The 115,343-nt window shown below is 75.3% G+C and carries 79 protein-coding genes (2 of these 79 only partly in view); 50 read left to right on the top strand and 29 right to left on the bottom strand.

The genetic code is table 11. From position 1 onward, the window contains the following. A protein-coding gene (locus tag BLR33_RS10715) for a potassium transporter Kup (RefSeq protein WP_093784103.1) crosses the window boundary here: on the top strand, window positions 1–168 show its 3' portion. The gene continues 1,782 nt to the left of window position 1, outside the view; 168 of the gene's 1,950 nt are visible here — the last part of the coding sequence; the start codon falls outside the window, past its left edge; it ends in the stop codon at window positions 166–168. A 61-nt stretch (window positions 169–229) separates the two neighbouring features. Here BLR33_RS10715 and BLR33_RS10710 read toward each other — a convergent pair whose 3' ends face one another. Next, on the bottom strand, window positions 230–2,032 hold the full coding sequence (locus tag BLR33_RS10710; RefSeq protein ID WP_143031674.1) for a sigma-54-dependent Fis family transcriptional regulator: 1,803 nt from the start codon (window positions 2,030–2,032) through the stop codon (window positions 230–232). Window positions 2,033–2,441: 409 nt separating this feature from the next. On the opposite strand from BLR33_RS10710, the gene BLR33_RS10705 reads away from it, so the two are divergent. The 10 genes from BLR33_RS10705 to BLR33_RS10660 all read left to right on the top strand — a co-directional run bounded on the left by BLR33_RS10705 (window position 2,442) and on the right by BLR33_RS10660 (window position 13,444). Next, window positions 2,442–4,085 carry a ferritin family protein gene (locus BLR33_RS10705; RefSeq protein ID WP_093784101.1) on the top strand — a complete coding sequence of 548 codons (1,644 nt, stop codon included), beginning with the start codon at window positions 2,442–2,444 and terminating at the stop codon, window positions 4,083–4,085. Between the two features lie 101 nt (window positions 4,086–4,186). Beyond that, window positions 4,187–5,233, top strand: coding sequence for an FAD-binding oxidoreductase (locus BLR33_RS10700; protein WP_093784100.1), 1,047 nt, complete (start codon window positions 4,187–4,189; stop codon window positions 5,231–5,233). A gap of 73 nt (window positions 5,234–5,306) precedes the next feature. Then, window positions 5,307–6,449: an aromatic/alkene monooxygenase hydroxylase subunit beta gene (locus tag BLR33_RS10695; protein WP_093784099.1), complete on the top strand. Its 1,143-nt coding sequence runs from the start codon at window positions 5,307–5,309 to the stop codon at window positions 6,447–6,449. Then, window positions 6,446–6,814, top strand: coding sequence for a propane 2-monooxygenase effector subunit MimD (mimD, locus tag BLR33_RS10690; RefSeq protein WP_093784098.1), 369 nt, complete (start codon window positions 6,446–6,448; stop codon window positions 6,812–6,814). Before BLR33_RS10695 ends, mimD begins: the two co-directional genes overlap by 4 nt. Window positions 6,815–6,828: 14 nt before the next feature. Then, window positions 6,829–7,872: an amidohydrolase family protein gene (locus tag BLR33_RS10685; RefSeq protein ID WP_093784097.1), complete on the top strand. Its 1,044-nt coding sequence runs from the start codon at window positions 6,829–6,831 to the stop codon at window positions 7,870–7,872. Next, a complete protein-coding gene (locus BLR33_RS10680) occupies window positions 7,869–8,603 on the top strand; it encodes an iron-sulfur cluster assembly protein (protein WP_093784096.1) in 735 nt (244 codons plus the stop codon). Before BLR33_RS10685 ends, BLR33_RS10680 begins: the two co-directional genes overlap by 4 nt. Further along, window positions 8,600–9,625 carry an NAD(P)-dependent alcohol dehydrogenase gene (locus BLR33_RS10675; protein ID WP_093784095.1) on the top strand — a complete coding sequence of 342 codons (1,026 nt, stop codon included), beginning with the start codon at window positions 8,600–8,602 and terminating at the stop codon, window positions 9,623–9,625. The genes BLR33_RS10680 and BLR33_RS10675 overlap by 4 nt, the downstream gene beginning before the upstream one ends. Before the next feature lie 240 nt (window positions 9,626–9,865). Further along, window positions 9,866–11,557 carry a chaperonin GroEL gene (groL, locus tag BLR33_RS10670; RefSeq protein WP_093784094.1) on the top strand — a complete coding sequence of 564 codons (1,692 nt, stop codon included), beginning with the start codon at window positions 9,866–9,868 and terminating at the stop codon, window positions 11,555–11,557. A 61-nt stretch (window positions 11,558–11,618) separates the two neighbouring features. Then, a complete protein-coding gene (locus tag BLR33_RS10665; RefSeq protein ID WP_245771327.1) occupies window positions 11,619–12,995 on the top strand; it encodes an Nramp family divalent metal transporter in 1,377 nt (458 codons plus the stop codon). Between the two features lie 122 nt (window positions 12,996–13,117). Beyond that, complete coding sequence (locus BLR33_RS10660; RefSeq protein WP_093784093.1) at window positions 13,118–13,444, top strand: putative quinol monooxygenase; 327 nt, start codon at window positions 13,118–13,120, stop codon at window positions 13,442–13,444. 28 nt (window positions 13,445–13,472) lie between these two features. Here BLR33_RS10660 and BLR33_RS10655 read toward each other — a convergent pair whose 3' ends face one another. Further along, complete coding sequence (locus BLR33_RS10655) at window positions 13,473–14,177, bottom strand: SDR family NAD(P)-dependent oxidoreductase (RefSeq protein ID WP_093784092.1); 705 nt, start codon at window positions 14,175–14,177, stop codon at window positions 13,473–13,475. A 288-nt stretch (window positions 14,178–14,465) separates the two neighbouring features. On the opposite strand from BLR33_RS10655, the gene BLR33_RS10650 reads away from it, so the two are divergent. Together BLR33_RS10650 and BLR33_RS10645 are read left to right on the top strand one after the other, a co-directional pair. After that, window positions 14,466–15,800, top strand: coding sequence for a glycoside hydrolase family 16 protein (locus tag BLR33_RS10650; RefSeq protein ID WP_093784091.1), 1,335 nt, complete (start codon window positions 14,466–14,468; stop codon window positions 15,798–15,800). Between the two features lie 191 nt (window positions 15,801–15,991). Further along, window positions 15,992–16,654, top strand: a complete 663-nt coding sequence (locus tag BLR33_RS10645) for a YoaK family protein (protein ID WP_093784090.1) — start codon at window positions 15,992–15,994, stop codon at window positions 16,652–16,654. Here BLR33_RS10645 and BLR33_RS10640 read toward each other — a convergent pair whose 3' ends face one another. The 5 genes from BLR33_RS10640 to lanM all read right to left on the bottom strand — a co-directional run bounded on the left by BLR33_RS10640 (window position 16,655) and on the right by lanM (window position 28,066). After that, window positions 16,655–18,199: a Na+/H+ antiporter gene (locus tag BLR33_RS10640; RefSeq protein WP_093784089.1), complete on the bottom strand. Its 1,545-nt coding sequence runs from the start codon at window positions 18,197–18,199 to the stop codon at window positions 16,655–16,657. Between the two features lie 356 nt (window positions 18,200–18,555). After that, window positions 18,556–19,779 carry a glycosyltransferase gene (locus tag BLR33_RS10635; protein WP_322987157.1) on the bottom strand — a complete coding sequence of 408 codons (1,224 nt, stop codon included), beginning with the start codon at window positions 19,777–19,779 and terminating at the stop codon, window positions 18,556–18,558. A gap of 162 nt (window positions 19,780–19,941) precedes the next feature. Beyond that, on the bottom strand, window positions 19,942–23,310 hold the full coding sequence (locus BLR33_RS10630; RefSeq protein WP_093784088.1) for an ATP-binding protein: 3,369 nt from the start codon (window positions 23,308–23,310) through the stop codon (window positions 19,942–19,944). A gap of 66 nt (window positions 23,311–23,376) precedes the next feature. Beyond that, entirely contained in the window at window positions 23,377–23,613 is a 237-nt protein-coding gene (locus BLR33_RS10625; RefSeq protein ID WP_093784087.1) for a hypothetical protein, read from the bottom strand. Window positions 23,614–23,743: 130 nt separating this feature from the next. After that, window positions 23,744–28,066 carry a type 2 lanthipeptide synthetase LanM gene (gene lanM, locus BLR33_RS10620; protein WP_093784086.1) on the bottom strand — a complete coding sequence of 1,441 codons (4,323 nt, stop codon included), beginning with the start codon at window positions 28,064–28,066 and terminating at the stop codon, window positions 23,744–23,746. A 264-nt stretch (window positions 28,067–28,330) separates the two neighbouring features. Here lanM and BLR33_RS10615 point away from each other — a divergent pair, with 264 nt between their 5' ends. The 5 genes from BLR33_RS10615 to BLR33_RS10595 all read left to right on the top strand — a co-directional run bounded on the left by BLR33_RS10615 (window position 28,331) and on the right by BLR33_RS10595 (window position 34,723). After that, entirely contained in the window at window positions 28,331–30,466 is a 2,136-nt protein-coding gene (locus BLR33_RS10615) for an AfsR/SARP family transcriptional regulator (protein ID WP_107408866.1), read from the top strand. A gap of 285 nt (window positions 30,467–30,751) precedes the next feature. Beyond that, complete coding sequence (locus BLR33_RS10610; protein ID WP_093784084.1) at window positions 30,752–31,582, top strand: ABC transporter ATP-binding protein; 831 nt, start codon at window positions 30,752–30,754, stop codon at window positions 31,580–31,582. 16 nt (window positions 31,583–31,598) lie between these two features. Then, complete coding sequence (locus tag BLR33_RS10605) at window positions 31,599–32,447, top strand: ABC transporter permease (RefSeq protein ID WP_093784083.1); 849 nt, start codon at window positions 31,599–31,601, stop codon at window positions 32,445–32,447. A gap of 98 nt (window positions 32,448–32,545) precedes the next feature. Next, window positions 32,546–33,649, top strand: coding sequence for an ABC transporter substrate-binding protein (locus BLR33_RS10600; protein WP_093784082.1), 1,104 nt, complete (start codon window positions 32,546–32,548; stop codon window positions 33,647–33,649). Window positions 33,650–33,661: 12 nt separating this feature from the next. After that, window positions 33,662–34,723: an LLM class flavin-dependent oxidoreductase gene (locus tag BLR33_RS10595; protein WP_093784081.1), complete on the top strand. Its 1,062-nt coding sequence runs from the start codon at window positions 33,662–33,664 to the stop codon at window positions 34,721–34,723. Window positions 34,724–34,755: 32 nt separating this feature from the next. Here the strand turns inward: BLR33_RS10595 and BLR33_RS10590 are convergent, their stop codons facing one another. Continuing rightward, on the bottom strand, window positions 34,756–35,283 hold the full coding sequence (locus tag BLR33_RS10590) for a flavin reductase family protein (protein WP_093784080.1): 528 nt from the start codon (window positions 35,281–35,283) through the stop codon (window positions 34,756–34,758). Beyond that, entirely contained in the window at window positions 35,280–36,296 is a 1,017-nt protein-coding gene (locus tag BLR33_RS10585; protein ID WP_176930220.1) for an LLM class flavin-dependent oxidoreductase, read from the bottom strand. Before BLR33_RS10585 ends, BLR33_RS10590 begins: the two co-directional genes overlap by 4 nt. 251 nt (window positions 36,297–36,547) lie before the next feature. On the opposite strand from BLR33_RS10585, the gene BLR33_RS10580 reads away from it, so the two are divergent. The 3 genes from BLR33_RS10580 (at window position 36,548) to BLR33_RS10570 (ending at window position 41,654) form a co-directional block, all read left to right on the top strand. Continuing rightward, window positions 36,548–37,813: a condensation domain-containing protein gene (locus tag BLR33_RS10580; protein WP_143031672.1), complete on the top strand. Its 1,266-nt coding sequence runs from the start codon at window positions 36,548–36,550 to the stop codon at window positions 37,811–37,813. Window positions 37,814–37,842: 29 nt separating this feature from the next. After that, complete coding sequence (locus BLR33_RS10575; RefSeq protein ID WP_093784077.1) at window positions 37,843–40,299, top strand: ATP-grasp domain-containing protein; 2,457 nt, start codon at window positions 37,843–37,845, stop codon at window positions 40,297–40,299. Window positions 40,300–40,394: 95 nt separating this feature from the next. Continuing rightward, window positions 40,395–41,654: an ATP-grasp domain-containing protein gene (locus BLR33_RS10570; RefSeq protein ID WP_093784076.1), complete on the top strand. Its 1,260-nt coding sequence runs from the start codon at window positions 40,395–40,397 to the stop codon at window positions 41,652–41,654. Window positions 41,655–41,832: 178 nt separating this feature from the next. Here BLR33_RS10570 and BLR33_RS10565 read toward each other — a convergent pair whose 3' ends face one another. Continuing rightward, the gene (locus BLR33_RS10565; protein ID WP_093784075.1) at window positions 41,833–42,609 is read right to left on the bottom strand and encodes a class I SAM-dependent methyltransferase; all 777 of its coding nucleotides are present in this window, start codon (window positions 42,607–42,609) and stop codon (window positions 41,833–41,835) included. A 374-nt stretch (window positions 42,610–42,983) separates the two neighbouring features. On the opposite strand from BLR33_RS10565, the gene BLR33_RS10560 reads away from it, so the two are divergent. From BLR33_RS10560 to BLR33_RS10545, 4 genes are all read left to right on the top strand, one after another. Further along, the gene (locus BLR33_RS10560; protein ID WP_093784074.1) at window positions 42,984–44,015 is read left to right on the top strand and encodes a DUF4331 family protein; all 1,032 of its coding nucleotides are present in this window, start codon (window positions 42,984–42,986) and stop codon (window positions 44,013–44,015) included. A 136-nt stretch (window positions 44,016–44,151) separates the two neighbouring features. Then, a complete protein-coding gene (locus BLR33_RS10555) occupies window positions 44,152–45,588 on the top strand; it encodes an MFS transporter (RefSeq protein WP_093784073.1) in 1,437 nt (478 codons plus the stop codon). Then, a complete protein-coding gene (locus BLR33_RS36715; protein ID WP_093784072.1) occupies window positions 45,585–46,043 on the top strand; it encodes a MarR family transcriptional regulator in 459 nt (152 codons plus the stop codon). Before BLR33_RS10555 ends, BLR33_RS36715 begins: the two co-directional genes overlap by 4 nt. Before the next feature lie 153 nt (window positions 46,044–46,196). Then, complete coding sequence (locus BLR33_RS10545) at window positions 46,197–46,784, top strand: YbhB/YbcL family Raf kinase inhibitor-like protein (protein ID WP_093784071.1); 588 nt, start codon at window positions 46,197–46,199, stop codon at window positions 46,782–46,784. A gap of 93 nt (window positions 46,785–46,877) precedes the next feature. Here the strand turns inward: BLR33_RS10545 and BLR33_RS10540 are convergent, their stop codons facing one another. From BLR33_RS10540 to BLR33_RS10530, 3 genes are read right to left on the bottom strand one after another with little or no spacing between them, the layout of a single operon-like run. Then, window positions 46,878–47,894, bottom strand: coding sequence for an NAD(P)/FAD-dependent oxidoreductase (locus BLR33_RS10540; protein ID WP_093784070.1), 1,017 nt, complete (start codon window positions 47,892–47,894; stop codon window positions 46,878–46,880). Continuing rightward, the gene (locus BLR33_RS10535) at window positions 47,891–48,442 is read right to left on the bottom strand and encodes an isoprenylcysteine carboxyl methyltransferase family protein (protein ID WP_093784069.1); all 552 of its coding nucleotides are present in this window, start codon (window positions 48,440–48,442) and stop codon (window positions 47,891–47,893) included. The genes BLR33_RS10540 and BLR33_RS10535 overlap by 4 nt, the downstream gene beginning before the upstream one ends. Before the next feature lie 7 nt (window positions 48,443–48,449). Further along, the gene (locus BLR33_RS10530; protein ID WP_093784068.1) at window positions 48,450–49,514 is read right to left on the bottom strand and encodes a type III polyketide synthase; all 1,065 of its coding nucleotides are present in this window, start codon (window positions 49,512–49,514) and stop codon (window positions 48,450–48,452) included. A 128-nt stretch (window positions 49,515–49,642) separates the two neighbouring features. Between BLR33_RS10530 and BLR33_RS10525 the strand changes: the two genes are divergently transcribed. From BLR33_RS10525 to BLR33_RS10515, 3 genes are all read left to right on the top strand, one after another. Continuing rightward, complete coding sequence (locus BLR33_RS10525; RefSeq protein ID WP_093784067.1) at window positions 49,643–50,518, top strand: UbiA family prenyltransferase; 876 nt, start codon at window positions 49,643–49,645, stop codon at window positions 50,516–50,518. Beyond that, window positions 50,515–51,114 (top strand): DUF6529 family protein, encoded by a 600-nt coding sequence (locus BLR33_RS10520; protein WP_245771326.1) that lies wholly within the window; start codon window positions 50,515–50,517, stop codon window positions 51,112–51,114. The genes BLR33_RS10525 and BLR33_RS10520 overlap by 4 nt, the downstream gene beginning before the upstream one ends. 168 nt (window positions 51,115–51,282) lie before the next feature. Further along, the gene (locus BLR33_RS10515) at window positions 51,283–51,834 is read left to right on the top strand and encodes a COG4315 family predicted lipoprotein (RefSeq protein ID WP_245771325.1); all 552 of its coding nucleotides are present in this window, start codon (window positions 51,283–51,285) and stop codon (window positions 51,832–51,834) included. Between the two features lie 130 nt (window positions 51,835–51,964). Here BLR33_RS10515 and BLR33_RS10510 read toward each other — a convergent pair whose 3' ends face one another. Further along, the gene (locus tag BLR33_RS10510) at window positions 51,965–53,332 is read right to left on the bottom strand and encodes a cation:proton antiporter (protein WP_093784066.1); all 1,368 of its coding nucleotides are present in this window, start codon (window positions 53,330–53,332) and stop codon (window positions 51,965–51,967) included. A gap of 636 nt (window positions 53,333–53,968) precedes the next feature. Here BLR33_RS10510 and BLR33_RS10505 point away from each other — a divergent pair. Beyond that, window positions 53,969–54,682 (top strand): response regulator transcription factor, encoded by a 714-nt coding sequence (locus BLR33_RS10505; protein ID WP_093784065.1) that lies wholly within the window; start codon window positions 53,969–53,971, stop codon window positions 54,680–54,682. On the opposite strand, the gene BLR33_RS10500 is transcribed toward BLR33_RS10505, so the two are convergent. From BLR33_RS10500 to BLR33_RS10490, 3 genes are read right to left on the bottom strand one after another with little or no spacing between them, the layout of a single operon-like run. Continuing rightward, the gene (locus BLR33_RS10500) at window positions 54,659–56,221 is read right to left on the bottom strand and encodes an AMP-binding protein (protein ID WP_322987156.1); all 1,563 of its coding nucleotides are present in this window, start codon (window positions 56,219–56,221) and stop codon (window positions 54,659–54,661) included. The two genes, BLR33_RS10505 and BLR33_RS10500, sit on opposite strands and share 24 nt — an antisense overlap. Further along, window positions 56,218–57,351: an acyl-CoA dehydrogenase family protein gene (locus tag BLR33_RS10495; RefSeq protein ID WP_093784064.1), complete on the bottom strand. Its 1,134-nt coding sequence runs from the start codon at window positions 57,349–57,351 to the stop codon at window positions 56,218–56,220. The genes BLR33_RS10500 and BLR33_RS10495 overlap by 4 nt, the downstream gene beginning before the upstream one ends. A 30-nt stretch (window positions 57,352–57,381) precedes the next feature. Next, complete coding sequence (locus tag BLR33_RS10490; RefSeq protein WP_176930219.1) at window positions 57,382–58,095, bottom strand: thioesterase II family protein; 714 nt, start codon at window positions 58,093–58,095, stop codon at window positions 57,382–57,384. A gap of 569 nt (window positions 58,096–58,664) precedes the next feature. Between BLR33_RS10490 and BLR33_RS10485 the strand changes: the two genes are divergently transcribed. The 10 genes from BLR33_RS10485 to BLR33_RS10440 all read left to right on the top strand — a co-directional run bounded on the left by BLR33_RS10485 (window position 58,665) and on the right by BLR33_RS10440 (window position 82,810). Continuing rightward, entirely contained in the window at window positions 58,665–58,949 is a 285-nt protein-coding gene (locus BLR33_RS10485; protein ID WP_093784062.1) for a phosphopantetheine-binding protein, read from the top strand. A gap of 31 nt (window positions 58,950–58,980) precedes the next feature. Further along, on the top strand, window positions 58,981–60,327 hold the full coding sequence (locus tag BLR33_RS10480; protein WP_093784061.1) for an NAD(P)/FAD-dependent oxidoreductase: 1,347 nt from the start codon (window positions 58,981–58,983) through the stop codon (window positions 60,325–60,327). Next, the gene (locus BLR33_RS10475; RefSeq protein WP_093784060.1) at window positions 60,324–70,100 is read left to right on the top strand and encodes a type I polyketide synthase; all 9,777 of its coding nucleotides are present in this window, start codon (window positions 60,324–60,326) and stop codon (window positions 70,098–70,100) included. Before BLR33_RS10480 ends, BLR33_RS10475 begins: the two co-directional genes overlap by 4 nt. Continuing rightward, a complete protein-coding gene (locus BLR33_RS10470; protein WP_093784059.1) occupies window positions 70,097–74,878 on the top strand; it encodes an SDR family NAD(P)-dependent oxidoreductase in 4,782 nt (1,593 codons plus the stop codon). Before BLR33_RS10475 ends, BLR33_RS10470 begins: the two co-directional genes overlap by 4 nt. Before the next feature lie 220 nt (window positions 74,879–75,098). Further along, window positions 75,099–76,736 (top strand): NAD(P)/FAD-dependent oxidoreductase, encoded by a 1,638-nt coding sequence (locus tag BLR33_RS10465; RefSeq protein ID WP_093784058.1) that lies wholly within the window; start codon window positions 75,099–75,101, stop codon window positions 76,734–76,736. Between the two features lie 97 nt (window positions 76,737–76,833). Further along, window positions 76,834–78,510, top strand: coding sequence for an NAD(P)/FAD-dependent oxidoreductase (locus tag BLR33_RS10460; protein ID WP_093784057.1), 1,677 nt, complete (start codon window positions 76,834–76,836; stop codon window positions 78,508–78,510). Continuing rightward, window positions 78,500–79,078 carry a flavin reductase family protein gene (locus tag BLR33_RS10455; protein WP_093784056.1) on the top strand — a complete coding sequence of 193 codons (579 nt, stop codon included), beginning with the start codon at window positions 78,500–78,502 and terminating at the stop codon, window positions 79,076–79,078. The genes BLR33_RS10460 and BLR33_RS10455 overlap by 11 nt, the downstream gene beginning before the upstream one ends. Next, on the top strand, window positions 79,075–80,847 hold the full coding sequence (locus BLR33_RS10450; RefSeq protein WP_093784055.1) for a fatty acyl-AMP ligase: 1,773 nt from the start codon (window positions 79,075–79,077) through the stop codon (window positions 80,845–80,847). Before BLR33_RS10455 ends, BLR33_RS10450 begins: the two co-directional genes overlap by 4 nt. 200 nt (window positions 80,848–81,047) lie before the next feature. Then, window positions 81,048–82,598: an acyl-CoA carboxylase subunit beta gene (locus BLR33_RS10445; RefSeq protein ID WP_245771347.1), complete on the top strand. Its 1,551-nt coding sequence runs from the start codon at window positions 81,048–81,050 to the stop codon at window positions 82,596–82,598. Continuing rightward, entirely contained in the window at window positions 82,595–82,810 is a 216-nt protein-coding gene (locus BLR33_RS10440) for an acyl-CoA carboxylase epsilon subunit (protein ID WP_093784053.1), read from the top strand. Before BLR33_RS10445 ends, BLR33_RS10440 begins: the two co-directional genes overlap by 4 nt. A 129-nt stretch (window positions 82,811–82,939) precedes the next feature. Here the strand turns inward: BLR33_RS10440 and BLR33_RS10435 are convergent, their stop codons facing one another. Genes BLR33_RS10435 through BLR33_RS10425 form a run of 3 tightly spaced genes read right to left on the bottom strand, consistent with a single transcriptional unit; the run spans window position 82,940 to window position 85,859 of the window. Continuing rightward, window positions 82,940–83,824 (bottom strand): ABC transporter ATP-binding protein, encoded by an 885-nt coding sequence (locus BLR33_RS10435; protein WP_218136636.1) that lies wholly within the window; start codon window positions 83,822–83,824, stop codon window positions 82,940–82,942. Beyond that, complete coding sequence (locus BLR33_RS10430; RefSeq protein ID WP_093784052.1) at window positions 83,821–84,711, bottom strand: ABC transporter ATP-binding protein; 891 nt, start codon at window positions 84,709–84,711, stop codon at window positions 83,821–83,823. Before BLR33_RS10430 ends, BLR33_RS10435 begins: the two co-directional genes overlap by 4 nt. Continuing rightward, window positions 84,708–85,859: an ABC transporter permease gene (locus BLR33_RS10425; protein WP_218136635.1), complete on the bottom strand. Its 1,152-nt coding sequence runs from the start codon at window positions 85,857–85,859 to the stop codon at window positions 84,708–84,710. Before BLR33_RS10425 ends, BLR33_RS10430 begins: the two co-directional genes overlap by 4 nt. 85 nt (window positions 85,860–85,944) lie before the next feature. Here BLR33_RS10425 and BLR33_RS10420 point away from each other — a divergent pair, with 85 nt between their 5' ends. Then, entirely contained in the window at window positions 85,945–86,613 is a 669-nt protein-coding gene (locus BLR33_RS10420) for a TetR/AcrR family transcriptional regulator (protein WP_093784050.1), read from the top strand. Between the two features lie 39 nt (window positions 86,614–86,652). Here the strand turns inward: BLR33_RS10420 and BLR33_RS10415 are convergent, their stop codons facing one another. From BLR33_RS10415 to BLR33_RS10390, 6 genes are read right to left on the bottom strand one after another with little or no spacing between them, the layout of a single operon-like run. Continuing rightward, the gene (locus BLR33_RS10415) at window positions 86,653–91,263 is read right to left on the bottom strand and encodes a condensation domain-containing protein (RefSeq protein WP_093784049.1); all 4,611 of its coding nucleotides are present in this window, start codon (window positions 91,261–91,263) and stop codon (window positions 86,653–86,655) included. Continuing rightward, window positions 91,263–94,928: a condensation domain-containing protein gene (locus BLR33_RS10410; protein ID WP_093784048.1), complete on the bottom strand. Its 3,666-nt coding sequence runs from the start codon at window positions 94,926–94,928 to the stop codon at window positions 91,263–91,265. The genes BLR33_RS10415 and BLR33_RS10410 overlap by 1 nt, the downstream gene beginning before the upstream one ends. A 3-nt stretch (window positions 94,929–94,931) precedes the next feature. Next, on the bottom strand, window positions 94,932–95,141 hold the full coding sequence (locus BLR33_RS10405; RefSeq protein WP_176930218.1) for an MbtH family protein: 210 nt from the start codon (window positions 95,139–95,141) through the stop codon (window positions 94,932–94,934). Between the two features lie 50 nt (window positions 95,142–95,191). After that, window positions 95,192–97,348, bottom strand: coding sequence for an amino acid adenylation domain-containing protein (locus tag BLR33_RS10400; RefSeq protein ID WP_093784046.1), 2,157 nt, complete (start codon window positions 97,346–97,348; stop codon window positions 95,192–95,194). Further along, the gene (locus tag BLR33_RS10395) at window positions 97,345–98,118 is read right to left on the bottom strand and encodes a thioesterase II family protein (RefSeq protein ID WP_093784045.1); all 774 of its coding nucleotides are present in this window, start codon (window positions 98,116–98,118) and stop codon (window positions 97,345–97,347) included. Before BLR33_RS10395 ends, BLR33_RS10400 begins: the two co-directional genes overlap by 4 nt. Then, window positions 98,115–99,149 carry a thioesterase domain-containing protein gene (locus BLR33_RS10390; RefSeq protein ID WP_176930217.1) on the bottom strand — a complete coding sequence of 345 codons (1,035 nt, stop codon included), beginning with the start codon at window positions 99,147–99,149 and terminating at the stop codon, window positions 98,115–98,117. The genes BLR33_RS10395 and BLR33_RS10390 overlap by 4 nt, the downstream gene beginning before the upstream one ends. A 220-nt stretch (window positions 99,150–99,369) precedes the next feature. Between BLR33_RS10390 and BLR33_RS10385 the strand changes: the two genes are divergently transcribed. The 4 genes from BLR33_RS10385 (at window position 99,370) to BLR33_RS10370 (ending at window position 105,736) form a co-directional block, all read left to right on the top strand. Further along, window positions 99,370–100,356, top strand: a complete 987-nt coding sequence (locus BLR33_RS10385) for a TauD/TfdA family dioxygenase (RefSeq protein ID WP_245771324.1) — start codon at window positions 99,370–99,372, stop codon at window positions 100,354–100,356. 394 nt (window positions 100,357–100,750) lie between these two features. Then, window positions 100,751–102,652 carry an ABC transporter ATP-binding protein gene (locus tag BLR33_RS10380; protein ID WP_143031671.1) on the top strand — a complete coding sequence of 634 codons (1,902 nt, stop codon included), beginning with the start codon at window positions 100,751–100,753 and terminating at the stop codon, window positions 102,650–102,652. Next, entirely contained in the window at window positions 102,645–104,426 is a 1,782-nt protein-coding gene (locus BLR33_RS10375) for an ABC transporter ATP-binding protein (protein ID WP_093784041.1), read from the top strand. Before BLR33_RS10380 ends, BLR33_RS10375 begins: the two co-directional genes overlap by 8 nt. Further along, window positions 104,423–105,736, top strand: coding sequence for a helix-turn-helix domain-containing protein (locus BLR33_RS10370; protein WP_093784040.1), 1,314 nt, complete (start codon window positions 104,423–104,425; stop codon window positions 105,734–105,736). The genes BLR33_RS10375 and BLR33_RS10370 overlap by 4 nt, the downstream gene beginning before the upstream one ends. Window positions 105,737–105,820: 84 nt before the next feature. Here BLR33_RS10370 and BLR33_RS10365 read toward each other — a convergent pair whose 3' ends face one another. From BLR33_RS10365 to BLR33_RS10355, 3 genes are all read right to left on the bottom strand, one after another. Next, window positions 105,821–106,651, bottom strand: a complete 831-nt coding sequence (locus tag BLR33_RS10365) for an aminoacyl--tRNA ligase-related protein (RefSeq protein WP_093784039.1) — start codon at window positions 106,649–106,651, stop codon at window positions 105,821–105,823. A 164-nt stretch (window positions 106,652–106,815) separates the two neighbouring features. Then, the gene (locus BLR33_RS10360; protein WP_093784038.1) at window positions 106,816–107,163 is read right to left on the bottom strand and encodes an acyl carrier protein; all 348 of its coding nucleotides are present in this window, start codon (window positions 107,161–107,163) and stop codon (window positions 106,816–106,818) included. A 73-nt stretch (window positions 107,164–107,236) separates the two neighbouring features. Beyond that, window positions 107,237–108,598, bottom strand: a complete 1,362-nt coding sequence (locus BLR33_RS10355; RefSeq protein ID WP_093784037.1) for a condensation domain-containing protein — start codon at window positions 108,596–108,598, stop codon at window positions 107,237–107,239. Window positions 108,599–108,791: 193 nt separating this feature from the next. On the opposite strand from BLR33_RS10355, the gene sbnA reads away from it, so the two are divergent. The 6 genes in view from sbnA to BLR33_RS10325 are tightly spaced (at most 37 nt apart) and all read left to right on the top strand, a layout consistent with a single transcriptional unit that may run on beyond the window. Next, a complete protein-coding gene (gene sbnA / locus BLR33_RS10350; protein WP_093784293.1) occupies window positions 108,792–109,763 on the top strand; it encodes a 2,3-diaminopropionate biosynthesis protein SbnA in 972 nt (323 codons plus the stop codon). A gap of 4 nt (window positions 109,764–109,767) precedes the next feature. After that, complete coding sequence (gene sbnB, locus BLR33_RS10345; RefSeq protein WP_093784036.1) at window positions 109,768–110,772, top strand: 2,3-diaminopropionate biosynthesis protein SbnB; 1,005 nt, start codon at window positions 109,768–109,770, stop codon at window positions 110,770–110,772. 37 nt (window positions 110,773–110,809) lie between these two features. Beyond that, complete coding sequence (locus BLR33_RS10340; RefSeq protein ID WP_093784035.1) at window positions 110,810–111,748, top strand: ornithine carbamoyltransferase; 939 nt, start codon at window positions 110,810–110,812, stop codon at window positions 111,746–111,748. Further along, window positions 111,732–112,673 carry a 3-oxoacyl-[acyl-carrier-protein] synthase III C-terminal domain-containing protein gene (locus BLR33_RS10335; RefSeq protein WP_093784034.1) on the top strand — a complete coding sequence of 314 codons (942 nt, stop codon included), beginning with the start codon at window positions 111,732–111,734 and terminating at the stop codon, window positions 112,671–112,673. Before BLR33_RS10340 ends, BLR33_RS10335 begins: the two co-directional genes overlap by 17 nt. Before the next feature lies 1 nt (window position 112,674). Continuing rightward, on the top strand, window positions 112,675–114,060 hold the full coding sequence (locus BLR33_RS10330) for a preATP grasp domain-containing protein (protein ID WP_093784033.1): 1,386 nt from the start codon (window positions 112,675–112,677) through the stop codon (window positions 114,058–114,060). Continuing rightward, window positions 114,057–115,343 carry the 5' portion of an alanine racemase gene (locus tag BLR33_RS10325; protein WP_093784032.1) on the top strand. The gene runs 33 nt beyond the window's last position, so the window shows 1,287 of its 1,320 coding nt (coding positions 1–1,287); the start codon lies at window positions 114,057–114,059; its stop codon lies beyond the right edge, outside the window. The genes BLR33_RS10330 and BLR33_RS10325 overlap by 4 nt, the downstream gene beginning before the upstream one ends.

The raw sequence follows: 115,343 nt of genomic DNA, 5'->3' as shown, positions 1-115,343 counted from the left end.
TCCTACTTCCTGTCGAAGATCGCGCTGCGGCGCGGCACGGCGCCCACGATGGCCGCCTGGCGCAAGCGGCTGTTCATCGCCACCTCCTACATCACCGCGGACGCCGCCGAGCACTTCGGGCTGCCCCGCGACCGCACGGTCATCATGGGCTCGCACATCGAGGTGTAGGCCGGCTCACCCCCGCCGGGGGTTCACCCCCGCGCTGGTGGTTCGCCCGCGCCGGGGGCGCTCACCCTTGCTCGGGGCCCAGCCTGATCCCGTACGCCGTGACCTTGCGGTAGATCGTCGCCCGCGAGATGCCCAGTGCCCGGGCCGCCTTGGACTTGTCGCCGCCGTTCTCCAGCAGCGCCTGCACGATCATGTCGCGCTCGGCGGACTCCCAGGGCGACAGCGGGTGCTGGGCATGGGAGAGGAGGGCGGGCGGCAGGTCGGCGTCGTCGATCACCGGACCCGGGCGGTGGGCCGCGGCATAGCGCAGCGACCCCTCCAGCTGGCGGACGTTGCCCGGCCACGGGGCCCGGCACAGCGCCCGCAGGGCCGCGTCGCTGAGCTGCACCCCGCCGTCGCGGCTGTGGCGGGCCAGCAGGGTGGCGGCCAGCGCCGGGATGTCGGCGGTGCGGTGGCGCAGCGGCGGCACGGTCACCTCCGCGCTGAACCGCCCGGCCAGCGCCGCGACCGCGGGGACGGCCTGCGCCTGCGGCAGTTCGCCGGCCGGGTACGGGCCCGCGTCCGCGCCGCCCGGCGCGCCGCCGGCGGGCCGCCGGTCGCGGGTGAGCAGCGCCGCCACCCAGCCCGAGCGGCCTGCCGTCGCCCGCAGCGCCCCGTCCAGGCGCAGCAGGTCGCCGGGGGAGAGCAGGTCGAGGTGGCGCAGCACCACCGTGCCGTGGTCGTCGGCGAGGTCGCGGAAGACGGCCTGGAGCCACTGCGAGGAGCCGCCGCGGGTGCCCGCCGCGTCGTGCACGGCGAGCGCGCCGGCGGGGTTGACGTGGCGGTGGGCGGCCCGGACCAGCTCCAGCTTGCCGGTGCCCGCCTCGCCGTCCACCAGTGTCCAGCGGGCCTGCTCGCACAGCCGCACCAACTGGGCGGCGGCCGCGCGGAAGACCGGCGCGGAGCCGCTGACGCCGGGCAGCCGCAGCGGGCGGGCGGCGGGCCGGGCGGCCGGCTCGCGCCGCTCGGCGACCACCCGCAGCTCCATGAGGTAGCCCGCGGGCGCCCCGCCGCGGCCCGTGCCGGCCACCGGCTCGCCGCGCACCTGCACCGTGCGGCCGTCGCTGAGCAGCAGCCGCCGCTCCGGGCGGGCGGCGAGGTCCGCGGCGATCTCCCGCAGCCTGCGGTGGTCGGCCGGGCCGAGCATCTCGGTGGCGGCAGCGTCGGCGAGCAGCATCCCGTCGGTGAGGGTGACCAGCGCCCGCCGCGAGTTGGGGCGCGAGGTCAGGAAGGCTCGCAGCGCGGCGCGTTCGCGCTGCGAGCCGATCTCCAGCAGCCGCTCCTCGATGTCGGCGGCGGCCTCCCGTACCAGCGCGCCCATCAGAGGAGAAGCCGAGTGCTGCCAGGAGGTGAGGTCGATCAGGCCCAGCACCCGGCCGCTGGAGGGGTTGCGGATGGGCGCGGCCGCGCAGGAGACCCGCTGCAGCCGCTCGGAGAAGTGCTCGGAGCCGAAGACGTGCGAGGTGCGGCCCTCCTCGGCGGCGGTCCCGATGCCGTTGGTGCCCACGTGCTCCTCGGCGTAGCTGAAGCCCGGCGCCAGGCAGATGTCGTCCAGGTGCCGGTGCAGCGCCCGGTCACCGGTGCGCCGGTCGCGCACCCGGCCCCGGGAGTCGGTGAGGATCAGGCACATCGGGGTGCCGTCGAGGGCGTCGGAGAGCCGGTCGAGGACCGGCCCCGCGGCGGTGGCCAGCCGCGAGTGCGGGTCGAAGTCGGCGTTGTAGGGGGCCTGTATACGGTCGGCGTCCACGCCCCAGAAGCGCGAGCGCTGCCAGGAGTCGAGGATGGGGGAGCGCACCTCGGCCTGCGAGACGCTGCCCCCTTCCATGAAGACCGCCCGCGCCCGCACCGGGTTCAGGTGCGGGACGGGCCGTTCCAGGCCGAGCCGGGGCCGCGCCGGTGCTGCGGCGTCCGCGGCCCCCTGCGCTGCCTGTGCTGCCGGGTGTGCGGCCCCTTGTGCTGCCTCTCGTGCGGGAAGGTCGGCGGGTTCCATCGGTCGGCGTCCCCCTCTGCCGTTCGGTGACGCTTCGGATCCGGGGATGTCCTGCACGTTAGGACCGGGTGTCCTCCGGTGGCCAGACCCGTGCCGGGACGCCTGTCTCAACTTGAGACGGAAGGGGCGGCCCGGCGGCCCAACGATGGTCCGCACACCGGCCGTCGACGGCAGTGCGCCGCCGGAGCCGGCCGGCCGCACCTCCCCTGCCCGGTCCGCCGCAACACCCGCAAGGAGATCGTTCGTGAGCCGACAGAGCCTGAGCAAGGCGCACAAGAAGATCACCGAGCTGTCGTGGGACCCGACGTTCGCCACGCCGGCCGACCGCTTCGCCACCGACTACCGCTTCGACAAGGCGCCCAAGAAGGACCCGCTCAAGCAGGTCCTGCGGTCCTACTTCCCGATGGAGGAGGAGAAGGACAACCGGGTCTACGGCGCGATGGACGGCGCGATCCGCGGCAACATGTTCCGCCAGGTCCAGCAGCGCTGGATGGAGTGGCAGAAGCTGTTCCTGTCGATCATCCCGTTCCCCGAGATCAGCGCCGCCCGCGCGATGCCGATGGCGATCGGCGCGGTGCCCAACCCGCAGCTGCACAACGGCCTCGCCGTCCAGATGATCGACGAGGTCCGGCACTCCACGATCCAGATGAACCTCAAGCGCCTCTACATGAACCACTACATCGACCCCGCCGGGTTCGACATCTCCGAGAAGGCGTTCGCCAACTGCTACGCCGGCACCATCGGCCGCCAGTTCGGCGAGGGGTTCATCACCGGCGACGCGATCACCGCCGCCAACGTCTACCTGACGCTGGTCGCCGAGACCGCGTTCACCAACACCCTGTTCGTGGCGATGCCCGCCGAGGCCGCCGCCAACGGCGACTACCTGCTGCCGACGGTCTTCCACTCGGTCCAGTCCGACGAGTCCCGGCACATCTCCAACGGCTACTCGATCCTGCTGATGGCGCTGGCCGACGAGGACAACCGTCAGTTGCTGGAGCGCGACCTGCGGTACGCCTGGTGGAACAACCACTGCGTGGTGGACGCCGCCATCGGCACGTTCATCGAGTACGGCAGCAAGGACCGCCGCAAGGACCGCGACAGCTACGCCGAGATGTGGCGCCGGTGGATCTACGACGACTACTACCGGTCGTACCTGATGCCGCTGGAGAAGTACGGCCTGAAGATCCCGCACGACCTGGTCGAGCAGGCCTGGCACCGGATCTGGAACCAGGGCTACGTGCACAAGGTCGCCCAGTTCTTCGCCACCGGCTGGCCGGTCAACTTCTGGCGGATCGACGGCATGACCGACGACGACTTCGAGTGGTTCGAGTCCAAGTACCCGGGCTGGTACGCCGAGTACGGCGCCTGGTGGGAGGCGTACAACCGGCTGCGGCACCCGGGCGCCAACAAGCCGATCGCCTTCGAGGACGTCGGCTACCAGTACCCGCACCGCTGCTGGACCTGCATGGTGCCCTGCCTGATCCGGCAGGACATGGTGGTCGACAAGGTCGACGGCCAGTGGCGCACCTACTGCTCGGAGACCTGCGCCTGGACCGACACCACCGCCTTCCGGCCCGAGTACGAGGGCCGCGCCACCCCGTCGATGGGCCGGCTCACCGGCAGGCGCGAGTGGGAGACCTGCTACCACGGCCAGGACCTGGCCGACATCGTCAAGGACCTGGGCTACGTGCGCGACGACGGCAAAACGCTCGTGCCGCAGCCGCACCTGGACCTGGACGACCCGAAGAAGCTGTGGACGCTCGACGACGTGCGCGGCAACACCTTCCTCAGCCCCAACGTGACGCTCAACGAGATGTCCGACCAGGAGCGCGCGGAGCACATCGCGGACTACCGCGGCCGCTCCAACGTCACCCCGTCGATGTCCTGACCCGACGGTCCCGGCACCCTCCCGGCAGGGCCGCACCGCCGTCGCGGGCACCACCAGGTGCGACGCGGCCCTGCCGGAACGCCCCGGAAAGGCGAGGCCCCATGGGCGACAAGCACCGTATCCGCTTCGAACCCGTCGGCATCGAGATCGAGGCCGACGAGGAGGAGACCGTACTGGACGCCGCGTTCCGCCAGGGCGTCATGCTGATGCACGGCTGCAAGGAGGGCCAGTGCTCCTCCTGCAAGTCCTTCCTGCTCGACGGCGACCAGCAGATGGAGCGCTACTCCACCTTCGCGCTGGCCGACTACGAGAGCGAGGAGGGCTACGTCCTGCTCTGCCGCGTGCACGCCTTCGGCGACCTGAACGTCGAACTCATCAACTACGACGAGGAGATGCTGCTCTCCGGCATCCCGCCGCGCGAGGCCGGCGCCACCGTCGTGGAGGTGGTACCGGTCACCCGTGACATCGTGCGCCTCACGCTCGACCTGGACCCGGACGCCGAACTGCCCTACCGCACCGGGCAGTACGTGGACATCGAGGTGCCCGGCACCGGCCAGTGGCGGTCCTTCTCGATGGCCGGGCTGCCCGGCGAAGGACCCGGCGGGCGGCTGGAGTTCCTGATCAAACGCTACCCGGGCGGGATGTTCTCCGGGCTGCTCGGCGGCGGCGAGGGCGCACTCGAGCCGGGCCACCGGCTGACGGTCAAGGGCCCCTACGGCACCTGCGTGCTGCGCGAGGCCCCCGACCGGGACCTGCTGCTGCTCGCCGGCGGCGCCGGAATGGCCCCGATCCTGGCCCAGTTGCGCGCCCTGGCCGCGGCCCGCAGCACCCGCCGGGTGCGCTTCTACTACGGCGCCCGCACCGCGGCCGACCTCTTCGCGCTGGAGGAGATCGCCGAACTCGGCAGCCGGCTGGCCGACTTCGCCTTCACCGCGGCCCTGTCCGAGCCCGAGACCGCCGACGGCCCCTACGCCCGCGGGCTGATCACCGACGTGCTCGCCGAGCAGGAGGGCGACCTGTCGCGCTGCGACGCCTACCTGTGCGGGCCGCCCGGCATGTGCGACGCGGCCGGCGCGGTGCTCACCGCCAAGGGCGTGCCCGAGGAGCGCGTCTTCCTCGACCGCTTCACCACCTCGGCGGCGCCCTGAGCAGCAGCGCCCGCCGACCACTCGGGGACGCCCCCCATCACCCACGACCACCCACCACGAGGAGCGGGACGGCATGACCGACACCACCACGGCACCCGGCACTGCGCCGCGGACACCACGCAGCTTCCCCACACCGCACTTCACCGACGCCGAGGCCGGCGCGCTGGTCTTCCCCAGCTCCGGCAGCCGGTCCTTCAGCTACTACACCCCGCAGAAGATGCGGGCCAGCATGTACGAGGACGTCACCTTCGACGTCCAGCCCGACCCCGAGCGCCACCTGCTGCAGGGCTGGATCTACGGCTTCGCCGACGGCACCGCCGGGTACCCGCAGGACTGGACCCGGCTGCGCGCCACCGACTGGCACCGCTTCCGCGACCCCAACGAGGAGTGGGAGCAGACGATCTACCGCAACAACGCCAACGTGGTGCGGCAGATCCAGCAGAACCTCGCCAACGCCCGCAAAGCCGACGCCTACCAGCAGTGGACGCCCACCTGGACGCACTTCGTGGAGCACCACGTCGGCGCCTGGATGCACGCGGAACAGGGCCTGGGCATGCACGTGTTCGTGGCGATCCAGCGTTCGGCGCCCACCAACATGATCAACAACGCGCTCGCCGTCAACGGCACCCACAAGCTGCGCTTCGCCCAGGACCTGGCGCTGTACAACCTCGACATCGAGGAGCAGCTGCCCGGCTTCGACGGCACCGCGCACATCGCCGCCTGGCAGCAGGACCCGGCCTGGCAGGGCGTGCGCGAGACCGTGGAGCGGCTGACCGCGGTGGAGGACTGGGCGCAGGCCGCCTTCGCCGCCAACCTGGTCTTCGAACCGCTGGTCGGCGAGCTGTTCCGCAGCCACCTGGTGATGCAGATCGCCGCCCGCAACGGCGACTTCACCACCCCCTCGGTGATCGGCGCCGGCGAGGGCGACTACGACCGGGACCTGCGCTGGACCCGCGCCCTGTTCGAACTGCTGCTCACCGACGAGCAGTTCGCCGACGCCAACAGGCAGGTGGCCGCCGGCTGGCTGGAGACCTGGCTGCCGCGCGCCCTGGACGCCGCCCGCCGGCTCCAGCCGCTGTGGTCGCAGGCCGACGAGAAGCCGGTGCGCTTCGAGGACAGCCTGGACCGCGCCAAGGACCGCCTGGTCCGGCTGCTCGACGGCCTCGGCCTGAGCGCCCCCGCCCTGCACGGCACCCCGGAAGGAGACCGCTCATGAGCACCGCACCCACCCCCGCAGGCGGCTTCGCCACCGACCGCAGCTCCTCCAACCGCTGCGGGGTCACGCTGATGAACAACCAGAACGGGCACGTCGTGGCCGACGTGATGCGGGGCAAGCCGAACGTCACCGTCACCGACTACCCCTCCATGATCCGGGTGGACGGCGTGCGGCTGCTCACCTTCGACTTCGAGGAGATCTCCGAGGCGCTCGGCTTCGAGTTCGACGTCAGCGACTTCGAGGAGATCATGTCGACCCACTACGGCCGCATGGTGCACCTCGACGACCGCACCGTGCTCTTCGCCAACCCCGAGGACGCCGCGGAGTACATCGACTTCGACCTCGTCCCCGTCTCCGCCGACTGAACCGAGGGCAGACCATGTACCGCAAGGACGGCACCGACTACTTCGTCGTGGACGGCCACATCCACTACTGGGACGCAAGCGAGGCCAACACCGCCAACAAGTACGGCGAGGGCTTCATCCGCTGCTTCTACGACTACCAGCGCAACCTCAGCCCCAGCGAGTGGGTCTGGCCGCTGGAGAAGTTCCGCAAGTACAGCGAGCAGGACCTCGTGCACGACATCTTCGAGACGGGGTACGCGGACTGGGCCATCTTCCAGCCCACCTACCTCAGCGAGTTCTACACCGAGGGCTTCAACACCACCGAGCGCAACGGCGAGCTGGCCCGCAAGTACCCCGACCGGCTGATCGTCAACGGCGCCTTCGACCCGCGCGAGGGCGAGCCCGGGCTGGCCCGCCTGGAGCAGCTGCACGCCGAGTGGAACCTGCGCGGCGTCAAGCTCTACACCGCCGAGTGGCGCGGCTCCTCCAAGGGCTGGAAGCTCACCGACCCCGAGGCGCAGGAGTACCTGGCGCTGTGCGAGCAGCTGGGCATCCGCAACATCCACATCCACAAGGGCCCCACCATCTGGCCGCTCAACCGCGACGCCTTCGACGTCGCCGACGTCGACCACGCCGCCAGCGCCTTCCCGGGCCTGAACTTCATCGTGGAGCACGCGGGCCTGCCGCGGCTGGACGACTTCTGCTGGATCGCCACCCAGGAGCCCAACGTCTACGCCGGCCTGTCGGTGGTCATCCCGCTCATCCACACCCGGCCCCGCTACTTCGCCCAGGTCATCGGCGAACTGCTGTACTGGCTGGACGAGGATCGGATCGTGTTCGGCAGCGACTACGCGATCTGGAGCCCCAAGTGGCTGATCGAGAAGTTCGTGGACTTCCAGATACCGCAGGACATGCAGGGCGAGTACGGGGTGCTCACCACCGCGGTCAAACGCAAGATCCTCGGCCTCACCCACGCCCGGCTCTACGATCTGAAGGTCCCCGAGACCGCCCAGCTGCCGGTGGACGAGCCGGCCGGCGGCCTCTCGGCGGGCCCGAACACCGGGTCGGCGGCGGCATGACGGCCGCGGTCTCGGTCGCGGTGGACCGGGTCACCGCCGTCAACGCCGCCCTCGCCACGGTGCTCGACCCGGAACTCGACCGGCCCATCACCGACCTCGGTTTCGTCCGCTCGGTGAGCGTGGCCGCCGACGGCTCGGTGGCGGCCGCGCTGCGGCTGCCCACGTACTTCTGCGCGCCCAATTTCGCCTGGCTGATGGTCGAGGACGCCAGAAGGGCGCTGGCCACCCTGGACTGGGCGCCCTCGTGCACGGTGGTGCTGGAGGACCACTTCGCCTCCGAGGAGATCAACGAGGGCGTGGCCTGCGGCCGGGACTTCGCCGACGCCTTCCCCGGCCTCGCCGACGGCGAGGCGATGGCGCAGCTGCGGGCGACCTTCCTGCGCAAGGGCCACCTGGCGGCGCAGGGCCGGCTCGGGAAGAGGCTGCTGGAGCGCGGCTGGACCCTCCAGCAGCTCTCCGAGGCCGCCCTGCAGGACCTGCCCGAGCGCCTGACCGTCACCCTGCGCCGACGGCGCGCCCTGCTCGGCCTGCCCACCGGGCCCGGCACCCCGCTGTTCGCCGACGAGGAGGGCCGCGCGGTGCCGGCCGCCGCCCTGGAGTGGCACCTGCGCCGGGCGCGCACCGCCGGGGTGGGCATCAGCGCGAACACAGAGGTCTGCGAGGGCCTGCTCGCCGCCCGCTACGGGCCCGGTGGCACGGCCGGACCCGAGCGCGGGGAGGTGGCGCCGTGAAGGCTGTACGCCTGCACGCCTACGACCGGCGGCCGGTCCTGGACGAGGTGCCCGAGCCGGTGGTCTCCGGGCCGCTCGACGTGGTGGTGCGCGTCGGCGGCGCCGGGGTGTGCCGCACCGACCTGCACATCATCGAGGGCCAGTGGGAGCAGAAGAGCGGCGTCGCGCTGCCCTACGTCCAGGGGCACGAGAACGCCGGATGGGTCGCCGAGGTCGGCCCGGCGGTCACCGGGCTGGCCGTCGGCGACCCGGTGATCCTGCACCCGCTGGCCACCTGCGGGCTCTGCCCGGCCTGCCGCAGGGGCGACGACGTGCACTGCGCCGACAGCTCCTTCCCCGGCATCGACGCCGACGGCGGCTTCGCCGAGTACCTGCGCACCAACGCCCGCGCGGTGGTGCCGCTGGACCCGGCGCTGGCCCCGGCCGACGTCGCCGCGCTCGCCGACGCGGGGCTCACCGCCTACCACGCGGCCAAGAAGGCCGCCCGGCGGCTCACCCCCGGCGACAAGGCCGTGGTCATCGGTGCCGGCGGGCTCGGGCACATCGGCATCCAGGCGCTGCGGGCCCTCACCCCCGCCGAGCTGATCATGGTGGACACCTCGCCCGACGCGCTCAAGCTCGCCGCCCGGCTCGGCGCCCACCACACCGTCCTCGCCGACGGCGGCCAGGTCGATCAGGTCGCCGACCTGACGGGTGGTCAGGGCGCCGAGACCGTCGTGGACTTCGTCGGCGAGGGCGGCGCCCTGGAGGACGGGGTGCGGATGCTGCGCCGGGCCGGCGACTACCACGTCGTCGGGTACGGCGGCACGTTGTCGGTGCCGACCATCGACATCATCTCCGCCGAGATCAACTTCGTGGGCAACCTGGTCGGCTCCTACACCGACCTGGTGGAGCTGATGGACCTCGCCGCCCGCGGCCTGGTCGCCCTGCACACCGCCACCTACCCGCTGGACGCCTTCGGGCAGGCCCTGGACGACCTCGACCAGGGGCGGGTACGCGGCCGCGCCGTCCTCGTGCCCTGACGCGGAGCCCGCCCGGCCCCTCGCCCGGGCCGGGCGGCCCGCCCCCTGACAGGTGGCGGCGGCCGTTCCGCGGACCGGCACCCCCGGCCTTCGTGCCCGGGGGAGCCGGTCGGCGCACCGCGGATCCTGCACCCGGCCGCCGCCACCGCCCCACCCGTGCCCCTCATCCCCCCACACCTTTCGCATCTTTGAGCGCCGCAACCCGGCGTACCGGCCGCACCTCGAAGGGACGACACCGCCATGGCGAAGGAACTGCGCTTCGACGCCGAAGCGCGCGCACTGCTGGAGAGCGGGGTGAACGCGCTGGCGAACGCAGTGCGCGTCACCCTGGGCCCCAAGGGCCGCAACGCCGTGCTGGAAAAGCTCACCGGACCGCCGACCATCACCAACGACGGCGTCACCATCGCCCGCGAGATCCAGCTGAAGGACCCCTTCGCCAACATGGGCGCCCAACTCGTCAAGGAGGTGGCCACCCGTACCAACGGCGATGTCGGCGACGGCACCACCACCGCGACCGTGCTCGCCCAGGCGATCGTCCGCGAGGGACTCAAGGCGGTGTCCGCCGGCGCCAACCCGGTGCTGCTGAAGAACGGCATCGAGCAGGCCGTGGCCGCCACCGTCGCCTCGCTCGCCGCCCAGTCCCGCCCGGTCGGCTCCGACGAGGAACTGGTCCGGGTGGCCGCCCTGTCCGCCAACAACGACCCCGCCATCGGCGAGGCCATCGCGCAGGCGGTGGCGCGGGTCGGCCGCAGCGGCGTCGTCACCGTCGAGGAGTCGGCCGCCTACGGGCTGAGCGTGGAGTACGCCGAGGGCCTGGAGTTCGACAACGGCTGGACCTCGCCCTACATGGTCACCGACCAGGGCCGCATGGAGGCCGTGCTGGAGCAGCCGTACCTGCTCTACTGCGACACGAAGATCTCCCGGGTGCAGGAGCTGATGCCGGTCCTGGAGCAGGTCACCCGCACCGGCTCGCCGCTGGTCGTCGTGGCCGAGAACGTGGACGGGCCCGCGCTCGGCATGCTCGTCACCAACGCCGCCCACGGCACCTTCCGCTCGCTCGCCGTGCGCGCCCCAGGCTTCGGCTTCCGCCGGATCGCCGAACTGGAGGACATGGCCGCCCTCACCGGCGGCCGGGTGATCACCGGCACCGCCGGGCGCACCCTGGAGGGCGCCACCCTGGACGACCTCGGCCGGGCCGAGAAGGTCGTCGCCACCGAGCGAACCACCACCATCCTCGGCGGCGCCGGCAGCACCGAGCAGGTCACCGAGCGCATCGAGAACCTCAAGGTCGAGCTGGAGCGGGCGGTCAACGACCACGACCGCGACAAGCTCGGCGAGCGCATCGCCAAGCTCTCCGGCGGCGTGGCCGTCATCCGGGTCGGCGCCGCGAGTGGCGTGGAGCTGAAGGAGAAGCAGATGCGGCTGGAGGACTCGCTGGCCGCGACCCGCGCGGCCGCCGAGGAGGGTGTGGTCGCCGGCGGCGGCGCCGCCCTCGTGCACGCCCGGCCCGACATCGCCGCCCTCGGCGACGCCTCCGACGCCTCCGACACGGTGCCGGTGCTGTCAGCGCTCTCGGACGACACCGCCACCGGCCGCCTCATCGTCGCCAAGTCCCTTGCCGAGCCGCTGCGCTGGATCGCCATCAACGCCGGACTCGACCCGGACGAGGCCGAGCGCCGGGTGGCGGAGCTGCCGGCCGGCTGCGGCCTGGACGCCCTGCGCGGCGACTACGCCGACCTGCACGTGCGCGGCGTCATCGACCCGGTGAAGGTCACCCGCAGCGCCCTGCTCAGCGCCGCCTCGATCGCCGCGCTGATCCTCACCACCGAGACCCTCGTCGTCGAGGAGGTGATCGGCCACCCCGGCGCGATCCCCTCGCACGAGATCGGCGACCTCGCCGAGGGCCTGCCGCGCCCCTCCAACATCCCCTGACCCCACCGGAGTTCCGCGCACCCGAGCCCCTCGTGACGGAGAGCCAAGGAGAGCAGCGACGATGACGGCCGAACCCTCCCCCGCCCGCTCCTGGCCGCTGGTCCCCGCCCCCGCCCCCGCGCCGGCGGGGGAGGGGGCCGCCCGTCCGGCCGGACCCCGGCGCACCCCCGGCGAACGCCGCCCCCGGCTGCGCTCGGGTATCTCCTACACGTTGCTCGGCCCGGCCTTCGTCGCCGCCATCGCCTACGTGGACCCCGGCAACTTCGCCACCAACGTGCAGGCCGGCGCCACCTACGGGCCGCTGCTGCTGTGGGTGCTGGTCGCCGCCAACGCGGTCGCGGTCCTGCTGCAGTACCTGTCGGCCAAGCTCGGCACCGCCACCGGCGCGAGCCTGCCGCAGCTGTGCCGGGACCGCTACCCCGGGCCGGTGGTGTGGGGGCTGTGGGGGCAGGCCGAGGCGGTGGTGATGATGACCGACCTCGCCGAGGTGGTCGGCGGCGCCCTCGCCATGCAGCTGCTCTTCGGGCTGCCGCTGTGGCTCGGCGGGACCGCAGTCGGGGCCGCCTCGCTGCTGCTGATGCCGATGCGCGGCAGCGGCCGGCGCCGCTTCGAGGTGCTGATGGCCGCGGGGCTCGCCTGCCTGCTCGGCGCCTTCCTCGGCCAAGTGCTCGGCGCCGGCGCCCCCTTGGGGGCCACCGCCGGCGGGCTCGTGCCGGGCCTGTCCGGCGGGGAGAGCCTGGTCACGGCCGGCGGGATCGTCGGCGCCACGGTGATGCCGCACGTGATCTACCTGCACTCCGCCCTCACCAGCGACCGCTACAGCCTCTCCCTCGACCCCGCCGCGGCCGGACCGGGCCCGGCCGGCGACCCGGACCGGCCGCTGCGCCACCGGCTGCTGCGGCACATCCGGGCCGACCTCGCCGTCGCCATGGGCCTGGCCGGCGTTGTCAACATCGCGCTGCTCGTCTCGGCGGCGAGCCTCTTCCACACCGGCGCCCCCGAGGCCGCGCACTCGCTGGCCGCCGCCCACGCCGCCTACGGGCGGCTCGTCGGCCCCGCCGCCGCGCTCGCCTTCGCCCTCGCCCTGCTCGTCTCCGGCCTGGCCGGCACCAGCGTCGGCATGTACGCGGGCGAGGTCGTCATGGGCGGCTTCCTCGGCCGCCGCATCCCGGTGCTGCTGCGCCGGCTGCTCACCATGGCACCGGCGGTCGCGCTGCTCGCCGCGGGCGCCGGGCCCACCCGGAGCCTGGTGGTCAGCCAGGTCGTCCTCTCCTTCGGCATCCCCTTCGCCCTGGTCCCGCTCGTCCTGCTCACCCGCGACCCGGCGGTGATGGGCCGCTGGGTGAACCGCAGGTCCACCACGTGGTCCGCGTGGGCGGTGACCGCCGTGGTCGCCGGGCTCAACGCCGCCTTGCTGGCGGAGGTGTTCATGGGCTGAGCCCGAAGCACCCGCTCCGTGCCAGGTGCCCGCCCGCCCGGTCCTGCCCGGTCCGCCGCCCTCCGACGGCCCGCCCGCCGCCTGTCCGCCCCCGTCCGCACCCGCCCTCGAAGGAACCCCGCATGATCTTCATCGCCGTCCGCTTCACCGTCCGCCCCCAGTACCGCGGCCAATGGCTGGACCGGGTGGCGGAGTTCACCGCCGCGACCCGGTCCGAGCCGGGCAACCTCTTCTTCGACTGGTCCCAGGACACCGCAGACCCCGACCGCTACGTCCTGCTGGAGGCGTTCGCCTCACCCGCAGCCGGCGAGGCGCACGTCGCCTCCGAGCACTTCAAGAAGGCCATGGCCTGGATGCCCGACGTGGTGGCGACCACCCCCGACATCATCAACGTCCGCACCGACCAGCAGGGATGGGGCGCCATGGCCGAAGTCACCCCACACCCGTAGGCGTTGGGCCCCGCTGCTGCGAAGACCTCTACAGCAGCGCGGCATTCTGCCGTTCCAGGAGCTTGGCGGGGCCGGCGTGCCAGGCGTCCGCCAGGGTGCGCGCGAGCGGGTCGGGGAAGATCTCCTCCTCTCCCTTCTCCACCCCGCCGAGCACGGCGGCCGCCACCGGTCCCGGGGCCGCCTTGCCGATCGGCAGGTCCCGGGACATGTCGGTGTCCAAAGGCCCGGCCAGCACCGCGTGGACGCTCACGCCCCGCCCGGCGAGCAGTGCCCGCAGCGACTGGGAGAGCGAGAACGCCGCCGCCTTCGAGACGGAGTACGCCGGCATCACCGGCACGGCCGCCACCGCCGACAGCGAGGAGACGTTCACGATCGCGCCCCTGGCGGCGAGCAGCAGCGGCAGGAACGCCTGCGTCACGTCGTAGGTGCCGAACAGATTGACCGTCAGATGCCGTTCGAGCACGGCGCGGTCGCCCAGGCCGTCGAAGTCCCCGACGCCGGCGTTGTTGACGAGCACGTCCAGCGCCCGGACCTGCTGCCGGGCCGCCCGGATCTGACCGGTGTCGGTGACGTCCAGGGCGAGCGGGACCACCCGCGGGTCCGGGTGGTCCACCGGGCGGCGCATTGCCGCGTACACCCGCCCCGCTCCGCGCGCCAACGCCTCCTCCACCAGTGCCTTTCCGAGCCCCCTGCTCGCGCCCGTGACCATGACCGTGCTGCCTGCGATGTCCATTGCCCCACTCCTGACCGAGGACGGCGGGCCCCCGTGGCGCCCGCCCGGAGGCGACCGGCCGGCGCGCTTCCCCCGGCCGGTCACGGCGGGCCCGGTGCTGTCCGGTCCCGCCGCAGGTGCAGACACCGCCGTGCGAGGGAACCGGGCGCACCACGCGGGTCCCGTTCAGGCAAAGCACTGGATGAAAGCGCTCTCAAGCGTATTGACGTTTGTCATGTCTAGACCTTCAATCGTTGTCGCCCCACTCCCGCACGCCCCCATACCCCCACCCCACCCGGGAGTACGCCGATGATCGCCCCACCCCCGCACCCCCGCCGCACCGCCGGCTTCCGCAGACTCTGGTCGGCGGCCGCGCTGGCCGCCCTGTGTCTCCTCGCCGTCTTCGGCGCGGGGGCACCCGCCGCCCAGGCCGTCACCGTGCCGCCGCCGCCCTCGGGCTGGTCGACGGTCTTCAGCGACGACTTCTCCGGCGCGTCCGGCAGCGCCCCCAACAGCTCGAAGTGGACCTACGACACCGGCCCCGGCTCGAACTTCGGCACCGGCGAGATCGAGACGATGACCAACTCGACCTCCAACGTCCACCTCGACGGCAACGGCCACCTGGACATCACCGCGCTCGGCAGCGGCAGCAACTGGACCTCGGGCCGCATCCACACCCCCAACGCCGTGGCCGGCGCGCCGGCCGGCGGCAAGCTGGAGGTCACCGCCTCCATCCAGCAGCCCAGCCCCGGCAACGGCCTCGGCTACTGGCCCGCGTTCTGGATGCTCGGCCAGGGCCAGTGGCCCGAGAACGGCGAGATCGACATCATGGAGGACGTCAACGCCCTGTCCGAGGTGGCCGGCACCGTCCACTGCGGCACCTATCCCGGCGGCGTGTGCAACGAGGGCAACGGGATCGGCAGCGGCCTGCGCGCCTGCTCCGGCTGCCAGAGCGGTTACCACACGTACTCGATGATCCTCGACCGCACCAACACCTCCAACGAGTCGATCACCTTCTACCTCGACGGCAGCGCGTACTTCACCGTCACCGAGGGCCAGGTCGGCGCGGCCACCTGGCAGCAGGCGTTCGACCACAACCTGATGATCATCTTCGACCTCGCCATGGGCGGCGGCTTCCCCAACGGCGTGTGCAACTGCACCTCGCCCGGTTCGGGCACCACCTCCGGCGGCACCATGAGCGTCGGCTACGTCGCCGCCTACACCACCACCGGCGGGGGCGGCACCACCCCGCCGCCCACCGGCGGCAGCGCCATCACCGGCTACGGCGGCCTCTGCCTGGACGACCGCTCGGCCAGCACCGCCAACTACAACCCGATCCAGGTCTACACGTGCAACGGCACCGCAGCCCAGCAGTGGACCGTCGTGCAGGCCGGCAGCACCCTGCACGTCCTGGGCAAGTGCCTGGACGTCTACGCGGCCGGCACCGCCAACGGCACACCGGTCGACCTGTACGACTGCAACGGCACCGGATCGCAGGTGTTCATCCCGGAGTCGGACGGTTCGCTCTACAACCCGCAGTCCAACAAGTGCCTGGACGACACGGGCTGGTCGACCACACCGGGCACCCAGGTGGAGATCTGGGACTGCACCGGGGGCGCCAACCAGAAGTGGGACCTGCCCTGACCGGCTGACCCCGCTCGCCGGCCGGTCCGGCACCCCGCCCGTCCCGCGGCCCGCGCCGCGGGACGGGCGGCTCGTGTCCTGGGGCGGTCCGCGCGCGAGGCGGCCCCGCCGCGTCGTACCGCCGCCCGCCCCGCGCCGTGCCCTAAGGTCACCCGGGTGCGGACACCAGGGGAGCGAGCGGGACGGCGGGCATGAGCACCCCCGGCAGCGAGGACGGCGGCGGGCGCGACGAGCGGGCCCAGGTGCTGCTCACGCTGACCGCGGGAGCGGTCAACGCCTTCGGGTTCCTCTCCCTGGGCGGGGTGTTCACCAGCGTGGTGACCGCCAACTCGGCCCTGATCGGCATCGGCCTGGGCAGCGGGCACCTGTCGGTCGGCGGCCTGGCCGCTCTCGCCGTGCTGGGCTACATCGCGGGCGCGGCGGGCGGCAGTTGGCTCGCCGCGCACCGCGGGGATTCCTACCTGGCCGCCGAACTGCTGGTGCTGTGGGCGGTGGCGGCCGGCTGGGCCGCGGCCGGCGGCCACCCGCACGGCGCCGCCCGCACCGCCCTGCTCGCGGCGGTCGCGGCCGCGATGGGCTGCCAGAGCGCCGGCCTGCGGGTGACCGCGGGCGCGGGTGTCACCACCGCCTACCTGACCGGACTGCTGACCGGAGCCGTCGCCGAACTCGTCACCGCCCGCCGGCTGCAGACCCGTTCGCTGCTCGTCGTCGCCGCCCTCGTCGCGGGCGCCGCCGCCTTCGCCCTCACCGAGCGCGGGCTGCGCGGGGCGGCCGCGGCCCTGCCCGCGCTGCTGGCCACCGCGGCCTGGCTGGAGCAGCGAAGGGCCCGGCGGCGGTCTTCGGGCGGCGGGTGATCAGCGGTCGCCGAGCGCGGCCTCCTCGCGGTCCAGGTCGTGCTGGAGGCGGCGCCTGGTGGTGTCGCTGATCTCGTGGCCCTCGTACATCCGGCGCAACTCGGCGCCCTGCACGGCGATCAGATCGCGGCGCAGGTCGCGGTAGGCGGCCTCCAGGGCGGCGGCGGCCGGGTCGTCGCTGTCGCGCTCCAGGCGGGCGGCCAGGCCGCGTTGGGTGCGGGCGAGCACCGCCTCGGGCAGCGCCTCAAGACCGGAGAGCCGGTCGAGGTGGCCGAGCGCGGCCCTGGTGAGCGCGTCCCGCGCGGCCGACTCCTCCTGCGCGGTGTGCTCCGGCTCCAGCGCGAGCCCGGAGCGGCGCACCACCGGCGCCAGCGTCAGGCCCTGCACGACCAGGGTCAGGACGACGACGGCGGTGGTGAGCACCAGCACCAGCGCGCGCCCGGGCAGCGCGCTGCCGTCGTCGGCGGTCAGCGGGATGGACAGGGCGGCGGCCAGCGGCATGACCCCGCGGGTGCCGGCCCAGCTCACCACGGCCGCCGTCCGCCACGACGGCTGACCGCGGGCGGGGCGGACGACCGCGGACAGCGGCAGCACCCACAGCACCCGGGTGCCGACCAGCACCACCGCGAGCAGCAGCGCCTGCGCCGGCCAGCCGCTGGTGCCGGCCGGCAGATCCCGGACGAGCGCAGGCAGTTCGAGGCCGACGATGCCGAAGACGACGCTCTCCAGCACGAACACCACCACCGCGTACACCGCGTGCACCTGGAGCCGGATGCGCGCGTCGGTCAGCCGGTGCGCGGAGCGGCCGAGCAGCACGCCGGCCACGACGACCGCGGTCACGCCCGAGGTGTGCGCCGACTCGCCGAGCACGTAGGCGGCGTACGGGGTGACCAGCGCGGTCACGGCCTCCAGGACCGGGTCCTCGGTACGGCGACGCACGAGGGCGACCAGCCCGGCGACGGCCGCGCCCACCGCGGTGCCGCCGCCCGCGAGCAGGAGGAACTGGCCGCCGGCGGCGGGCCAGTGCACGGCGGAGGCGGCGACCGCGACGCCGACGGCGACCTTGAAGAGCACCAGGGAGGTCGCGTCGTTGAACAGGCTCTCGGCCTGCACCAGCGCCTGGACCCGGCCGGGCAGCGACAGCCGTCGGCCGAGCGCGGTCACCGCAACGGGGTCGGTGCTGGCGAGCACGGCGCCCAGCACGAAGGCCATCGGCCCCGGCAGCGGGGTCAGGGCGGCCGCGACGGCCGCCGCGGCCGCCGCCGAGGCGAGCACGAGGCCGAAGGCGAGCACCGTCACCGGGCGCCAGACCAGGCGCAGGTCGCGCGGCGACATCTCCTCGGCGGAGGCGTAGAGCAGCGGGGGCAGCACGACCAGGGCGATGGCCTGCGGCGGGACGTGCAGTTCGGGGGTGCCGGGGACGAGGGCGACGGTGAGGCCGACGAGGACGAGCAGCGAGGGCGCCGGTACGCGCAGCCGGCGGGCGGAGGCGGCGACCGCGGTGGCGACCACCACGAGGAAGAGGACCGTTCCCACCGCGCGCATGAACCGACTCCCGGCCGTCACCGAAGGGGGACGGTCGCCCTGCTGCGACAGCCCGCCCCTGTGCCGACCAGACTTCCCGGCTCACCGCGGCCAGTTTATCGACTTCCTTACGCGCCCTGACCGTGGAACGGGCGGACGGTATCGGAACCGGCGCGTCAGCCCCCGCCTCCCCACGGCCGGGGCAACGGCCGCCCCGCACGGCTGCCGGCGCCGGGAACCGCCGGCAGGCGACGGCTCGCACGGCGACGGCCCCGCCGGAACGTGGACGGCGAACTCGCCGTACACGTCCTGCGGGGCCGGGGCGCGGAGGACTGCCGCTGTGCCGCCGCGTGCCGGGGTCCGGGGCGAGCCGGCGGTCAGGCCGCGGCCCGGGCCGACTCCGCGTGGACGCGCGTGATGAGGTCCGCGTAGGCGGCGATCATGCGGGTGCGGGAGAAGACCTCGCGGGCCAGCCCCAGCGCCGGGGCGAAGTCCGTACGGCGGGCCAGCGCCGTCGACCAGGCCGCGGCTATCGCGTCGGCGTCCGGCGGCGTCACCAGGCCGCGCCCGTCGACCAGGGCGGCGGCGTCGCCCACCGCGGTCGTCACCGGCACCGCCCCGCACATCATGCCCTCGATCAGGCACAGCGGCGCCGCCTCGCCCCAGGACGAGGTGAGCGACACCACGTCGCCGGCCGCGTACACCGCCTCCATGTCCGGCCGCACACCGAGCAGGCCGATCCGCCGGGCGAGCTGCGGCTCGCCCGCGAAGACCTCGGCGATGGCGGCGGTGAGCCCGTCGTTGTGCTCCGTCATGCCCGCCCCGCACATCAGCACCCGGCCCGCGGGCTGCTCGCGCAGGAAGCGCAGGGCCGCGGCGAGGAAGAGCGGCACGTTCTTCATCGCGTCCCAGCGCGCGGCGAAGACGACCACCGGGGCGTCGGGCGCGATGCCGTGGTCGGCACGCACCCGGGCCCGCCGCAGCGGGTCGGGCCGGAAGCGCTCCAGGTCCACCCCGTTGGGGATGACGTGCAGCAGCCCGGCCGGCACGCCCGCGGCCGCGTAGGCGTCACGGGTGGACTCCGCGCAGCACACGCAGGCCCGCACCCGGCCCGAGGCGATCCCGGCGAGCAGCGCCTCCAGCGCCCCGCCCTGGTTGTGCGGATCGGAGCGGTGCAGGCACACCACGACCGGGCGGAAGGGCATCCGCGGGTGGTTGAGCAGCGACAGGGGCTGCTCCTTGAGCGACAGGACGACATCGGCCCCGGCGGCCGCCCGCGTGGCCGCCGCGAGGTCGGCCTCGGTGTGGACCTCGGGGTGGGCCCCGGCGGGGGCCGCCGGGTGGTCCCCGGGACCGTCCGGGACCGCCGCCACCGCGCCGCGCAGCGCGCTGACCGGCACCCCCGCGCCGGTCAGCGCCCGGTAGCAGGCGTCGTCCTCCATGCGCTGCCGGGTGGCCTCCCGGTGCACCTCGCCGCGCAGGCTGAGCACACTGTGCCGCTGCGCGGGGCCGTGCAGGCCGCGCACCACGTCGCTGTGCAGGATCCGGGCACCGCCGGAGAAGAAGCCCTCGTAGACCGAAAGCACACGCACTTCACGCATCACGCGCACCTCATCGCATGGTTCTGGCCGGAATCGGCCGATTCGGGGGTCGGAGGGCCCGACGGGCCTCCGTGATCTGCGGATTAGCCGCGATCACATCCCGTGAAACCCATTCCTGGGTGAATTCGGCATTTCCGAACGATGTCGATCGCGGTACTGCGGTCAGTCATCACTGGTCGCGAGCCGTGCGGCGGCCTCGGCGGCGTGCTCGGAAAGCCCCGCGCGATCCGGGTGGCCGGTCTTCGCCAGCAGGCTCGCCACGTGCTTCTCCACCGTGCGCGGCGAGATGTGCAGCCGCCGGGCGATGTCCTGGTTGCCGTAGCGGTGGGCGATCAGCTGGAAGACCTCGTACTCCCGCGCGGTCAGCCCCAGCCCCCGCAGCTCGGCCGGAACCGCCGCCGAATCCGCCCGGCGCTGCGGGATACGGGCCCCCGCCCGCCGGATCAGCCGCCGGCAGGCGCCCGCCACCGGCGCGACCCCCGCGGTGTGGAAGTGCTCCTCGGCGGTGCGCAGCCACGCCACCGGGTCGCCCCAGCCGTCCTCCAGCGCCGCCTCGGCCACCAGCCGCAGCCCCAGGTGGCGGGCCATGGCGAACGGCTCGGCGGCCTCCTGCGCCTCCTCGAAGGCCCGCACCGCCTCCCGCTGCCGCCCGGCCCGCCCCTCCCGCACGGCCAGCGCCAGCCGCTCGAACTGCCGGTTCCAGCGCAGGCCCGCCGCCGGGTCGGCGCCGACCGCCGCCGGCTCGCCCGGCTCCAGGGTGCCCGCGAGCGCCCGCAGCAGCGGCCGCAGCCCGTAGCGGCCGTTGAGGTAGAAGACGATCGGGTTCTCCTCCTCCCACGACCAGGCCCGGTCCAGCTCGGCCAGCGCCCGGTCGCGGTCCTCCTCCAGTAGCGCGCACACCGCCTGGCAGTTGCCGTGCACGAGCGGCACGTGCAGCGAGCGGTCGCCCTCCCAGCGGCGGAACTCCGCCAACTCCCGCTCCATCTCCCGGCGCCGCCCCTGGTGGGCGGCCATCGCCGCCCGCGTGACCAGCACGAACTGGTGGGTCTCCACGCTGCCCAGCCGCGCGGTCGCCTCCCCGCAGCGGTCGGCCAGGTCGCGCGCCTGCGCGTACTCCCCGCGGAAGACGGCCTGGATCGCCAGCGACGCCTCGGTGGTGTGCATGAGCGCGAGGGCGCCCAGGCCGAGCGCCGCCCGGTGGGCCAGCTCCAGTTGGGCGGAGGAGCCGGTGCGCATGACGTCGTTTGCCCCCAGGCGCATCAGGGCGTCCACCCGCCAGGTCGGCAGGTCGTGGCGGGTGGCCAGGGCGAGCAGGCGCTCCAGGCAGGCGTCGGCCCGGTCGAAGCCGTGCCGTCGCTCCAGCAGCGCCAGCAGCTGCCAGGACTGGCAGGCCACCTCGATCAGGCCCGCCTCCTCGGCGTGCTCGGCCGCCCGCCGGGCCAGCCGCTCGGCCTCGGCGGTGCGGTCGGCGGTGCCGCCGGAGTCGCCGGCCAGCACCAGGTGGGCGGCCACGATGTCCAGCGCGGGGGCGGGGGCCGAGCCGCCGGAGCGGGCCAGTAGCGCCCGCACCTGCGCGGCCTGCGCCGCCGCCTCGCCGAGCCGGCCCGCGGTGACCGCCGCCCACGCCAGGTGCACGTGCAAGTCGACGGCCCGCGCGTCGCCCAGCGCGCCGGGACCGCTCAGCGGGAAGTCGCCGGCGAGCGCGACCGCCTGGTCCAGCCGGCCGGTCTCGGCGAGCGCGTGCACCAGGCTCTCCCGCACCTCGGTGCAGACCGCGGCCTCGACCGGGTCGGCCGCGTCGCAGCCCGCGGTCAGCTCGTGCGCGCGCTCCAGCAGGCTCACCGCCGAGCCCACCGCGCCGGAGGCGAGCGCGGTGCGGCCCGCCTCCGCGAAGAGCAGGGCGGCCGCCATCGGCTGGCCCGCGGCGATCCGCAGCATCGCCACCTGGTGCCGCCAGTCGCCGGGCAGCCCGGGGTAGGCGCGCTCGATCGCGTCGGCCGCCCGCCGGGCCAGGGCGGCGCGCTCGAAGGGGAGCAGCCCGGCGAGCAGCGCCTCGGCGGTGAGCGTGTGCTGGAACTCGTAGCGCTCGGCGTCCGGGCCGCTCGGCGCCACCAGCCGGGCGGCGATACCGGCCTTGAGATGGGTCAGCAGCGCGGGGCCGTCCAGGCCGGTGACCAGGGCCAGCACCGGCAGGGTGAAACGGCGGCCGAGGACGGCCGCGGCGATGAGCATTTCCCGGCCGCCGGGCCCGAGGCGGTCCACGCGCTGGGCCACGCTGTGCACGACCGTCTGGGGCACTTCGAGGGTGCCGAGGTCTTCGAGGCCGGCGAGCGCGGGGGTGGCGGTGTCCGCGGTGTTCCGGGTGGCCCCGGTGGGGCCGGTGCCGCCGAAGGCTTCGGCGCCTGGGGTGGTTGCGGCGTCTGTGCGGACTGGTCCGCCTGGGGCGTCCTCGGAGCTCTGAGCGCCGACGTCCTCGGCTGTCTGCCAGCCGCTCTCGTCCGAGCCGCGCAGCGAGCCCGCCGCGGCCATGCCACTGAGCAGTTCCTCGATGACGAACGGGTTGCCGTCGCTGACCCGGGCCAGCCGGTCGACCAGACTCTCGGGCAGCCGGCCGGGCTCGGCGCCCAGGCAGTGGTGAGCGAGGGCGCCCACTTCGGCGCGGCCCAGCGGATGCAGTTCGGCGAGCACGGCCGAGCGGCGCCGCCCGGCCGAGCGGACCAGGTCGGCGGCCGGGCCGTCCTCCGGGCGCAGGGTGGCGAGCAGCACCACCGGCAGGGCCCCGCAGTTGTCGGCCAGGTACTCGATGACGGCGAGCGTCTCGGCGTCGGCGTCGTGCAGATCCTCCACGACGAGCAGGCAGCCGGACGCGGGGCTGTGCGTCGAGCCGGGTGCGGCCGCGAACGCAGGGCCGGGCATGAGTCCAGGCGTCGAGCCGGGAGTGGCGCTGTCCGTCGAATCGGCGGAAGGGTCGGACGGCGAACCGGACATGGGGCCGGACGCGGGGCGGGGCGCGGGTCCGGGCGTCGAACCGGACGCCGGGCCGGGCGCGGAGCTGTGCGCCGAGCCGGCGGAGGGGTTTGCCGTCGAGTCGGGTACGCGGTCGGGCGTGGGCCCGCGGGCGGTCGCGGCCAGTACCCGCAGAAACGCTTCTGCGATCTCGATCGTCGAGGGGGCCGGGCCCGCGGGGGCGCCGTCGCGCCACTCGGGCACCAGGCCGGCCAGCGCCGAGCGGTAGGGCGCGAGCGAGGCGTCCTGCGCCGGTCCGCCGGCCCGGAACAGCGACAGCAGCGCCTCGGCGACCGGCCGGAAGGGCACCGCGCCGCCGGTGACGCTCGCGCGTCCGCGCAGCACCGCCATACCGGCGGCCTGGGCGCGCCGCGCGCACTCCTCGGCGAGGCGGGACTTGCCCAGTCCCGCCTCGCCGAGGAGGAAGACCGCGCGGCCCTCTCCGCTCCGGGCGCCGGCCAGGGCGCCGTCGAGCAGCGCCAGCTCCTGGCGCCGCCCGACGACCACCGGCGAGGAGAAGATCATGGCGCGAGGCTACCCGAGGTATCCGGGTCGAACCACAGGGCCACCGCTACCGCGGGTGACCGTGGGTCAGATGAAGCTGATGGTGCCACCGGTTTGGATGTCGCAGGTCAGCGCGGCCGCGACGACGCCCACCGCGAGGCCGCCGATGCCCAGCAGCACCGCGTTGCGGCGGGCCCGGCGGGCGGCCGCACCGGGGTCGATCTCGCCCGCCGGGTGCGGGACGTCCGCGTCGGCGCGGGCCTCGGGGTCCTTCCAGAGCCGGACCAGGTCCTCGCCCTGCAGCTCTCTCTCGTGCTCGTGCATGCTCGTCCTCCTGTGAAGTGGGGTGTCGGACGTGGCGGTTGGGTGCCGGTGGGCACCGGACCGCCCTTGCGGGTGGTACCGGGAGGGTTCAGGGGCCGCCGCTCCGGCGGCGGGGCCAGCGGCTGCTGGTTCAGGGCCGACCGCCGGCCGACGGGCCGAGCCGCAGCACGGAGGGGACCGCGCCGGGGGCCGCGAGCCGCAGCAACTGGTGGCCCACGCCGGCCAGTCCGGTGAGCAGCCCCGGGGTGGCGACCCCGTCGGGGGTGGCGCACCGTGGGCCGTCCCGGCCGATCGCGACCAGCAGCCGGCGGGCGCGCGCGGCTGTCCGGCCGGACCGGTCGGGTCCGGCCGACAGCAGGTCGAGGGCCGCCGCTTCGCCGTGGCCCAGGCTGTGGTCGGGCAGTGACCCGGGGCTGTCGAGCGCGTGGCCGGTACGGGACAGGTGGGCGTCGAGGTCCGGGTGCCCGCCGCTGCCCGACGCCAGCGCGGTGCCGAGGAGTTCGGCCGGCGCGGCATTCCCGGGCAGGCCGGCGAGGCACCCGCGGAGCAGCCGCACGCCGTATTCCTCGTAGCCCTCGCCGCCACCGGCGGCGGCGAAGCGGCGCAGCGCCCAGCCGGCCCCGGCGGCGCCGGTGAGGAGCCCGCCGGAGGCGGCGGGGGATGGGTGGTGCACGGGGCCGGAGGCGGGGTCGTGCTCAACGGGTCCGCGGGGGGCGGGACGTGAGGTGTGGGCCGCGTGCGGTGGGGGAGTGGCGTCGTCGGTGCGGTGGCCCGCTGCCGGCGGTGCGGGGCGGGCGCCGGTGCGGCGCGAGCCGGGCTGGGTGGCGAACTCGCCCACGGGCGCTGCCTCGTGCCCAACGGCGGCCGTGCGTACGGCCGTACCGCCCGGCTCTACGGCAACCCGCCCGCCGGGTACGAACATTGCGGCGAGCCGCTCCGCGCAGGCTGCGGCCACTGTCCATACGGGTGTCGAACCCGCCTCGTTGAGGGCGACCATGGCCGCGAGGCAGCCCGCGTCGCCGCTCGCGACGTTCCACTCCCCGCCGGGCGGCACCGCCGCGGCCAGCGCGACGGCCTGCTCGGCCCAGCCGGCCACCTCCTTGTCGTCCAGCACATGGGCGAGGCGGGTGAGCGCCCAGGCGATGCCGCCGAGGCCGGTGAAGGCACCGTTGCCCACTACGTCGAGGTGGTCGGGGACTTCGGCGAGCAGGTCGAGCAGTTCGGGTACGGGAGCGATCGCGCTGCGTGCCGCTTCGGCGTGCCGCTCGGTGCCGGCCAGCGCGGCGGTCTCGGCGAGGAACAGCGCGGTCCCGGTGTACCCGTCGCCGAGCCCCGCTCCCTGGGGGGCGACCGTCAGGTGCCCGTCCTCGTCCCGCTCCAGCCCCAGCCAGTTGATCCGCCGCCCGTTGCGGTGGGCGCTTACGAGCAGGTCGTCGGCCAGCCGGGTTGCGGCGGCGAGGAGTTGCGCGGGGTCGGGCGCGGTGACCGTGCCGGCGGCAGGTACTGCGTCTGTGGGCGGGCGCCCTCGGCCGGATGCGGCGGGCCGGGGCCGGACGGGGGAGGGCGCGTCAGGCGGGGTGTGCGGGGGCCGGGCCGGGCTGTGTCGCGGGTCACCGCCCTGCCGCGGGGCCGCGGTTCCCGAAGCGGGTTCGCCGCTGTGTGCCTTGGAGACGGACGCCGGGTACGGCACTTCGTCGGCTGCCGCGGTGGGTTGCGGGCTTCCCCCGCTGCCGGGCGTCCGGGCAGCGGTCCCCGGTGCGGACTTCGGCCGGGACGGTTCTCCGCGCGTAGCCCCCTTCGCCGGACCTTCCGCCAGGCGGTGCACCGCGGCAACGGGTTGTGCGGGGAGCGGTCCCGGCTCGGCTTCGAGTTGCGCGGAGAAGGGTGCCGGGGAGGCGTCGGATCGGGGGGGAAGTGGCACGGGGTCGGTCCCGGGCTGTGCGGGGGACGCTGCCGCGTCAGTTTCGGGTCGTACGACGTGCGGTGCCGAGCCGGGCTGCGCCGGGAGGAGCGCCGACTCGGCTGCGGGGCGCGCAAGAAGCGGTGCCGGGTCCATCTCCGGCTGGGCGTCCGTCCCGGGCCGGGCGGGGAGCGGGCGGTCGGCGTTGCGGGTGGCGAGGCTGGCGCGGATGATCCACTCCTGCGTGCGCAGGTCCGGCTCGCCCATCGCGGCCAGGCGCCGCCGGGCCTGGTCGAGTCCGGACTCGCGCCAGTGGCGACCCGCGTGGCCGGTGAGGGCGGGGGCGGCCGGAGTGGCGGAGAAGAGGGGGATGTCGCCCGCCCAGAGCTGGGCCGTCTCATCGGGAACGAGGTGCCAGCGCAGGGGGTCGCCCACCGACTCGCGCCACAGCAGGTCGAAGAGCCGGTCACGGTCGAGCGCGTCCCGCAGGACGTCCGGGTGCGTGGACTCCTCCAGCAGGACGGCGTAGCGGGAGCTGCTGCGGGCCACCACGCGGATGGTGTCGTCGGCGAAAGCCGCCAGCAGCCCCGCGGGCGCGGCGAGTTCGTCGCGGTGGGCGGCGATCGTCCGGTAGGCGGAGCCGAACCCCTCGATCAGCGCGGCCGCATGGGCGCCCGGGTCGGCGTCCACGCCGTTCAGGCGCGGGCGGTTGGCCGAGCCGGCGAACATGCCGGTGCCGCGCACCAGGGCCATCCGGTCGGTGCCGGGCGCCGCCCAGTCCACCACCTCGGCCGGCAGCGCCGTGTCCTTGTCCCCGCCGAGTCCGGAAGGGTCCAGCGCCCCGCGCTCGCCGACGACCAGGAAAGGCAGCAGGGCGACCCGGCGTACGGAGTCTCCGAGCGCGTCGAGCGCGGGGTCCGCGCCGAGGGCGGCCGGGGGGACGAGCGAGGGGTGGAAGAGCGTCTCCAGGTCGACCAGGACGGGCCGGTCGCCGGCCGCGACGAGGTTCTCGCAGTGGATGTCGGTGGCGCCGAGCACGTGGAGCAGCGCGAGCAGGGCGCCGAGCCGCCGGTAGAAGCGGTCCACCTGCGCGGTGTCGGCGCACTCGTCGGCGGCGACGAACTCCGCCCAGCCGTAGCCGGGCCGGTCCAGCACGGCCGGTGTCGTCAACTCCGCGTCCGGCAGGCGGGAGTTGAGCCAGTCCACGGCCGCGCGGAAGTGCCGGTGCGCGGTGAGCGGGCGCGGCTTGTGGACCAGACGGGCGCCCGAGGCGAAGCGCAGCAGCGCCACCCCGCGGCCGCCCTGGTGGCGGTCCCCGGCGTCCAGCCGCACCTCGGTGAGCGCGCCCGGGTCCTTCCCGCCGAGGATGTCCCGGACGACGTCGGCCCGGTCGCGCTCCCAGTGCTCCAGCAGTTCGGCCCACACGGTGACCGCCTGCGTGCACGCCTGAGCCAGCAGCCGGGCCAGCACGGGGTACTCCGCGAGCAGTTCGGCGAGCGCCTGCGGCTCGGCCGCCTGCCGTACGTAGTCGGCGAACCGCTCCTCGGGAGTGGCCCCGCTCAGCCGTCCGGTGACCCTGCGGACATTGAGCTCGAGGACGAGGGTGCGGCGGGCGAGGGCGACGAGGCGCGCGCCGAGCTGGCGGGTGAAGCAGGACCGTAACTCCGCCAGCGGGCCCACGCGTTCGGTCAGGCGGTCGGCCGCGTCCTGGACGAAGGGAGCGAGGATCACGGCGAAGCCTTCGCGCCAATCCTCCGCGGGATGCGAGGCGTTGGCCGGGGCGGCGGCCAGAACGCGGCGGACGTCGCAGACCCACGCGGGTTCGGGGATCCGGGCGGCGAGGGAGTCGGCCGACTCGGCGAGGAGCGCGGTGAGTCGATCCGTGTCCAGCCCGGCGGTGGCCAGGCGGCCCGCGAACCACTCGGGGGGCAGGGCGGACCAGTCGGCCTGCCAGCGTCTCAGCCGGCGTTCGGCGAGGTCGGTCGTCGGACCGGTGGCGTGGGCGAAGTCGCCTGTGAGGTCTGCGGATTCGGGGGAGCGGGGCAGGGAAGGACCGGCGCTTGGGCACGAGGGGGCGGTGCCCGTGGCGGTGGGCGGGGTTTCGGCCGGGTCGACGCCGGTGGCGTCCCGTCCCGAGCCCGAAGTGGCGCTGCCACTGCCCTCGGCGGGAACCGTGGCACCGGTGGAGCCGGGCGCGCTGCTCGTGTCCGCGGGTTCCCGGGTCGGCCGAGCGGGGTGGGCGCCCTCGCTCCCGGCGTCGGCCGGGCAGCCCGGGTCCTGCGGGTCCCACGTTGTGGGATCCGTGGGGTTGTGGTGCACGGGTGTGACTGCCGTGGTCGTGGGTATCGTACGGGCGGCACCGGTCGCGCAGTCGTCGCGCCCGTCGCGGCCGCTGTCCGCCGGGGCCCGGCGCCCCTCGGCCGCCGGCCTTTCGGTCGCGTCCGCCGCCGGCGCGGGCCGCTGCGGCGCGGCCAGCCGCTCGGCCAGGGTGAGCGCGCCGGTCCACCACAGGCCGTGGTGGGCGTCGCGGTCGGTACGGTGCCCTTGATCCATGCGGCAGAGCCTGCCCAGGGAACGCGCGGACTAAATATGGGTACGCAGCCCCCAGTCGGCCCGCGCCGCTGTCCAGGTCATACGTGCCGCGGCCGGGAAACGGGGGACCGGACCCACCCCATTTCGGGGGTGGGCGGTGGGGAACGGGCGGGACTGCGTACCCGAACATGCGGGGCGGCTCCCGATGCCGCGTGCCCCGCCGCTCGGCAGGATCGTCGTCGGTCGGAACGCCGACCACGACGGGAGGGTCCCTTGGGTGAGTGGATGCAGGCCACGGCGCGGTTCGGTGTGCTGGGGCCGCTGCGGGTGGAGATCGGCGGGCGGCCGGTGCCGTTGGGGCCGCTCAAGCAGCAGCTGGTCCTGGCGACGCTGCTGTGCCACGCCAACCGGCCGGTCCCCGTCGACGTGCTGACCGAGGCGGTCTGGCAGGACGACCCCCCGCGCACCGCCCGCAAGAACCTCCAGGTCTACGTGTCGGCGCTGCGCAAGCTGCTCGGGGACGAGGGGGCAGCCGAGGGGCCGGACACCCCTGCCGGGGCAAGGGTGTCCGACCCCTCCGCTCTGCCGCCCCTGCCCCTGGCCGGCCGAGCTGCCCCGTCCGCCCCGGCGACCGCGCCCACGGCCGAGGAGTTCCCGGGGGCTGTGGCGCACCCGGTTGCCCCGGTCGTCCCGTTCCCCGCGGCCGCTTCGGTCCCCCCGTACTCTCCCGCCGCTCCGACCGGCGTACCCGGCCGCACGGCCGCCCGCGCCCTGCCCGTACCGCACCTGACCATGGCCCCCGAGCCGCCGACGCCGTACGCCGGCCCCGAGAGCGCCCCCTACGCCCGGCCCGCGCAGGCCCCGTCCCCGACCGCACCCCGCATCACCCGCGAATCCGGCGGCTACCGCCTGCGCGTCTCGCCCGGCGAACTCGACGCCGGCCGCTTCCAGGACCTCGCCCGCTCCGCACGCGCCCGCGCTACGCGCGGAGAACACGCGGCGGCAGCCGAGCAGTTGCGCCAGGCGCTGGAGCTGTGGCGGGGCAGACCCCTGGCCGGGCTGCTCGACTCCCCCGTGGTGCGGGTCGAGGCCGAGCGGCTGGAGGAGCGGTGCCTGGCGGGCTACGAGGACTGGGCCGAGGCGGAGTTGGCGGGCGGCAGCGACGCCGCGGCGCTCGCGGAGGCCGTGGCCGACGTCGCCGAACGGCACCCGCTGCGCGAACGGCTCCAGGCCGCCCGGATGAGCGCCCTGCAGCAGGCCGGCCGCCCCGCCGAGGCGCTGGCCGTCTACGACGGTCACCGCCGGCTCCTGGCCCGCGAGTTGGGGCTGGCCCCCGGCCCCGCCCTGGAGGCGCGCTACCGCACCCTGCTCGCCGGCCGCGCCACCCGCCCGGCCGCGCCGGCCCGTACCGTCCTGCCCCCGGACACCGCCGACTTCACCGGGCGGGTCGCGCAGGTCGGCGAGCTGGCCGAAGCGGTGCGCGGCGGCGGGCGGGTGGCGGTGCTGTCCGGGCCCGCCGGAATCGGCAAGACCGCGCTCGCCGTCCGCGTCGCCCACCTGCTGCGTGCCCACTTCCCCGACGGCCGGCTGCTGGTGCGCACCCGAGAGGCGGACGGCTCCGCGCGGCCGCACGAGGCGGTGCTCGCCGAACTGGCGGCGCTCGCCGGGCTCGACGGCCACGCGGGCGACGACTTCCGCGGCACTGCGGCCCGTTGGCGCGACTGGCTCGCCGCCCGGCGGGTACTGCTGATCCTGGACGACGTCCCCTGCGAGGCCGTCGTCCGCGAACTGCTGCCCGCCGAGGGGGCCGGCGCCGCCCTCGTCACTTCGCGTGCCCGCCTCGCCGGCCTCGCCCCCGTCCACCGTGTGGACCCGCCGCCCTACGACGTGCCCGAAGCGCTCGACCTGCTCGGCCGCATCATCGGCACCCCCCGCCTGCGGAGCGACCCCGCCGCCGCGGAGGCGATCGTCACCGCGGGCGGGCTGCTGCCGCTGGCCGTGCGGGCGAGCGGCCTGAAGCTGGCGATGCTGCGGCACCTGCCCCTGCGCGAGTACGCCGCCCGCCTGGCCGACCCGCACGCCGTTCTGGACGAACTCGCCGCCGGGGACGTGGCCGTACGCCCCCGGCTCGACCGCGCCTGGCAGGACCTCCCGGCCCCGCAGCGCGCCGCCCTGCGCCGCCTGTCCCGCCTGCCGCTGTCCCGCCCCTTCACCCTCGCGCAGGCGGCAGCGGCCCTGGAGTGCGAAGAGGCCGCCGCCCTCAGGCAGTTGGAGGCGCTGATCCTCGCCGGCCCGGTCACCTCGCCGCCGCGCGAGACCACCGCCACCTGCACGGTCTACACCCAGCCGCACCTGATCCAGCTCTACGCCCGCGAGGCCGCCGCCCCGCAGGGCCGCACCGCGGCCCGCCTGACCGCCTGAAACAGCCCCACCCCGCCGGGGAGTCCCGCCCGCCGCGGCGCCGCCGGGCCAACGCCGAACCGACAGCGCGGAACCGGCGGCCGTGTGTCCGGCGGCGAAGTGGCCGAAACACTACCGCGGCCAAAATAACGGCGCGTAACCGGCCGGTGTGCTGGGCAGGAACACAGCGCCCTTGAGGCCGGGGCACGCGAGCGGGCGCCGTGCGGCGCCCGCGGATCGCGCCGCACGCGCATCCCGGCCTCCTGGACCGGGCCCGTGCGCCCGCCACCTGACGGGAGCGTGCAGATGACGGGAACACCCGCGGTCGAGGTGCGGTCCGTGCGCATGGTCTACGGGTCCGGGCCCAGCGCGACGTTCGCCCTGGACGACGTCGGCCTGACCGTCGAACCCGGCCGCTTCGTCGCCCTCATCGGACCCAGCGGCTGCGGCAAGTCGACCCTGCTGCGCCTGGTCGCCGGCCTCGAACAGCCCGAGCGCGGCGACATCCGGGTGCACGGCGTGACACCCGCCGAGGCGTGCGCCGCCAAGCTGATCGGCCTGGTCCCGCAGAGCCCGGCCCTGCTGCCCTGGATGTCCGTCCTGCGCAACGTCACCCTGCCGCAGAAGGTGAACCGCCGTGCCGCCGCCCGCCGCGCCCGCATCGCCGGCCTCACCGGGCGGCAGCCGCCCGCGGCCGGGCCCGACATGCGCGAACTCCTGCGCCGGGCCGGTCTCGGCGACGTGGCGCGCAAGCTGCCGGGTCAGCTGTCCGGCGGCATGCGGCAGCGCGTCGCCATCGTGCGCGCCTTCGGCCTGCGGCCCGACGTCCTCGTCATGGACGAGCCCTTCTCCGCGCTGGACGAGTTCACCCGCGAGAGCCTGCAGGACCAACTGCTCGACCTGTGGGAGGAGTCGGAGACCACGGTCCTGTTCGTCACCCACTCCGTGACCGAGGCCGTGCGGCTCGCCGACACCGTGGTCGTCATGGCCTCGGGACCCGGCCGCATCGTGGAGGGCATCGAGGTCGACCTGCCCCGGCCGCGCCGCGGGCAGCTCCTCGGGGAGCGCCGCTTCCACGCCTACGAGGACCTGATCAGGGACCGGCTGCGCCGCGCCTGGCACCATGACGCCGCCTGAAGGGGAGGCCGAGGAGATGACCGCCACCGAGGGGCGCGCCGTCCCGGCGACCGGGGAGGAGCCGCCCGCCCGGCGCCGCAGACCCGGCCGCCGGCCGTCCGTGCCGGCCTGGCTCCGCCCCGCCGTGTGGCTCCCCCTGGTGGTGATGCTGGCCGGGCTCGCCGCCCTGTGGCAGTACGGGGCCAGGAGGCTGCCCTACCTGCTGCCGCCGCTGCGGGACGTCGGCAGGTCGCTGCTCGACAACCCCGGCTACTACGTCCACAACGCCCTGGTCACCCTGGGCGAGGCGGTCGCCGGGCTCGCGATGGGGTTCGCCGCCGCCTTCGTGCTGGCGGTGCTCACCAGCGAGTTCCCGCTGGTGCGCCGGGCGGTGATGCCGGTCGCGACCGTCCTCAACGTCACGCCCCTGGTCGCGGTGGCCCCGGCGCTGGTGGTGGCCTTCGGCTTCGGCCCCCTGCCCAAGCTGGTCATCACCGGCCTGATCTGCTTCTTCCCCATCCTCATCAACACCGCGACCGGCCTGCGGTCCGTGCCGCGCGAGGTGCTCCAGGTGTACCGGACGGTGGACGCGAGCCGTGTCGAGCTGCTGTGGCACCTGCGGGTGCCGAGCGCCCTGCCCTTCGTCTTCGCGGCGCTGCGCATCGTCTTCCCCCTGTCCGTCATCGGGGCCGTGGTGGCCGAGATGTCGGCGTCGGGGTCGGCGAGTGGCCTCGGTACGGCGATCAGCGTGGCCTCCTCCATGAACCAGCTGCCGGTCGTGTACGCCTCGATCCTCGTCCTCGCGCTCATGGGCGTCCTGCTGCTGTCCGCCGTCACGGTGGCCGAGCGCCGCGCCCTGCACTGGCACGACAGCACCCGGGACTGACCCGCCACCGATCGCCCCCGCGCGCCCTCGGCGCGTCCACGCCCACCCCGCGCCGCCCACGCCCTTCCGGCTTCGCCCGACAACCCACGGAGAACCCCATGCCGCACCGCCCCGCCCGCATCGGCCCGGTCCTCGCCGCCGCCCTGGCCGTCGCCGTCGCCGGATGCAGCTCGGGCGGCGGCGACCCCGCGGACGCCAAGGGCTCGGCGGTCTCCGCGGCGCGCTGCGCCGAGAACGAGGCCGCCGGCCCGATCACCTACCTGTCCGGCTACCAGTACCAGTCCTCGGTCTCGATCCTGGAGTACGTCGCCGCCGCGAAGCTGGGCTATTTCAAGGACCTGTGCCTCGACGTCAAGCTGAGGCCCGGCACCGGCGACACCGCGCAGAACACCAAGCTGCTGGCCGCCGGGAAGGCGACCGTGTCCGCGGTTGCCGAACAGGACGTCATCCAGACCCGGGCCAACGGCATCGCCATCGAGGGGATCTCGTCCTACTCGAACGCGGGCCTGGACATCCTGATGACGAACAAGGACATCACCGATCTCACCCAGCTCGATGGCAAGGTCGTCGGCGACAAGGGCTACGTGCCCGCCGCAGTGGAGGCGATGCTCGTCAAGGCCGGGGTGAGATGGGACTCGCTGAAACTGGTCAAGGAGGGCTACGACCCCTCCGTGCTGCCCCGCCGGCAGGGGGGCCTCGCGGCGCTCACCGGATTCGTCTCCAACGAGCCCAACCAGTTGAAGGCGGCAGGCAAGCAGGTCACTGTGTGGCAGCCCGTCGACTACGGCATCCCCAGCTCCATCGGCGCGATGGCCGTCAACCCGGCGTTCGCCCGGGCCCACCCGCACGCGGTCGAGGACGTCCTGCGCGCGGCACTGCACGCCTACGCCTACTGCTCCGCGAGCCCGGCCCGCACCACCGAGTGCGTCGGCTACGCGGCGAAGCTGTCCGGCCCGACCTACGACAAGAAGCTCAACGCCACCATCTGGCGGACCGAGACCCAGGTCGTCGCGGACAACCCGACGCCGGGACAGCCGCTGGGCGGCATCGACCCCGGCAACGTCACCCGGCTCGTCGGCATGCTGCACCGGTTCGGCATCGTGCCCGCCGGCGTGACCGCCGCGAAGGCCGCGGGATGGTTCGACACCTCGTACGTGAGCACCCTCTACTCCGACGGCAAGCTCATCTGGCCCGCCCCGTAGAAAGGCCGCAACGTGCCCGCGAAAGAGTACGGAGTCTTCCTCCCCATCGGGAACGGCGGCTGGATGCTGTCCACGACGGCGCCGCACCCCGAGGCGAGCTACGCGTGGAACCGGCGCGCGGCCCTCCACGCGGAGCGCATCGGCCTGGACTTCGTCATGTCGATGGCCAAGTGGCGCGGCTTCGGCGGGACCACCGACCACTGGGGCCGCTCGCTGGAGTCGATGACGATGATGGCGGCGCTCGCCGAGGCCACCAGCCGGGTCGGGATCTGGGCCACCCTGCACGCGAACGTGCACAACCCCGCCGTCGCGGCCAAGATGCTCACCACCCTCCAGGACATCTCCGGCGGCCGGGCCGGGCTGAACATCGTGGGCGGCTCCTACGCCGGGGAGTTCGAGCAGTTCGGCCTCTGGGACGCCGGCCTCGGCCACCACGACCGCTACCGGATGACGGAGCTATGGACGGAGGCGGTCACCCGGCTGTGGAGCGAGCCGTCCGTCACCATGCACACGCCGTACTTCGACCTCGTGGACTGCCGGTCCCACCCGCAGCCGGCCCGCCGCCCCACGATCATCAGCGCCGGCACGTCCGAGGACGCGCGCCGCTTCCAGGCCCGCTACGCCGACGGCGCCTTCCTCGCCGCCGAGAGCCTTGCGGAGATGCGGGCCCTGTCGGCCGACGTCCACGCGCGGGCGGCGGCCAACGGCCGGGTCTGCCGGACGTACTCCATGCTCACCGTGGTCCAGGACGAGACCGACGACCTGGCGGCCAGGAAGGTCCGGGAGTGGGGGGCGGGGCTGGACCGCGAGGCGCTGGCGCGCATGCGCAGCACCTGGGGCGTGCCCGATGACCAGGCCCGGGCGTGGGCGCAGGGCGCCGAGGGCGAGGCGGCGTTCCAGACCGCGTACGTCGCCGGTTCGGCGGCCACCGTCACCGAGCACATCGCCTACATCGTGCGGGAGGCCGACCTGGACGGGCTCATGCTGATCTTCCCGGAGTACGACGAGGACATGCTCCGCTTCGGCGAGACCGTGCTGCCCGCGCTGCGCGCCCGCGACGAGGCCGCGGTGTGATGGCGCGGCGTGATGGCGCAAAGGGCCCCCGCTCACGGGGCCAGCGCGCGGTAGCCGCCGGCGTGGAAGACCAGGGGCCGGGGGTCCGGGGCGGCGGACATGGCGTGCAGCCGCAGCAGGGCGATGACATGGTCGCCCGCCGGGAGTTCCCGCACCGGGGAGCACTCGAACCAGGCGGCCGCCCCGTCGAGGAGGACGGCGCCCGAGGGGGTGGAGCGCCAGCCGAGGCCGGCGAAGCGGTCGGCGCCCGCCGACGAGAGCCGGCGGCTCGCGCTCTCCTGGCCGGCGCTCAGCACGCTGACGCCCAGGCGGTCGGCGGTGCGCAGCCGGGGCCACGTCGTGGAGGTGAGGGCAGCGCACACCGACACCAGCGGCGGGTCGAGCGAGACGGGCACGAAGGTGGAGGCGGCCATGCCGACCGGCGCGCCGTCGCGCAGCGCGGCCAGCGCCGTCACGCCCGTCGGGAAGGCCCCGAACACCCGCCGCAGCGCGAGGGGTTCGAAGTCCGCGGTGCGGGGTTCACCGGGATCCGGCGGCGCGTCGGCTGCGGGCCCCTTCACCGGGCGGCCGCTCTCGCGAACAGGGCCGCCGCTGCCGCGTGGTCGCTGTCCGCGCGGGCCGTGTCCAGGATGAACGTGGTGACCCCGGCGTCCAGGTAGCGGGCGATTTCGGCGGCGACACGCGCGTGGGTGCCCACCAGGTAGGGGCAGAAGGTGGCGTGGGTGAGGAAGGGGCGCATCCAGTAGGGGCCGTCGGGCCCGGCGGGGAACTCCTCGGCCGACGACAGCCGCGCGACCCAGTGCGAGTCCGAGGCGGTACGGGCGGCGCGCTGGGTCAGACGGCCCGCGCGGCTGTCGGGGAACCGGGCGCGGGCCGCCTGCCATGCCTCCTCCGCGGTGTCGCGGGCGATGACGCCGATGCGGATGCCGCCGCCCTTGAGTGCGGCCGGGTCGCCCTCGCGCGGGTCCGGGTAGCTCACCGGGAGCGCGCCGAGCGCTTCGGCGGCCGCGCGCCCGGCGGGGGAGGAGCCCGACACGAACAGCTCGGGCACGCAGCCCGGCGGCGCGGGCGGGACGAGGGGCAGGGCGCGCACCCGGTAGTGGCGCCCCTCGTACGTCACCGGGCCGCGCCCGGCCAGCAGCCGCACGACCACCTGCGCGTACTCCGTCAGCCGCGCGTACCGCTCGTCGTGCGCGGCGGTGTCGCCGAGGGCGGTCAGGTCGCCGACGGCGCCGCCGGCCACCAGGTTCAGCGCGACGCGGCGGCCGTGCAGGGCCGCGTGGGCGGCGATCCGCTTGGCCAGCGCGTACGGGTGGGCGAAGAGCGGCTGGACGGCCACCAGGGGCACGAAGTCACGGGTGGCCGCGAGCAGTTCGTGGGTGACGACCCACGGATCGACGGTGTTGTTGTCGGAGTAGACCAGGGCGCCGGTGAACCCGGCGGCCTCGGCGAGCCGCCCGGTGCGGCGCACCGCCTCGACGTAGGGGACCTGGGTCCCCTCCGGGGAGGCGCCCGGCCCGGCGGGCGGCGGGATCGTCGCGAACAGCCGGTACCCCGGCGCGCGGTCGGCCACGGCACCCCCCTCTCCTCGTCGGCCCCTCGGCAGGGCCCAGCGCGGCCCGGCCGCGTGGGATCGCGGGCCGACACCCACGGTGGGTGCCCGGCCACGGCCCCGTCCAGGCAGGGCGCGGGCAACTTCCTGCCTGCCGGGCGCGCCCCCGAAGCTGCCGCCCGCTTGCCTGTTCCGGCGCCGCCGCCCGCTCCTACGCTGACGCCGCGTCCCCCGTGCCGCCCCGCCGCCGTGCGATCCGAACGGAGCCGTCCGTGAACGATGCCGCCCCTCTCACCTACGGCCAGCTCTCCGTCTGGCGCGACGTCCGGGGGCTGCGCCGGGACCGCCGGCACGAGGCCAACACCCAGGCGATCTGGCCGATTCCGGACTGCGCGGGCCACACCGCCGAGCAGGTCGCCGCCGCCGTGCTCACCTTGCCGGACCGGCACGAGTCGCTGCGCACGGCCTACGACCTCACCGACCCCTATGCCCCGACGCAGCACGTCCTGCCCGCGCTCGAGCACGTGGACGGCAGCATCACCGAGTGCGCCCCCGAGGAGTTCGACGCCCTCGTCGCCGCCCTGGCCGCCGAACCCTTCGACCTGGGCACCGCCCCCACCTGGCGGTTCCGCGTCGTCACCCGCGACGGGGCGCCCAGGGCGGTGGTGCTGATCCAGCACCACATCACCGCCGACGGCTGGAGCAACGGCCGCCTGGAGGCGGACTTCCGCGAGGCCCTGGCCACGCCCGGGCACCGGCCCGCAGACGCGGCCGTCACCCCCCGGCGCCTCGCACTGTGGCAGCGCGAGCCCGCCCGCCGCGCCCGCCACGAAGCCCTGACCGCCTACTGGGAGCGCGTCTTCACCGCCGACGCCGCCACCCTGCACACCCCTGCGAACGCCGGGCCGCCGGAGAGCGCCGTCCAGTTCTCCGCCCGCTCCCGGGCGGCGTACGCGGGTGCCCGCCGCCAAGCCGAGGCGCTGTCGATCCCCGTCTCCAGCCTGGTGCTCGCCGCCTTCGCGCGCAGCGTCGCCGAGGCAGCGGGCGAGGGCACGGTGATCGCGCAGCTCATGTCGTCCAACCGCTTCGTGCCGCCGTGGAACACCCTGGTCAGCTCCATGAACCAGTGGACGGCCGCCGCGCTCAACGAGGGTGCTCTCGCCGCCCCGTCCACTCCGTTCCCCTCGTTCGCCGCCCACGTCCACACCCGCGGCCTGCTGGCCTACCGGCACGGCATGTACGACGTGGACGAGATGGACGCCCTGCGCGACAAGCTCCGCGGCGGCCGCACCCCCTACGAGGCCACCTGCGCCTTCAACTTCCTCACCGGCGCCGCCCCGCCGCCCGGCACCGGCCCGGAGTCGGGCCCCGACCCCGAGGTGCCCTTCTCCCGCATCGGCCACCCCTGCTACCTGCGGGCCACCGACGAGGGCGGCGACACCCTCCACCTGCGCCTGCGCACCATGGGGCTCACGGACACCGCCACCCGGGACGTCCTGCTCGGCACCCTCGCCCGCCTGGACGGCAACCGCTCCTGATCCCGCCCGCAACCGCCCCGGAGGCCCCCGTGCCCGCCCACGTCATCGTGCTGCACCGCTGGACCGACGCCTACGCCGACTACGCCGCCTACCTCGACCACACCGCCCTGACGGTCGGCTACGTGACCACGGCCCGGGCCCGCGCGGGGCTGCCCGACGCGGCGGCCGGCGTCGAGGTCGTGCCCAGCACCGAGGACCGCGCGGCGGTGCGGGCGGCCGTCGCCCGGCTCGCCGAGAAGCACGGCGCCCCCGAGCGCATCGTCGCCCTGCACGAGGTGGACCTGGACGTCGCCGCCGAGCTCCGCGCCGAACTGGGCATACCGGGCGAGACACCCGAGCAGCTGCACCCGTTCCGCGACAAGCTGGCGATGGCCCGGCGGCTCGCCGAGCACGGCGTGCCGGTCCCGGCCGCGGCCGCCGCCCCCGACCGCGCCGCGGTGGCCGCCTTCGCCGGCCGGCACGGCTGGCCGCTGCTGCTCAAACCGGTGCGCGGCACGGCAAGTTCGCACGTCACCCGGCTCGACGGGCCCGAGCAGCTGGCCGCCTTCGCGTTCCCGCCCGGGGTGCCGCTGATGGTGCAGCCCTACCTGCCGCACGACATCCTGCACGTCGACGGCTTCGCCGCCGGCGGCGACCTGCGGGCCTGGCGCGCCTCCCGCTACGTCAACACCTGCCTGGACTTCACCCGCGGTGACGCGCTCGGCTCCGTGGAGATCGACGACCCGGCGCTGCTGAAGACGGTCGGCGAGTTCGCCCGCCGCGCCGTGCTCGCGATGTCCCGCGAACCCTGGGTCTTCCACCTCGAACTCTTCGCGGACGGCGACGGCAGCGAACCCGATCTGTGCGTCCTGGAGGTCGGCGCGCGGCCCGGCGGCGCCGAAGTGCCCTTCGTGTGGCGCGAGGTGCACGGCACGGACCTGATGGCCGCGACGGTGGACGTCCAGATGGGCCGCCCGCTGCCCGCCCCCGCCCTGCCCCAGGAGCCCGCTGCGGGCGAGGAGTTCGGCGGCTGGCTGCTCGTCCCCTTCCCCACGGCCCGCCCCTGCCGCGTCCTCGCCGCCACCTCGCAGACCGGGTACGGCGACGGCCCCTACGCCGAGCACCTGCCGCTGCCCGGCGCCCGGTTGGCCGACCTGCCCGGCTACGAGCACTCCGGCGCCCGGTTCCGCTTCCGCGGCCGCACCTCCGCCGAGGTGGAAGCCGCCCTCACCCGCACCCTGGAACGGCTCGACCTGCGCTGCGCGTCCCTCGACCCCGCGCTTCCGCCCCGGGTGGCCGTCGTCGGCACCGGAGGGCGCCCGTACCGCGAGTACGCGCTGCGCGACGCCGCCGCCCATGGCGCCCTCGCCACCGTCAACGACACCCCGGCCGGCTGGGAGCAGCCCTACACCGGCGCCCACCGCACCGCGGACACCTCCGACACCGGCGCGCTGACCGCGGCCGTCGCCGACGTCCTGTCCGGCGACGGCCCGGCCGGGCTGCTCACCTGGAGCGAGGCGCTGCTGGAGCGCACCGCCGAGGCGGCCGCCCGGCTCGGCCTGCCGCACATGAGCCCGCAGGCCGTGCGCAACTGCCGGGACAAGCTGCGCACCCGGCGGCTGCTGGAGCGCGCCGGGCTCCCCTCGGCCCGGCACGCCGTCGTGCACGGCCTGGACCAGGCGCGCGAGGCCGCCGACCGGATCGGCTACCCCGTCGTCCTCAAGCCGCGGGGGCTGGCCGGCAGCAGCGGCGTGGCCCTGGCTCGCACCCCCGCCGACCTCGCGGCCGCCCATCGGCACGCCGGCACCGCCGCCTTCCCCGGCCTGGACGCCCTGGACGGGCTGATCGTCGAGGAGTACCTGGACGGACCCGAGGTCAGCCTGGACAGCGTGGCGGTCGGCGGCGCGGTGCACTGCGTCAACCTCGCCCGCAAACGCCTCGGCTACGGTGGGTACTTCGAGGAGGTCGGCCACCTCGTCTCGCCCTGGCGGCACGAGCCCTGGGCGGCGGAGCTTGTCGACATGGTGACAAAGGTCCACGCGGTGCTCGGTGTCACCGACGGCGTCACCCACGCCGAGGTCCGCCTCACCGACCGCGGCCCCCGCCTGGTCGAGCTCAACGGCCGCCTCGGCGGCGACTTCATCCCGCTGCTGGGCCGCCTGGCCACCGGCGTGGACCTCACCGCGGCCGCGATGGACGCCGCCCTCGGCGTCCTGCCCGACCTGCGGCCCACCCGCGACGCCTGCGCCGCCGTCCGCTTCCTCTACCCCGAACACGACGGCACCGTCGAGGAGCTGGACCTCTCCGGCGCCCTGGCGGTGCCCGGTGTCGAGCGCGTCGTGCCGCTGGCCGAGCCCGGGCAGCAGCTCCTGCTGCCGCCGCGCGGTGTCGTGCAGCGGCTGGCCGCCGTGATCGCCGTCGCCGAGGACACCGCCGCCACCGACCGCGCGCTGGCCGAGGCGGCGGAGCGCGTCCATGTCCGCGTCGGCCCCGCCCGGGTGGGATGAGCCCATGACCGAACAGCGGTTCGCCGCCGTGACCCATGTGGTGCCGGGCTACGGCAGCCACGTCCGTGACAGCTCCGCCCGGGAGGGATGAACCCATGACCGAACCGCAGTTCGCCGCCGTCACCCATGTCGTGCTCGGCTACAGCATCGGCGTCCTCGGCCAGTTGGACCGGGTGCTGCCCGCCGGCTCCGTCCTGGTCCTCGAAGAGCCCGGCATCTGCGCCGCCCGCGATGTCGCCGCGCAGCTCGAACGGTTCTCCTGCGCCGCCGGCCTGGTCGAGGCGCCGGTCCAGGACGACGCCCGGGCGGGCGAGTTGGCCGGGCGCCTCCAACGGCCCGCCGGCGTACGGGCGGTGCTGCCGGGGCTGGAGTACACCGTGATCGCCGCCGCCGAACTCGCTGCCGCCTGGGGCCTGCCGGGCGCGGGCCCGCTGGCCGCGCGCTCCTTCCGGGACAAGGCGCTGCTGCGCGAGACCGCCGCCGCCCACGGCATCGCCCAGCCCGACTGGGCCTACGTCCGCGACGCCGCCGCCGTCGCCGACTTCCGCGCCGCCCACGGCGGCGAGTGCGTCCTCAAACCCACCCACCTGCAGGGCAGCGTCGGCATCCGCCTGCTCGGCCCCGGCGACGACACCGGGCGGGCCTGGCAGGCGACGACCGCCGCCGACGAGGCCCACCTGCGCACCCCCGGCGCCGGCACCGCGCGCTACGTCGCCGAGGAGTGGCTGCACGGCACCGAGGTGAGTGTCGAGGCGCTGGTGCACCAGGGCCGCGTCGCCTTCGCCAACACCACGCGGACCCAGCTCTTCCCGGGGCCGCACCCCGTCGAACTCGGCCATGTCGTCCCCGCGTTGCCCGACGACGCGGCCGCCGCCGAGAAGGCGCTCGACGCCCTGGTCGCCGCCACCGGCTTCCGCAGCGGCATCCTGCACGCCGAGTGGATCATCCGCGACGGCACGCCTCACCTGCTGGAGTGCGCCGCCCGGCTGCCCGGCGACTACCTGCCGCTGCTCCTCGCCCTTGCCTACGACAGCGACCTGGTCCGCGGCTTCCTCGACGTCCTCGAAGGCCGCGCCCCCTCGATGGCCGCGGCCCCCGCCCAGGCCGCCGCGATCCGCTACCTGGAGGCCGTCCCAGGCACGGTCCGCGAGATCCGCGGCCTGGCGGCGGCGCAGGACATGCCGGGCGTGATCGGCGTCTGGATGTCCGTCGCGCCCGGCGACACCGTGCCGGAGGTGACGAGTTCGTGGTCGCGGGCGGGCGAGGTCGTGGTGGTCGGCGCCGACCGCGAGGAGGCGGCGGCCCGCGCGCTCGCGGCGGCGGCGGCCGTCCGGGTCGTCACGGACCCGTCCTGACCGGGCGGCCGGCGGACCGCTGAGGTACGCGCTGCCGTGCCCGCGAAACGTCGCCGCCGCGGACATCGGGCAACTGCCGTGCCTCGTGGGCCGACTGGGGACCACCGGCAGTTGCGCGCTGTGGTGAATGGCCGTGGGTGGACCGGATGCCGGGCCGGAGGAACCGGTGTCCGGGCTACTACGCCGCGGGAGCGCGCGCGGTGAGCACGGGCTGGTAGTACCCGTTGGACGCCGGGCTGTGCCAGGTGACGTCGGTGAAGCCGGCTTCGGTCACGAACCCGGTCAGCTGCGCGGGCGTCAGCGCCCAGTAGGTGCTCCGGTGAACGCGGACACGCCAGGTGCCCTCCGCGGGGACGAGCTGGAAGTGCTCCAGGTCGTAGCGTTCGCCGTCCTCGTGCCAATGCCACAACTGGAAGGTGATCACGCGGCCTTCGGGTGTCTGCGACACCTGGGGAGGTGCCCCCGTGGGCCTGGTCCGGCGCATCTCGTCGTAGGCCCGGACGGTGATCAGCAACAGGCCGTCGTCGCGGAGCACCCGTCGCATGCCGACGAGCGCCGCCCGAACGTCCTCCCCGGAGAGCAGGTGGGGAAGGGAGTTGTCCGCGCAGAGCACGACGTCGAACGAGGTGTCCTTGAACGGCAGCCGGCGCATGTCGGCCGCGGCGGCCGGAAGCCGGCTTCCCCTGGCCGCCGCCTCGGCGGCGGCGCGGGCGGCGGCGACCGGGCTCAGGTCGCTGCCGACGACCCGGTGCCCGGCCAGCGCCAGCCCGATGGCCTGGGTCCCGATCCCGCACGAGCAGTCCAGCACTTCGTGCGGCCCGGCGCCGAGAGTCCGGCGGACGAGCCCGCCCAGTACCTCCGCCTGGTGGGCCATGCTCACGTCCCAGTCCCGGAACATCGTGTGGTAGTCGCGGGCCAGGTCGTCGTAGAAATCCCGCACGGAGGATTCGGGCATGCGCCCCACCGTAGTGCGCGCCCGCCAGGGGAGATAGCCGTCGACGCGGACGCCCCCGGCGGTCCCGGCGGGCCCCGTGCCTTTGGGATGTGGACCGGTGCGGCTCGCCGATCCCCGGAGTGACCATTCCGGTCAAATCTGGCGAATACCTCACCCGTGGCTAAACTGATTCGTGCCGTGGCCTGGCGACCGTCGCAGGCGCCGGCGGTCATAACCGCGTGTTATGGCGGCATTCCCCATCGGCCGGTACCGGCCCGGACGCACGCGGGCAACGATGGGCTCCGCGGGCCCTCGGACCGCATCGAACACCGGCCCGCGCCAGCCACGGCCTGTCCGGGAACGCCCCCACTCGAACAGTCAGGAACGACATCCTCATGTCCCACCACCTCGACACCCCGCTGGCCGCCGAGAACGGACAGCTCTTCCTCGACGACCTGTACGTCTTCCAGGGCGAGAACGCGACCGTCCTGATGATGGACGTCAATTCGAACGTCACCGGCGTGTACGCCGAACCCGGCTTCCACCCCGAGGCGCGGTACGAGTTCAAGATCCACCTCGACGGCGAGGCCGTCGAAAGCCTCACCTACCGGCTCGCGTTCGGCGAGCCCGACCCCGCCGGGCGCCAGAGCCTGCGGCTGGAATCCCTGTCCGGTGCCGACGCGCACGAGGACGGCGCCGACGGCAGTGTCCTGCTCCAGGGCCGCACCGGCGAGACCGCGACCGCCGAGGACGGGATCCGGGTCTGGGCGGGACGGATCTCCGACGCCTTCTACATCGACCTGTCGCTGCTCTCCGTCATCAACGCGGCGGTCGGCGAGGGCGGCAAGGTCGACCTGGCCGGATGGAAGCCGGGAGAGGCGAAGAACACCTTCGCCGGCACCACCGTGGAAACCATCGTGCTCGAGATCCCGCACACCCACCCCGTACTGCGCCCCGGCACCCGCATCGGCGTGTGGGCGGCGACCAAGCTGGCCACCGACGCCGGCGGGTGGCGGCAGATCAACCGGGCCGGACACCCGATGATGTGGCCGATCTTCTGGCCGACCGACACCGATTTCAGCAACCCGGCCAACACCCGGCACCCCTCGAAGGACGTCGCCGAAGCCGGTTCGTTCATCGCCGAGCGGGTCTCCGCGGTCGTCGCCGCCACCGGGACCTCGGCCGACCCCGACGCCTACGGACAGGAAGTCGCGCGGCAGTTGTTGCCCGATGTCCTGTCCTACACCGTCGGCACCCCCGCCCAGTTCGGCTTCGCGACCCGCAACGGCCGCACCCAGGCCGACAACGCCCCCGAAGCGATGCTCTCCCTGGTCACCAACAGCGCCGTCCCCACCGGACTCACCCAGGCCGTGGCCGCGGACCAGCGCACACCGCGATTCCCCTACATCGTGGAAGCCACGTCCTAGACACCAGGGCCCGCCCGCCGCCGGTCTTCCGCGGCGGGCCCGGCCCCGCCGCGGAAGACCCGGCTCCGCTGACCACCCGCTTCATGGAAGTGCGGGGCGTCGCCGAGACAATGGTTGATGTGCCACAATAATCATCATGACCGCGAGCCCACCGAGCGACCTCCCACCGCGCGCCCGCACCATCGTGCTGCTCACCTGCTGCCTGAGCGTCTTCGTCGCCGGGCTCGACGTGACGATCGTGAACGTCGCGCTCCCGTCGATCCAAAGAGCGCTGCACACCTCGGTCAGCGGCCTGCAATGGGCGACGGACGCCTACACGCTGGTCATCGCCTGCCTCCTGCTGCTGTCCGGCTCCCTCGCCGACCGCTTCGGCCGCCGCCGCGTCTTCACCACCGGCCTCGCCGTCTTCACCGTGGGCTCCCTCCTGTGCAGCCTGGCCCCCTCGCTGGGGGCGCTGGTCGCCTTCCGGGCACTGCAGGCCGTGGGGGGATCGATGCTCAACCCGGTCGCGATGTCGATCATCGCGACCACCTTCACCGAGCCGGCCGCCCGCGCCAAGGCCGTCGGGGCGTGGGGCGCGGTGGCGGGCCTGAGCCTGGCGAGCGGGCCGGTCCTGGGCGGCTTCCTGGTGAGCGGCCTGGGCTGGCGCTCGATCTTCTGGATCACGGTGCCGTTCGGTGTGCTGGCGATGGTGCTGACGACGAGGTACGTCCCGGAGTCCAGGGCGGCCCGCGGCAAGAGGTTCGACCCGCTGGGGCAGGTGCTGGTCGTGGCCCTCCTCGGTCCCGTCACGGCCGCGGTGATCGAAGGGCCGCGGCAGGGCTGGGGCTCGCCACTGATCGTCGGGCTGTTCGCGGTGGCGGCAGCCTCGGGCGCGGGGCTGGTGGCGGCCGAGGGCCGCCGGGCCGACCCGCTGGTGGACATCCGGTTCTTCCGGAGCCCGGCGTTCTCGGGCGCGACCCTCATCGCCCTGGTCGCACTGGCGGCATCCGGCGGCTTCCTGCTGCTCAACACGCTCTACCTGCAGGACGTCCGCGGCTTCAGCGCCCTGCACGCGGGCGTGGTCACGATCCCGATGCCGCTCGCGCTCGGGGTGTTCTCCACCGTCTCGGGCCGCCTGGTGGCCGCGAAGGGCCCGCGGCCCGCCCTGCTGCTCGCGGGACTGCTGCTGGCGGCGGGCGCCGGATTGATGGCGGGGACCGGGGACAGGACGGGTACGTGGTACCTGGTGCTCGCCTACGTGGTGTTCGGTGCCGGATGCGGCCTGGTCGGCACGCCGATCACGAACACCGCGCTGGCGGGCCTGCCGCGGGACCAGGCCGGGGTGGCCGGGGCGATCGCCTCGACCTGCCGGCAGACGGGAGCGGCGATCGGCGTGGCGGTGTGCGGGTCGATCGTCGCGGGCGGCTCGGGCGGGTTCCTCGCCTCGGGCCGCGCCGCCTGGGCCGTCCTCGCCGGGTGCGGGGGTGCGACCGTACTGTTCGGCCTGGTCTCGACCGGTCGGTGGGCGACGGCCCGTGCCGAGCGGAACGGCCGGCAGTCGAGTACGCAGGAGATGGAGGTGGCCCGATGAATTCCGAGGCGGACCCGGTGGGCGGCAAGGACCCGGCGGCCCAGGCGTGGGCGGGGATGCAGAGGTTCCTCGCCGGGGAGGACCGGCGGCACGCGCTGCGCGTGCAACTGGACCTGGGCGCCGGGAAGGCCGAGTTGCTGGTCCGGCTCGCCGAGGCCCCGATGACGCTGCGGGACATCGCGCAGGTCTTCGAGGTGGACCCCTCGGCGGCCACCGTGACGGTGGACCGGCTGGAGCGGCGCGGCTTCGTCCGCCGCGGACCGCACCCGGAGGACAACCGCCGCAAGCTCGTCCACCTCACCGACGCCGGGCGGCAGGCCGCCGCCACCGCCCACCGCATCCTCACCGACCCGCCGCCCGCGCTCACCGCGCTCGACGCGGCCGACATCGCGGCACTGACCCGTATCTTCGCGACCCTCAACGGCGAGCCGCCGCCGGCCGGTTCGGGGCAGTGACCCGGCAACCCGACCGGACGACCGGACGGGCCGGACCCGATCCGATCCGGCCGATCCGACCGGACGGACCTGACAGGCCCGATCCGGCCAGACCAGACCAGACCAGAACCGACCCGGCCCGAGCGGGCCGGACCCGACGGCAAGGCAGACCGCATGGCACTCCTGGGCACCCTCCTGCGCAACAGCCGCCCCGACGAGCAGCACCACACCTGGAACCGGCCCCACCTGTCCGCCCCGGAGACGCTCCGGCTCACCAGCACCGAGTTCACCGACGGCGGGTCGCTCGCGCCCCGGCACACCGGGAAGCGGGTCGGCGGCGAGAACCTCTCGCCGCAGCTGTCCTGGAGCGAGCCGCCACAGGGCACCGCCGAACTCCTGCTGCTCATCGAGGACATCGACATCCCGCTGGGGAGCAAGCCGGCCGTCCACTGCCTCGCGGTCCTCGACGAGGCCGCCCTCGAGCAGCCGCGCGAACTGCCGGCCGGCGCCCTCGCCAAGCAGCACCCGGCCCCCGGCGTCACCCTGCTGCGCTCGGTCGTCGGCCGCGGCTACCACGGGGCCGAACCCCTCAAGGGCCACGGCCCGCACCGCTACGTCGTCCAGCTCTTCGCCCTCGGGCGCCCCCTGCTGGGCGGCCCCGACCATCGAGCTGTGCTCAAGACCCGGCCGCACGCGCTGCTCGCCGCCCTCGACACCCCGGTGCTGGCCCGCGGCCGCATCACGGGCACCTACGAGCGCTGACCGCCCACCGGGGACGAGCCGGTGATCCGCCCGCCTCGCCCGCCGGACCCGCCGACCCCACGGGGACGGACCGGCGACCGCCCAGGAAGGCGGTCAGGCAAGGAAGTTGACCGCTGTGGCGAACAGCGCCGGGAAGCGGGCCGCCGCCGGGACGATGCGCGGACCGAGGGCGGGGTGCGCGCGGGCCCGTACCAGGCTTGCCGTCAGCGCGCGTTGGGGGCGGGACATCCGGCGCCAGCGGGAGTCGTAGTCCTGGGGGCGGTCCGCCCGGACGCAGGCGACCAGGTGGGCGGCGGCCCGCAGGGACAGGGAGATGCCCTCGCCGGTCAGCGCGTCGATGTAGCCGGCGGCATCGCCGACCAGCAGGACCCGGCCGAGGGCGCGGCTGCGGGCGCTCTGCCGCAGCGGCCCGGCCCCGCGGGTGGCGGTCGCGGCGGTGGCGGGCAGCCGGGCCGCGAGGGCGGGAAAGGCGGCGAGGTGCTGCTCGAAGGGCGCGCGGTCACTGGTGAGCAGCGCGATGCCGACCAGCCGCGGACCCACGGGCGTGACATACGCCTCCGCGCGGGCCGACCAGTGCACCTCGACGCAGTCCGTCCACGGCGGCACCGCGAAGTGCCGGCGCAGCCCGTAGCGGGCCGGGCCAGGGCCGGCCGGCGCCGACAGGCCGAGGGCGCGGCGGATGGGGGAGTGCAGGCCGTCGGCGGCGGCGAGGTAGCGCGCGGTGAGGCCGGCCGCGGCCACCCGGTCCTCGTCCTGCCGGATCGTGCCGACCCGCAACGGCAGGACGGGGACGCCGAGTTCGGCGACGCGCCGGGACAGGGCCGCGTGCAGTTCGGTGCGCCGCACCCCGCGTCCGTGGCCGGCGCGGAAATGCGCCTCGGCCTGGTGGCGGTCGTCCACGTAGCGGATACCGCGTAGCGGGCTGCCGTCCGGGACGACGCCGAGTTCGGCGAGGGCGCGGACCGCCGTGGGCATCAGCCCCTCGCCGCACGCCTTGTCCACCGGGCCGGGACGGGGCTCGGCGACCACGACGTCGAGCCCCGCGCGGGCCGCGTGCAGGGCGGTGGCCAGCCCGGCCGGGCCGCCGCCCGCGACCAGCAGGTCGATCACCGCGCCGGCGCGACCAGGGCCGCCGGGGGCGCGGGGCGGGCGAGGGCGGCGTTCTCGCAGCGCAGCCGGACGGCGAGCAGCGGAACGTCGAGCGCGGTGAAGCAGACCGCGGTGATCCAGGCGCCGTGCACCAGGGGCAGCGCCGCGCCCTCGACCACGACCGCCACGTAGTTGGGGTGGCGCATGAGCCGGTAGGGGCCGCGCGCGACCAGCGGCAGCCCCGGCACCACGATGACCCGGGTGTTCCAGCGCGGCCCGAGGGTGAGGACGCACCAGTAGCGCACCGCGTTCGCGGCCGCCACCAGGGCGAGCATCGGCCAGCCGAGCGCGGGGGTGAACGACCGCCCCGCCAAAGCCGGTTCGGCCAGGCACCCCGCCAGCAGCCCGGTGTGCAGGGCCACCATGACCGGGTAGTGGCCGCGCCCGTACTCGGTGCCGCCGCGCGCCAGGCTCCAGGCCGCGTTCCGCCGGGCGATGACCAACTCGCAGAGCCGCTCGGCGGCCACCAGCAGCACCAGCGCGGTCCAGGGGACGGACAGGGATGTCATCGGCGGCCTACCAGCGCAGGAGGACGAGTTCGGAGCTGAACCCCGGGCCCATGGCGAGCATCAGGCCGGGCGTGCCGGGCAGCGGCCGCTCCCGGTCCAGGGTGTCGCGCAGGATGTGCAGGACGGACGCCGAGGAGAGGTTGCCGACCTCCGCGAGCGAGCGCCACGTCGTCTCCAGGGCGCGCGCGGGCAGGTCGAGGCTGTCCCGGACCGCCTCCAGGACCTTCGGGCCGCCCGGGTGGCAGATCCAGTGCTCGACGTCGTGCGGCTTGAGGTCGTGGTCGGCCAGGAACTCCCGTGCCTCCGCGCCGAGATGGCGCAGCACCGTGTCGGGCAGGTCGCTGCCGAGCAGGATGCGGAAGCCGCCGTCGCCGACGTCCCAGCCGAGGAGATGACCGGTGTCCGGGTAGAGCCTGCTGCGGGTCGCCACCGTGGCCGGGCCCCGCGCGCCCCGGGCGGCCGGGTGGTCGCGGCCCACGACGACCGCGGCGGCCGCGCCGTCCCCGAACAGCGAGCCCGCGACGAGGTTCGCCGGCGAGGAGTCGGAGCGCTGGATCGTCAGCGAGCACAGCTCGACGGCCAGCAGCACCGCCACCTCGCCGGGGTGGCCCGCCAGGTAGTCGTGCACCCGGGCGAGGCCCGCCGCGCCCGCCAGGCAGCCCAGCCCGAAGACCGGCAGCCGCTTCACGTCCGCGCGCAGCCCGAGCCGCCCCGACAGCCGCGCCTCGATCGAGGGCACCGCGAGGCCGGTCACCGACGTGGACACCACGAGGTCCACCTCGCTCGCCGCCACCCCGGCGTCCGCCAGCGCGCCCCGCAGCGCCGCCTCGCCCAGCTCCAGCGCGGCCGCCACATAGGCGTCGTTCGCCGCGCCGAAGCCGCCGAGGTCCGCGTACCGCTCCAGCGGCAGCGCCAGATGCCTGCCGCGCACGGTGGACCCCTCGTGCAGCCGGGCCAGCAGGCCGCGGGCCTCGGGCCGTACCGCCCCTATCGCCACGAGAGCGTCCCTGATCTCGTGCTGCTCGTACCGGTGGGGCGGCAGCACCTTGTGGACGCCCGCGAGTTGACCCATTTCGTCAGGATAGGGGTGATACGGACGAATCGGTGGACGTCACGCGGGGATCCGGCGCCGTGTCGGGGAGCGGGGTCGCGACGGCGAGGCGCGGCGGAACGCGGGCCACCACGCCGTATATTCCGGACATGTCCAGTGATGAGGCCGAGGCGGCGGGACGCGGCGGCGCAGCGGCGGCCGCGAGCTTCAGGGGCCTGGTCCGCGCGAGCCACCCGGAGCCGGCGGCCGCCGTGACGGTCCTGGTGACGGCGCTGGCCGCCGCCTCCGGGCGCGGCCTCGGCGGGTGCGTGCTGGTGGCGGTCGCGGTCCTCGCCGGGCAGGCGTCGGTCGGCTGGTGCAACGACGTCGTGGACCTCGCCCGCGACACCGCGGCCGGCCGCACCGACAAACCACTGGTGGCGGGCGTGCCGCAGGCCGGGACGGTGGCGGCCGCGGCCGGCTGTGCGCTGGCCCTGTGCGTCGTGGCCTCGCTCGCCTGCGGGCTCGCCGCCGGGGCCGCGCACCTGACGGGCGTGGCGGCGGCCTGGGCGTACGACCTCGGCCTCAAGCGCACACTGCTGTCCTGGCTGCCCTACGCACTCGGTTTCGGCCTGCTGCCCGCCTTCGTCACCCTCGGGCTGCCCGGCCGCCCGGGACCGCCGGGCTGGGCCGTCGCGGCGGGCGCGCTGCTCGGCGTGGGCGGCCACTTCACCAATGTGCTGCCGGACATCGAGCAGGACCTCGCCGCGGGAGTGCGGGGCCTGCCGCAGCGACTGGGCAGGCGCCGCAGCCGGCTGCTGGCCCCGCTGCCGCTGCTGGCCGCGGCGGGTGTCCTGGTCCTGGGCCCGCCGGGACCGGTCGGCCCGTCCGGCTGGGCCGCCCTTGCCGTGACCGGCGCCCTGGCGGTGGCGACGGTCCGCACCAGCGGCGCCGACCCGCGCAGCCGCGTGCCCTTCCTGGCCACCCTGGCGATGGCGGCGACCGCGGTGGCCCTGCTCCTGCTGCACGGCGAGGCGCTGGCATGAGGGGGCAGCCGCCGGGATCCGGCGGATCGCAGCCCAGGCGCAGGGGCGGGGCGGCACGCGCGGCCGGCGCCACCGCGGCCCTGCTGGCCCCCTTCGCCGCCGGGGTCGGCGTCTACCTGTTCGGTTCCCGGCACACCCCCGACTACGCCACCGGCCTGTTCGGGCAGCACGGCAACGCCGCGGTGGACCTCAAGGCCCGCCTCGGCACCGCCCTGCTCGCCCTGGCCGTGCTCCAACTCGGCCTCGCCGCCTGGATGTACGGGCGGGTGCCCGGCGCCGCCGCCGGCGGCCGCCCGGTGCGGCTCGGCCACCGCGCCACCGGCTGGCTCGCCTTCCTGCTCTCGCTCCCCATCGCCTACCACTGCCTGGTCACCTACGGCATCGAGACCACCAGCACACGGGTGGAGATCCACTCGGTGACCGGCTGCGTCCTCTACGGCGCCTTCGTGGCCAAGGTGGTCGTCGTACGCTCCCGCCGGCTGCCCGGCCTGCTGCTGCCGGTGCTGGGCGGAGTGCTCTTCTTCTCCATCGCGCTGCTCTGGTACACCGCCGCGCTGTGGGCCCTGAACGACTTCTCCGTACCCGGGCTGTCCTGACCCCGTCACCCGGCGACCCCACAGACGCGGGGCCCCGCGGCCCCGGCTCGCCCGGATGCCCCGCTCCTGTGGCCGTGGCGGGGCACCGGACGTCTAGTGGACGTGGGCGGCCCCGGTCGGCGGGCCGCCGTGCCCGCGTCCGGAACGGACGGAATCCCAGGAGTCGTTGTGAAGCACCGCACCACGGCCGCCGCCGCAGTGGCCGCAGCCCTGATGACCGCCGCCGCGACGGCCTGCTCCGGCGGGTCGGCCGGGTCCACCGCCGCCTCGCCGGCCGCCGCCGGGACCCGCACCCCCGAACAGGCCGCGCAGACCTCCTCGGCGACGGTCTCCACCGCGAAGGCCGGCAAGCTCGGCACGATCCTCGTGGACAGCAAGGGGATGACCCTCTACCTCTTCCAGGCGGACAAGAACGGCAAGCCCACCTGCAACGGATCCTGCGCCAAGGCATGGCCGCCGCTCGTGGTGACCGGCAAGGCTGGCGGGGCGGGCGGGGTGCAGAGCGCGAAGCTGTCCACCGCCAAGCGCAGCGACGGCAGCACCCAGGTGGTGTACAACGGGCACCCGCTCTACCACTTCGCCGGCGACTCCAAGGCGGGCAACACCAATGGGCAGGGCCTGGACAACTTCGGCGCCAAGTGGTACGTGCTCGGCACGAACGGCAAGCAGATCACCACCAAGGTGTCGCAGCCGTCCACCCCGGGCGGCGGCGGTTACTGAGCAGTCCTGACCGGCCCTGACCGGCTCTGGTCGGTCCTTGGCCGACCAAGAGGCAGGGGGCGCGGGGGGACGCGGAGGAGCCGCGCTCGCTCGCGCGCCCCCCTTGTCGCCCGTCGGCCGGGGGCGCCTGTCAGCCGGCGGCGGTGCCGCTCTCGGCCGAACGGCCCGTCAGGCGCGGCGCGTCGGCGAGCCCGGCCGGGGACTCGGGGATGTCCGGCGGCCGGATGCCGATGAGGCGCAGCAGCGGGCCGGCCATCGCGGTGGTGAGCAGCGCCATGATGACCATGATCGAGAAGAGCCGGTCGTCGATGACGCCCAGGTCGTGGCCGACGCCCAGCACGACGAGCTCGGTCAGGCCGCGGGTGTTCATAAGGATGCCGAGCGCGCCGGCCTCGCGCCAGGGGATGCCGAAGGAGCGGGCGGGCACCACCGCGCCGACGAACTTGCCGCCCACGGCCACCGCCATGATCAGGCACAGCTCGCCGAGGCCCGCCCAGCCGACCGTCGTGAGGTCCACCGTCAGGCCGGTGACGATGAAGTAGACCGGCAGCAGCAGGGTGGCGGTGCGGGCGAGCGGGACCTCCACGGCCTCGCGCAGCCGCGGGCCGACCGTGCGCGGCATGACCAGGCCGGCGACGAAGGAGCCCAGGATCGGGTGGATGCCGATCCAGGCGGTGGCGCAGCCGCACAGCAGCGCGAAGGAACCCGCCAGCAGGAAGGCCCGGTTGCCCGCGGTGTCGACCGCCATGTCCGGGCGCCGCTCGCCGGGGACGTCCTCCTCCGGCTCCTCCTTCTCGGTGCTCGCCGCCCAGCGCGCCAGCAGTGGCTTGACCACGCCGAAGAGCACCGCGCCCAGTACCGCGGCCATCAGCAGGGTGTGCCAGATCTGGGCCGTCCCGTCCGACCCCACGACCGCCACGACCACGATCAGCATGCACCAGGCGACGCCGTCGCCCACCGCCGCACAGGCCATGGAGAGCACCCCGACCGGGGTGCGGTCCAGACCGGTGTCGCGCAGGATGCGGGCCAGCACCGGGAAGGCCGTGATCGCCATCGTGGTGCCGAAGTAGAGGACGAAGGCGGAGGTCGAGGTGTGGCCGCGGTGGTCGGAGGCGAGCGCGAAGGCGAGCGCGCCGCCCGCCACGAAGGGCACCGCCATCGCGGACAGGGCCGTGGCGATCACCGCGGACCTGCCGCTGCGCAGCATCTTCGGGTTCATCTCCCAGCCGGCCAGGAACATGAAGAACACCAGGCCGAGCTCCGACATCGCGGTGAGCGTGGGGCGTTGGGCCACCGGGAACAGCCGCACGTCCAGGTGGCCGGGGAGCAGGCCCAGCACGCTGGGGCCGAGGATGATGCCGGTGGCGATCTCCCAGATCACCGCGGGCTGGCGCAGCCTGCGGGTGATCCGGATCAGGGCGGCGCCGGCGATGACCGCCACCGCCACGTCGGCCAGCGCCACACAGTCGGGCGGAAGGTCTCGGAACCACGCGGACATCGGTGCTCCTGCCTGAGGGGAAACGGGAACCTGGTGCGGGGAGCGGGGGGATGCGGAGGCGATCCGGGCGGCCGCGGCGCGGCGGCACAACGGGCCTCCTGCGACTCTGCTCGCTCCGGCGGCCCGCCCGCATCCGTAGTTGGGATGAAATCCCGGCCGCGCGGCCGCGCGGACCGGTCCCCGGGGCGCAGGGGTGGGCCGAAAGGGGGAGGCGGGCCGCGCAAGGGTGCTCCCACCCCCGTTCGGGGGAGTGTCCGCGCATCACCGCGCGCCCGGCGGTGCGCCGCCACCAGGGCCCGTTGCATATCTGCACGCCGGTCCTCGAGAGTTACTCAAGTTTTGGCGCAGAAGTGTCTCGGGAATATCTTCGGCCGCAACGCGGGGTGAAACCCCTTTCTTGTGTAAATTCTGGTCATCCGCCGCACGCGCGGCCGGCCCGCTGTCGTCCCCAAGGGCCCGCCGGACGGTGCTGACCAGGCCGGACGGGTCCGGTGCCGGGTTCGGCGAGCAGGTCAATTCAGCCATCAACTTTGGCCGACCGGACAGTAGTCATTCGAATGTCCGTGGTTGTAGGCGGAGTGCTGCCATGCTAGTGTCGGGTACCGCTTGTAGGCAGCTGAAGTTCGGGGGCTAACGATGCTTCAGGAGGAAGCCACCAGAATTCTTCTGGTGGATTCGAGAGCCGTTTCGAGAGTGGGTCTCACTGTCCTGTTAAACCGGGAGGCGGGTCTGGAAGTGATCGGCGAGGCAGCCGATCTGGAAAGTGCCGTGTCGCATGTCGGCCGGCTCGCACCGAGCGTGGTGATCGTCGACTGCCCGGACGCCGAACCCTGTTCGTCGGCCGAATTGCGGCTGCTCATCGGCGCCGGCGCGACCGACTGCCCGAAAGTGCTGGCCATCGTGCCGCGACTGGAACAGGCGGCGCGCTGCTGGCAGATGGCGGGTGCATGGGGTGTGCTGGACAACCAGGCCACCCCGGAGCACATCGTCGCCGCGGTCCGGATGATCGCGGCCGGCTACCGGCTCGTCGTGCCGCCCTGGGAAAACGAGGAACCGGTTGCCGAGGGGTCCGCCGAAGTGGTGAGGGCGGACTCCTCGGAACAGGACCTGGAATCCAGTGGAATTACCAGGCGGGAACGGGACGTGCTGGAACTCATCATCCGCGGGTACTCGAACGCCGAGATATCCGAGGCGTTGTTCCTGAGTGAAAGCACGGTTAAATCGCATGTTCAGCGCATGCTGGAGAAACTCGCCCTGCGCAACCGGGTGCACGCCGTCATCTACGCGTACGAGAAGGGCATCGTACGGGCCGGCGGAAACCTGCACTCAGCCCTGGGGGCCGCCGGATAGCACCGACTCCGCGAGCAGGCGGCGGTTCGTCTTGCCGTTGTCGGTGCGCGGGAGTTCGGCCACCAGGCTCATGGCGTCCACGAGCATGTAGGACGGCAGCCGCTCCGAGCTCCACCTCTTCAGTTCCAGGAGGTCGGGCTCGGAGTGCGGTTCCGGGACCACGACGGCGTGCAGCCGGGCGTCGAGTCCGGTGCCGTCCACCAGCACCGCCACCTCGCGCACCTTCGGGTGCAGCCCCAACGCGGCCTCGATCTCGCCGAGTTCGACCCGGTTGCCGCGGATCTTGACCATGTGGTCGCGCCGGCCCACGTACTCCAGACGCCCCCGCGCGTCGGGTTCGACCAGGTCGCCGGTCGGGTACGGGCCCTGCTGCGGCGGGCGGCCCCAGTAGCCGAGCATCACCGTCGGCCCCGACACCAGCAGTTCGCGGCCGCGTCGGCCGGGCTCGGCGTCCCCGAAATGCAGGGTGTCGCCGGAGCAGGCGGTGCCGATCGGCAGCGCGCGCCCGCTCGCCAGATCGGCGTCGAGCACCTCGTAGGAGGTGCACACGTTGGTCTCGGTGGGCCCGTACCAGTTGAACAGCCGCACCCGCGGCCAGGCGGTGCGCAGTTGGCGCACCTGCGCGGGCGGGAACGGCTCGCCGGCGAACACGCACACCCGCAGAGCGGGCGGCGCGGGCCGCTCCAGCAGGCCCCCGCGGGTGGCCATCAAGGTGAGTGCGGAGGGCACCGAGTACCAGACGGTCAGCGCGTGGTCGCTGATGAAGCGCAGCAACTGCGGGGGAGCGTAGGCGAGTTGCTCGGGCACCAGATGGACGCTGGCGCCGGCGAGGAAGGCCGCGTACAGGTCGAAGACCGACAGGTCGAAGTTGAAGGGAGCGTGGTTGGACAGCCGGTCCTGCGGCCCGAGGCCGAGTTCGGCCACCGCCCAGCGGACGAAGGACAGCGCGTTGCGGTGGCTCAGGCACACCCCCTTGGGCTCGCCGGTGGAGCCGGAGGTGAACAGGATGTACGCGGCCGCGTCCGGCGAACCGGCCACGGGGGCGGGCACCGGCCGGCCCTCGGCGGCGGCCAGCAGCCGCTCGAACGTCGTCACTTCCGGCTCCTGCCCGCCGGACTCCGCGACGTTCTCGGCGCCCTCCTTGTCGGTCACCACCAGCGCGGCGGTGCAGGCGGTGGCGATCCGGGCCAGCCGCGAGGGCGGATTGGTGGAGGACACCGGCACGTACAGCGCCCCCGCCCGCAGGCACCCCTGCATCAGCGCCACCACGTGCAGGCCCTTGGGCGCCCACAGCACCACCCGGTCGCCGGGCCGCACCCCGAGCGCCCCGAGGGCGGCGGCGTAGCGGCCGGCCAGCTCGTCCAGCCCGGCGTAGTCCAGCCGCCCGTCGGGCGCGTCGACCGCCAGGGCGTGCGGGGTGGCGTGGGCAGCCTCGATCACGGGCTCGTACAGCAGCCGGGCACCGGTTTCCGCGGCGCCGTCACCTCCCGCCGGCACGCCGCCGCCCGCTCCGCCCACGACTCCGTGTCCCGTGCTCACAGTCCCATCTCCTTCGCCGCGATCTCCTTCTGCATCTCCGAGGTGCCCGAGAACAGCACGGTGGGCACCGAGTCGCGCAGCGCGGCCTCGATGCCGTGCTCCGCGAGGTAGCCGCGGCCGCCGAAGACCCGCACCGCGTCCAGCGCACTCCGCACGGCCGCCTCGGAGACCGCGAGCTTGGCCAGCGCCACCGGCAGTACCGCGCGGCCGCCGGAGTCCATCTCCGCGCAGGCCCGGTAGAGCAGCAGCCGGGCGCTCTCCAGCCGCAGCTTCATGTCCACGATCCGGTGCGAGACCGCCTGGAAGGAGCCGATCGGCCGGCCGGACTGGCGGCGCTCGCGGGCGAAGGCCGCGCACTGCCCGACCAGCCGGTCCAGCAGCCCGACGTACCCGGCGAACAGGCAGGCCCGCTCCCAGCCCATGGACCCCTGGAAGATCGCCGCGCCCATCCCGGGCCGCCCGAGCACCTGCTCGTCGGGCACGAAGCAGTCCTCGAAGTCCACCGAGCCGGCCCGGCAGGTCCACAGCCCCATCTTGTCGAAGGGCTCGCTCCTGCGGACGCCGTCGGCGGTCGCGTCCACCACGAAGGCGGTCTGCCCGAGGTAGCCCATGTCCGGGTCGCTCGTGGCGTAGGTGACCAGGACATCGCAGACGGGGCCGTTGCTGACGAAGCTCTTGGTGCCGTTCAGCACCCAGCCGCCCTGCACCTGGCGGGCCGTCACCTGCAAGTGGGAGACATCGGAGCCGGAGTCCGGCTCGGTCATCGCGTTGCCCGCGATCGCGGCGCCCGAGGCGAGGTCGGGCAGCCGGCTCTTGCGCACCGCGTCCGAACCGTACTCGGCGATCGGCACCGCGCAGGCGAACTGGTGGGCACTGGCCGCGAAGACCAGGCCGGTGTCGGTGCAGGCCCGGCCGAACGCCTCGATCACCAGCGCGGTGTCCAGCGCGCCGAGCCCGCCGCCGCCGTACTCCGCGGGCAGGCAGGTGCCCAGCAGGCCCAGCTCGCCCATTGTCCGCCAGTCGGCGCGGGCGAAGCCGTCCGGTGGCCGCCCGGCGGGGAACGCCTCGGCGGCGTCCTTCAACGTGCGCTCGACACGCGCGGACTGCTCCGCGCTCAGGTGGAAGTCCACTGCTGCTCCTGGGAGTTCGGGAAGAACGGGTCAGCGGGCGTCGAGCGCGAACAGGGCGTCCACGCACGCGTGCAGGGCGGGGGAGTCGAGGATCATGTGGCCGCCGCGCACCCGCTGCACCCGGCAGGGCCCCGTCGTCTCGTCCTGCCAGGCGGCCAGCCCCGCGTCGTCCACCACCGGGTCGAGGTCGCCGGCCACCACCTGCACCGGGCAGGACAGCGGCGGCAGTTCGGGCCGCCGGTAGGTCTCGGTCATCCGCAGGTCGGCGCGCAGCGGCGGCAGGAACACCTCCAGCAGCTCCGGGCTCTGCTCCACCGCGGGCAGGGTGCCCTGCAGGGCACGCAGGCCGTGCAGCAGCGCCGGGGTGGGCGCGTCGTGCAGCGCAGCGAGCGGGTGCGGGACCGCGGGGGCGTTGCGGCCGGAGACGATCAGGGCCAGCGGCGGGCCGGCCGCTGTGGCGGCCAGCCGGTGCGCCAGCTCGAAGGCGACCAGCGCGCCGAAGCTGTGGCCGAACAGGACGTAGGGGCCGTCGGCGGCGGCCGCCAGCTCGGCGGTGAGCACGTCGAGGAGGGCGCCGGGCTCGTGGAGCAGCGGCTCGCGCCGCCGGGTGCCGTGGCCGGGCAGTTCCACCGGGGTCACCCGGGCGGAAGCGGCGAACCGCCCGCGCCAGGGGTGGAACGCCACCGCGCTGCCGCCGGCGTGCGGCAGGCACAGCAGTCGGGGAAGGGCCGGGTCGAGGAGCACTGCTTCGGCCTCCAGGAAGTTCCGGGCGCGTGCGCCCGACTCCCCGGCAGCTCCCGGGAGCCGGGCGGACGCGCAGGTCGCAGGGCATGCCCGGGGCCTTGGCGGCGGCGGGCGGAGGCGTCCTCGGCCGCCGCGGCGACACCGCCGCGGGCCCGGGAGCGCCCGCGTCGATCCTTGCCGCTGAAGGGGCCGCGCTGCGACGGCCGCGGGTACTCATCCTTTCTGCCCGCGCCCCGCGCGGGCGCGCCCGCGCACCTCCCCCTTGGGTACCGGATCGGCCCGGACGGCCCGTCACGCAATTCATCACGTGTGGTGAAGCACGAGGCAGGGCCCGCTGATTACGGTTGGGCCCCGGGCCGACCGCGATCCGAACCCGTGGCCGGCCCGCCAGGAACGGCCGAAGGAACACCCGACCCGCCCTCACCTGCTCAGCCCGGCCCCGCCGCCCCAGCCCCGCACCGCGACCGCACCGACCGCACCGCGGACCGCGGCGGGCGCCCCCGGCGGGCACCCACGGCGGCGCGTCCGGCCGTCACGCCCCATCCCGCCCGCACCCCGGAGGCCGCCGCATGCCCGAAGAGACCGTCGCCCTGGAGGAGATCCTCGCCGAACTGAAGGCGTTCGTGGAGAAGCGCTTCCTGCCCGAGGGCACGGCCGGCCTCGACACCGACGCCCCGCTGCTCCAGCTCGGCATCCTCACCTCGCTCAACACCACCGAGCTGATCGCCCACATACAGGACCAGTACCGGCTCTACATCCCGCCCGAGCACATCGTCGGCCGCAACTTCAAGACGCTGGACGCCATCAGCGGCCTGGTCTTCCGGCTGCAGGGCGACCCCGCCGCGATGGCCTGATCCACCCACACCGACCGTATGAGGAGCAGTCTTGTCCGCAGTCGACTACGACATCGGAATCATCGGCGGGGGCCCGGCGGGCTCCACCGCGGCCAGCTACCTTGCCCGGGCCGGCCTGTCCGTGGCGGTCTTCGAGGGTGAAACCTTCCCCCGGCCGCACGTCGGGGAGTCCCTGGTGCCCGCCACCACCCCGGTGCTGCGCGACATCGGCGCCCTGGAGCTGGTCGAGAAGGCCGGCTTCCCCCGCAAGTTCGGCGCGGCCTGGACCTCGGCCGCCCCCAAGGGCATCCCCACCCTCGGCTTCTCCGGCCTGTCCCACGGACTGGGCGCCGCCGAGATCGAGTTCGACGAGCGCGACCAGCCCGGCGTCGAGCAGGCCCACACCTACCACGTGGACCGCGGCAAGTTCGACCAGCTGCTGCTCCAGCACGCCAACTCCTGCGGCGCCAAGGTGCTGGAGGACACCCGCATCGGCAGCGTCGACTTCTCCGGCGAGCACCCGGTGCTGCGCCCCGTGCGCGGCAAGGACGACGGCTGGACCGTGCGCATGGTGGTCGACGCCAGCGGCCGCGGCACCATGCTCGGCCGCCAGCTGAAGCTGAAGGTGCCCGACCCGGTCTTCAACCAGTACGCCGTGCACGCCTGGTTCGACGGCCTGGACCGCACCGCGCTCTCGCACGACAAGAAGAAGGCCGACTACATCTTCATCCACTTCCTGCCCATCACCGACACCTGGGTGTGGCAGATCCCGATCACCGACACCATCACCAGCGTCGGGGTCGTCACGCAGAAGAAGCACTTCACCGCCTCCAAGGACGACCTGGAGGGCTTCTTCTGGGAGTGCGTCGGCAGCCGCCCCGAACTGCGCAGCGCCCTGCGGGACTCCGAGCGGGTCCGCCCGTTCAAGGCCGAGGGCGACTACAGCTACGGCATGAAGGAGATCACCGGCGACAAGTGGGTGCTGATCGGCGACGCCGCCCGCTTCGTCGACCCGATCTTCTCCAGCGGGGTCAGCGTCGCGCTCAACAGCGCCCGCATCGCCACCAAGGACATCATCGCCGCCGCCGCGGCCGGCGACTTCACCAAGCCGCGGTTCGCCGAGTACGAGCGCACCCTGCGCCGCGGGGTCAGCAACTGGTACGAGTTCATCTCCATCTACTACCGCCTCAACATCCTGTTCACGGCCTTCGTGCAGGACCCGCGGTACCGGCTGGACGTGCTGAAGATGCTCCAGGGCGACGTCTACGACGACGACGAGCCGCGGGCGCTGGCCGCGATGCGCAAGATCGTCACGGCGGTCGAGAGCGATCCCGACCACCTGTGGCACCAGCACCTGGGCAGCATGACCACCCCCTCCGGGGCGGCGCTGCTGAAATGACCTCCACAGCAGCCGACGCGGTGGCGATCGTCGGGGCGGGCTGCCGCTTCCCCGGCGGAGCGGCGGGCCCGGACGCCTTCTGGCGCCTGCTGCGGGACGGGACGGACGTCATCACCGAGGTCCCCCCGTCCCGCTGGGACCTGGCCCGCACCTACGATCCCGACCCGGACGCGCCCGGCCGGTCCTACGCCCGCTGGGGCGGATTCCTGCCGGACGTCACCCGCTTCGACGCGGGCTTCTTCGGCATCGCGCCGCGCGAGGCCCGCCAGATCGACCCACAGCAGCGGCTGCTGATCGAGGTCGCCTGGGAGGCGCTGGAGGACGCCGGCATCGTGCCGGGCACGCTGGCCGGCACCCGCACCTCGGTGTGGTCCGGCGGCCTCGGCGTCGACTACTTCCTGCGGCACGCCCAGGAAGCCGGCCGCAACGGCATCGACCCCTGGTACGCCTCGGGGAAGGAGGCGAGCTTCGGGCCCGGCCGGCTGTCCTACCTGCTGGGCCTGAACGGGCCCAGCGTCGCGCTGAGCACCGCCTGCTCCTCCTCGCTGGTGGCCGCCCACCTGGCCCGGCAGAGCCTGCTGGCCGGCGAGTCGGACACCGCGCTGGTCGCCGGTGTGAACGTGCTGCTCGCACCGGAGCTGACCATCTTCATGTCCAAGGTCGGCGCCATGGCCAGGGACGGCCGCTGCAAGACCTTCGACGCCTCGGCCGACGGCATCGTCCGCGGCGACGGCTGCGTCGTCCTGGTCCTCAAGCGCCTGTCCGACGCCCTCGCCGACGGCGACCGGGTGATCGCCGTGGTCCGCGGCTCCGCGGTCAACCACGACGGGCACAGCGCGGGCCTGACCGTGCCCAGCGCCGCGGCCCAGCAGGCGCTGCTGCGCGACGCGCTGGCCTCGGCCGGTGCGGCGCCCGCCGACATCGGCTTCGTGGAGGCGCACGGCACCGGCACCCCGCTCGGCGACCCGCTGGAGATGAGCGCCCTGGCCCGCGTGCTGGGCGAGGGCCGCGACGCCGAACATCCGCTGCTGGTCGGCTCCTTGAAGACCAACTTCGGCCACACCGACGCCGCCGCCGGCGCCGCCGGGCTGCTCAAGGCGGCCCTCGCGGTACGGCACGGCCAGATCCCCCCGCACCTGCACCTGCGCCGCCCCACCCCCGCGATCCGCTGGGACCGCTGGCCCGTGCGGGTGCCCACCGAACTGACCGACTGGCCGCAGGACACCCCGCGGCTGGCCGGGGTGAGCGCCTTCGGCCTGAGCGGCACCAACGCGCACGTCGTGGTCGAGGCGCCCCCGGAGCGGGCGCCGGCCGCCGATTCCGGCGCCCGCTCCGGCGCGGCCACCCGTGTCCTCGCGCTGTCCGCCCGCTCCGGCGAGGCGCTGCGGGCCCTGGCCCGCGCCCACCGCGACCGCCTGCACGCCGAGCCGGACGCCGACGCGGCGCCCTGGACCGCCGGCGCCGCACGGCTGCGCACCCACCACGCCGAGCACCGCCTCGCCGTCACCGGCGCCACCCGCGCCGAACTCGCCGCCCGCCTCGCGGACTTCCTCGACGCGCCCGCCCCGGCGGACGACGAGGACCGGCCGCTTCCGGACGAGGACGCCGAACGCCTGCCGGTCTGCTTCGTGTTCTCCGGGCAGGGCGGCCAGTGGCCCGGCATGGGCCGCGAACTCCTCACCGCCGAACCCGTGTTCGCCGCGGCCCTGGCCGAGGTGGACGCGGCGGTGCGCGAGGAGGCCGGATGGTCGCCCGCCGAGGAGCTGACGGCCGCCCCCGGGCGGTCCCGGCTCACCGACACCGCGGTCGCCCAGCCCGTCGTCTTCGCCCTCCAGGTCGCCGCCGCCGCGCTGTGGCGGTCCTGGGGCATCGAGCCGGCCGCCGTGATCGGCCACAGCATGGGCGAGATCGCCGCCGCGCACGTCGCCGGGGCGCTGAGCCTGCCCGACGCGGTCCGGATCGTCGTCCACCGCGGCCGCCTCCTGCACCGGTCCGCCGACAAGGGCCGGATGGCCGCCGTCGCTCTGCCCGAGGCCGAACTGCTGCCACTGCTGGCCCGCTTCGGCGACGACCTCGCGCTCGCCGCCGTCAACGGCCCCTCGTCCAGCGTGGTGTCGGGCACCGACGCCGCCGTCACCTCGCTCACCGCCGACCTCGCCGCCCGCGGGGTCACCTGCCGCGACATGCCCGGCGGCTACGCCTTCCACAGCCCGCAGATGGCCCCGCACCAGGCCGAGCTGACGAAGCTGCTCGCCGATCTGCGGCCGGCGGCCCCGGCCGTGCCGGTGCTGCGGACGAGCGGCGCCGTCGGGGAGGGGGCCGAGGCTGCCTTCGACGCGGACTACTGGGGCCGCAACGTGCGCGAGCCGGTGCGGTTCGCCGACGCCATGGCCCGCGCCCTGGACGCCGGGCACCGCGTCTTCCTGGAGATCGGTCCGCACCCGGTGCTCGCCCAGCCGATCGTGCAGGCCATGGCGGCGGCGGGCGTCGAGGGGCAGGTCGTGCCGACCCTGCGGCGCGACACCGACGCGGTGCGGACCTCGCGCGCCGCGCTCGCCGAACTGTACGCGGCGGGGGCCGAGATCGCGTGGCGCGAGGTCGAGCCCGACCCCGAGCCCGCACGCGACCTGCCGCGCTACCCCTGGCAGGGGGAGCCGCTGTGGTTCGAGGTGCCCGAGGGGGCGCGGGGCGAGGGGGTCGCCGCGGCAGACGCGGCGACCGGGCCCATGAGCGCCGCCACCGAGGCCGCTGCCGCAACCACGGCCGGGACCGCTGCCGCTTACGCCGCGAACGGCGCCCCCGAGGCAGCCGCGGGCGGGACCGGGCCCAACGGGACGGCTTACGCCACGCGGGCCGCCGGCGGCTCTGGCGCCGGAGCGCCTGCCACGGGCGCCTGGCCGGCCGCTGGAGCCACCGCTGTGGGCGCCGTCGCTGCCGGCGACACCGCCGCGGCGCCCGGTCCCCTCGGTGCCGCCCTGCCCGGCGAACTCCGGGGCGAGCTGCGGCTGTTCGACGCCGCGGGGAATCTCGTCGCCGAGTCCGCCGAGCTGCGGCTGCGCACAGACGGGCAGCCTGCGGCCGTACCCGCGCAGCGCCGGGCCGCTGCGCCCGCCCCCGCACACGCCGCCTCCGCCGAGGCCCCGGCCGTCACGCCGCGCATGGACAACGGCGCGCTGGCCGACCTCGTCGCCTCCGCCGCCGCAAAGGTGCTCGGGCTCGCCTCCGCCGCCAAGGTCGGGCGCGCCCGCGGCTTCTCCGACCTCGGCATGGACAGCCTCGGCGCCGTCGAGCTGTGCAAGGTCCTGGAACGCTCGCTCGGCCTGCGGCTGCCCAAGACCGCGGCCTTCGACCACCCGACGGTGCAGCGCCTGGCCGCCCACCTCGGCGACCTCCTCGACCGGCAGCAGCCCGCCCCCGCCGCGCCCGCGGCCCTGGCACCCGCCGCCCCGGCGGCTCCGGAGCCGATCGCGATCGTCGGCGTCGGCTGCCGCTTCCCGGGCGCCGCGGACGGCCCCGACGCCTACTGGCGGCTGCTCACCGACGCCGAGGACGCCGTCACCCGCGCCCCCGAGGGCCGCTTCGACGACTCCCGCCTGTGGTGGGGCGGCTTCCTTGCGGACGCCGACGGCTTCGACGCCCCCTTCTTCCGCATCCCGCCGCGCGAGGCCAAGGTCATGGACCCGCAGCAGCGGATGTTCCTGGAGGTCGCCTGGGAGGCCCTGGAGCACGCGGGCATCCCGCCGGCCGGACTGGAGGGCAGCCGCACCGGGGTGTTCCTCGGCATCAACTCCACCGACTACGCCCAGCGCGTGGCCGCCCGCAGCGTGGACGCCTTCTACGGCACAGGAACCTCCTTCAGCGCCGCCGCCGGGCGCCTGTCCTACCTGCTCGGCCTGCGCGGACCCAGCATCGCCGTGGACACCGCCTGCTCCTCCTCGCTGGTCGCGATCCACCTGGCCGCCGCCAGCCTGCGCAGGGGCGAGAGCGACCTGGCCGTCGCCGCGGGTGTCAACCTCATCCTGGACACCACCATCCACCGTGCCAGCGGCGCGGCCGGCGCCCTGGCCGCCGACGGCCGCTGCAAGACCTTCGACGCGGCCGCCGACGGCTACACCCGTGGCGAGGGCTGCGGCGCCGTCGTCCTCAAGCCGCTGTCGGCCGCCCGCCGCGACGGCGACCGGGTGCTGGCCCTCGTGCTCGGCTCCGCGGTCAACCAGGACGGCGCGAGCAGCGGCTTCACCGCCCCCAACGGCCCGGCCCAGGAGGAGCTGCTGCGCACCGCCTTCGCCGACGCCCGCGTCACCCCCGCCGACCTCGACTACGTGGAGGCCCACGGCACCGGCACCCCGCTCGGCGACCCGATCGAACTGCGCGCCCTGGGCGCCGCGTTGAGCGAGCGCCCGGCCGGCCTGGACGCCTGCCTGGTCGGCTCGGTGAAGACCAACATCGGCCACCTGGAGGCCGCTTCGGGGATCGCGGGCGTGATCAAGACAGTGCTGGCGCTGCACCACGAAGCCCTCCCCGCCCACCTGCACTTCCACCGGCCGAGCCCGGACATCCCCTGGTCCGAACTGCCCCTCCGGGTGCCCACGCGGCTGCGTCCCTGGCGCCGCGGAACCCGCCGCCGCGTCGCGGGCGTGAGCGCCTTCGGCTTCAGCGGCACGAACGCGCACGTGGTCCTCGCCGAGGCGCCGCAGGAGGCGGGGGAGCCGGGCACGGGCTCGCGCGGACCGGCCGGCCAGGCGGTCCCGCCCGACGCCACGGCCTCAGGCGGGCGGTCCGGTGCCCCCGGACGGCCCTACGGGGCCGCGGAGGTGCCCGCTGCCCGCGCACACGCGCCGGCAGATGGCGCCGGGGCCGCCGGGAGCAGCGAAGGCGCCGCCCCGACCGCCGAGCCGGCGTCCGGCGGCCACGACCACCCCGCCACACCTGGCGGGAGCCCGTCCGCGAGCCGCGAACTCCCCTCCGGCGGGGCCGAGCCGGCGTCCCGGAACCCCGAACGCCCCCACGTGCTCGCCCTGTCCGCCGCCTCCGCACGTTCGCTGCGGGCGCGGGCCGCCGCCCACCGCGACCTGCTCGCCGGCACTGGAGCGCCCGAGCCGGCGGACCTCGCCGCGACCCTCGCGCTGCGCCGCTCGCACCTGGATCATCGCCTCGTCGTCGTCGGCAGCGACCGCGCCGAACTCGCCGAGCGGCTCGACGCGTTCGCCGAAGGGCGCGACGCCCCCGGCACGGCGTTCGCCCGGGCGGCCGAGCGGGCCCGCGGGCCGGTGTTCGTCTTCTCCGGGCACGGCTCGTACTGGCCCGGCATGGCGCAGCCGCTCGCCCACCGCAACCCGGCCTTCCGCGAGGCGCTCGCCGCCTGCGACCGCGCGCTGTCCGCCTTCCTGGACTGGTCGCCCGCCGAGGTGATCGCCGCCGGCACCGAGCCCGCCGACGAACTCGACCGCCAGATCCTGCTGTTCGCCGTGCAGTACGCCCTGGTGGCCGCCTGGCGCGACCTCGGCGTGGAGCCCGCGGCCGTCGTCGGCCACAGCATGGGCGAGGTGTCGGCCGCGCTGTGCGCGGGCGTCCTGGAACTGCCGCAGGCCGCCGAGGTCATGGTGCGCCGCACCCGGCTGCTGCGCGCCCTGGTCGGCCAGGGCGGCATGGCCGTCGTCGGCCTCGACGCCGATCAGACCGAGCACGAGATCGCCCCCTACGGCCGCCGGTTGTGCGTCGCCATCGTCAACTCCCGTGCCTCCACGGTCGTCTCCGGTGAGAGCGCCGCCTTGAAGGAACTCGGCGCGGGCCTGAAGCAGCGCAACGTCTTCTTCCGCGCGGTGGACGCGGGCGGCCCCGCGCACAGCCCCTGGGCCGAGCCGCTGCGCGCCGAACTCGTCGAGGCCCTGACCGGGCGACTGCGACCGGCCGCGCCCAAGGTGCCGATGTACTCCTCGGTGGACGGCGCCCTCGTCGCCGCCAGGCCGCTGGATGCCGCCTACTGGGGCGACAACCTGCGGTTGCCCGTACGGTTCGCCGACGCGGTGCGGGCCGCCGCGGGCGACGGCCACGACACCTTCGTGGAACTCTCCGCGCACCCGATCCAGCTCACCCCCATCGAGCAGGAGCTGCGGGCCGAGGGCACCGATGGGCTGCTCGTGCCCTCGCTGCTGCGCCGCGTCGACGGCGAAGTCGCCCTGCTCACCGCCTTCGGCGCCCTGCACGCGGGCGGCGCGACCGTGGACTGGCGGCGGCTGCACCCGAGCCCCGGCGCCCCGGTCACCACCCCCGCCTACCCGTGGGAGCACCGCCGCTACTGGGTGGAGGACCGGCCCGCGGTGGTCGGCACCGGCGGCGGCCACCCGCTGACCGCGCGTACGGTGCGGGCCGGCGGCGCCACCGTCGTGGAGTGCGACCTGGACGCCGACCTGGTGGCCGCCCTCGGCGGCGACGCCGGCCCCCAGGTGCCCGCGGCTGCCTGGCTGGAGCTTGCGGTGGCCGCCGCCCGCACCGCGCTCGGCCCCGGCCGCGCCGTCCGGCTGACCGACGTCGCCTTCGACGCGCCCCTGCCGCTGCCCGCGGACGGCACCGCCACCGTCCAACTCGTTCTGACCCGCGCGGCCGACGCCCCCGGCGCCCACCGCTTCGCGATCACCGCCCCGGACGGCGCCCGCACCCTGACCCTCGCCACGGGCACCGCCCGCCCGTCGGGCCCCCGCGAGGCCGCCCCGGCGCTTCCCCGCACGGAAGTCGACGCGGGCGTGCGCGAGCGGATCGCCGAACTCGCGGCCCCGGCCGAGGTGGTGGGCGCGTGGTCCGAAGGGGGCCGCCTGGCAGTGGAGTTGCGCTGCCCCCCGCCCACCATGCGCTGGCACCTCACCCCCGCCGTTGTCGAACTCGCCCTGCGTGCAGCGCGATTCCTCGACGCCCAGGTCTCCGCGAAGGACGGCTCCGCCGCGAGTGGCGGTGCCCCCGGCGGCGGTACGGACGCACTCGCGGCCCCCGCGCTGTCCGCCACAGGCAGCAACGGCGGTTCCAGCGCCCGTACGCAGGAGCCCCGGCCCGCCAACGTCGGCGCTTCCGGCGGCCGTACGAACGGAGCGGCGGATTCCGACGTATCCCGTGCAGGTGGGAAGGGCGGCTCCGGCGACCGTGGGGAGAGCTCCCCGGCTGCCGCGGCCTCCGGCGGAGCCGCCGCGGTGAACGGTTCCGGTGCGCGTACGGACGGCTCGGCGAGCGCCGAGGGTTCCCCGGCCGCAGCCGGCGGTTCCGGTGCGCGTACGAAGGGCGTGGCAGAGGGCCCGGGTGCGTCCCGAACCGCGGCCAACGGGTCGGATGGACGTACGAACGGCTCCTCGGGCGCCGTGGCCTCTGGTGCCGCCGCGCGATCGGCGTCGGCCGCACTGGCTGCATCGGGCGCAAGCGGTACCGGCGCAGACAGTGCCGCCGCCGACAGCCCGGCCGGCAGCGCTTCGGGCGTCGCCTACGACGCCACCGCGCTGCCCGTGGCGATCGGGGCCGTCACCGTCCACGCGGTGCCCGGCGAGCACGTCATCCTGCACATCGGGCCCGCCGCGGACGGCGACCCCACGACGGCCGATGTCCTGATCGCCGATCCGGACGGCCGCCCGCTGGTCGACCTCGCCGGTATCCGCTCGGCCGCACCGGCCGGGCGCCCGCTGGACCAGGACGCGGCCCGCCGCTATGCCGCACGCGTCCACGTCCCCGGCTGGGAGGAGTTGCCGGCCGACCTCGCCGCACCGGACGGGAGCGCCCCGCGCGGCGGGCAGGCAGGAGCGACGGCGCCGGCCACGTCGGGCGCAACCGCCGTACACGGGACGTCCGTTGGCACCGACCTGACGGCGAAGCCCGCCGCTTCCGCCCGGCGCGGCACGTCCGCGGCTGCCGACCGCGGCACTCCTGCGGGCACCGCGACCCCAGCCCTCGGCACCCTCCTGCTCGTCGCCGACGCCGGCGGTGTCGGCGAGGCGCTTGCCGCGGCTCTGGAGGAGCGGGGAGCGTCCCCGCGGATCGTACGGTCCGGGCCCGCGACCACGCTGCGGGAGCGGCTGGCCGCCGCACTCAAGGAACTGGGCGCCGGGGAAGGGTGCGCCGCCGTCGTGCACCTGGCCGGACTCGACCTGCCCGCCGGGCTGCCGGACCCGGCGGGGATCGCGCAGGCGTGCGCGGCCGCCGCCGAGGTCACCGGGGCTGTCGCGGCGGCCGGGGCCGGGGCCCGCCTGTGGTGGGTGACCCGGGGCGCCGTCGCCGTGGACGACCTGGAGGAAGCCGGGCCCGGACCGGCCGCGCTGCGCCGGGCGGCCGTCGTCGCCGGTGTGGAGCAGCCCACCGCGTGGGGCGGGGCGCTCGACCTGGACCCGCTGTCCGCGGGGCCCGCCGCCGACGCGGCCGCCGTCCTCGCCGAGATCGAGCGGCGCCTCACACCGGACCAGGCCCCCGAGGACCGGATCGCGCTGCGCGCCGGGCGGCGCCTGGCCGAGCGGGTGCTGCCCGCCCCGGCCGCCCCGGCGCTGCCGCCTCCGCTGCGGCTGGACGCCGGGCGCAGCTACCTGGTCGCCGGGGCCGCGGGCCCGCTCGCCGAGCAGGTCACGACATGGCTGACCGCCCGCGGCGCCGGACAGGTCGTCGGCGTCCCACAGGTCGAGGACGCCGGGCACGCGGCAAAACTGATCACGGGTCAGGATCTACCTGTCGGCGGCGTCGTCTGGCTCGGCGCGGACTGGAACCTGCCGGCCGGCGGCACGCCCGACGCCGACGCGCTGGAGGCCGCCCTGACCGAGCGCGCGAGCGGCGCCTGGCTGCTGCACCAGGCGTGCCAGGAGACCGGCACGCGGCCGGAGCTGTTCCAGGTGTGGAGCACGGTGGCCGGCAGCTGGGGCGCCATCGGCGCCGGGGCGCAGGCCCCCGTGGACGCGGCCCTGACCGCGCTCGTCGCCCACCGCAGGGCCCGCGGGCTGCCCGCGACGTCCGTGGCGTGGGCGCCCTGGGGCGAAGTCGGCCGGCTCGACCGGGACAGCGCCCAGCGCCTGAACCGCAGCGGTATGACCCCGCTCACCACCGCCGAGGGCACCGAACTCCTCGACCAAGTCACGGCGTTCGGCCCGGCCGCCGTCGAGATCGCCGACGTCGACTGGGGGTTGCTGCTGCCGCTCTACCGGCAGGCACTGCCTTTCCCGCTGTTCGACGTGCTCGCGGCCCGGAACGAGGCCGCGCCCGGCGACGCCGACGCCCTGCTGGAGCGGCTGCGCGCGCTGCCCGCCGAGGGCCGCGCCGAACTGGTCCTGGAATGCGTGCTGGAGGAGGTCGCGGTGGTGCTCGGCCTGGACGGGCCGGACGAACTCGAGCCGCGGCAGGGCTTCTTCGAGCTGGGCCTGAACTCCATCACGGCCCTGGAGATGAAGGTCAGGCTGGAACGCAGGTTCGGCTGCCCGCTGCCGGCGACGCTGGCCTTCGAGCACCCCAACGGGCAGGCGCTCGCCGCCTTCCTGGCCACCGAGGCGCTGGGCGCGGACACCCCGCCCGCCGCCGGCCCCACCGACCGCGCTGCCGGAGGTCTCCCATCAGGCGGCTCACCCTCCGGCAGCGCGACCGCCCCGGCCGCCGCGCCCGCGACGGGGGCCGCGCGCGACCTGACGGCAGCCCCGGCCCAGGACGGCGGCACCCAGGAGAGCAGCCCCGAGATCACCGACGAGAGCACGGACGAGCTCGCCGCCCGGCTGGACGCCGAACTGGCCGCCGTCACCTCGCTGTTCGAGCAGGAGGAGCGATGAACCAGCCCACCGCCGCGGCCGACGCCGACCTGCGCGGCCGCTTCGCCCAGGCCGTGCAGACCATCACCCGTCTGCGCACCCTGGTCGAGGACCAGCGCGCGGCCCTGCACGCGCCCGTCGCCGTCGTCGGCATCGGCTGCCGCTTCCCCGGCGGCGCCGACTCGCCCGAGGCCATGTGGCGGCTGCTGAGCGAGGGCGTGGACGCCATCGGCCCCTTCCCGGCGGACCGCTGGGACACCGCCCCCTACTACGACCCGGACCCGGAGGTCCCCGCCACCGCGTACGTGCTGGACGGCGGCTTCCTGGACCGTGTCGACACCTTCGACGCCCAGCTGTTCGGCATCGCCCCGGCCGAGGCCACCGGCATGGACCCCCAGCAGCGCATCGCCCTGGAGGTCGCCTGGGAGGCGCTGGAGGACGCCGGAATACCGCCGGACTCCCTGGACGGCTCACGCACCGGGGTGTTCATGGGCGCCAGCACCGGCGACTACGTGCGCATGCGCCAGCAGTTCGGCGCCCCCGAGGGCATCGACGGCTACCAGATCCTCGGCGAGAACAGCTTCATCGCCGGCCGCATCGCCCACACCTTCGGGCTGCGCGGCCCCGCCCAGGTGGTCGACACCGCCTGCTCGTCCTCGCTGCTCGCGGTCCGCCAGGCGTGCCAGTCGCTGCGCCTGGGCGAGACCGACCTCGCGCTGGCCGGCGGCGTGAACGTGATCCTGTCGCCCTACGGCTTCGTGCTGGTCAGCAAGGCGGGCGCGGTGGCCCGCGACGGGCGCTGCAAGGCGTTCGACGCCGCCGCTGACGGCTACGGGCGCGGCGAGGGCTGCGGCGTGGTCGTGCTCAAGCGCCTGTCCGACGCGCTCGCCGACGGCGACCGGGTGCTGGCCGTCGTCCGCGGCGGCGCCGTCAACCACGACGGGCGCGCCAGCGGCATCTCCGTACCCAGCGCGCAGGCCCAGCAGGAGGTGATCCGGGCCGCCCTGGCGGACGCCGGGCTGCCGGCCGGGCGGGTCGGCTACGTGGAGGCCCACGGCACCGGCACCGCGCTCGGCGACCCCATCGAACTGCGCAGCCTGGAACGGGTGCTGGGCGCAGAGCGCCCGAAGGACCGGCCCCTGCTGGTGGGTTCGGTGAAGACCAACATGGGCCACCTGGAGGCCGCCGCCGGCATTGCCGGGCTGATCAAGGCGGTGCTCGCGGTGCGGCACGGCGAGATCCCGGCCAGCCTGCACTTCCGCACCCCCAACCCCAACATCGAATGGGAGCGGCTGCACCTCGCCGTCGCCGCCGAGCACACCGCCTGGCCCTCCGACGGGCAGCCGCGCGTGGCGGGCCTGAGCTCCTTCGGCGCCAGCGGCACCAACGTGCACCTGCTCATCGAGGAGCCGCCGCCGGTACCGGCACCGGCCGGGCAGGACGCGCCGGCCCGCCCGGCCGAACTCGTCGTCGCCTCCGCCCGCGGCGAGGCCGCCCTGCACGTCCAGGCGAGCCGCTGGGCCGACCACCTGGCCGCCCACCCGGGCACGCCGCTGCCCGCTCTCGCCCGCACCGCCGCCACCGGACGGGCCGCCCAGCAGGTCCGCGCCGCCTTCACCGCCACCAGTACGGCCGAACTCAGCGAGCAGCTGCGGGCGTTCGCCGACGGCCACGGACCCGCTCCGCGCCGGGCGCTGCCCGCCCACCGGGCCAGGACCGCCCTGCTCTTCCCCGGCCAGGGCGCTCAGTTCGCCGGCATGGGCCGCCAACTCCACGCCACAGAACCGGTCTTCCGCGACGCCCTGGACACCTGCGCGGACCTGCTGGCCGGCCAGCTCGAACGGCCGCTGCTGGACGTGCTGTTCGGCTCGGATGACGGCGCGGACGGCGCAGGCGGTGCTGGCGACAAGAACGGCGCGGGCGACGGCCGCGCGGGCGGCGAGCTGGGCCGCACCGCCTTCACCCAGCCCGCCCTCTTCGCCGTCGAGTACGCCCTGGCCGCGCTGTGGCGCTCCTGGGGCCTGCGGCCCGCCGCCCTGATCGGCCACAGCGTGGGGGAGTATGCGGCCGTGTGCGTCGCGGGCGCCGTCGAACTCCCCGACGCCCTGCGGCTGATCGCCCTGCGCGCCCGCCTGATGGACTCCGTGCGCACCCCCGGCGCCATGCTCGCCCTGCCGCTGGGCGAGGAGGCCGCCCTGCGCGCCATCGGCGACCGCACCGACCGCGTCGCCCTGGCCGCGCTCAACGGCCCCCAGGACACGGTGATCTCCGGCGCCGCCGACGCCGTCGAGGAGATCGCGGCGGAACTGGCCGCAGCAGGTGTCGAGGGCCGCCGCCTCGCCGTCTCGCACGCCTTCCACTCGCCGCTGCTCGACCCGGTGCTCGCGCCCCTCGAAGAGGCCGCCGCCGCGGTGGAGTTCCGCGAGCCGGCCATCCCGGTGTACTCCAACCTCACCGGCGAGAAGCTGGACCGCGCCACCCTCTCCGACCCCGCCTACTGGTCCCGGCACGCCCGCCGGCCGGTCCGCTTCCACCAGGGGCTGCTGGCCCTCGCCCGCTCCGGCGCCGGCGCCTTCGTGGAGGTGGGTCCAGGCCGCACCCTGCTCGGCCTGGGCAGCCGCGTGCTGCCCGGCCAGGACCTGCTGTGGCTGCCCTCGCTGCGGCGCGGCAGGCAGGAGAACGCCCAGCTCCTCGACAGCCTCGGCACCCTCTTCACCTGGGGCGCCCCCGTGGACCTCCGCGCCCTGCACGGCCCCGCCACCCCGCGGCACGTGCCCCTGCCGACCTACGCCTTCCAGCGCCGCCCGCTCGCCTTCCCCCTCGCCGAGGACGGCAGGACCGGCCTGGCCGGACCGGCGGCCGGGCAGCGCGCCGCCGAGGAGGACACCGGCACCCTGCGCTACACCGTCCGCTGGCAGCAGGCCCCCGCCTCCGCCGCCCCCGAGGCCCCCGCCGGGCGCACCCTCCTGCTCGCCGGCGCCGAAGCCGGCTCCCGCGACCTCGCCGCGGACCTCGCCGCCCGCCTCACCGCCCGCGGCGGCACCGCCGTCACCCTCCATCTCGCCCCGGACGCGGACGCGGCGGACGACCCCGCCGTGCTGCCTCCAGGCGACCCCGCCCGGCTGCGCGCCCTGCTCGCCGAGCACGCCCCCCTGGACCGGATCGTGCACCTGGCCTCGCTCGACACGCCCTTGGGCGACGAGGCCACCGCGGGCGACCTCGCCCGCGCCCGGGTCACCGGCCCCGAGACCGCCGTCCACCTGCTCCAGGCCCTCGCCGAGGGTGCCGGGGCGGGCCCCGCGGGCAGCCCGAAGCTGTGGCTGGTCACCCGCGGCGCCCAGGCCACCGGCGAGAAGGACCCGGCCGACGGGCTCGCCGGCGGCATGCTCACCGGCCTCGGCAAGGTCGCCGCCCTGGAGCAGTCCGCGCTGTGGGGCGGCAGCGTCGACCTGGACCCGGCGGGCGGCGGCGCCGGCGACCTGCTCGCCGAACTGCTGCACGCCGACGCGGAGGACGAGGTCGCCCTGCGGGCCGGCGAGCGATGGGTGCCCCGGCTCGTGCCCGAGCCCGGCGCCCCCGCCGCACCGCCCGCGCTGCGCCCCGACGCCTCCTACCTGATCACCGGCGGTCTCGGCGGGCTCGGCCTGACCCTGGCCGGCTGGCTCGCCGACCGCGGCGCCCGCCACGTCGTCCTCACCGGCCGCTCGGGCCTGCCGCCGCGCGAGCAGTGGGACGCCCTGGTCACGGAAACCGGGGGCGCCGGGGGAGCCGGGGAGGCAGCGGTAGCGGCGGAGGCCCCCGGAGCCGAGGGCGGGAACCCGGCCGCCGCACGCCTACGGGCCGTCCGCGAGCTGGAGGGCCGCGGCGTACAGGTCACCGTGGCCCGCGCCGACGTCACCGACGAGGACGCCATGCGCGAGGTGCTGGCCGCCGCGGCGGCCGCCGGCCACCCCGTGCGGGGCGTCATCCACGCCGCCGGGCTCGCCGGCGCCCGGAACATCGACGAGGCCGAGCCCGGCGAGCTCCACGCCGTGCTGCAACCCAAGGTCGAGGGCGCCTGGACACTGCACCGCCTGCTGGCGGGGGCCGAACCGGACTTCCTGGTCCTGATGTCCTCCATCGCGGCCGTCTGGGGCTCCGCGCACCTGGCCGGATACGCCGCGGCCAACCGCTTCCTGGACGGCCTGGCCGCCTACCGCCGGGCCACCGGCCGCCCCGCGCTCAGCGTCGCCTGGGGCCCGTGGAACGTCGCCAGCGGCCTGGGCGGCGACGACCTGCTCGCCCGCCTCGAAGCCCTCGGCCTGCGCGCCCTCGACGCCCCCACCGGCCTCGCCGAACTCGGCGGCCTGCTGGCGGCCGACGGCACCCGGGGCGGCCACGCGGTCGTCTCCGGCGCCGACTGGCAGACCCTCAAGCCGCTGCTGGAGTCCCGCCGCGCCCGCCCCCTGCTCGCCGGCATCGAGGCCGCCGGGCCCGGCGAGGACGGCGGAGCCCCCTCCACGCAGCTCACCGCAGTGCTCGCCGCCCCCGCCGAGGGCCGCGAGGCCCTGCTCGACGGCTACGTACGCGATGCTCTGGCCGCCCAACTAGGCGTGCCCCGCGCTGAGATCACCGACGACATCGACCTGTTGGAGATGGGGCTGGACTCCCTCGGCGTCAGCCAGCTCATCGCCCGCTACCGCAAGGAGCTGGCCCTCCGCCTGGAGCCGCGGCCCTTCTTCGAGGTGCCCGCCATCGGCTGGGGGCGGCTGCTCGCCGAGGAGGTGGCCCGCCAGCACCCGGCCCCGCAGGAGCACTGAGCCCCGAAAGGGCCGCAACCGCCGCCACCGCCGCCGCACCAGCGCCCGCGATCGCCGCACCCGCGTCCCCGCCGTACCGCGCCCACCGCTCGGAACGCCCGCACCCCCCGCACCCCCCCCGCCCGCACCGCACCACCGGGACCCGCCCCGCCCGGGGACGAGCCCCGCGACCGGCCCCCGTACCACCCGACCGGCAGCACAAGGACAAGAGAGGCATCAGATGACCGAACGCCATGACGTCGCCATCCTGGGGGCCGGCATCGCCGGCTCGATCCTGGCGTCGGTGCTCGCCCGCAACGGGGCCAAGGTGCTGCTGCTGGACGCCGGCAGCCACCCGCGGTTCGCCATCGGCGAGTCCACGATCCCCTACACCTCCGTGCTGCTGAAGGTCGTCGCCGCCCGCTACGGCGTGCCCGAGATCGGGCACCTGTCGAGCTTCGCGAGCGTGCGCAAGCACGTCACCGGCGCCTGCGGCGTCAAGCGCAACTTCGGCTTCGTCTACCAGCGCGAGGGCGAGGCCCAACGGCCCGAAGAGGTCAACCAGTTCGTCATCCCGAAGATGCTGCACACCGAGAACCACTTCTTCCGCCAGGACATCGACGCCTACATGACCTACGTCGCCGCCCGCTACGGCGCGGTGGTGCGGCAGAACACCCGCATCGAGTCGATCGACATCGACGGGTCGGGCGTCACCCTGGAGGCGGCCCGCGGGGAGAAGTTCCTGGCCCGCTACGTGGTCGACGCCAGCGGCCACAAGGCCCCGGTCGCCGCCCGGTTCGGGCTGCGCGAGGAGCCGACGCGCTTCCGCCACCACTCCCGCTCGCTGTTCACGCACATGGTCGACGTCACGCCCTACGACGAGGTCGTGCGCACCCCCGCCGCCTACGGCAATCCCAGCCCCTGGCACCAGGGCACCCTGCACCACGTCTTCGACGGCGGCTGGCTGTGGGTGATCCCCTTCGACAACACCAAGGACGGCACCAACCCGCTGGTCAGCGTGGGCCTGACCCTCGACCCGCGGCGCCACCCGCGCCCCGACGGGCCGCCGCAGCAGGAGTTCGACGACTTCCTGCGCCGATTCCCCGACATCGCCCCGCAGTTCAGGAACGCGCGCCCGGTGCGCGAGTGGGTCTCCACGGGCCGGCTGCAGTACTCGGCGTCCGGCACGGTGGGCGACCGCTACTGCGTGACCGCGCACGCCGCCGGCTTCATCGACGCCCTCTACTCGCGCGGCATGACCAACACCCTGGAGGTCGTCAACGTCCTGGGCCACCGGCTGCTGGCCGCGATCCGCGACGACGACTTCTCCCGCGAACGCTTCGCCCTGGTCGAGCAGTTGGAGCAGCGCCTGCTGGACGCCAACGACGACCTCGTGCACAGCTCCTTCACCGCCTTCCGCGACTACGACCTGTGGAACGCGGTCTTCAGGGTCTGGGCGATCTCCACGGTGCTGGGCACCTTCAGCCTGCAGACCGCCTACGACCGGCTGCGCCGCTTCGGCGACGTCCAGCCGCTGCTGGAGCTGGAGGACGCCAAGTACCTCGGCTCGCCCTTCCCCACCCACGACGGCACCAACGAGCTGCTGCGTGCCTCCACGTCGCTCAGCGACCAGGTCGAGGACGGCACCCTGGAGCCGCGCGAGGCGTCCCGGCGCATCTTCGACCTGCTCGGCCAGGCCGACTTCCTGCCGCCGCCGCTGCAACTCGCCCGCCCGGAGAACCACTTCTTCCACGCCACCCCGCCGCGGATGGCCCGCACCGCGGCGTGGGCCCGCACCAAGGCGCCCGCGCACATCGCCGGCACCATCACCGGCGCCATGTCCGCCTTCGCCCGCGAGCACGTGCCCAGCCGCGGCTGACCCGAGCCCGGGTGCGGCCGCGCCCGAGACCCCTTCCGCGCGACCGCACCCGACCGACCATGCGACCCGCGCCCGAACCGAGCAGGTGATGGGGAAGATGACCAGCCAACCCGACAACCACGGCGCCACCGCCGGCGGCCGCGCGGCCAGCCACGCGGACGTGACGATCCTGGGCACCGGGATCACCGGCACCCTGCTGGCCGCCGCCCTCGCCCGCAACGGCCTGAGCGTCCAGCTCCTCGGCGAGGACCACCACCCGCGCATCGCGGGCGGCGAGGCCACCCTGCCGTGCACCTCGTTCCTCTACGAGCTGATCGCCGCCCGCTACCGGCTGCCCGAGGCCGCCCTGCTCGCCGACGCGGGCCGGGTGCGCACCGAGGTCTCGCACGCCTCCGGCATCCACCGCACCTGGGGCTTCGTCCACCACGAGGCCGGCCACGAGCACCGGGCCGGGCGCAGCCTGCAGTTCAACGTGCCCTCCGAGCACGGCGAGAGCCACTTCCACCGGCCCGACCTGGACGCCTGGCTGCTGGCGGCCGCCGCCAGGCGCGGCGTGCGGGTGCGCCAGCGGACCCGGGTGGACAAGGCCGTGACCGAGGACGGCTTCGTCCGCCTCGCCCTGGAGTCCGGCGGCGAACTGCGCACCGGCCTCGTCATCGACACCCAGGGCCCCGACTCCGCGGTCGCCCGCGCCATCGGCGCCGAGCGGGTCAGCACCCGCGCCACCCGCACCTACGGCTTCCACGCCGTCGGCGTGCAGCCCTACGAACGCCTCGCCGCGCCCCGGCCCGGCTCCCACCCCTGGTCGCAGGGCACCCTCACGCACGTCTTCGACGGCGGCTGGCTCCAGGTCGGCCACTTCCGCAACGCCGAGGGCACCCCGCCGCCCACCGTGCCCGCCGTCGTCACCCTCTCCCTGGACGCCGCCCACCACCCCGCCCCGGCCGGACACGGCACCCAGGAACTGTGGCGCGAGGTGCTGCGCCACGCCGAGCGCCACCCCGCGATCGCCGCCCAACTCGCCGGCGCCCAGCCGCTGACCGGCTGGATCGAGCAGGACCCGCACTGGCGCGCCTCGCACACCGTCGGCGACCGCATGCTGCTGCTGGACCGCGCCGCCCTCGGCGGCGACCCGCTGCTCGGCCGCGACCTGTACGCCTCCGCGCAACTCGTCCTGGTCGCCGCGGGCGACATACTCGCCGGCGCCCGCGACGGCGACTTCTCGCCGGGCCGCTTCCGCTACCTCGAACGCCTCCAGCACGGCATGGCCGACCGGCACGACGCCCTGGTCGCCGCCGCGCTCACCGCCAGCGGCTCCTTCGACCTGTGGAGCGCGCTGGCGCGGGTCTGGCTGCTCGGCACGATGTTCGACGCGCTCTCCCTCAAGCGCAGCGCCAAGGAACTGGCCGCGGGCGGCTCGGAAGCGGCCCTCGCGGGGCTGCGCGCCGACCCCGCGACCGGCGCCTGCCACCAGAGCATCCCCGAGTACCGCGACCTGCTCGACTTCACCCTCGCGCTGTGCCGGGCCGCGGCCGAGGGCGACCAGAGCCCCCGCCGGGCCGCCGACCGCATCCTGCTGCGGCTGCGCCACGACCGGATCGTCCCGCCGATCTACGGCTTCGGCGACCCCGACGACCTGGAGTACGTGCTGAGCCTGCAGGGCCGGCTGCGCACCCTGCGCTGGGTGCGCGGCCAGGCACTGCCCTCGGTCCGGCGCCTGGTGCGCCCCTACGGCCTGCGCGGCGGCGGGAAGGACCTCGGCCATGACGAGTGAGCAGGGCGCCCCCGCCGGGACCCTCGACGGCACCCGGGACGGCGCGGCCTTCCCCGGCGAGGCCCTCGTCCCCGACCCGGCCGCCATGCGCCGGGTGTGCGGCCACTTCGCCACCGGCGTCACCGTGGTCACCGCGCTCGCCGAGGGCCGGTGGATCGGCGCCACCGTCAACTCCTTCACCTCCGTCTCCCTCGACCCGCCCTGGGTGCTGTTCTGCCTGCGGCACGACTCGCGGCTGCTGACCGCGATCCGGGCCGGCGGCCGGTTCGCGGTGAGCATCCTGGCCGCCGGACAGGGCGGCGTGGCCATGGACTTCGCCGCCGAGGGACTGCCGGCCTTCGACGGCCTGGACTGCCTGACCGGCGCCACCGGCGCGCCCATCCTGCGCGGCAGCGTCGGCTACCTGGAGTGCAGGCTCGCCGAAGAGTACGCCGGCGGCGACCACCGGATCGTCGTCGGCGCCGTCACCGCGCTCGGCGTCCTCGACGACGACGCGGCCGGCCGCCGGGGCCCCCTGACCTTCTACCGCGGGCGGCTCGCCCGGCTCGACAAGGAGTGCGAACGATGAGCACCGAGACCACCGAGCGCGTCGCCGAGGGGGTCTGCACCCTGGTCGACGCCCTCTCCGCCCGCGGTGAGAAGCAGCCCGACCGGACCGCCTACGTCTTCCTGCGCGACGGCGAGCACCCCGAAGCGCCGCTCACCTACGGCGGGCTGGCCGACGCCGCCGCCTCGCGCGCGGCCGCCTTCGTCGCCTTCGGGCTCGCCGGACGCCCCGCGGTGCTGCTCTACCCCTCGGGGCTGGAGTTCGTCCGGACCCTGCTCGGCTGCATGCGCGCCGGGGTGGTGGCCGCGCCCATGCAGGTGCCCACCCGGGCCCGCTCGCTCGCCCGGATGCGGCGGATCGCCGAGGACGCCGGCACCCGGGCCGTCCTGACCACCGCCGCCGTGCGCGCCGACCTGCTGGCCCGGTTCGGCGACGGCCCAGAACTCGCCGGGCTCGACCTGGTCGCCACCGACACCCTGCCGGTCGCCTCCGGCATCGACACCGCGATGCTGCCGCCCCCGCCGGAGCCCTCGGCACCCGCGCTGCTGCAGTACACCTCCGGCTCCACCGGCGACCCCAAGGGCGTGGTCGTCTCCCACGCCAACTTCCTGCACAACGCGCAGGAGACCGAGGAGCTGTGGCCCTGCCGCCCGGGCGGCGTGACCGTCTCCTGGCTGCCGCTCTTCCACGACATGGGCATGCTCTTCGGCGTGGTGCTGCCGCTGCTGGCCGGCGTGCCCGCCTACCTGATGGCGCCCGACGCCTTCATCCGCCGCCCCGCCCGCTGGCTGGAGGCGCTCACCCGGTTCCGCGGCACCCACGCGGCCGCGCCCAGCTTCGCCTACGAGCTGTGCGTGAAGGCCGCGCGCGCCGGCGCCGTGCCCGACTGGGTGGACCTGTCCTCCTGGCGGGTGGCCGCCAACAGGGCCGAACCCGTGCGCTGGCGCACCATCGAGGCGTTCACCGCCGCCTTCGCCCCCTACGGCTTCGACCCGCGCGCGATGTGCCCCGGCTTCGGCCTGGCCGAGAACACCCTGAAGGCCACCGGCGACCGCGGCGACAAGCCGCCCACCGTGCTGTGGCTGTCCGACGACGCCCGCCGCGACGGCCTCGTCGTCCCCGTGCCCGCCGAGGCGCCCGGCGCGACCCCGCTGGTCGGCTGCGGCACGGCGGTGGGCGACACCCTGGTGCGGATCGTGGACCCGGAAGACCTCACCGTGCTCGGCGAGGACCGGGTCGGCGAGATCTGGGTGAGCGGGCCGTGCGTGGCCGGCGGCTACCGCGGCCGGCCCGAGCTGAGCGAGGAGGTCTTCCGCGCCCGCCCGGCCGGCGCCGACGACGGCCGCACCTACCTGCGCACCGGCGACCTCGGCTTCCTGCACGGCGGCGAGCTGTTCGTCAACGGCCGGCTGAAGGACGTCATCGTGCGCACCGGGCGCAACTACTACCCGCAGGACATCGAGCTGTCCGCCGAGACCTGCGCGCCGGGCCTGCACCCCAACTGCGCCGCCGCCTTCTCCGTGGAGGACGGCACCGCCGAGCGCCTGGTCGTCGTGGTCGAGGCCGACGGGCGCACCACCCGCGCGGTGGGCCCCGCCCGGCTGCGCCGCCTGGTGCAGGACGCGGTGTGGGACAACCACCGCCTGGAGGCCGACGACGTGCTGCTGGTGCGGCGCGGCAGCCTGCCCAAGACCACCAGCGGCAAGGTCCAGCGCCGCGCCGCCCGGGGCCTGTACGAGGACGGCACCCTCGCCGCGGCGGCCGTCGGCCCGCGGGAACCGGGGGTCTGACCACCGCCCCCATCCCCGCCGCGGCCACCCCTGCGAGCCCTGTCCCCGCCGTCCCCTGCCGTCCGCGTACCCAGGGAGGTACCAGCCCCGTGTCGGTCACCCCAGCAGCACCCCAAGCGGCCCCGGCCGCGGACGCCGCACAGCCCGCCCGGGACGCACCGGGCGGAGAGCCCGCCGCTTCCGCCGGCACCGCCGCCCGCCTGGCCGAACTCGAGCGCCGCCGCGAGGAGTTGCGCGCCGCCGCGCAGGACACCCCCGGCGTGCGCAAGCAGCACGAGAAGGGCAAGCTCACCGCCCGCGAGCGCATCGAGGCGCTGGTGGACCCCGGCAGCTTCGTGGAGCTGGACGCGATGGCCCGCCACCGCAGCCACGACTTCGGCATGGAGCGGCACCGCCCGCTCGGCGACGGCGTCGTCACCGGCCACGCCACCGTCGACGGCCGCCGGGTGTGCCTGTTCGCCCAGGACTTCACCGTCTTCGGCGGCGCCCTCGGCGAGGTCTACGGCGAGAAGATCCTCAAGGTGATGGACCTCGCGCTGCGGACCGGCTGCCCCATCATCGGCATCAACGACTCCGGCGGCGCCCGGATCCAGGAGGGCGTGGTCTCGCTCGCCTACTACGCCGAACTGGTCAAGCGCCACGTGCAGGGCTCCGGGGTGATCCCGCAGATCTCGCTGATGACAGGGCCCTGCGCGGGAGGCGCCGTCTACGCCCCGGCCATCACCGACTTCGTCGTCATGGTCGACGGCATCTCGCACATGTTCGTCACCGGGCCCGAGGTGCTGCACGCCGTCACCGGCCACCGGATCGACCGCGAGGAGCTGGGCGGCGCCGGCGTGCACAGCACCGTCTCCGGCAACGCCCACCACCTGGCCCGCGACGAGAAGGACGCCTTCGAGTACGTCCGGCTGCTGCTGGGCCACCTGCCGAGCAACAACATGGCCGAGGCCCCGGTCTACGAGCCCGCCGAGCCGGTGGACCTGGACACCTTCCGCGAGGCCGACCTCGCGCTCGACACCCTGGTGCCCGACGAGCAGAACCGGCCCTACGACATGCACAAGGTGCTCGCCGCCGTCCTCGACGACGGCGAACTGCTGGAGGTGCAGCCGCTGTTCGCCCGCAACATGATCTGCGGCTTCGGCCGCGTCGAGGGCCGCAGCGTGGGCGTCGTCGCCAACCAGCCGCAGGTGATGGCCGGCGCCCTCGACATCGACGCCAGCGAGAAGGCCGCCCGCTTCATCCGCACCTGCGACGCCTTCCACGTGCCCGTGCTCTCGTTCGTGGACGTCCCCGGCTTCCTGCCCGGCCTGGACCAGGAACGCGGCGGCATCATCCGCCGCGGCGCCAAGCTGATCTACGCCTACGCCGAGGCCACCGTCCCCACCGTCACCGTCGTCACCCGCAAGGCGTACGGCGGCGGCTACGGCGTGATGGGCTCCAAGCACCTGGGCATCGACGTCAACCTCGCCTGGCCCACCGCGGAGATCGCCGTCATGGGCGGGCAGAGCGCCGTCACGGTCCTGCACCGCAAGGCCGTCGAGCAGGCCGCCGACCCCGAGGCGACCCGCGAACGGCTGCGCGCGGAGTACGAGGAGGCGCTGTGCAACCCCTACCGGGCGGCCGAGCGGGGATACGTGGACGTGGTGGTCATGCCGCGCGAGACGCGCCGCGAAGTGGCCCTGGCGCTGCGGGCGCTGGCCGACAAGCGGGTCACCCGGCTGCCCCGCAAGCACGGGAACATCCCGCTGTGAGCGGCCCGGAGATGCGCGTGGTGCGCGGCGAGCCGGGCGTGGAGGAGCTGGCCGCGCTCGTGGTGGTCTGGGCCCGGCTCACCGCGGCCGCCGGCCTCGCCGCGGCGGGGGAGCGGCGGCCCGGCCGCGGCCCGGCCGGGCGCCCCTTCGTGATGACGGCGACGCCGGTCCCGGGCGCCGACGCCTGGCGCAGGAGCGGCTGGACAGCCTGACGGTACGTCAGGTAGCCACGGTGACGGCGCCAATGGTCCGGTCCTCATTTGTCGGGCTCGGGAGCCAGGGACCGGAGCGGCTTCCACGCGACCGGCAGGATGTTCCCAGGGCCGGTTGTTGATGCGCCGTCAGGAGTGCGCTGTGGCACGGTCGATGACCGTCATCTTCTCCTCCAAGGTGGCCGGCACCTCGTGCACCTGCGCGCTGATGCCCGCCGCGGTCAGCGCCGTGCGGACCGTCTCCGGCGGGGTGTCGGCCAGGCGGACCTGGCGGCCGGCGAGCGTGACCGGCAGCTCGGCCCGGTCGAGGGCGTCGAAGGCGGTGGACCACTGGTCGGTGTCGACCTCGCAGGCGGTCGTGGTGCCGATGATGTCCTTCTCGGTGCCCTCCGCCACCGCCCTGCCGCGCGACATCAGCACCAGCCGGTCGCACTGCTGGGCCTCCTGCATGTAGTGGGTGGTGACGAGGATGCCGGCGCCGCGGTCGGCCTCGGCGTGCACGGCGTCCCACAGCCGGGCCCGGGAGAGCGGATCCACCCCGGAGGTCGGCTCGTCGAGCACCAGCAGTTCGGGGGTGTGCGCCAGCGCGATGGTGAAGGCCAGTTGGCGCTGCAGGCCGAGGCCGATCGCGGAGACCGGCCGGTCGCGGACGGCCTCCAGAGCCGGGGTCAGGTGCGAGTCGGCGGCGCCGAAGGCCGCGTTGGCGAAGTGCAGGTTCTGCGCGACGGTCAGCGCCTCCCAGAGCCCGAGCCCCTGCGGTACGTAGCCCAGGCGCCTGCGGGTGGCGCGGTCGGGGGCCTGCCCGAAGAGCGTGGCCGTGCCGGAGGTGGGCACCGCGAGGCCCAGCAGCAGCTTGATCAGGGTGGTCTTGCCGGCCCCGTTCGCGCCGAGCAGGCCGACGATCTCGCCGGGCCGCACCTGCATGCTCACCTCGTCCACCGCGGCGAAGGAGCCGTAGCGCTTGCTCACGGACGCGGCCTCGGCCAGGGGCCGCGGGCCGGACCCGGCGCTCACGACGCGTCCCCGGAGTGCTGTGCGGCCAGGGTGTAGGCGATCACGCTGTCCTCCATGTCGGCGCTGATCGGCTCCTCGCCGTCGCGGGGCGGTCCGGGGTGCCAGGAGCGTGTCTCGTAGCCGCGCCGCCAGGACAGCTCGGCGGGGCCCGCGGGGGCGCGGCCGGTGGTCAGCGTGCCCGGGGTGCCGGCCAGGATCGCGGCGGGCGCGCCGGACGCGAGGGTGGCGCCGTGGTCCAGGACGAGGCAGGTGGTGGCGCGTTCGGCCTCGTCCAGGTAGGTGGTGGCCATGACGACGGCGGTGTCCTCGGCGGCGGCCCGCGAGATCAGCCGCCACAGGTCGACCCGGCTGACCGGGTCGACGCCGGTGCTGGGCTCGTCGAGCACCAGCAGGTCGGGGCGGTGCAGGATCGCCAGGCAGAAGGCGAGCTTTTGCCGCATGCCGCCGGAGAGGTCCTGCGCCAGGCGGTCCACGGCGCCGGCGAGGCCGGCGGCCGCGAGGAGTTCGGCCCGTCGGTCGGCCAGCGCCCGGCCGCCGATCCGGTGGGCGGCCGCGACGAAGTCGAGGTTCTCGGCCACCGACAGGTCCAGCCACACCCCGGACGCGCCGGTGGGCATGAAGCCGCAGCGCACCGGCGGCGGGGCGGACACCCGGCCCGCGCTGACCCGCACCCGGCCGACCAGGGTGCGCAGCAGCGTCGTCTTGCCGGCCCCGTCGCCGCCGACCACGGCGGTCACCTCGCCACGCGGGGTGGCCAGCGTGACATCGTCCAGCGCGGTGGTGCGGTCCAGCACCACCGTGGCGCCGAAGACGCCCCAGCCCTCCGGCGGGGCCTGCCGCGCCGGGCTCGCCTCCTCGCCGCGCTCGCCGGGGACGGTGCGGCTCATCGGGCCTCTCCCGCCAGCGCCGGGGCCTTGGCGGGCACGGCCCTGGGCGCGCTGGGCGCCAGGTCCCGGCGGAAGCGCAGCACCGCGCCGGAGAAGACCAGCACCGCCATGAAGGCCAGCACCCCCAGCGGCAGGGCGAGCGAGGAGATGGGCGCGTTCCGCAGCATGACCCCGTTGGAGATCATGTTGAAGTACGTCAGCGGCAGGACGTAGCCGATCCAGCGCACCCCGGCCGCCATCGCGGTCAGCGGGAAGATCATGCCGGAGAGCAGGATCTGCGGCATCACCGTCATCAGCGCCATCTGCATCGCCTGCCCCTGGTTCTGCGACAGCGTGGAGATCAGCACGCCCAGGCCCAGGACGACGAAGAGGAAGAGCGCGGCACCCAGCGCGAAGACCGCGACGTTGCCGCTGAACGGCACGCCGAACAGCAGGCAGCCGATCACCGTGACCAGCACCATGTCGACGGCGGCCAGCACGAAGTAGGGCGCGATCTTGCCCGCGATCACATCCGAGGGCCGGAAGGGCATCACCGCCAGCTGCTCCAGTGTGCCGGCCTGCCGCTCGCGCACCAGGCCGATCGCGGTGACGATCGTGCCGATGAAGGCCATGATCATGCCGACCAGGCCGGGCACCATCACCCACGAGGTCTTCAGGTGCGGGTTGAAGAGCACCTGGGGCCTGAGGGCGCCGTTGCTCGCGGCCGCGGCGGCCGAGGCGGACTGCGCGGAGAACAGCTGCGAGCCGTCGATCAGCGCGGTGGGCGGGCCGGGACGGGCCGAGGTGACGACCACGACGGCCGCCTTCTCCGACCGCAGCGCCTTCTCACCGTCCGCGCGCCCCTCGGCGGGCCGCACGGACGTGACGTCAAAGGGCGGCTCGAGCTGCTGCGCCACCTGTGCGGCCTGCGGGCCGACCACCCGCGTCTTGAGGTCGTCCACCCGGAAGTTCGCGGCATAGCCGAAGATCACCAGGAGCAGCAGCGGCAGCGCGATGATCATCGCCATCGTGCGCCGGTCCCGCCGCAACTCCAGGAATTCCTTGAGGATCATCGCCCACATGGCGTCACCAGCCGTTCGTACGGCGGCCGGGGCGGCGTCGAGCCCGTGGCCGCGAAGGATGCCCGCCCGGGTGCCGCCCGTGGACACGCGGGGGGACGGGACCGACCGCGCTTACCGTAGGGGTTCGCGGACCAGAAATGCAACACGTGTTTATTATCGCTAGGCTGACCATGTGACAGGCACAGAACCCGCAGCTCGGAGCGGCTCCAGGCGCGGCCCCGGACGGCCCGCGGGAAGCCGCTCGGGCGACACCGCGACCCGCGCCCGCATCCTGGAGGCCGCGCGGGAGCTGTTCGCCACCCGCACCTACGGCGCGACGACGATCCGCGCCGTCGCCGCGGCCGCCGACGTCAACCCGGCGCTGGTGCACCACTTCTTCGGCACCAAGCGCGACCTGTTCGCGGCCACCGTGCAGCTGCCGGAGGAACTGACGGCTCAGCTCCCCGAGTTGGTGTCCGGTGCCGCGGACTCCGCGGACGACGTCGGCCGGCGCATCGTGCGGCTGTACCTGACGATGTGGCAGGAGCCCGCCACCGGGCACCCGCTGGCCGCCATGGTCCGCACCGGGATGTCCGACCCGGAGGCCGCCGACATCCTCAAGCAGGTGCTGACCCGCACCATCCTCGGTCCCCTGGTGGCCGCCTCGGGCCGCGACCAGCCGGGCCTGCGGATCACCCTGGCCGCCACCCACCTGGTGGGCCTGGCGATGGGCCGGCACATCCTCGCGCTCCCGCCGCTCACCGAGGCGGGCATCGAGCACCTCACCGCGTGCGTGGCACCTGCGATCCAGCACTACCTGACGGGGCCGCTGCCGCCGCCCCCCGAGGCGCCCGCGAGGTGAACGGGGCCTGGGGGGACGGCGGTTCGCGCGGCCCCGAGGTCAGGACGCCGCGTCGCGGAAGGCGCGGATGTCCTGCCAGAGGGTGCGCGGGGTACGGAACATGTCGATGATCTGGAAGTCGTCGGGCAGCACGAGGTCGTAGAGCTGCTCGATCGCCACCATCAGGCCGACCGTGGCCATCGAGCCCAACCCGGCGTCGGCGAGCGGGACATCGGGATCGAGGTCCCCCGTCCAGGCCGTCTCGGCGAGCGCGCCCCTCAGCAGCGCCCCGAACTCCTCGTCCCAGGGCTCGCCTTGTGCGGCGGCTGCCGGGTCCACCGACTCGGCGGCCTCATCCGGTGCGGGGAGCAGGGCGCCGTCCACGGTGCCGGCGGCGTTCAGCGGCCACTGCGCCACCTGGACCAGCACGTCCGGGATGAGCGGGCGGGGCAGTCTGCGCTCGGCGAGGCGGCGGCGGATCGCGTCGGGGTCCCACTGGGCGCCGGGCAGGGTCCGCACATGGGCGACCAGCCGCCGCTCGCCCGCCGTTGACGCGGCCTCGGCGACCCGGCAGTCCAGCACGGAGTGGTCCAGGGCCAGCAACTCCCGCGTCCGATACGGACCGAGCGGCCCCATCGGATCGAGGCGGCCGTCCGGGCGGACACGGGCGAGGCGGCCGGTACGCAAGGGGGTGCCGGCGTGGAGAAGGGCGCCGGTGCGGAGCGAGGTGCCGACGCGGACCCGTACCTCGCCCACGACGCCGACCGGGAGGGGCCGGCCGCGGTCGTCCACCACGTCCAGGGACACCCCGGGCGGCGGGGTGCCGTCGCAGACCGGCGGGACGCCGAGCCCGGCCGGCAGCAGGGTCTCGACGGCCCGGACCTTCGAGCGCAGCAGGTCCACGAGCGCGGGGCCCGCCCCGTCGTCACCGCCGAGGACGACCGCGAGCGGCAAGGGGCCCTCGCCGAGCAGCCGTTCGGCGACGAGCGGGGTGGCCGACAGGTGGGTCACCTCGCCCGTGCCGACGATCCGGGCCAGTTCGGGCAGCGCGCCGGGCAGGGGGCCGCCGGCGAGGACGGCGGTGGCGCCGGAGGCGAGCGCGGCCAGCAGGGCGAGCAGTCCGTCGGGCGACGCGGCGCCGTGGGCGCACAGCCACACCGAGCCGGGCGCCGGGGCAACTCCCCGGTCGGAGAGGGCCGTTCGGAGACGGGCGGCGGCCGCGGCTGCGCCGGTGGGGGAGAACGACAGGTGCGGGGCGGCCGGCGGGGCGTACGGAATGCCGGCCCGCGAGGCCGCGAGGACGGCCGCGGCAAGGTCGAGCGGAGTGGGGGTCCCCGTCGCGGGAGTTGGGGCCGCGGCAGGGTCGCCGGTGGCGTCCGGAACGGCGCGCGCGGTCCCGCCGGGAACGGCCGAAACAGCCGAAGCCGCCTCGCCCGCAACCGTGTTGCCCGCTGCCACCGTCAACGCCCTTACGCGGTCGTCCAATGCGGCGTACGTGACGCGCTGCTCCCCGTACCGCAGCGCGACCGCGTCCGGGTTGGCCCGGACCGCCGCGGTGAACGCGTCGAAAAGCGGCGGCACGTGCGGTGCCGGGTCCCCCGAGCGGTCGAGGGTCGCCAGGACACCGCGTTCGGCTGCCGGGAGGCACGCGGCCTGTGCGCTGCCCTCGGGGCCGCGGGACATGTGCTCCAGCACCGAGCGGTAGAGGGCCAGCAGGCGGCGGGCGGCGGCGCGGCTGAGGCGGTGGCTGGTGGTGTTGACCTTGAGGATGCCGGAGATGGTGAAGACGTGCAGCGCGAACTCGTTGTCGTTGTCGTTGTACGTGGCGTCCCAGTCGAAGAGCGACTGGTCGACCTGCCGGAAGTCCAGGTAGTTGAAGAACACGTCGAGCAGGCGGCCGCCGGGGCCGAACTCCTGCTGCACCATCTGCATGGGGAAGACCCGGTGCGGCCACAGCGCGGTGAGCGCGTCGTGGACCGCGCGGACCAGGTCGCCCCAGGTGCGGGCGCCCGAAGGCATCGCGAACGGCAGGGTGTTGAGGTACATGCCGAGCACCTGGTCGGCGCCCACGGCCTCGGGCCGCGCGTCGCACACCAGGCCGGTGTAGAAGTCCTCGGTGGCGGTGACCGCGCTCATCACCTTCATGTGCGCGGCCAGCAGCACTGCCTTCAGGGAGGTGCCGGTGGCGGTGGCGAGCCGGCGCAGGTCGTCCTCCAGGTCGCGGAAGTCGACCAGGTCCTGGTAGCGCTCGCGCGGCAGCGAGCGGTCGCCCTGCCAGGACGCGGGCAGCGCGGTGTCGCTGCGGCCGGCCACCACCGCACGCCAGAAGTCGCGGTGCTCCTCCGACGCGCGGGCGGCGTGCTCGGCGGCCACGTAGTCCGCGTACCGGAAGGGCACCGGGGCGGGTTCGGCGGGCGCGTGCCCCGCGGTCAGCTCGCGGTAGCCGGTGAGGATCTCCATCAGCATCGTATGGAAGCTCCACCCCTCCAGGATGGGGTGGCACTCGGTGATGGTGATCCACCACTCGCCGGCGCCGGTCGCGGTGTGGGCGTGCACGCGGATCAGCGGGGCCCGCGCGATGTCCATCGGGGAGCTGCGCTCGGCGGCGGCGTACTCCTCCAGCAGCGGCCGCCAGCCGCCGGGTCCGAGCGGGCCGTGGGCGGAGCGCCCCACTTCGATCCGGGCGGCGGCGTGCACGAGTTGGAGCGGCACCGAGTAGGTGCCGAGGTCGAATCCGGTGCGCAGCACCTCGTGCCGGTCCACGACGCGCTGGGTCGCCTGCTGGAGCGCCGCGTGGTCCAGCGGCTCGGGGTCGCGGACGAGGTAGGAGGTGGTGTCCTGATAGGTGTTGACGTCCGGGCGGGCCCGCAGCTCGATGATCATGCCGAGCTGGGTCGCGGTCAGCGGATAGGCGTCCACCACGTCGGCGGGCAGGGCCGCCCGATCCTGCGGGGCCAGCAGTGCGAACGGCTCGACGGCCGGGGGGAGTACGGCGGCGCCGTCCGCGCCGGCGGGCCGCCGCGCGCACCAGGCGGCCAGTTCCTCGGCGGTCTGGTGGGCGAAGACATCGGCGGCCGAGACGTCGAAGCCCTCCGCGCGAAGGGCGCCGGCCAGTGCGACGGCGCGCAGGGAGTCGCCGCCGGCGTCGAAGAAGTTGTCCTGCGGCCCGGCGGCGCCGAGTTCGAGCACCTCGGCCCAGATGCGGTGCACGGTACGGGCGGTGGCGTCGTCGGGCACGGCGTCCGCGGAGCCGGGCGCCGCAACGGCCTGCGCGGGCACGGGTGTCGGCGCGGGGTCCTCGGCGTCCTCCGGCAGAGGCGCCAGCGGCGCGTCCGGGTGCGCCACCAGGTCGGCGATCAGCGTGGACCAGTCGTCCGCCCAGGCGCGGGCCGTGGGCTCCTCGACGAGCGCGGCCGCGTACTCCAGCCGGGCGTGCAGGCCGGCCCCGTCGGTGGCCGCGTGCAGGGTGAGGTCGAACTTCACGTCGGGCGGCAGCGCCGGGCCGACCCGCTCCACCTCCAGCCCGGCCAGGCGGAAGCCGCCCGGGCCGCCCGCGTCCTCCATGTCGAACGCGGCCTGGAACAGCGGGTTCTCGTCCAGCCCACGCGAGGGGTTGACCTCCTCGACCACCCGCTCGAAGGGCGCGAAGCGGTGGTCCATGGCGTCGAGCACCGCGGTCCTGGCCTCCCGGACCACGTCGGCGAAGGTCTGGCCGGGGGCGCGCTGCGAGCGGACCGCCACGGTGTTGACGGTGTAGCCGATCAGGCCGTCCATGTCAGGCGTGCGGGTGGAGACCGGCACGCCCACCGTCACGTCGCCGCAGCCGGTCAGCCGGCCGAGCATCACGTGGTACGCAGCGAGCAGCACCATGTACGGGGTGGCGCGGTGCGCCGCGGCCAGCGCGCGCACCCCGGCGGCGGTCCCCGGGGCGATGGCGAGGGCCACTTCGGCGCCGCGCCGGTCCGCGCGCCCCTCGCGCGGGTGGTCCAGCGGCAGCGGCCGCCCCCGCGCGCCGCCGAGCACCTTGCGCCAGTGGTCCAGATGCGGCCGCAACGCCGCCTCCGTGCCGCGCTGCTGCTCCCGGAGGGCGAAGTCGGCGTACTGCGGCGGCGGTTCGGGCAGCCGCGCCGCGACTCCCGCCGTCTCGGCGGCGTACAGCGCGTCGAGTTCGGCGGCCAGCACGCGGTAGGAGTCCTCGTCGCAGGCGATGTGGTGGACCGAGACGACCATCAGGTGCGACGTCGGGGACAGCCGCAGCAGCGTCACCCGCAGCGGGTGGTGGCGGGTGAGGTCGAAGGGCCGGCCGCGCTCCCAGGCCGCGATCTGCTCGGCCCGCGCCCACGGGTCGGCGGCCTCCTCGTCGGCCAGGTCCACCGTCCGCAGCGCGAACGGGCCCGGCGGGTCCACGAGTTGGTGCGGCTGCGCGCCGGTCTGCGCGTAGCGGGTGCGCAGGATCCCGTGCCGCTCGGTGACGCGCTCCCAGGCGCGGCGCAGCGCCTCGGTGTCCAGCGGGCCGGACAGCCGCAGGGTCCAGGTCATCAGGTAGGCGCGGTCGGCGGGGGCGAGCTGGTGCAGCAACCACATCTGCCGCTGGCCGGAGGACAGCGGCAGTGGGCCGCTCGGCTCGGCCCGCTCGGTCGTCCGCGGCCGCCGGGTGGGTGCGGACACCATCACGCGTCCCTCTCTGTCGGTCCGCCGGGTGCGGCGGGGGAGTCCACCAGGGCGGCCACGGGCTCGCGGCCGTCCTCCTCGCCGCCGGTGCCGGGCGGGCCGGCCGGCAGCAGGTCGCCGACCCTGGCGGCGAGGTCGGCCGCCGTCGGCCGGTCGAAGAAGGCGCGCATGGACACCTCCACGCCGAAGGCGTTCTGCACGCCCCACAGCAGCCGCGCCGCGAGCAGCGAGGTGCCGCCGGCGGCCATGAAGTCGTCGCCGGGACCGAGCGCGGGCTGCTCCAGCAGCTCGCGGACCAGCCCGAGCACGGTCTCAAGACGGCCGTCGTCCACTTCCACGTCGGGCCCTTCCGCCGCGGTGCCCGCGGCGCTCTCGGCCGCCTCGGCGGCGGTGGTCGGCAGGGTCACCGAGCCGATCGGCAGCCGCGGGTCGGCGGCGAACCGCGCGGCCAGGTCCCGCAGCCGTGTCGCCAAGTCGGCGGCCACCGCGGTGCCGTACAGCTCGGTGGAGAACTCCAGCGCGCCCCCGTAGCCGCCGTCCGGCCGCGGCCACAGGGTCAGCGCGAGGTCGGTGCGGGCGACCTTCCAGGCCCGGCCGAGGATGCCGAGGTCGCGCTCGCGCGGCACCTGGCCGATCATGCCGTCGCCGACCAGCGCGAAGAGGTTCTGGAAGAGCGGGGTGCGCGAGGGGTCGCGGGCGGGCAGCACGGCGTCGGCCACCGCCTCGAAGGGCGCGGCGTGGCGGGCGAACGCCTCGCGGCAGACGCCGTCCACGGCGGCCACCGCCTCGGCGAAGGTCGCATCGGGGGCCAACTGGGTCCGCAGCACGACCGTGTTGAGGAACAGCCCCACCACGTCGTGCAGTTCGGGACGGGTGCGGCCCGCGTGCGGGGTGCCGACGGTGAGGTCCCAGGCCCCGGAGGTCCGGGCGAGCGCCACCGCCCACAGCGTCAGCAGCACCACGTACGGGGTGGTGCCCGCGCGGCGGCCGAGCGCGAGCAGCGCTTCCGCGGATGCGGCGGGCAGGTCCACCACGACCGCGTCGCCCTCGATGCCGCGGACCGCGGGACGCGGCCGCATCCCGGGCAGCTCCAGCTCGGGGGCGTCCGCCAGCGTCTTGCGCCAGTAGGCGAGTTGGTCTGCGAGCACGTCCGCGGTCAGCTCCGCGCGCTGCCAGGCAACCGCGTCGGTGTAGCGCACCGCGGGTGCGGGCAGGTCGGGCACGCCCCCGTCCGCCAAGGCGGCCACGCTCGCCCGCAGTTCGCGCTCCAGCAGGTGGGAGGACCATCCGTCGCCCACGATGTGGTGGCACACCACGAGCAGCAACTGCTCGGCCCCGCCGTCCCGGATCAGCGCCGCCCGCAGCAGCGGCGCCGCCGCCAGGTCGAAGCCGCTGCCCAACTGCTCGGCTACCGCGTCCGCGACCTGCTCCGGCGACGTGTCCACCCGGCGCAGCACCACCGGCACGTGCCCGGGCGGCTCCACCACCGCGAACAGCCCCTCGCCGTCCATCGCGTACCGGGTGCGCAGCACCTCGTGCCGGGCCACCGTCCGCTCCACCGCGTCCTCCACCACCGCGGCGGGCACCTCCGCGGGCAGCCACACCAGGATCGGCAGCAGGTACTCCCGGCTGCGCGGGTTCATCCGGTCCAGCACCCAGAACCGCTCCTGCGCGTGCGACAGCGGCAGCCGGGCCCCCTCGGCGAGCGCGGCCACCGGCGCGGCCTTCCCCGCGCGGGCCAGCAGCTCCGCCTGCTCGCGTACGGTCGCGGTCCGGTGCAGCTCGGCCAGGGGGACGTCCCGTCCGGACGCCTGCCCCAACAGGGCCGCCAGGCGGGTGAGCTGGAGGGAGTGGCCGCCCAGCCGGAAGAAGTCGTCGTCCAGGGTGAGGGGCGGGTCCGCGGCGGGAAGGCCGAGCAGGGTGCGCCAGGCGTCCAGCACCATGCGCTGCTCGGCCGTCGGCCCGCCGGCGTCCTCCGAGGCGTTCTCGCCGGTACCCGCGCCGGCCCGCGGGGCGCCCGACCAGTCGGGGGCGGGCAGCCGGCGGTGGTCCGTCTTGCCGCTGCTCGTACGGGGCAGCGCGGCCACCTCGGTGACGACCGCGGGCACCAGCGCGGGCGGCAGCCGGTCCCGCAGGTACGCGGGCAGCGCCGCCGCGGTGCCGGGCGCCGAGACGACCGCCCAAGCGGCGAGCCGGCGGATGCCGCCGGGTCCCTCCACCGCGCGCACGGCCGCCGCCACCACCGCGGGGTGGGCCTCCAGCGCGGCCTCCACCTCGCCGGGCTCGACCCGGACCCCGTTCACCTTCACCTGCTGGTCGGCCCGCCCGGCGAACTCGTACCCCCCGTCCGGGCGCCTGCGCACGAGGTCCCCGGTGCGGAACATCCGCGCCCCGGGCGGCCCTTCGGGATCGGGCACGAACCGCTCGGCGGTCCGCACCGGGTCCCCGTGGTAGCCGCGCGCGACCCCGGGCCCGCCCAGGTACAGCTCGTAGAGCCGATCGGCTCCGGCGGGGCCGGGGAAGCCCGCCGCGTCCCCCGAGAGGGCCCCCGTCGGGCGGGTGGCACCGGTATCCCCAGCGGCACCGGCATGCCCCGCGTCCCGCGCCGCCTCCGCGGCTCCACTGTCGCACGCCGCGTCTCCCTCGCCCCCGACCTCGCTCCCCACCGGCACCGCCACCACCCGGGACCGGCCGAGCGGGCGGCCGATCGGGACCGGGCCCGCGGTCTGTGCGGGGTCGTAGCGGTGGGCCAGGGCGTCGATCGAGCACTCGGTGGGGCCGTAGGTGTTCCAGATCTCGACGTCCACCCGGTCCAGGACCCGGCGGCACAGCTCCGCGCCCAGCGGCTCGCCCGCCGAGCAGACCGTCCGCAGCTCGGTGCAGGCCGACAGCTCGGGCTCGGCGGCCAGCAGGCGCAGCATCGTGGGGACGACCTGCACCACCGTGGCGCGCTGCTCGCGCAGGGAGGCGGCGAGTTCGGCCGGGTCGCGGCCCGCGCCGGGGCGGCCGTAGACGACCGGGGCCCCGCACACCAGCGGGCCGAACAGCTCCCAGCCGGCCGCGTCGAAGGTCAGCGGCGTCTTCTGCAGTACCCGGTCGCGCGGGGTCAGCCCCAGCGCCTCCACCCCCCACAGCACCCGGTGGGCGATCCCCGCGTGCTCGACGACGACGCCCTTGGGCGTGCCCGTGGAGCCCGAGGTGAAGATCACATACGCGGCCTGGCGCTCGCCGGTGGGCAGCGCCGGGGTCCGCGGGTCGCCGACGGCCAGCAGTTCGGCCACCGGGTGGGCGGGCGCGCCCAGGTCGTGGCCGGGGACCTCGTCCACCACGACGGCCCGCGCGCCGGCCGCGAGGACCGTCTCGCGCTGCCGGGCGGGCGGCGCGAAGGGGTCGAGCGGGAGGTAGCAGGCGCCGGCCAGCCAGATGCCCAGCAGCGCGGCCACCAGGTCCGGGCCGGGCGGCACGAGGAGGGCCACCACGGACTCGCGGCCGGCGCCCATCCCGCCGAGGGCGCCCGCGATCCGGCGGGCCGAGTCCTCCAACTCGCCGTAGGAGAGCGCGCCGGAAGGCGCGAGGACGGCGGGCGCGTCGGGGTGCGCGGCGGCCCGGGCGAGGAACAGCCCCGGCAGCAGCGCGGGCCCCAGGGGCGGCAGCAGGGTGTCCACCGGCTACCGCCGCCCGTCCGCGGACGGCCGCGCGCTGCACGGGCGGATGTCCTTCCAGACGCCCGCGATGTGCTCCAGGCACTGCTCGCGGCCGCCGCTGAAGCCGCTGGGGCGCCAGCCCGCGGGCGGCTCGCGCCGCGCGTCCCACAGGGAGAACTGCTCCTCGTCGTTGACCACCACTTGGTACGTCCTGTCCGCAGCCGATTCGCTCACCGGGTCCTGCTCTCCTGGGGCTTGGCATCCGTGGGGAAGGGGGGCGCCGCTCACGCGCGGGCCAGCAGCGCGCGGGTGTCGGCCTTGCCGTTGGCGGTCAGCGGGATCTCCGCGACCGTGACGATCTCGGCGGGCACCATGTACGGGGGCAGCTCGCGCGCCAGGGCGGCCCGCAACCGCGCCGGGTCGGGGGCCGCCCCGGGCGCGGGCACCACGAAGGCGGCCAACTGCTGCGCCCCCGAGGGGGCCTGGCGGGCGACCACCACCGCGTCGGCCACCTCGGGCCTGCGCTGGAGCACCGCGCGCACCTCGCCCGGCTCGACCCGGTGGCCCCGGATCTTCACCTGGTGGTCGGTGCGGCCGAGGAACTCCAGCCGCCCGCCGCGCCACCGCCCGCGGTCCCCCGTGCGGTACAGCCGGGCGCCGGGCGGGCCGTAGGGGTCGGGGACGAACCGCTCGGCGGTGCGGGCCGGGGCGCCGAGGTAGCCGTGGGCGACCCCCGCGCCGCCCACGCACACCTCGCCGGGCACGCCCTCGGGCACCGGTTCGAGGCGGTCGTCCAGCACGTACATCGTGGTGTTGGGGATCGGCAGGCCGAGCGGCACGAGGCCGTCGTCGCCGAGCCGGGTGACCAGCTGGCCGGAGTTGCCGACGGTGATCTCCGTCGGGCCGTACTCGGTGGCCACCGGGGTGCCGCCCGGGCCGGCCAGCCGGTCCCAGCGGCGGGCCAGTTCGACCGGGAAGGCGTCGCCCGCGGCGATGGCGAGCCCGGCCAGGCCGCGTGCCTCGGCCGGCTCCAGATCGGTGCTGAGCAGGTTCAGGTGCCCAGGCGTCATCTTCACGAAGCTGTACGGGGCGCCCTCGACGAGCAGCGCGCCCAGGTCCGCCGGGTCCAGCGGGTCGGGCAGCAGGTCCACCCGCTGGCCGACCACGAGGGGCGCGAACAGGCTCGGCACGCCGAGGTCGAAGCCGATCGAGCTGAAGTGCGGGGAGCCGCCGGTGCCGCGCGCGGCGTACTCCAGGGCGGTCCACAGCACGTAGTTGGCGAGACCGGCGTGGTGCACCAGCACGCCCTTGGGGTCGCCGGTCGAGCCCGAGGTGTAGATGACGTAGGCGACGTCGGCCGGGCCGCCGCGCGTCCCCGGCGGTACGTCGGGCGCGGCCTCGATCGCGGCCTGCTCGCGGTCCAGCACCACCGGCCGCGCGCCCTCGGGGTCCAGCAGCGGCAGGTGCTCGGCGCGGGTGACGGTCAGCGCGCAGCCCGCGGCCGCCGCCATCCGGCGCAGCCGTGCGACGGGCAGGTCCGGGTCGAGCGGCAGGTAGGGCGCCCCGCACTTCCACACCGCGAGCAGGGCCGGCAGCAGGTCGGGCCCGCGGCGCAGGCACACCCCGACCGGCACCCCGCCGCCCGCCCCCCGCGCGAGCAGGTGGTGGGCCAACCGGCTGGAGCGAGCGTCGAGTTCGCGGTAGGTGAGGGTGGTGCCGTCCGCGCGGACCGCGGGGGCGCCCGGTGTACGGGCGGCCTGGGCGGCGAACAGGTCGAGCACGCCGGCGACGTCGCGCTCCACGGTGCGGCCCGCGGCCCACCGGCGCAGCACGTCGTCGCGCTCCCCGGCGGCGAGCACCGCGGCCACCGCGTCCCCGTCGGGTCCCGCGGCCATCGCCGCCAGCACCCCCCGGTACATGCCGGCCAGCCGCTCCAGCCGTCCGGCGTCGAGGAAGCCCCCGGTCCGCAGGGTCAGGACGCCGTCGTGTGCCTCCACCCGCAGTCCGTGGACATGTGCGGCGCCCGACGCGCCATCAGCGGCGCCGGGTTCGCACGGTTCGGCGACGAAGACCGCGTGGTCGGCGTGCAGTGGGTCGCCCGCTTCCTCGCGGGGCCCGGCGGGGGCACCCGGAAGAGCGCCGGCCGCCAGCGTGGCCAGCTCCCGCCAGGTGGCGGCGGCTCCCGGGTCCAGTGTCACCCGCCGTACGTCGCCGGCCGCGTCCAGCAGATCGGTGGCGAACTCCGCCTCCTCGACCAGGGTGTTGAGCACCTTGGCGTGCGCGGCCAGTAGCACCGCCGGCCGCTCGCAGCCGGCGGCCTTCGCCAGCGCGTCCAACTCCGGGGCGATGTCGGCGAAGTGGGCCTCGCTTCGGCGCGCAGGCGCGCCGAGGGCGTCGGCCGCACGCCAGGCGCTCGGCAGCCGGAAGTCCCCGGCGCTCACCGGCCGGCCCCGCTCTCCAGCAGCTCGCCGGCGATCCTGCCCATCAGCGGCCCCGCGGGCTCCAGTACGTAGTGCGCGGCGTCCAGCAGGTGCAAGGTGAACCCCCGGGTGGTCTCGGTGCTCCAGGCGGCCATCGCGGCCGCGGCCACGAACTCGTCACGCAGGCCGCCGATGACGGTCAGCGGCAGGTCGAGCGGTGCGCCGGGGGAGTAGGCCAGGGTCTCCACGAGCTGGTAGTCCGCGCGCAGGATGCGCTCGAACATCGCCATCAGGTCGGCGTCGTCGAGGACTTGGGCGGCCATCCCGCCGTACTTCACGACCCGGGCGAGCAGTTCGGCCCGCGGTAGCCGGTGCAGCGGCGGGTCCTCCACCACCCGCGCCCGCGGTCCCTCGGCGGAGGAGAGCACCAAGGCGTGCGGGGGAGCGCCCGCGGCGGCCAGACGCCGGGCCAACTCGTAGGCGAGCACGCTGCCCGAGCAGTGCCCGACCACGACGAGCGGCACCTCCCGCAGCGCGGCGACCCGCGGCTCCAGCGCGTCCAGCAGCGCCCGCGGATCGGTGAGCAGTGGTTCGCCCAGCCGGTTCTCGCGGCCCGGGGCGCGCACCGCGCACAGCTCGACGCCCTCGGGCAGATGGGCCAGCCACGGGCGGAACGCGGCGGCGCCCGCGCCGACATGGGGCACGCACAGCAGCCGCAGCCGGGCGGGCGCGGCGGTCCGCAGCCGGGCGATCCAGCGGTCGGCGGCGGGGTGGGCGGGGTGGGCGGTCATGGGCGCAGCGCCTTCCTCATCGTCTCCGCGGTCCCGGGGTCGCGCAGCAGCGCCAGCGGGGAGCGCAGCCCGTGCCCGAGCCGGTGCGCCCGCGCCTCGGCGCCGCTCAGCGCGGCCTCGACCGGAATCCGGCCCAGGCCGTCGGCGACGAGCAACGCCCGCCCCTCGTACGGCGGATGGCCGTACCGGGCGACCGCGTGCGCCAGGCGCGCCCAGCCCGCCTGCAGCGCGGCGAGGTCGGCGGGCGCCGCGTCCTCGTACCAGCCGGCCGCGCGGAAGCGGGCGTGCACCTCGGCCGCGCTCTCCCCGCCCTCCAGGGCGAACCGCCCCGCGAGGTCCGCGAGTCTCGCGGTCAGCAACTCCTCGGCGTCCGGGGTGGGTTCGTCTGCGGCGGGCGGCGGGGCGAGCAGCGCCAGCAGCGCCACCTCGGCGCCCTCCGCCCGCAGCCGCCGGGCCGCCTCCAGGGCGACCACGGCACCGTGGCCGAAGCCGAGCAGCCGGTAGGGGCCCTGCGGCGGGTGCGCGCGCAGCGCCGGCAGCAGCCGCTCGGCCAGGTCCTCCACGGTGCCCCCCGCGCCCGGCAGCGGGAAGCCGAAGGCCGCCCGCCCCTGCGCCCAGGCGGCCACCGCCTCGCGCTCGGCCCGCACATGGCTCTCGGAGTGCACCACGTGCAGCGGCCCGCCCTCGTCGCCGGCCGCGATCGGCAGCGCCCGCAGCGGGCCGCCGCCGGGGGCGGGCGCGGGCAGCGGGCCCGGGTCGAGGGCGGCAGGGCGCACCGGGCGCGGCGGCGTGAGGTGCTCGGCGAGCCGGGCGGGCGTCGGATGCCGCAGCGCGGCCGAACTGCGCACCGGCAGGCCGCGCTCGCGCAGTTCGGCGGTGACCTCCACGACGGTGAGCGAGTCGCCGCCGAGGTCGAAGAAGTCGTCGTAGGGCGTCACCGCCCGGCCGAAACGCGCGCTCCACACCTCGCCCACCAACTGCTCGACAGCAAGGCAGGAAAGGGCTGTCCGATCCGGGATCTTCGGGTGCACGGCGGGCTCCGTCTCTTGAATCGAGCGTGCCGGAAATCCTCCACGTATCGGCCCGCCGCGGAACAGGCATCCGGCAGGCAAATAGCCGAAAGGGCAATTGCCGGTGCCCTGCCTGGAGTTCGTATCCGCGGCCGGAAAGACTCGCCCTCGGTCGTCGAATCGGCGATGAGCGCGGACGAGTGCACTCGCCATTCGGAATTCGCGGACGAGAGAGGCAGTCGTGACCTCAGCGATGGCGCGCACGAACACCGGCTCCGACACGGACGTCCTCGCGGTGCGGCTCACCGCGCCCGAGCGGGCCGGACTGCAGGCGCTGGCCGACGGCCTCGCCGGGCCGGCCCTCGTGGACGACCCCGGATGGCAGCGGCAGGCCCGCGACGCCGGCGGCCGGCTGCCACCCCGGCTCGCCGCCGCCCTGCGGTCCTTCCGCCACGACCCCGGCCCCGAGGGCACGTTCACCGTCGGCAACCTGCCCGTGCCCGCCGCCCTGCCGCCCACCCCGGCCGTCCCGGAGTCCGTGGAGCGTGCCGCCACCGTGCCCGCCGCCCTCGCGGTGCTGCTGGGCGCCGAGCTGGGCGCGGTGATCGCCTACCGCGAGGAGAAGCACGGCGCGCTGGTGCAGAACGTGGTGCCCGTGCCCGCGCTCGCCGGCTCGCAGAGCAACGGCGGCTCGGTGCGGCTGGAGTTCCACACCGAGAACGCCTTCCACCCCCACCGCCCCGACTACGTCGGCCTGCTGTGCCTGCGGCCCGCGCACGAGGACCAGGTCGGCACCCAGGTCGCGAGCATCCGCCGGGCCCTGCCGCTGATGGACGAGGGCTGCGCGGCCGCCCTGCGCGAGGCGCGCTACCTCACCGAGGCCCCGCCCTCCTTCGCCGGCGCGGGCCTCTCGCGCCCGCACCCCGTCCTTTCCGGCGCGCCCGAGGACCCCGACCTGCGGGTGGACTTCCACGCCACCCGCGCCCTGGACGAGGGCGCGCAGAAGGCGCTGGCGCAGCTGCGCGAGGCGCTGTGGGCGGTGCGCGCGGACGTGGTGCTGCGCCCGGGCGACATGGTCTTCGTCGACAACCGGCTCGTCGTGCACGGCCGGGTCGCCTTCACACCGCGCTACGACGGCACCGACCGCTGGCTGCACCGCGTCTTCGTCCACCTCGACCACCGGCGCACCCGCGCCAGCCGCCCCGGCAACGGGGCCGTCCTCGACTGACGGGGACCGGCCGGCGCGGCGGCGGAAGCGAGGCGGGTCCGGGACGGGAGCGGGGGAGCCCCGGCGGACCGCGGCGGCACATCCGTACCGCTGAACGGCCGCCATACCCGGGCCATACCGCCGCCATACCGTCTCCGAATCGGGTGCGCCTAGCGTCGGTGGAAGCGGCCGCCCGCGACGACGGGCGGCGGCCCGCACCCGCCATGCCCCCGCACACCCGGAACCCTCCACACGTCCGCCCCGGCGCCCGCACGGCCCTGCCGACCGGGCAGCCCCCGCACCCGGTGCGCCCCGGAGCCCGCTTGCGCGCCGGCTCCCGCACGACCGCTCGTCCCGGCGGCCCGCACGATCCGCTCGTCCCGGCACCACCTCGACAGGAAGAGTGCTCACGACCATGCCACTCCTGCGTGCTCCCGCGAGCCGAAGGCCGAAGCTGCCCCCCACCCTGCACGGCATCCTCGCCCTGGTCCGCCTGCTGCCCCACGTCGACCGCGCGAAGGCCGCCTTCGGGCTGCTCGGGGTGCTGGCCGCCGCGGTGCTGCCGGTGGCCGGGGCGGTGGTCTCCGGCCTGCTCGTCGGCTCGATCGGGGCGACGCTGCGGGCGGGCCTGGACTCCCCGCAGGGCCGGCACACCCTGGTGCTGCTCGCCGCGGCGGGCGCCCTGGTGCTGGTCCAGCAGACCCTCACCCCGGTGCTGGCCGCCCTCGGCGAGACGCTGGGCCGCGAGGTCGACGCCGAACTGCAGCAGCGGGTGATGGCCGCCGTCGGCCGCCCCGAGGGCACCGCCCACTTCACCGACGAGCGGGTGCTGGACGCCCTGCGGGTGGTGCGCGGCCTCGGCATGACCGAGACCGACCGGCCCAGCCAGGCCGTCGCCGCCCTCGCCACGGTGCTGCCCGCCTGGCTGCGGGCGGTCGCCGCGGCCCTGGTGCTGCTCGCCTTCCACTGGTGGATCGGCCTGCTGTGGCTGGCCACCTGGCCGGTCGTGGTGCACTTCATGCAGCGCGAGTACTTCCGCGTCGGCCAGGCCGGCGGCGCCCGCAGCGGCGCGCTGCGCCGCGCCGAATACCTGCGCGACCTCGTGCTGGAGCGGCCCGCCGCCAAGGAGGTGCGGATCTGGGGGCTGCTGGACTGGCTGCTGGAGCGCTTCACGGCCGCCTGGCGCGAGGCCACCGAGCCCGTCTGGCGCGAGCGCCGCCCGCGCGCCCGGGTCGTCCTGGGCTCCACCGGCGCCGTCGTCGCGGTCAACCTCGCCTCCTACGGCACGCTCGCCTGGGCCGCCGTCCACCACGACGTGGGCCTGGGCACCGTCGCCGTCTTCACCCAGGCGCTCGCCCTTGCCAACACCTACACCGCCTTCGACGACAACAACGCCTACCTGTCCTTCGCCGGCGCCTCCGTCCCCCGCGTCCTGTCCCTGGACGCGACGCTGGCCGCCGAGCGGCCACCGGGGCCGCGCACGGAGCACCTGCCACCCGAACTGCCGGCCCACGCCATCGCGTTCGAAGGGGTGCGCTTCCGCTACCCCGGCACCGCGCGCGAGGCGCTGCGCGGGGTGGACCTGCGGATCGCCGCGGGCCGCTCGCTGGCCGTCGTCGGCGACAACGGCGCGGGCAAGAGCTCGCTGGTCAAGCTGCTGTGCGGGCTGCACGCCCCGACCGCGGGCACCGTGCGGATCGACGGTCACGACCTGACCGCGATCGACCCGGCCGCCTGGCGCGAGCGGATCGGCGTCCTCTTCCAGGACTTCGCCCGCTACCACCTCACCGCCGCCGAGAACATCGCCATGGGCGCCCCCCGCCACGCCGGCGACCGCGACCGGCTGCGCGAGGCCGCCCGCAGGGCCGGCGCGCTGCCGCTGATCGAGGGCCTGCCGCACGGCTGGGACACCGTGCTCTCCCCGGAGTACACCGGCGGCACCGACCTGTCCGGCGGCCAGTGGCAGCGGATCGCCCTGGCCCGCGCGCTGTTCGCGGTGGACGCCGGCGCCCGCGTGCTGATCCTCGACGAGCCGACCGCCGCACTCGACGTGCGGGCCGAGGCCGAGATCTACGAGCGGTTCCTGGAACTGACCGAGGGGCTGACCACCATCCTCATCTCGCACCGCTTCTCCACCGTCCGGCGCGCGGAGCGCATCGTCGTCCTGGAGGGCGGCGCGGTGGTCGAGGACGGCCGGCACGAGGAGCTGATGGAGCGCGGCGGCCGCTACGCCGCGATGTTCGGCCTGCAGGCCGCCCGTTTCACCGGCGGCACCCCGGCGGCCGGTCGCGCGGCGGCGGAGGCGGGCCATGCGTAGGACACTCCGGGCCTACCGCGAGCTGATGCGCATCGGCTTCGGCGCCGCCCCCTGGCACGCGGCCGCGCAGTTCCTGACCGGCATCGTCTTCGAGGTGTCGGTGCCGGTGGGCGGGCTGGGCGCCAAGATGATCGTGGACGCCGCCGTCTCCGGCGACACCGAGCAGGGCATGGCCGCGGCCGTCCTGCTCGCCCTGACCGTCGGGGCCGCGCTGGCCTGCGTCTTCTTCTACGTGCACTGCCTGTTCACCGTGCAGGAGCGCGCGACGGCCGCGGCCGGCCGGCGCCTGATGCGCCTGATCGGCGGCGCCGAGGGCCTGGCCCACCACGAGTACCCCGAGTACCTCGACCAGGTGCAGCGCGTCCGCGAGCACCAGGCGCAGCTGTCCGGCATGGTCAACGCCACCGCGGGCGTGCTGCGGGTGGGCGCCACCCTGATCGTCAGCGCCGTGCTGCTCGCCCGCGTCGACCCGCTGCTGCTGTGCCTGCCGGTGCTCGCCGCCGTCTCCTTCTGGCTCGGCAAGATCAGCCGCGACCTGACCGTGCGCGCCCAGGAGGCCACCAGCGAGCCCGAGCGGCTGCGCCGCCACCTCTTCGAACTCGGCACCTCCACCGCGGCCGCCGGCGAACTGCGTGTCTTCGGCGTCACCGCCCTGCTCGGCGAGCGGCACCGCCGGGCCGCGGCCGCCGTCATCTCCGAACGCAACCGGGCCAGTTGGCGCGGCGCCGCCCTCCAGGCACTGGACGCGCTGGTCACCGCACTCGGCTACGTGGCCGCCATCGTGCTGTCCATCTGGCTCGCCGTCCACGGCCACGCCACCGCCGGCGACGTCGTCCTCGTCCTCGGCCTGGCCGCCCAGCTCAGCGCCACCGTGGGCACCGCCGTGCGCTACGGCACCTACTTCCTGCTGGTGCTGCGGGTCGGCCGCCGCTTCGTGTGGCTGCGGGACTACGTCGCCGCCGAGCGCCGCACCCCGGCCGAGCCCGCCGCCCTGCCCGACACCCTGCGCACCGGCATCGACCTGGAGGACGTCCGCTTCGGCTACCCCGGCGGGGGCGGCGTGCTCGACGGGGTGAGCCTGCACCTGCCGCCCGGTGCCGTCGTCGCCCTCGTCGGCGAGAACGGCGCGGGCAAGACCACCCTGATCAAGCTGCTGGCCGGCTTCCACCGGCCCGACGCCGGCCGCATCCTCGTGGACGGCGCCGACCTCGCCGGCTGCGACACCGCCGACTGGCGCTCGCGCACCGCGGCCACCTTCCAGGACCACGCCCGCCTCGAATTCCCCGTGCTGGAATCCGTGGGCGTCGGCGACCTGCCGCGGGCCGGCGACCGCGCGGCCGTGACCGAGGCGCTGGAGCGGGCCGACGCGGCAGGCGTTGTCGCCGGGCTGCCGGACGGCCTGGACACCGCCCTCGGCGGCCGCTGGGACGGCGGCGTGGAGCTGTCCGGCGGCCAGTGGCAGCGCCTCGCCCTGGGCCGCGGCCTGATGCGGCAGGCCCCGCTGCTCGCCGTCTTCGACGAGCCCACCGCGGCGCTCGACGCCCACACCGAGCACGCGCTCTTCGAACGCTTCGCCGCCGCGGCCCGCGACGGGCGCGAGCGCGGCACCGTCACCCTCCTGGTCTCCCACCGCTTCTCCACGGTGGCGACGGCCGACCTGATCGTCGTCCTGGACGGCGGCCGGATCAGGGAGCAGGGCAGCCACCGGGAGCTGATGGCCCGGGGCGGCCTGTACGCCGAGCTGTTCGAACTCCAATCCAGGGGGTACCGATGACGCTTGACCACACCGAAGGACTCGGCCTGCTCGGCGGGCAGGTGCCCGCCTGGAGCGCCCGGCGCATCGCCGCCCTGCGCGCCCAGCGCGGCTGGACCCAGGAGGAGCTGGCCGAGCACTCCGGGCTCAGCGTGCGCACCATCCGCAACCTGGAGCTCGGCCATGTGCAGAACCCCCGCCGCTCCTCGCTGGACCTGCTGGTCAGCGCGCTGGGCGGCGCCGGCGGGCGGCCGCCGGACGCCGAACGCGCGGCCCTGGGCCACCTGCCCGACCTCCGGGAGCCGCACACCGCGCCCGTAGGCAGCCCCTCGGTGGTCGAACACCTCGCCCACACCGTGCGGGCGAACCGGCTGACGACCTTCCTCGGCCCCGGCGGCGTGGGCAAGACCCGCATGGCGCTGGACGTGGCCGCGCACCTCGGGCCCGGCTTCCGCGACGGGGTGCACGCCGTCGAACTCGGCGACCTGCCGCCCGGCGGCGGGCCCGAGCAGCAGACCGCGGCCGTCCTGGACCGGGTGCGCCGCCGCCTGACCCGCGGCAGGAGCGCCGCGCAGGGCGCCGGCGCCGAGATCGACACCGGCACCCAGGCGCTGCTCGTGCTGGACAACGCCGAGCACGTCCCCGACGGCGTCATGGGCGCCACCCGCGAGCTGCAGGCCGCCCTGCCCGGCGTGCACATCCTGGTCACCGCCCGCCGCCGGCTCACCGAACGCCTGGGCGCCAACCGGGAGATCCGCCCGCTGCCGCTGGAGCAGGCGCCCGGCGAACCGCTGTCGGCCGCGCCCGCCGTCGCCCTCTTCCTGCGCCACCTGGGCGCCGGCTCGCCGGCCGCCGCCGAGCTGGACAAGGACCTGCCGCTCGTCGCCGAACTGTGCCGCAGGCTCGGCGGCCTGCCCCGCTACATCGAGTTCGCCGCCGAGTGCCTGCGCGCCATCCCCATCCGCCTGATGCTCTCCTACGGGCCCACCCCGGAGATGCTGTGGTCCAACGACCACGCGCTCCTGCGCCACCAGCGCTCGGTCACCGACAGCATCCTGTGGAGCATCGATCTGCTCGGCGCCGACCACCGGCTGCTGCTGGAGGCGGTCGCCGAACTGCCCGCGCGCAGCTTCGTGCTGGAGGAGGCCACCGCCGGCTACGGCAGACGCGGCCCCAACCCGCTCACCCTGGTCTCCGACCTGCTGGACACCTCGCTGCTGCTGCCCGACGAGGCGCACCCCTACCACTACCGGGCCGCGCCCTTCGTGGCCGAGGTGGTACGCCGCTCGGGCCGTACGACGCCGGAGCCCGGCGGCCCAGCCTGCGACTGAACCACCGGGCGCCAACTCTGTTTCGAGCCCTTCCCACCGGAATTCCGGCCAGAACTCCGACCGGAACTCCAGCCGGAAGTCCCCTCAGAACTCCGGCCAGTTGGCCGGGTCGTCCCCGTGCGCGTGGATCAGCGCGCCCACCGTGCGCTCCAGGCCGAAGGCCATGCACGAGCTGTGCGCGGGGCCCTGGTCGGCGAAGCCGATGCCGAACCGTTCGCCCAGGTGGTCCTTGTGGCAGTTCGCCGAGGCGATGGCGGTGCCGGGGTCGCCGTCGTACAGCTCGGCGTGGAACTCGTACTTCAGCGACTGCTGGAGCTGGCTGCTGCGCATGAAGCGGTCGCCAGGGCCGAAGAACGGGTCGGAGGCCGGCTGCACCGTGACCTTCACGCCGAGCCGGCCGAACAGCGCCTCGGTGCGGGCGATCCAGTCCTCCCGCCACTGCCACGCCTCGTCCGCGCCGGCCACCACCACGAACTCGCGCATCCGGAAGGACCGGAACCGCCCGTACTCGCTGGTCGCCTCGTGCCGGTAGCAGTGGCCGGCCGCGTCGAAGTGGCGGGCCGCGGTCAGCACGGTGTCGGCGATCCGCGGGTAGACGCCGTAGCAGACCGCGGGGGCGAGCACCACGTCCGCCTCCTCGGGCACGGCCGAGGTGTCGGCGGGGTCGGTGCCGGTGCGCAGCGCGTGCACGGTGCCCAGCAGCTGGGGGAAGGACTCGGCGTACTGCGCGCGGTCGATGTGGGCGCGCGGCACCACCGGCGGATACCAGTCGGGCCCGGTCGAGGGCGAGGGGTCGGCAGCGGTCAGGGCGGCCTGCAGGCGCGCCAGTACCGCCTCGTGGGCGCCGGTGAAGCCCAGCAGCCCGGGCACGCCGGTGGGCAGCAGCCAGCCGGACTCGGTCGTCGTCGCGGTCATAGCGGAAGTCACGCTCCTTGCACGCTCCTTGGGGGAAGGCGGGGGGTTCTGGGGCCGGTCCGGGGGCCGGGCGGCGTCCGCCCGTGCGGGCCCGGCGGGTCCGCCGTGAGCCTGGGGCGGGTCTGCAGCGGGCCCGGCGGGTCCGCCTGGCCGGTTCTGCCGCGCTACCAGCCGGCGGTCCTGGCGATCTCGTCGTAGGCGCGGTCCAGGCCCGACATCAGGCGGGGGATCTGCTCGACCTCCAGCGGCACGCCGAGCGCCTTCTCCAGCTCCACCACGAACTCCACGGCGAGCAGCGAGTCGGCGTCCAGGTCGTGCTCGAAGTCGGTGGCCGCCTCCACCGCGGCCGGGTCCGCGGAGAAGACCGCGGCGGCGACGTCCCGGATGCGGGTGCGCCGCTCGGCGCGGCCGGCTTCGCCGGGGCCGGTGCCGGACTGCGGGTCGGCGCTCGTACGGGGGGCGGAGCGGGTGCCGGTGTCGGTGCCCGTGCTTGCGTGCGTGCCGGTGTCCATGCTGCTCTCGCTTTCTACGGGTCCGGGCCGCGCGGTTCCCGACCGGCGCGGCCCGTGCGGGACCTGCCTGCGGTCAGGCGGGCGCGGGGGAGGCAGCGGGCACGAGGGTGCCGGCCACCGCCGCCCGCAGCAGGCGCACGTACTCCTCGGCGAGCGCACCCGCCGCGCCCGCGGTGAACAGGGACGTGTGGTACTTCAGCACCGCCTGGAAACCGGCGGCGTGCCGGGTCAGCTGCAGTGTCAGCTCGAACTGCCCGTGCTGCTGCGGCAGGGCGAACTCCGCGACGCGCAGCCCGGCGTGCTCCACCACCGCGCCGGGGGTCAGGGCCCCGGCGATCGGGTCGGCGCCGCCGGGCTCGTTGAGCACGAAGAGGACCTGCACCGGCCCCGGCCGCGACGGGTCGCGCGGCAGGCCGGTGAGCCCGGCCAGCAGCGCGAACGGGTAGTCGCGGTGCAGCAGGCCCTGCCACAGGCGCAGCGAGGTGCGGCGCAGCACCGCCTCGAAGGAGTCGCCGGGGTCCACCCGGGCCCGCAGCGGCAGGGTGTTGACGAAGTAGCCCATCGCGTCGCGCCAACGGGCGCCCTGCCGCTGCGAGACGGGGTAGCCGACCAGGAACTCCCGCTGCCCGCTCGCCCGGTGCAGCAGCACCGCGAAGACCGACAGCAGGAGGGCGAAGGCCGTCACGTTGCGCTCGGCGGCCGCCGCGTCGAGGTCCGCCACCAGGCCGGCGGGCAGGTCGACGCGGACCTCGGCGCCCGCCTGCCGCCACAGCGCGGGGCGCGGCAGGTCGGTGGGCAGCTGCAAGTGCGCGGTGACGCCGCCGAGTTCGCGCGCCCAGTAGGCGCGCGCCCGCTCGGCCCGCGACGAGGCCAGGTACGCGCGCTGGACCTGCGCGAAGTCCTCGAAGGCCGCCCCGGTGTCCCGCGCCGTGTACGGGCGGCCCGCGCGCAGCGCCGCGTACCGCGACAGGATCTCCCGGCACAGCAGCAGCTGGGAGATGTTGTCGGCGGCGATGTGGTGGGCGGTGGCCAGCAGCACATCCGGGCCGGTGCGCGGGCGGATCAGGGCGATCCGCACCGGGCGCTCGTGCGCGGGCCGGAAGGGCCGGCGGGAGAGGCGCAGCGCGAACGCCCGCAACTCCTCGCCCGCCAGGCCCGGTTCGTAGCGCTCCAGGGCGAAGGGGGTGGGCGCGGGCGTGCGGCGGATCCGCCCGTCGTCGCCTTGCGCGAACAGCGAACCGAGCAGGGCGTGCCCGGTCACCGCGGCGCCGGCCGCCTGCTCCAGCACGGTGGCGTCCACCGTGAAGAGCAGGTCCAGGGCGGCCGTCACGTTGTAGGCGGCGCCCTGCGGGTCCAGGTGCTGCACCAGCCAGAGCGCCTCCTGGCCGGGTGTCAGCGTGCCCCCGGCCGCGGGAGTGGAATTCCGCCGCGTCATGTGCCCAGTACGGCAGATACGTCGGCACCGCGGCAAGGAATCGCGTCGGCAACTTTCCTGCCTGCCGGAAAGTGCCGGGCAGTTGCCTGTCGTGCGCGCCGATTCCACTTCTACGCTGGGCCCGTGACGACCGGCCGCCTTGAATTCTCCTCTGCGGGGTTGACGAGCATTGATATATGAAAACGTGTACGAGATGATCCAGGACGACGTATTCCTGCATCTCGACGGCGCGGCACGGAATATCGACCTCCATCTGAAGATGGAGGGTCTCAACCCCGCCGGGTCGATCAAGCTGAAGACAGCGCTGGGCATGGTCGAGGACGCGGAGCGGCGCGGTGTGCTGCGGCCGGGCTGCCGCCTGGTCGAGTCCTCCTCCGGCAGCCTCGGCATCGCCCTGGCGGTGATCTCCGCCGCCAAGGGCTACCGCTTCCTGTGCGTCACCGACCCCAACACCTCGGCGCTGAGCGCGGCCGCCATGCGCGCGCTGGGCGCGGACGTGGTGGAGGTGGGCGGCCCCGACGCCAACGGCGGCTACCTCGGCAGCCGCATCGCCTACATCCACGAGCGGCTGGCCGCCGACCCGGAGCTGGTCTGGCTCAACCAGTACGCCAACCCGGCGAACTGGGAGGTGCACGCCCGCCGTACCGCCGCCGCCATCACCGCCGCCCTGCCCGACACCGACTACCTCTTCGTCGGCACCGGCACCACCGGCACCCTGATGGGCTGCGTCCACCACTTCCGCCGGCACGCGCCGCACACCCGCATCATCGCCGTGGACGCCGTCGGCTCGGTCACCTTCGACGCCCGCGCCGCACCCCGCTACATCCCCGGCATCGGCACCAGCCGCCGCCCGGAGATCCTGCGTCGCGACCTGGTGGACGACGTCGAGCTGGTCGAGGAGGCCGACACCGTGCGCACCTGCCGCTGGCTGGCCCGCCGCTACGGCCTGTTCGCCGGCGGCTCCACCGGCTCCGTGGTGCACGCCGTGCTCCGCCGCGCCCCTCAACTGCCGCCCGGCTCCCGGGTGGTGGCCATCTCGCCCGACTTCGGCGAGCGCTACGTGCGCACCATCTACGACGACGACTGGGTGGCCGGTACCTACGGTCCCGACGCCCTCGTCGAGCCGCACACGCCCCTGTCCGCGCTGACCACGGTGAGGAACTGACCCGATGTTCTCCTTCGAGGTGATGGGCGGCCGCGCCGTCCGCGCGGTCATCGAGGGCCACCGCCCGCAGATCGCCGAGCAGGTCCGCCGGACCTACCTGGACCACCACCGCGGCGCCACGGTCAACCCCGACAGCTACTTCCTGCGCTTCCCCGACCGGCCCGAGGCCCGCATCATCGCGCTGCCCGCCTCGCTGCGCGGCGAGGACGGCGTGGCCGGCATCAAGTGGATCGCCAGCTACCCGGGCAACATCGCCCGCAACATCCCGCGCGCCTCGGCCGTCCTGCTGCTCAACGACCCCGAAACCGGCTACCCGTTCGCCTGCCTGGAGGCCGCGCAGATCAGCGCCGCCCGCACCGCCGCCTCGGCCGTGCTCGGCGCCGAGCAGCTGCACGGCTCGCGCACCGCGGACCGGCTCGCGGTCGTCGGCGCCGGCGTCATCTCCCGCGCGATCCTGGACTTCTTCCACGCCCTCGAATGGAGCATCGGGGACGTCGTGGTCCACGACACGGTGGAGGAGTACGCCAAGAACTCCGCCGCCCACGCCGCCGGCCTCGGCTACCGGTCCGGCACCGCCGCCGGCCTCGCCGAGGCGGTGGACGGCGCCGACGTGGTCGTCCTGGCCACCACCGCCGCCACCCCGTACATCACCCGGCCCGGCGCCTTCGCGCCCGGCCAGACGGTGCTGAACATCTCGCTGCGCGACATCGCCCCCGAGCTGATCGCCGCCGCCCACAACGTCCTGGACGATGTGGAGCACTGCCTGAAGGCGAACACCTCCCCGCACCTGGCCGAGCAGAAGTACGGCCACCGCGACTTCATCGACGGCACCCTCGCCCAGGTGATCCTCGGGGAGGTCGCGCCCGGCCCTGACAAGCCGCGGATCTTCTCCCCGTTCGGCCTCGGCGTGCTCGACCTCGCGGTCGGCCGGGAGGTCTTCGGCATCGGCCGCGAGCGCGGCCTGGTGCTGCCCGTCCCCGACTTCTTCGCCGAACTCGACCGATGGTGACGGCGGCCACCCCCGACGCGACCGAAAGGCGGCACCCATGGCGCAGCGCACAGCCAGGCACCTGATCTCCCTGGACGACCTCGGCGACACCGACCTGCGCGGCATCGTCGCCCGCGGCGCGCAGCTCTCGCGCGGCGCCGCACCCGACGCCACCGCGCTGCGCGGCGACGTCGTCGGCGTCTACTTCCGCAAGACCTCCACCCGCACCCGCACCGCCTTCTCCTCCGGCGCCCTGCGGCTGGGCGCGGGCCTGATCGCCTACGGCCCCGCCGACCTCCAGCTCAACACCGGCGAGACCACCGAGGACACCGGCCGGGTGATGTCCCGCATGCTCGACGTCCTGGTCGCCCGCACCGCCGGCGACCCGGGGGAGATGCGGGCCTGGGCCGCCCAGGAGCGCATGTCCGTCGTCAACGCGATGAGCGCGCGGGAGCACCCCACCCAGGCGCTGGCCGACCTGACCACCCTCACCGTCCACTTCGGCGCCGTCGAGGGCCTGAGCGTGCTGTACGTCGGCGAGGGCAACAACTCCGCCGCGGCCCTCGCCCTGGGCCTGGCCCGCCACCGCGGCGCCCGCCTGGAGCTGCGCACCCCGCCCGGCTACGGCCTGGACCCCGCCGTCCTGGAGCGCAGCCTGCGGTCCGCCGCCGAGCACGGCGCGCACATCGCCGAACGCCACGACCTGGACGCGCTGCCCGGCGAGGTGGACGCCGTCTACACCACCCGCTGGCAGACCACCGGCACCAGCAAGCCCGACCCGAACTGGCGGGCCGTCTTCGCCCCCTTCCAGGTCACGCCCGCCCTGATGGACGCCTGGCCCAAGGCCGTCTTCCTGCACGACCTGCCCGCCCACCGCGGCGAGGAGGTCGCCGCCGAGGTGCTGGACGGGCCGGCCAGCCTCGCCTTCGACCAGGCGGAGAACAAACTGCACAGCGCCATGGCCGTCCTGGAGTGGTGCCGTGCTGTACCTGCGTAGGGTCGTCCCCCGCATCCCCGCCCACAGCGTCGCGATCGCCGACCTCGGGCAGGCGCTGGAGGTCCCCGACTCCGAGATCCGGCTGCTGACCCGCTTCCTCGGCCTGGACCGGATCGTCACCGCCGAGGGTCGGTCCACCCTGGACATGCTGCTCGCCCTCGGCCACGACGCGCTGGCCGGCGCCGACCGCGCCAAGGTCCGCCACCTCGTGCACGCCCACACCGTGCAGCACCTCGCGCCGCCCGCACTGCGCTGGATGGACGTGCTGCGCGACAAGCTCGGGCTGCACGAGGCGAGCGCCTTCTCGCTGTCCCACCAGGGCTGCGTGATCGGCCTGTCGGCGCTGAAGACCGCCGAGAGCCTGCTGACCGGCGAGCCCGCGGGCAGCCAGGCGCTGCTGCTGATCGGCGAGAAGGCCCTGTCGCCGGTGATGCAGCACATCCCCGGCACCTCCGTCCTCGGTGACGCCACCGCCGCCGTCCTCGCCGACCTCGAAGGCCCGGGGGACGCCGTGCTGAGCGTCGCCCACCGCACCCTCGGCGAGTTCCACCAGGCCCGGCACATGTCGCCCGAACTCCAGCACCGCTACCGGCAGCAGTACACCCCGACGCTGGCCGCGGTGATGCTGGAGGCCGTGGCGGCCGCGGGGCTCGACCTGGACGCGATCGACCTGGTGCTGCCGCACAACGTCAACCGCTACTCCTGGACCACCACCGCCCGCCGGCTCGGGCTGCCGCCGGAGCGGATCTACCTGGACAACGTGCCGCGGACCGGCCACTGCTTCTGCGCCGACTCCTTCATGAACCTCGCCACGGCCCGCGCCGAGCAGGCGCTGCCACCCGGCCGGACCGCGCTGATGGTCTCCGCCGGGCAGGGCGGCACCTTCGCCGCCGCGGCCGTACGGACCGCCACCGGAAGGGAGTGAGATGACATCCCCCCAGCACGCCCCGGCCGCCACGGGCTTCACCGCCCGGCTCAAGCAGGCCCTGGTCGGCGACCCGGCCGCCCGCTTCGTCTACCTCAACAACTTCGAGGTCGAGCGGGTCTGGGGCCGCGGGGAGCCCGCGCTGCCCGGCACCGGCCTGTCCTTCTCGGCCGCGACCGTGGGCCGCATCGAGGAGGTCGGTGTGCTGCTCGCCGACGAGCACGACGTGGTCGTCCTCAAGGAGCCCGTCGACGGCGAGTACGCCGCCTACCTCGCCGGGCTCGGCGCCGCCGCCGGCACCCACCTCGCCGTGGACCGCAACGAGCCCGAGCGCTCGGTCACCCTGGACGCCCTGGACTCGCCGCGCCTGCTGGAGCGCCTGCGCGCCCTGGCCGACGGCCGCACCTACCTGATGCCGCTGGGCACCTCCGCCGACGAGGAACGCCTGGCCGAGGCCGCCGGGCTGCCGCTGGCCGGACCCGGCGCCGAGACGTCCAAGCACGTCAACGGCAAGGTGTTCAGCCGCGAACTGGTCGACGCCGCCGGGCTGACCGCCGTGCCCGGCGCGGTCTGCCGCACGGTGGACGAGCTGGCCGCGGCGCTCGCCGAGCACCTGGTGGAGGACGGCCCGAAGGTCGTCGTCAAGGAGTCGCTGGGCGTCTCCGGGCGCGGCATGGTGGTCCTGGACGGGCCCACGCGCGGCGAGCGGCTGCTGCGGATGGTGGAGCGGCGGGCGCGCGCCGACCGGCGGCTGCCGGTCGTGGTGGAGCGCTGGATCGACAAGGAGGCCGACCTCAACTACCAGTTCCTGGTGGGCCGCGACGGGCAGGTCGCCTTCGAGACGGTCAAGACCGCGCTCACCGAGAACGGCGTCCACCGCGGCCACCTCTTCCCCCCGGCGCTGCGCCCCGACCAGGTCGACGCCCTGCACGCCGCCGCCGAGGTGATCGGCAAGGAACTGCACGCCGAGGGCTACGCGGGCCTGGCCGGGGTGGACGCCCTGCTCGCCGCCGACGGCACGCTCTACCCGTGCCTGGAGATCAACGCCCGCTTCAACATGGCGACCTACCAGAACCGGCTGGCCGAACGGCTGCTCGGCGGCGGCACCACCACCGCCCTGGCCACCACCTTCGACCTGCGCCCGCATCGCCCGCACACCTTCGCCGAGGTCCGCGCGGCCCTCGGCGACCTGCTGCTCACCGACCCGGACCCGCACCCGCGCGGTGTCCTGGTCAACAACTTCGCCACCCTGAACGCCGCCCTCAACGCCGGCGCCACGTCCTACGGCCGCCTCTACGCGATCTGCGCCGGCGCCGACGAAAGGGACGTCCGCCTTCTCCGGGCGCAAGCGCAGACCCGACTCGAGGAAATGGCAGGCCGGCCGTGACCGAAACCCCGAACCGCGAAGCCCCCGGCGCCCACGCGTCCGCCGGCCCCGACTGGAACGGCCTCGCCGAGCGCTTCGGCACCCCCACCTACGTCTACGACGGCGACTGGCTCGCCGCCAACCTCCGCTCCCTGCGCGCCGCCCTGCACCCCGCGCTGGAGGTCTTCTACTCCCTGAAGGCCAACCCCAACCGCGGGGTCTACCAGGTGCTGCACGCCGCCGGCGCCCGCGCCGAGGTCTCCTCGCTCGCCGAACTGCGGCTGGTCCTGGACGCCGGCACCGACCCCGCCGACATCGTCTTCCTCGGCCCTGGCAAGAGCGGCGAGGAGATCGACGCCTGCGTGGCCGCCGGGATCTACGCGGTGGTCTGCGAGTCCTTCGCCGAACTGCGCGCCATCGAGGCGGCCGCGGCCGCCCGCGGGGTGCGCCAGCGGGTGCTGCTGCGGGTCAACCCGGCGCTGTCCATCGCCGGTTCGCGGCTGACGATGGGCGGCAAGCCCCGCCAGTTCGGCATCGACGAGGCCGCCGTGCTGGCCGCGGGCCCCGAACTCGCCGGGCTGCGGCACGCCGACGTCGCCGGCGTCCACGTCTACCTCGGCACCCGCATCCTGGACGCCGAGGTCGTGGTGAAGAACACCGCCTACATCCTCGACCTCGCCGAACGCGTCGCCGAGGCCACCGGCATCCGCCTGGACGCGGTGGACATCGGCGGCGGCCTGGGCGCGGCCTACTTCGACAACGAGCACGACCTGGACATCGCCGCCCTCGCCAAGGACCTCAACCCGCTGCTCGACCGCTTCGCCGCCGCCCACCCCGGCACCCGCCTGCTCATGGAGTCCGGCCGCCATCTGACGGCACTCGGCGGCACCTACCTGATGCGGGTCCGCTACACCAAGCAGTCCATGGGGGAGCAGTTCGCGGTCGCCGACGGCGGCACCCACCACCACATGGCCGCCGTCGGCATCGGCTCCTTCGTCAAGCGCAACTTCCCGCTCGCCCTGCTCTCGCGCGCCCCCGAACCCGGCGAGGAGCCCGGCCCCTGGAACATCGCCGGGCCGCTCTGCACGCCCAACGACACCATCGCCAAGAACGCCCTCCTGCCCGCGCTGCGCCCCGGCGACCTCGTCGGCGTGCTGCGCTCGGGCGCCTACGGCCCCTCGGCCTCACCGGTGTACTTCCTCAGCCACGGCCACCCCGCCGAGGTCGTGCTGCGGCACGGCCGGGCCTACCTGGTGCGCCGCCGCGACACGGTCGAGGACGTGCTCGGCCGCCAGTCCACCCAC

It is taken from the genome of Actinacidiphila guanduensis (assembly GCF_900103985.1).
Taxonomy (GTDB): domain Bacteria; phylum Actinomycetota; class Actinomycetes; order Streptomycetales; family Streptomycetaceae; genus Actinacidiphila; species Actinacidiphila guanduensis.
Note: the sequence above shows the minus strand (reverse complement) of the source record. Positions and strands in the feature narration are given on the sequence as shown.

Bases quoted from the DNA above. Each gene is read 5' to 3' on its own strand.
- BLR33_RS10710 (WP_143031674.1), bottom strand. From the start codon at position 2,032: ATGGAAGGGGGCAGCGTCTCGCAGGCCGAGGTGCGCTCCCCCATCCTC.
- BLR33_RS10700 (WP_093784100.1), top strand. From the start codon at position 4,187: ATGGGCGACAAGCACCGTATCCGCTTCGAACCCGTCGGCATCGAGATC.
- BLR33_RS10695 (WP_093784099.1), top strand. From the start codon at position 5,307: ATGACCGACACCACCACGGCACCCGGCACTGCGCCGCGGACACCACGC.
- mimD (WP_093784098.1), top strand. From the start codon at position 6,446: ATGAGCACCGCACCCACCCCCGCAGGCGGCTTCGCCACCGACCGCAGC.
- BLR33_RS10685 (WP_093784097.1), top strand. From the start codon at position 6,829: ATGTACCGCAAGGACGGCACCGACTACTTCGTCGTGGACGGCCACATC.
- BLR33_RS10680 (WP_093784096.1), top strand. From the start codon at position 7,869: ATGACGGCCGCGGTCTCGGTCGCGGTGGACCGGGTCACCGCCGTCAAC.
- groL (WP_093784094.1), top strand. From the start codon at position 9,866: ATGGCGAAGGAACTGCGCTTCGACGCCGAAGCGCGCGCACTGCTGGAG.
- BLR33_RS10665 (WP_245771327.1), top strand. From the start codon at position 11,619: ATGACGGCCGAACCCTCCCCCGCCCGCTCCTGGCCGCTGGTCCCCGCC.
- BLR33_RS10660 (WP_093784093.1), top strand. From the start codon at position 13,118: ATGATCTTCATCGCCGTCCGCTTCACCGTCCGCCCCCAGTACCGCGGC.
- BLR33_RS10655 (WP_093784092.1), bottom strand. From the start codon at position 14,177: ATGGACATCGCAGGCAGCACGGTCATGGTCACGGGCGCGAGCAGGGGG.
- BLR33_RS10650 (WP_093784091.1), top strand. From the start codon at position 14,466: ATGATCGCCCCACCCCCGCACCCCCGCCGCACCGCCGGCTTCCGCAGA.
- BLR33_RS10645 (WP_093784090.1), top strand. From the start codon at position 15,992: ATGAGCACCCCCGGCAGCGAGGACGGCGGCGGGCGCGACGAGCGGGCC.
- BLR33_RS10640 (WP_093784089.1), bottom strand. From the start codon at position 18,199: ATGCGCGCGGTGGGAACGGTCCTCTTCCTCGTGGTGGTCGCCACCGCG.
- BLR33_RS10635 (WP_322987157.1), bottom strand. From the start codon at position 19,779: ATGCGTGAAGTGCGTGTGCTTTCGGTCTACGAGGGCTTCTTCTCCGGC.
- BLR33_RS10630 (WP_093784088.1), bottom strand. From the start codon at position 23,310: ATGATCTTCTCCTCGCCGGTGGTCGTCGGGCGGCGCCAGGAGCTGGCG.
- BLR33_RS10625 (WP_093784087.1), bottom strand. From the start codon at position 23,613: ATGCACGAGCACGAGAGAGAGCTGCAGGGCGAGGACCTGGTCCGGCTC.
- lanM (WP_093784086.1), bottom strand. From the start codon at position 28,066: ATGGATCAAGGGCACCGTACCGACCGCGACGCCCACCACGGCCTGTGG.
- BLR33_RS10615 (WP_107408866.1), top strand. From the start codon at position 28,331: ATGCAGGCCACGGCGCGGTTCGGTGTGCTGGGGCCGCTGCGGGTGGAG.
- BLR33_RS10610 (WP_093784084.1), top strand. From the start codon at position 30,752: ATGACGGGAACACCCGCGGTCGAGGTGCGGTCCGTGCGCATGGTCTAC.
- BLR33_RS10605 (WP_093784083.1), top strand. From the start codon at position 31,599: ATGACCGCCACCGAGGGGCGCGCCGTCCCGGCGACCGGGGAGGAGCCG.
- BLR33_RS10600 (WP_093784082.1), top strand. From the start codon at position 32,546: ATGCCGCACCGCCCCGCCCGCATCGGCCCGGTCCTCGCCGCCGCCCTG.
- BLR33_RS10570 (WP_093784076.1), top strand. From the start codon at position 40,395: ATGACCGAACCGCAGTTCGCCGCCGTCACCCATGTCGTGCTCGGCTAC.
- BLR33_RS10565 (WP_093784075.1), bottom strand. From the start codon at position 42,609: ATGCCCGAATCCTCCGTGCGGGATTTCTACGACGACCTGGCCCGCGAC.
- BLR33_RS10560 (WP_093784074.1), top strand. From the start codon at position 42,984: ATGTCCCACCACCTCGACACCCCGCTGGCCGCCGAGAACGGACAGCTC.
- BLR33_RS10555 (WP_093784073.1), top strand. From the start codon at position 44,152: ATGACCGCGAGCCCACCGAGCGACCTCCCACCGCGCGCCCGCACCATC.
- BLR33_RS36715 (WP_093784072.1), top strand. From the start codon at position 45,585: ATGAATTCCGAGGCGGACCCGGTGGGCGGCAAGGACCCGGCGGCCCAG.
- BLR33_RS10545 (WP_093784071.1), top strand. From the start codon at position 46,197: ATGGCACTCCTGGGCACCCTCCTGCGCAACAGCCGCCCCGACGAGCAG.
- BLR33_RS10535 (WP_093784069.1), bottom strand. From the start codon at position 48,442: ATGACATCCCTGTCCGTCCCCTGGACCGCGCTGGTGCTGCTGGTGGCC.
- BLR33_RS10530 (WP_093784068.1), bottom strand. From the start codon at position 49,514: ATGGGTCAACTCGCGGGCGTCCACAAGGTGCTGCCGCCCCACCGGTAC.
- BLR33_RS10525 (WP_093784067.1), top strand. From the start codon at position 49,643: ATGTCCAGTGATGAGGCCGAGGCGGCGGGACGCGGCGGCGCAGCGGCG.
- BLR33_RS10520 (WP_245771326.1), top strand. From the start codon at position 50,515: ATGAGGGGGCAGCCGCCGGGATCCGGCGGATCGCAGCCCAGGCGCAGG.
- BLR33_RS10510 (WP_093784066.1), bottom strand. From the start codon at position 53,332: ATGTCCGCGTGGTTCCGAGACCTTCCGCCCGACTGTGTGGCGCTGGCC.
- BLR33_RS10505 (WP_093784065.1), top strand. From the start codon at position 53,969: ATGCTTCAGGAGGAAGCCACCAGAATTCTTCTGGTGGATTCGAGAGCC.
- BLR33_RS10485 (WP_093784062.1), top strand. From the start codon at position 58,665: ATGCCCGAAGAGACCGTCGCCCTGGAGGAGATCCTCGCCGAACTGAAG.
- BLR33_RS10475 (WP_093784060.1), top strand. From the start codon at position 60,324: ATGACCTCCACAGCAGCCGACGCGGTGGCGATCGTCGGGGCGGGCTGC.
- BLR33_RS10470 (WP_093784059.1), top strand. From the start codon at position 70,097: ATGAACCAGCCCACCGCCGCGGCCGACGCCGACCTGCGCGGCCGCTTC.
- BLR33_RS10465 (WP_093784058.1), top strand. From the start codon at position 75,099: ATGACCGAACGCCATGACGTCGCCATCCTGGGGGCCGGCATCGCCGGC.
- BLR33_RS10460 (WP_093784057.1), top strand. From the start codon at position 76,834: ATGACCAGCCAACCCGACAACCACGGCGCCACCGCCGGCGGCCGCGCG.
- BLR33_RS10455 (WP_093784056.1), top strand. From the start codon at position 78,500: ATGACGAGTGAGCAGGGCGCCCCCGCCGGGACCCTCGACGGCACCCGG.
- BLR33_RS10450 (WP_093784055.1), top strand. From the start codon at position 79,075: ATGAGCACCGAGACCACCGAGCGCGTCGCCGAGGGGGTCTGCACCCTG.
- BLR33_RS10430 (WP_093784052.1), bottom strand. From the start codon at position 84,711: ATGAGCCGCACCGTCCCCGGCGAGCGCGGCGAGGAGGCGAGCCCGGCG.
- BLR33_RS10415 (WP_093784049.1), bottom strand. From the start codon at position 91,263: ATGGTGTCCGCACCCACCCGGCGGCCGCGGACGACCGAGCGGGCCGAG.
- BLR33_RS10395 (WP_093784045.1), bottom strand. From the start codon at position 98,118: ATGACCGCCCACCCCGCCCACCCCGCCGCCGACCGCTGGATCGCCCGG.
- BLR33_RS10380 (WP_143031671.1), top strand. From the start codon at position 100,751: ATGCCACTCCTGCGTGCTCCCGCGAGCCGAAGGCCGAAGCTGCCCCCC.
- BLR33_RS10375 (WP_093784041.1), top strand. From the start codon at position 102,645: ATGCGTAGGACACTCCGGGCCTACCGCGAGCTGATGCGCATCGGCTTC.
- BLR33_RS10370 (WP_093784040.1), top strand. From the start codon at position 104,423: ATGACGCTTGACCACACCGAAGGACTCGGCCTGCTCGGCGGGCAGGTG.
- BLR33_RS10365 (WP_093784039.1), bottom strand. From the start codon at position 106,651: ATGACCGCGACGACGACCGAGTCCGGCTGGCTGCTGCCCACCGGCGTG.
- BLR33_RS10360 (WP_093784038.1), bottom strand. From the start codon at position 107,163: ATGGACACCGGCACGCACGCAAGCACGGGCACCGACACCGGCACCCGC.
- BLR33_RS10355 (WP_093784037.1), bottom strand. From the start codon at position 108,598: ATGACGCGGCGGAATTCCACTCCCGCGGCCGGGGGCACGCTGACACCC.
- sbnA (WP_093784293.1), top strand. From the start codon at position 108,792: ATGATCCAGGACGACGTATTCCTGCATCTCGACGGCGCGGCACGGAAT.
- sbnB (WP_093784036.1), top strand. From the start codon at position 109,768: ATGTTCTCCTTCGAGGTGATGGGCGGCCGCGCCGTCCGCGCGGTCATC.
- BLR33_RS10340 (WP_093784035.1), top strand. From the start codon at position 110,810: ATGGCGCAGCGCACAGCCAGGCACCTGATCTCCCTGGACGACCTCGGC.
- BLR33_RS10330 (WP_093784033.1), top strand. From the start codon at position 112,675: ATGACATCCCCCCAGCACGCCCCGGCCGCCACGGGCTTCACCGCCCGG.